The sequence below is a fragment of the Cellulophaga omnivescoria genome (assembly GCF_027915275.1).
Classification (GTDB): Bacteria; Bacteroidota; Bacteroidia; order Flavobacteriales; family Flavobacteriaceae; genus Cellulophaga; species Cellulophaga omnivescoria.
In genome coordinates this window covers 1556200-1671542 of the sequence record NZ_CP115819.1, presented here as the reverse complement: position 1 = coordinate 1671542, position 115343 = coordinate 1556200, and the positions used below count along the sequence as shown (strand labels likewise).

Annotated in this window: 120 protein-coding genes (2 of these 120 only partly in view); 66 read left to right on the top strand and 54 right to left on the bottom strand. The window is 32.2% G+C overall.

Annotated elements, in window-relative coordinates; translation table 11 throughout:
- From PBN93_RS07430 to PBN93_RS07410, 5 genes are all read right to left on the bottom strand, one after another.
- A protein-coding gene (locus PBN93_RS07430) for a DUF3526 domain-containing protein (RefSeq protein ID WP_271081811.1) crosses the window boundary here: on the bottom strand, nucleotides 1-154 show its 5' portion. 1277 nt of this gene lie to the left of the window's left edge; the window shows 154 of its 1431 coding nt (coding positions 1-154); its start codon is at nucleotides 152-154; the stop codon falls past the left edge of the window.
- A gap of 1 nt (nucleotide 155) precedes the next feature.
- A complete protein-coding gene (locus PBN93_RS07425; protein ID WP_271081810.1) occupies nucleotides 156-1559 on the bottom strand; it encodes a DUF3526 domain-containing protein in 1404 nt (467 codons plus the stop codon).
- A complete protein-coding gene (locus PBN93_RS07420) occupies nucleotides 1556-2272 on the bottom strand; it encodes an ABC transporter ATP-binding protein (protein ID WP_077400905.1) in 717 nt (238 codons plus the stop codon). The genes PBN93_RS07425 and PBN93_RS07420 overlap by 4 nt, the downstream gene beginning before the upstream one ends.
- Before the next feature lie 187 nt (nucleotides 2273-2459).
- Nucleotides 2460-2831: a hypothetical protein gene (locus tag PBN93_RS07415; protein ID WP_271081809.1), complete on the bottom strand. Its 372-nt coding sequence runs from the start codon at nucleotides 2829-2831 to the stop codon at nucleotides 2460-2462.
- A 263-nt stretch (nucleotides 2832-3094) separates the two neighbouring features.
- Complete coding sequence (locus tag PBN93_RS07410) at nucleotides 3095-3559, bottom strand: CBS domain-containing protein (protein ID WP_077400900.1); 465 nt, start codon at nucleotides 3557-3559, stop codon at nucleotides 3095-3097.
- A gap of 120 nt (nucleotides 3560-3679) precedes the next feature.
- On the opposite strand from PBN93_RS07410, the gene PBN93_RS07405 reads away from it, so the two are divergent.
- From PBN93_RS07405 to PBN93_RS07395, 3 genes are all read left to right on the top strand, one after another.
- The gene (locus PBN93_RS07405; RefSeq protein ID WP_271081808.1) at nucleotides 3680-5959 is read left to right on the top strand and encodes a M28 family peptidase; all 2280 of its coding nucleotides are present in this window, start codon (nucleotides 3680-3682) and stop codon (nucleotides 5957-5959) included.
- Complete coding sequence (locus PBN93_RS07400; protein ID WP_271081807.1) at nucleotides 5956-6759, top strand: NAD(P)H-binding protein; 804 nt, start codon at nucleotides 5956-5958, stop codon at nucleotides 6757-6759. The genes PBN93_RS07405 and PBN93_RS07400 overlap by 4 nt, the downstream gene beginning before the upstream one ends.
- A 129-nt stretch (nucleotides 6760-6888) precedes the next feature.
- Complete coding sequence (locus tag PBN93_RS07395; RefSeq protein WP_077400895.1) at nucleotides 6889-7269, top strand: hypothetical protein; 381 nt, start codon at nucleotides 6889-6891, stop codon at nucleotides 7267-7269.
- A 71-nt stretch (nucleotides 7270-7340) separates the two neighbouring features.
- Here PBN93_RS07395 and PBN93_RS07390 read toward each other — a convergent pair whose 3' ends face one another.
- From PBN93_RS07390 to PBN93_RS07350, 9 genes are all read right to left on the bottom strand, one after another.
- Complete coding sequence (locus PBN93_RS07390) at nucleotides 7341-8285, bottom strand: DUF3078 domain-containing protein (protein ID WP_077400892.1); 945 nt, start codon at nucleotides 8283-8285, stop codon at nucleotides 7341-7343.
- Nucleotides 8286-8355: 70 nt separating this feature from the next.
- Entirely contained in the window at nucleotides 8356-8868 is a 513-nt protein-coding gene (locus tag PBN93_RS07385) for a DUF2480 family protein (protein ID WP_077400889.1), read from the bottom strand.
- Between the two features lie 37 nt (nucleotides 8869-8905).
- Nucleotides 8906-9229 carry a DUF59 domain-containing protein gene (locus tag PBN93_RS07380; RefSeq protein WP_013621087.1) on the bottom strand — a complete coding sequence of 108 codons (324 nt, stop codon included), beginning with the start codon at nucleotides 9227-9229 and terminating at the stop codon, nucleotides 8906-8908.
- Between the two features lie 24 nt (nucleotides 9230-9253).
- Complete coding sequence (locus PBN93_RS07375) at nucleotides 9254-9676, bottom strand: SufE family protein (RefSeq protein ID WP_077400886.1); 423 nt, start codon at nucleotides 9674-9676, stop codon at nucleotides 9254-9256.
- A gap of 99 nt (nucleotides 9677-9775) precedes the next feature.
- Entirely contained in the window at nucleotides 9776-11002 is a 1227-nt protein-coding gene (locus PBN93_RS07370; protein WP_271081806.1) for an aminotransferase class V-fold PLP-dependent enzyme, read from the bottom strand.
- Nucleotides 11003-11030: 28 nt separating this feature from the next.
- Nucleotides 11031-12347, bottom strand: a complete 1317-nt coding sequence (gene sufD / locus PBN93_RS07365) for a Fe-S cluster assembly protein SufD (RefSeq protein WP_077400881.1) — start codon at nucleotides 12345-12347, stop codon at nucleotides 11031-11033.
- Nucleotides 12348-12422: 75 nt separating this feature from the next.
- Nucleotides 12423-13175, bottom strand: a complete 753-nt coding sequence (sufC, locus tag PBN93_RS07360; protein WP_271081805.1) for a Fe-S cluster assembly ATPase SufC — start codon at nucleotides 13173-13175, stop codon at nucleotides 12423-12425.
- Between the two features lie 103 nt (nucleotides 13176-13278).
- Entirely contained in the window at nucleotides 13279-14724 is a 1446-nt protein-coding gene (gene sufB / locus PBN93_RS07355) for a Fe-S cluster assembly protein SufB (protein ID WP_077400875.1), read from the bottom strand.
- A gap of 78 nt (nucleotides 14725-14802) precedes the next feature.
- Complete coding sequence (locus PBN93_RS07350) at nucleotides 14803-15132, bottom strand: HesB/IscA family protein (protein ID WP_077400872.1); 330 nt, start codon at nucleotides 15130-15132, stop codon at nucleotides 14803-14805.
- Between the two features lie 222 nt (nucleotides 15133-15354).
- On the opposite strand from PBN93_RS07350, the gene thiL reads away from it, so the two are divergent.
- Nucleotides 15355-16407 (top strand): thiamine-phosphate kinase, encoded by a 1053-nt coding sequence (thiL, locus tag PBN93_RS07345; protein WP_077400869.1) that lies wholly within the window; start codon nucleotides 15355-15357, stop codon nucleotides 16405-16407.
- 2 nt (nucleotides 16408-16409) lie between these two features.
- Here the strand turns inward: thiL and PBN93_RS07340 are convergent, their stop codons facing one another.
- On the bottom strand, nucleotides 16410-16664 hold the full coding sequence (locus PBN93_RS07340) for a hypothetical protein (protein ID WP_077400866.1): 255 nt from the start codon (nucleotides 16662-16664) through the stop codon (nucleotides 16410-16412).
- Nucleotides 16665-16916: 252 nt separating this feature from the next.
- Here PBN93_RS07340 and brnQ point away from each other — a divergent pair, with 252 nt between their 5' ends.
- The 4 genes from brnQ (at nucleotide 16917) to PBN93_RS07320 (ending at nucleotide 21276) form a co-directional block, all read left to right on the top strand.
- Nucleotides 16917-18197: a branched-chain amino acid transport system II carrier protein gene (brnQ, locus tag PBN93_RS07335; RefSeq protein WP_271081804.1), complete on the top strand. Its 1281-nt coding sequence runs from the start codon at nucleotides 16917-16919 to the stop codon at nucleotides 18195-18197.
- A 74-nt stretch (nucleotides 18198-18271) separates the two neighbouring features.
- The gene (locus tag PBN93_RS07330; protein WP_077400861.1) at nucleotides 18272-19243 is read left to right on the top strand and encodes a tetratricopeptide repeat protein; all 972 of its coding nucleotides are present in this window, start codon (nucleotides 18272-18274) and stop codon (nucleotides 19241-19243) included.
- 3 nt (nucleotides 19244-19246) lie between these two features.
- Nucleotides 19247-20035, top strand: a complete 789-nt coding sequence (locus PBN93_RS07325; RefSeq protein ID WP_271081803.1) for a DUF4292 domain-containing protein — start codon at nucleotides 19247-19249, stop codon at nucleotides 20033-20035.
- Between the two features lie 11 nt (nucleotides 20036-20046).
- Nucleotides 20047-21276 carry a murein hydrolase activator EnvC family protein gene (locus PBN93_RS07320; RefSeq protein WP_271081802.1) on the top strand — a complete coding sequence of 410 codons (1230 nt, stop codon included), beginning with the start codon at nucleotides 20047-20049 and terminating at the stop codon, nucleotides 21274-21276.
- A 23-nt stretch (nucleotides 21277-21299) separates the two neighbouring features.
- Here PBN93_RS07320 and PBN93_RS07315 read toward each other — a convergent pair whose 3' ends face one another.
- A complete protein-coding gene (locus PBN93_RS07315; RefSeq protein WP_077400852.1) occupies nucleotides 21300-21707 on the bottom strand; it encodes a hypothetical protein in 408 nt (135 codons plus the stop codon).
- An 85-nt stretch (nucleotides 21708-21792) separates the two neighbouring features.
- On the opposite strand from PBN93_RS07315, the gene PBN93_RS07310 reads away from it, so the two are divergent.
- The gene (locus tag PBN93_RS07310) at nucleotides 21793-22686 is read left to right on the top strand and encodes a tyrosine-type recombinase/integrase (protein WP_271081801.1); all 894 of its coding nucleotides are present in this window, start codon (nucleotides 21793-21795) and stop codon (nucleotides 22684-22686) included.
- 247 nt (nucleotides 22687-22933) lie between these two features.
- On the top strand, nucleotides 22934-23365 hold the full coding sequence (locus PBN93_RS07305) for a hypothetical protein (RefSeq protein WP_271081800.1): 432 nt from the start codon (nucleotides 22934-22936) through the stop codon (nucleotides 23363-23365).
- A gap of 18 nt (nucleotides 23366-23383) precedes the next feature.
- Here PBN93_RS07305 and PBN93_RS07300 read toward each other — a convergent pair whose 3' ends face one another.
- Nucleotides 23384-24355 carry an IS110 family RNA-guided transposase gene (locus PBN93_RS07300; RefSeq protein WP_271080729.1) on the bottom strand — a complete coding sequence of 324 codons (972 nt, stop codon included), beginning with the start codon at nucleotides 24353-24355 and terminating at the stop codon, nucleotides 23384-23386.
- Between the two features lie 346 nt (nucleotides 24356-24701).
- On the opposite strand from PBN93_RS07300, the gene PBN93_RS07295 reads away from it, so the two are divergent.
- The 4 genes from PBN93_RS07295 to PBN93_RS07280 all read left to right on the top strand — a co-directional run bounded on the left by PBN93_RS07295 (nucleotide 24702) and on the right by PBN93_RS07280 (nucleotide 27629).
- On the top strand, nucleotides 24702-25358 hold the full coding sequence (locus tag PBN93_RS07295; RefSeq protein WP_077405423.1) for a hypothetical protein: 657 nt from the start codon (nucleotides 24702-24704) through the stop codon (nucleotides 25356-25358).
- A gap of 215 nt (nucleotides 25359-25573) precedes the next feature.
- Nucleotides 25574-26209, top strand: coding sequence for a TrmH family RNA methyltransferase (locus PBN93_RS07290; protein WP_271081799.1), 636 nt, complete (start codon nucleotides 25574-25576; stop codon nucleotides 26207-26209).
- Between the two features lie 220 nt (nucleotides 26210-26429).
- Nucleotides 26430-26879, top strand: coding sequence for a carboxypeptidase-like regulatory domain-containing protein (locus PBN93_RS07285; protein ID WP_271081798.1), 450 nt, complete (start codon nucleotides 26430-26432; stop codon nucleotides 26877-26879).
- Between the two features lie 261 nt (nucleotides 26880-27140).
- On the top strand, nucleotides 27141-27629 hold the full coding sequence (locus PBN93_RS07280) for a DUF2306 domain-containing protein (RefSeq protein WP_271081797.1): 489 nt from the start codon (nucleotides 27141-27143) through the stop codon (nucleotides 27627-27629).
- A gap of 153 nt (nucleotides 27630-27782) precedes the next feature.
- Here PBN93_RS07280 and PBN93_RS07275 read toward each other — a convergent pair whose 3' ends face one another.
- Nucleotides 27783-28478, bottom strand: coding sequence for a LytR/AlgR family response regulator transcription factor (locus tag PBN93_RS07275; protein ID WP_271081796.1), 696 nt, complete (start codon nucleotides 28476-28478; stop codon nucleotides 27783-27785).
- A 1-nt stretch (nucleotide 28479) separates the two neighbouring features.
- Nucleotides 28480-29289, bottom strand: a complete 810-nt coding sequence (locus tag PBN93_RS07270) for a sensor histidine kinase (protein WP_271081795.1) — start codon at nucleotides 29287-29289, stop codon at nucleotides 28480-28482.
- 203 nt (nucleotides 29290-29492) lie between these two features.
- Between PBN93_RS07270 and PBN93_RS07265 the strand changes: the two genes are divergently transcribed.
- From PBN93_RS07265 to PBN93_RS07230, 8 genes are all read left to right on the top strand, one after another.
- Nucleotides 29493-30665, top strand: a complete 1173-nt coding sequence (locus PBN93_RS07265) for a metallophosphoesterase (protein ID WP_271081794.1) — start codon at nucleotides 29493-29495, stop codon at nucleotides 30663-30665.
- Between the two features lie 150 nt (nucleotides 30666-30815).
- Nucleotides 30816-31397: a DUF4274 domain-containing protein gene (locus PBN93_RS07260; RefSeq protein WP_271081793.1), complete on the top strand. Its 582-nt coding sequence runs from the start codon at nucleotides 30816-30818 to the stop codon at nucleotides 31395-31397.
- Between the two features lie 196 nt (nucleotides 31398-31593).
- Nucleotides 31594-32037, top strand: a complete 444-nt coding sequence (locus PBN93_RS07255; protein WP_271081792.1) for a hypothetical protein — start codon at nucleotides 31594-31596, stop codon at nucleotides 32035-32037.
- A gap of 228 nt (nucleotides 32038-32265) precedes the next feature.
- Nucleotides 32266-32703, top strand: coding sequence for a hypothetical protein (locus PBN93_RS07250; protein ID WP_271081791.1), 438 nt, complete (start codon nucleotides 32266-32268; stop codon nucleotides 32701-32703).
- A 146-nt stretch (nucleotides 32704-32849) separates the two neighbouring features.
- Nucleotides 32850-33365: a hypothetical protein gene (locus PBN93_RS07245; RefSeq protein ID WP_171974513.1), complete on the top strand. Its 516-nt coding sequence runs from the start codon at nucleotides 32850-32852 to the stop codon at nucleotides 33363-33365.
- 571 nt (nucleotides 33366-33936) lie between these two features.
- Nucleotides 33937-34536 (top strand): hypothetical protein, encoded by a 600-nt coding sequence (locus tag PBN93_RS07240; RefSeq protein WP_271081790.1) that lies wholly within the window; start codon nucleotides 33937-33939, stop codon nucleotides 34534-34536.
- Nucleotides 34537-34852: 316 nt separating this feature from the next.
- Nucleotides 34853-35341 carry a DUF2306 domain-containing protein gene (locus PBN93_RS07235; protein ID WP_271081789.1) on the top strand — a complete coding sequence of 163 codons (489 nt, stop codon included), beginning with the start codon at nucleotides 34853-34855 and terminating at the stop codon, nucleotides 35339-35341.
- Between the two features lie 144 nt (nucleotides 35342-35485).
- Nucleotides 35486-36127, top strand: a complete 642-nt coding sequence (locus PBN93_RS07230; RefSeq protein ID WP_077405329.1) for a hypothetical protein — start codon at nucleotides 35486-35488, stop codon at nucleotides 36125-36127.
- 45 nt (nucleotides 36128-36172) lie between these two features.
- Here the strand turns inward: PBN93_RS07230 and PBN93_RS07225 are convergent, their stop codons facing one another.
- Entirely contained in the window at nucleotides 36173-37144 is a 972-nt protein-coding gene (locus tag PBN93_RS07225; RefSeq protein ID WP_271081788.1) for an IS110 family RNA-guided transposase, read from the bottom strand.
- Nucleotides 37145-37528: 384 nt separating this feature from the next.
- On the opposite strand from PBN93_RS07225, the gene PBN93_RS07220 reads away from it, so the two are divergent.
- From PBN93_RS07220 to PBN93_RS07160, 13 genes are all read left to right on the top strand, one after another.
- Nucleotides 37529-38437, top strand: coding sequence for a DUF1963 domain-containing protein (locus PBN93_RS07220; RefSeq protein WP_271081787.1), 909 nt, complete (start codon nucleotides 37529-37531; stop codon nucleotides 38435-38437).
- Between the two features lie 358 nt (nucleotides 38438-38795).
- The gene (locus tag PBN93_RS07215; protein WP_271081786.1) at nucleotides 38796-39152 is read left to right on the top strand and encodes a hypothetical protein; all 357 of its coding nucleotides are present in this window, start codon (nucleotides 38796-38798) and stop codon (nucleotides 39150-39152) included.
- A 179-nt stretch (nucleotides 39153-39331) separates the two neighbouring features.
- Nucleotides 39332-39892, top strand: a complete 561-nt coding sequence (locus PBN93_RS07210; protein ID WP_271081785.1) for an STM3941 family protein — start codon at nucleotides 39332-39334, stop codon at nucleotides 39890-39892.
- Nucleotides 39893-40027: 135 nt separating this feature from the next.
- Nucleotides 40028-40930 carry an AraC family transcriptional regulator gene (locus tag PBN93_RS07205; RefSeq protein ID WP_271081784.1) on the top strand — a complete coding sequence of 301 codons (903 nt, stop codon included), beginning with the start codon at nucleotides 40028-40030 and terminating at the stop codon, nucleotides 40928-40930.
- Between the two features lie 84 nt (nucleotides 40931-41014).
- Nucleotides 41015-41773 (top strand): SDR family NAD(P)-dependent oxidoreductase, encoded by a 759-nt coding sequence (locus PBN93_RS07200; protein WP_271081783.1) that lies wholly within the window; start codon nucleotides 41015-41017, stop codon nucleotides 41771-41773.
- A gap of 1 nt (nucleotide 41774) precedes the next feature.
- Nucleotides 41775-42062, top strand: a complete 288-nt coding sequence (locus tag PBN93_RS07195) for a hypothetical protein (RefSeq protein ID WP_077404839.1) — start codon at nucleotides 41775-41777, stop codon at nucleotides 42060-42062.
- Between the two features lie 84 nt (nucleotides 42063-42146).
- Nucleotides 42147-42761: a hypothetical protein gene (locus PBN93_RS07190; protein WP_271081782.1), complete on the top strand. Its 615-nt coding sequence runs from the start codon at nucleotides 42147-42149 to the stop codon at nucleotides 42759-42761.
- 63 nt (nucleotides 42762-42824) lie between these two features.
- Nucleotides 42825-43886, top strand: coding sequence for a flavin monoamine oxidase family protein (locus tag PBN93_RS07185; RefSeq protein ID WP_271081781.1), 1062 nt, complete (start codon nucleotides 42825-42827; stop codon nucleotides 43884-43886).
- Nucleotides 43887-44018: 132 nt separating this feature from the next.
- Nucleotides 44019-44840: a metallophosphoesterase gene (locus tag PBN93_RS07180; RefSeq protein ID WP_271081780.1), complete on the top strand. Its 822-nt coding sequence runs from the start codon at nucleotides 44019-44021 to the stop codon at nucleotides 44838-44840.
- 174 nt (nucleotides 44841-45014) lie between these two features.
- Nucleotides 45015-45884, top strand: coding sequence for a glycerophosphodiester phosphodiesterase family protein (locus PBN93_RS07175; RefSeq protein ID WP_271081779.1), 870 nt, complete (start codon nucleotides 45015-45017; stop codon nucleotides 45882-45884).
- A gap of 290 nt (nucleotides 45885-46174) precedes the next feature.
- Complete coding sequence (locus PBN93_RS07170; protein ID WP_271081778.1) at nucleotides 46175-46612, top strand: Crp/Fnr family transcriptional regulator; 438 nt, start codon at nucleotides 46175-46177, stop codon at nucleotides 46610-46612.
- A gap of 67 nt (nucleotides 46613-46679) precedes the next feature.
- Nucleotides 46680-47477: an alpha/beta hydrolase gene (locus PBN93_RS07165; protein WP_271081777.1), complete on the top strand. Its 798-nt coding sequence runs from the start codon at nucleotides 46680-46682 to the stop codon at nucleotides 47475-47477.
- A complete protein-coding gene (locus PBN93_RS07160; protein WP_271081776.1) occupies nucleotides 47461-48039 on the top strand; it encodes a hypothetical protein in 579 nt (192 codons plus the stop codon). Before PBN93_RS07165 ends, PBN93_RS07160 begins: the two co-directional genes overlap by 17 nt.
- Here the strand turns inward: PBN93_RS07160 and PBN93_RS07155 are convergent.
- Nucleotides 48036-48635 carry a leucine-rich repeat domain-containing protein gene (locus PBN93_RS07155; protein ID WP_077404860.1) on the bottom strand — a complete coding sequence of 200 codons (600 nt, stop codon included), beginning with the start codon at nucleotides 48633-48635 and terminating at the stop codon, nucleotides 48036-48038. The genes PBN93_RS07160 and PBN93_RS07155 overlap by 4 nt on opposite strands.
- A gap of 217 nt (nucleotides 48636-48852) precedes the next feature.
- Here PBN93_RS07155 and PBN93_RS07150 point away from each other — a divergent pair, with 217 nt between their 5' ends.
- The 7 genes from PBN93_RS07150 (at nucleotide 48853) to PBN93_RS07120 (ending at nucleotide 54229) form a co-directional block, all read left to right on the top strand.
- Nucleotides 48853-49737: a DUF2608 domain-containing protein gene (locus PBN93_RS07150; protein ID WP_077404863.1), complete on the top strand. Its 885-nt coding sequence runs from the start codon at nucleotides 48853-48855 to the stop codon at nucleotides 49735-49737.
- A 68-nt stretch (nucleotides 49738-49805) separates the two neighbouring features.
- Nucleotides 49806-50237, top strand: a complete 432-nt coding sequence (locus PBN93_RS07145) for a hypothetical protein (protein ID WP_271081775.1) — start codon at nucleotides 49806-49808, stop codon at nucleotides 50235-50237.
- A gap of 342 nt (nucleotides 50238-50579) precedes the next feature.
- Nucleotides 50580-51476, top strand: a complete 897-nt coding sequence (locus tag PBN93_RS07140) for a DUF695 domain-containing protein (RefSeq protein ID WP_271081774.1) — start codon at nucleotides 50580-50582, stop codon at nucleotides 51474-51476.
- Between the two features lie 8 nt (nucleotides 51477-51484).
- Entirely contained in the window at nucleotides 51485-52141 is a 657-nt protein-coding gene (locus PBN93_RS07135; RefSeq protein ID WP_271081773.1) for a sterol desaturase family protein, read from the top strand.
- 52 nt (nucleotides 52142-52193) lie between these two features.
- A complete protein-coding gene (locus PBN93_RS07130) occupies nucleotides 52194-52829 on the top strand; it encodes a transglutaminase-like domain-containing protein (protein ID WP_077403477.1) in 636 nt (211 codons plus the stop codon).
- A gap of 16 nt (nucleotides 52830-52845) precedes the next feature.
- Entirely contained in the window at nucleotides 52846-53649 is an 804-nt protein-coding gene (locus PBN93_RS07125; RefSeq protein WP_271081772.1) for a VanW family protein, read from the top strand.
- A 73-nt stretch (nucleotides 53650-53722) separates the two neighbouring features.
- Nucleotides 53723-54229, top strand: coding sequence for a GNAT family N-acetyltransferase (locus tag PBN93_RS07120; RefSeq protein ID WP_271081771.1), 507 nt, complete (start codon nucleotides 53723-53725; stop codon nucleotides 54227-54229).
- 11 nt (nucleotides 54230-54240) lie between these two features.
- On the opposite strand, the gene PBN93_RS07115 is transcribed toward PBN93_RS07120, so the two are convergent.
- From PBN93_RS07115 to PBN93_RS07095, 5 genes are all read right to left on the bottom strand, one after another.
- A complete protein-coding gene (locus tag PBN93_RS07115; protein WP_271081770.1) occupies nucleotides 54241-54996 on the bottom strand; it encodes a LytR/AlgR family response regulator transcription factor in 756 nt (251 codons plus the stop codon).
- 85 nt (nucleotides 54997-55081) lie between these two features.
- Nucleotides 55082-56398, bottom strand: coding sequence for a RagB/SusD family nutrient uptake outer membrane protein (locus tag PBN93_RS07110; protein ID WP_271081769.1), 1317 nt, complete (start codon nucleotides 56396-56398; stop codon nucleotides 55082-55084).
- Between the two features lie 11 nt (nucleotides 56399-56409).
- Complete coding sequence (locus tag PBN93_RS07105) at nucleotides 56410-59748, bottom strand: SusC/RagA family TonB-linked outer membrane protein (protein ID WP_271081768.1); 3339 nt, start codon at nucleotides 59746-59748, stop codon at nucleotides 56410-56412.
- 25 nt (nucleotides 59749-59773) lie between these two features.
- A complete protein-coding gene (locus PBN93_RS07100; protein ID WP_271081767.1) occupies nucleotides 59774-62347 on the bottom strand; it encodes a zinc-dependent metalloprotease in 2574 nt (857 codons plus the stop codon).
- A gap of 91 nt (nucleotides 62348-62438) precedes the next feature.
- Nucleotides 62439-64010, bottom strand: coding sequence for a histidine kinase (locus PBN93_RS07095; protein ID WP_271081766.1), 1572 nt, complete (start codon nucleotides 64008-64010; stop codon nucleotides 62439-62441).
- A gap of 230 nt (nucleotides 64011-64240) precedes the next feature.
- Here PBN93_RS07095 and PBN93_RS07090 point away from each other — a divergent pair, with 230 nt between their 5' ends.
- From PBN93_RS07090 to PBN93_RS07080, 3 genes are all read left to right on the top strand, one after another.
- The gene (locus PBN93_RS07090; protein ID WP_271081765.1) at nucleotides 64241-64960 is read left to right on the top strand and encodes a 3-ketoacyl-ACP reductase; all 720 of its coding nucleotides are present in this window, start codon (nucleotides 64241-64243) and stop codon (nucleotides 64958-64960) included.
- Between the two features lie 81 nt (nucleotides 64961-65041).
- On the top strand, nucleotides 65042-65413 hold the full coding sequence (locus tag PBN93_RS07085) for a hypothetical protein (protein WP_077403450.1): 372 nt from the start codon (nucleotides 65042-65044) through the stop codon (nucleotides 65411-65413).
- Nucleotides 65414-65417: 4 nt separating this feature from the next.
- On the top strand, nucleotides 65418-65807 hold the full coding sequence (locus PBN93_RS07080) for a VOC family protein (protein WP_077403447.1): 390 nt from the start codon (nucleotides 65418-65420) through the stop codon (nucleotides 65805-65807).
- Nucleotides 65808-65810: 3 nt separating this feature from the next.
- On the opposite strand, the gene PBN93_RS07075 is transcribed toward PBN93_RS07080, so the two are convergent.
- Entirely contained in the window at nucleotides 65811-66173 is a 363-nt protein-coding gene (locus PBN93_RS07075) for a DUF983 domain-containing protein (RefSeq protein WP_077403444.1), read from the bottom strand.
- Nucleotides 66174-66268: 95 nt separating this feature from the next.
- Here PBN93_RS07075 and PBN93_RS07070 point away from each other — a divergent pair, with 95 nt between their 5' ends.
- The 5 genes from PBN93_RS07070 to PBN93_RS07050 all read left to right on the top strand — a co-directional run bounded on the left by PBN93_RS07070 (nucleotide 66269) and on the right by PBN93_RS07050 (nucleotide 70659).
- Nucleotides 66269-67144 (top strand): helix-turn-helix domain-containing protein, encoded by an 876-nt coding sequence (locus tag PBN93_RS07070; RefSeq protein ID WP_077403441.1) that lies wholly within the window; start codon nucleotides 66269-66271, stop codon nucleotides 67142-67144.
- 32 nt (nucleotides 67145-67176) lie between these two features.
- Nucleotides 67177-68061, top strand: a complete 885-nt coding sequence (locus tag PBN93_RS07065) for a LysR substrate-binding domain-containing protein (RefSeq protein ID WP_077403438.1) — start codon at nucleotides 67177-67179, stop codon at nucleotides 68059-68061.
- A 77-nt stretch (nucleotides 68062-68138) separates the two neighbouring features.
- Complete coding sequence (locus tag PBN93_RS07060) at nucleotides 68139-69065, top strand: YeiH family protein (RefSeq protein WP_271081764.1); 927 nt, start codon at nucleotides 68139-68141, stop codon at nucleotides 69063-69065.
- Nucleotides 69066-69191: 126 nt separating this feature from the next.
- Nucleotides 69192-69743 (top strand): TetR/AcrR family transcriptional regulator, encoded by a 552-nt coding sequence (locus tag PBN93_RS07055; RefSeq protein WP_077403432.1) that lies wholly within the window; start codon nucleotides 69192-69194, stop codon nucleotides 69741-69743.
- Between the two features lie 55 nt (nucleotides 69744-69798).
- Complete coding sequence (locus tag PBN93_RS07050) at nucleotides 69799-70659, top strand: SDR family oxidoreductase (protein ID WP_077403429.1); 861 nt, start codon at nucleotides 69799-69801, stop codon at nucleotides 70657-70659.
- A 65-nt stretch (nucleotides 70660-70724) separates the two neighbouring features.
- On the opposite strand, the gene PBN93_RS07045 is transcribed toward PBN93_RS07050, so the two are convergent.
- Both PBN93_RS07045 and PBN93_RS07040 read right to left on the bottom strand, forming a co-directional pair.
- Nucleotides 70725-71234: an acyl-CoA thioesterase gene (locus PBN93_RS07045; protein ID WP_077403426.1), complete on the bottom strand. Its 510-nt coding sequence runs from the start codon at nucleotides 71232-71234 to the stop codon at nucleotides 70725-70727.
- 60 nt (nucleotides 71235-71294) lie between these two features.
- On the bottom strand, nucleotides 71295-72242 hold the full coding sequence (locus PBN93_RS07040; protein ID WP_271081763.1) for an HU domain-containing protein: 948 nt from the start codon (nucleotides 72240-72242) through the stop codon (nucleotides 71295-71297).
- Between the two features lie 104 nt (nucleotides 72243-72346).
- Here PBN93_RS07040 and dprA point away from each other — a divergent pair, with 104 nt between their 5' ends.
- Together dprA and PBN93_RS07030 are read left to right on the top strand one after the other, a co-directional pair.
- Complete coding sequence (gene dprA / locus PBN93_RS07035) at nucleotides 72347-73447, top strand: DNA-processing protein DprA (protein WP_271081762.1); 1101 nt, start codon at nucleotides 72347-72349, stop codon at nucleotides 73445-73447.
- 276 nt (nucleotides 73448-73723) lie between these two features.
- Nucleotides 73724-74476, top strand: a complete 753-nt coding sequence (locus PBN93_RS07030; protein ID WP_271081761.1) for an FKBP-type peptidyl-prolyl cis-trans isomerase — start codon at nucleotides 73724-73726, stop codon at nucleotides 74474-74476.
- 29 nt (nucleotides 74477-74505) lie between these two features.
- On the opposite strand, the gene trpS is transcribed toward PBN93_RS07030, so the two are convergent.
- Nucleotides 74506-75474: a tryptophan--tRNA ligase gene (trpS, locus tag PBN93_RS07025; RefSeq protein ID WP_271081760.1), complete on the bottom strand. Its 969-nt coding sequence runs from the start codon at nucleotides 75472-75474 to the stop codon at nucleotides 74506-74508.
- Between the two features lie 145 nt (nucleotides 75475-75619).
- Here trpS and PBN93_RS07020 point away from each other — a divergent pair, with 145 nt between their 5' ends.
- Complete coding sequence (locus tag PBN93_RS07020) at nucleotides 75620-76378, top strand: lysophospholipid acyltransferase family protein (protein ID WP_271081759.1); 759 nt, start codon at nucleotides 75620-75622, stop codon at nucleotides 76376-76378.
- Here PBN93_RS07020 and PBN93_RS07015 read toward each other — a convergent pair.
- The 4 genes from PBN93_RS07015 to recA all read right to left on the bottom strand — a co-directional run bounded on the left by PBN93_RS07015 (nucleotide 76375) and on the right by recA (nucleotide 80030).
- Nucleotides 76375-77832 (bottom strand): outer membrane beta-barrel protein, encoded by a 1458-nt coding sequence (locus PBN93_RS07015; RefSeq protein ID WP_271081758.1) that lies wholly within the window; start codon nucleotides 77830-77832, stop codon nucleotides 76375-76377. The genes PBN93_RS07020 and PBN93_RS07015 overlap by 4 nt on opposite strands.
- Nucleotides 77833-77857: 25 nt before the next feature.
- Nucleotides 77858-78424: an RNA polymerase sigma factor gene (locus PBN93_RS07010; RefSeq protein WP_077403405.1), complete on the bottom strand. Its 567-nt coding sequence runs from the start codon at nucleotides 78422-78424 to the stop codon at nucleotides 77858-77860.
- A 30-nt stretch (nucleotides 78425-78454) separates the two neighbouring features.
- Nucleotides 78455-78880, bottom strand: a complete 426-nt coding sequence (locus PBN93_RS07005) for a hypothetical protein (RefSeq protein ID WP_271081757.1) — start codon at nucleotides 78878-78880, stop codon at nucleotides 78455-78457.
- Between the two features lie 142 nt (nucleotides 78881-79022).
- Nucleotides 79023-80030, bottom strand: a complete 1008-nt coding sequence (gene recA / locus PBN93_RS07000) for a recombinase RecA (protein ID WP_077403498.1) — start codon at nucleotides 80028-80030, stop codon at nucleotides 79023-79025.
- 291 nt (nucleotides 80031-80321) lie between these two features.
- Here recA and trhO point away from each other — a divergent pair, with 291 nt between their 5' ends.
- The 8 genes from trhO (at nucleotide 80322) to PBN93_RS06960 (ending at nucleotide 88493) form a co-directional block, all read left to right on the top strand.
- The gene (trhO, locus tag PBN93_RS06995) at nucleotides 80322-81353 is read left to right on the top strand and encodes an oxygen-dependent tRNA uridine(34) hydroxylase TrhO (protein WP_077403399.1); all 1032 of its coding nucleotides are present in this window, start codon (nucleotides 80322-80324) and stop codon (nucleotides 81351-81353) included.
- A 245-nt stretch (nucleotides 81354-81598) separates the two neighbouring features.
- Nucleotides 81599-82936, top strand: coding sequence for a PSP1 domain-containing protein (locus PBN93_RS06990; RefSeq protein ID WP_271081756.1), 1338 nt, complete (start codon nucleotides 81599-81601; stop codon nucleotides 82934-82936).
- Nucleotides 82923-83408, top strand: coding sequence for a gliding motility lipoprotein GldH (locus PBN93_RS06985; protein WP_271081755.1), 486 nt, complete (start codon nucleotides 82923-82925; stop codon nucleotides 83406-83408). The genes PBN93_RS06990 and PBN93_RS06985 overlap by 14 nt, the downstream gene beginning before the upstream one ends.
- A 2-nt stretch (nucleotides 83409-83410) precedes the next feature.
- Nucleotides 83411-85756 carry a penicillin-binding protein 1A gene (locus PBN93_RS06980; RefSeq protein WP_271081754.1) on the top strand — a complete coding sequence of 782 codons (2346 nt, stop codon included), beginning with the start codon at nucleotides 83411-83413 and terminating at the stop codon, nucleotides 85754-85756.
- Between the two features lie 16 nt (nucleotides 85757-85772).
- Nucleotides 85773-86471 (top strand): CoA transferase subunit A, encoded by a 699-nt coding sequence (locus tag PBN93_RS06975; RefSeq protein ID WP_077403387.1) that lies wholly within the window; start codon nucleotides 85773-85775, stop codon nucleotides 86469-86471.
- A gap of 11 nt (nucleotides 86472-86482) precedes the next feature.
- Nucleotides 86483-86821 (top strand): hypothetical protein, encoded by a 339-nt coding sequence (locus PBN93_RS06970; RefSeq protein WP_271081753.1) that lies wholly within the window; start codon nucleotides 86483-86485, stop codon nucleotides 86819-86821.
- A 39-nt stretch (nucleotides 86822-86860) separates the two neighbouring features.
- On the top strand, nucleotides 86861-87514 hold the full coding sequence (locus tag PBN93_RS06965; protein ID WP_077403381.1) for a 3-oxoacid CoA-transferase subunit B: 654 nt from the start codon (nucleotides 86861-86863) through the stop codon (nucleotides 87512-87514).
- A 436-nt stretch (nucleotides 87515-87950) separates the two neighbouring features.
- Complete coding sequence (locus PBN93_RS06960; RefSeq protein ID WP_271081752.1) at nucleotides 87951-88493, top strand: thioredoxin family protein; 543 nt, start codon at nucleotides 87951-87953, stop codon at nucleotides 88491-88493.
- Nucleotides 88494-88565: 72 nt separating this feature from the next.
- Here PBN93_RS06960 and PBN93_RS06955 read toward each other — a convergent pair whose 3' ends face one another.
- Genes PBN93_RS06955 through PBN93_RS06945 form a run of 3 tightly spaced genes read right to left on the bottom strand, consistent with a single transcriptional unit; the run spans nucleotide 88566 to nucleotide 92030 of the window.
- Nucleotides 88566-89312: a succinate dehydrogenase/fumarate reductase iron-sulfur subunit gene (locus tag PBN93_RS06955; protein WP_077403375.1), complete on the bottom strand. Its 747-nt coding sequence runs from the start codon at nucleotides 89310-89312 to the stop codon at nucleotides 88566-88568.
- Between the two features lie 10 nt (nucleotides 89313-89322).
- Complete coding sequence (locus tag PBN93_RS06950) at nucleotides 89323-91338, bottom strand: fumarate reductase/succinate dehydrogenase flavoprotein subunit (protein WP_271081751.1); 2016 nt, start codon at nucleotides 91336-91338, stop codon at nucleotides 89323-89325.
- Nucleotides 91339-91352: 14 nt separating this feature from the next.
- On the bottom strand, nucleotides 91353-92030 hold the full coding sequence (locus PBN93_RS06945) for a succinate dehydrogenase cytochrome b subunit (protein ID WP_077403370.1): 678 nt from the start codon (nucleotides 92028-92030) through the stop codon (nucleotides 91353-91355).
- A gap of 162 nt (nucleotides 92031-92192) precedes the next feature.
- Here PBN93_RS06945 and PBN93_RS06940 point away from each other — a divergent pair, with 162 nt between their 5' ends.
- The 4 genes from PBN93_RS06940 (at nucleotide 92193) to PBN93_RS06925 (ending at nucleotide 97881) form a co-directional block, all read left to right on the top strand.
- The gene (locus PBN93_RS06940; protein WP_271081750.1) at nucleotides 92193-93083 is read left to right on the top strand and encodes an ATP-grasp domain-containing protein; all 891 of its coding nucleotides are present in this window, start codon (nucleotides 92193-92195) and stop codon (nucleotides 93081-93083) included.
- On the top strand, nucleotides 93061-94035 hold the full coding sequence (locus tag PBN93_RS06935; RefSeq protein ID WP_077403364.1) for a succinylglutamate desuccinylase/aspartoacylase family protein: 975 nt from the start codon (nucleotides 93061-93063) through the stop codon (nucleotides 94033-94035). Before PBN93_RS06940 ends, PBN93_RS06935 begins: the two co-directional genes overlap by 23 nt.
- 364 nt (nucleotides 94036-94399) lie before the next feature.
- On the top strand, nucleotides 94400-95974 hold the full coding sequence (locus tag PBN93_RS06930; protein ID WP_077403495.1) for a hypothetical protein: 1575 nt from the start codon (nucleotides 94400-94402) through the stop codon (nucleotides 95972-95974).
- Between the two features lie 77 nt (nucleotides 95975-96051).
- On the top strand, nucleotides 96052-97881 hold the full coding sequence (locus PBN93_RS06925) for a cytochrome-c peroxidase (protein WP_271081749.1): 1830 nt from the start codon (nucleotides 96052-96054) through the stop codon (nucleotides 97879-97881).
- A gap of 16 nt (nucleotides 97882-97897) precedes the next feature.
- Here the strand turns inward: PBN93_RS06925 and PBN93_RS06920 are convergent, their stop codons facing one another.
- On the bottom strand, nucleotides 97898-98752 hold the full coding sequence (locus tag PBN93_RS06920; protein WP_077403357.1) for a hypothetical protein: 855 nt from the start codon (nucleotides 98750-98752) through the stop codon (nucleotides 97898-97900).
- 143 nt (nucleotides 98753-98895) lie between these two features.
- The gene (locus PBN93_RS06915; protein WP_077403355.1) at nucleotides 98896-101748 is read right to left on the bottom strand and encodes a sialidase family protein; all 2853 of its coding nucleotides are present in this window, start codon (nucleotides 101746-101748) and stop codon (nucleotides 98896-98898) included.
- A gap of 277 nt (nucleotides 101749-102025) precedes the next feature.
- Here PBN93_RS06915 and PBN93_RS06910 point away from each other — a divergent pair, with 277 nt between their 5' ends.
- On the top strand, nucleotides 102026-103321 hold the full coding sequence (locus PBN93_RS06910) for an aminopeptidase P family protein (protein ID WP_077403352.1): 1296 nt from the start codon (nucleotides 102026-102028) through the stop codon (nucleotides 103319-103321).
- Nucleotides 103322-103393: 72 nt separating this feature from the next.
- Here PBN93_RS06910 and PBN93_RS06905 read toward each other — a convergent pair whose 3' ends face one another.
- The 15 genes from PBN93_RS06905 to porW form a co-directional block, all read right to left on the bottom strand.
- On the bottom strand, nucleotides 103394-104512 hold the full coding sequence (locus PBN93_RS06905) for an OmpA family protein (protein ID WP_077403349.1): 1119 nt from the start codon (nucleotides 104510-104512) through the stop codon (nucleotides 103394-103396).
- Nucleotides 104513-104707: 195 nt separating this feature from the next.
- On the bottom strand, nucleotides 104708-105724 hold the full coding sequence (locus tag PBN93_RS06900) for a sugar phosphate nucleotidyltransferase (protein ID WP_077403346.1): 1017 nt from the start codon (nucleotides 105722-105724) through the stop codon (nucleotides 104708-104710).
- Nucleotides 105725-105793: 69 nt separating this feature from the next.
- Nucleotides 105794-106228 (bottom strand): dUTP diphosphatase, encoded by a 435-nt coding sequence (gene dut, locus PBN93_RS06895; protein ID WP_077403343.1) that lies wholly within the window; start codon nucleotides 106226-106228, stop codon nucleotides 105794-105796.
- Entirely contained in the window at nucleotides 106225-107685 is a 1461-nt protein-coding gene (locus PBN93_RS06890; RefSeq protein WP_271081748.1) for an oligosaccharide flippase family protein, read from the bottom strand. Before PBN93_RS06890 ends, dut begins: the two co-directional genes overlap by 4 nt.
- Before the next feature lie 53 nt (nucleotides 107686-107738).
- Nucleotides 107739-108242: a hypothetical protein gene (locus PBN93_RS06885; protein ID WP_271081747.1), complete on the bottom strand. Its 504-nt coding sequence runs from the start codon at nucleotides 108240-108242 to the stop codon at nucleotides 107739-107741.
- Nucleotides 108243-108436: 194 nt separating this feature from the next.
- Nucleotides 108437-109306 (bottom strand): ATP synthase F1 subunit gamma, encoded by an 870-nt coding sequence (gene atpG, locus PBN93_RS06880; protein ID WP_271081898.1) that lies wholly within the window; start codon nucleotides 109304-109306, stop codon nucleotides 108437-108439.
- A 91-nt stretch (nucleotides 109307-109397) separates the two neighbouring features.
- On the bottom strand, nucleotides 109398-110978 hold the full coding sequence (atpA, locus tag PBN93_RS06875) for a F0F1 ATP synthase subunit alpha (protein WP_077403334.1): 1581 nt from the start codon (nucleotides 110976-110978) through the stop codon (nucleotides 109398-109400).
- Nucleotides 110979-111023: 45 nt separating this feature from the next.
- Complete coding sequence (gene atpH / locus PBN93_RS06870) at nucleotides 111024-111563, bottom strand: ATP synthase F1 subunit delta (RefSeq protein ID WP_271081746.1); 540 nt, start codon at nucleotides 111561-111563, stop codon at nucleotides 111024-111026.
- A gap of 9 nt (nucleotides 111564-111572) precedes the next feature.
- Nucleotides 111573-112073 (bottom strand): F0F1 ATP synthase subunit B, encoded by a 501-nt coding sequence (locus PBN93_RS06865; protein WP_077403328.1) that lies wholly within the window; start codon nucleotides 112071-112073, stop codon nucleotides 111573-111575.
- A gap of 94 nt (nucleotides 112074-112167) precedes the next feature.
- Complete coding sequence (atpE, locus tag PBN93_RS06860; RefSeq protein WP_013620961.1) at nucleotides 112168-112359, bottom strand: ATP synthase F0 subunit C; 192 nt, start codon at nucleotides 112357-112359, stop codon at nucleotides 112168-112170.
- A 48-nt stretch (nucleotides 112360-112407) separates the two neighbouring features.
- Nucleotides 112408-113523, bottom strand: coding sequence for a F0F1 ATP synthase subunit A (gene atpB / locus PBN93_RS06855; RefSeq protein ID WP_077403325.1), 1116 nt, complete (start codon nucleotides 113521-113523; stop codon nucleotides 112408-112410).
- Between the two features lie 119 nt (nucleotides 113524-113642).
- Nucleotides 113643-114035, bottom strand: a complete 393-nt coding sequence (locus PBN93_RS06850) for a DUF6168 family protein (RefSeq protein WP_077403322.1) — start codon at nucleotides 114033-114035, stop codon at nucleotides 113643-113645.
- On the bottom strand, nucleotides 114035-114271 hold the full coding sequence (locus PBN93_RS06845; RefSeq protein ID WP_245799617.1) for an AtpZ/AtpI family protein: 237 nt from the start codon (nucleotides 114269-114271) through the stop codon (nucleotides 114035-114037). The genes PBN93_RS06850 and PBN93_RS06845 overlap by 1 nt, the downstream gene beginning before the upstream one ends.
- Complete coding sequence (locus PBN93_RS06840) at nucleotides 114249-114668, bottom strand: bactofilin family protein (RefSeq protein WP_013620957.1); 420 nt, start codon at nucleotides 114666-114668, stop codon at nucleotides 114249-114251. The genes PBN93_RS06845 and PBN93_RS06840 overlap by 23 nt, the downstream gene beginning before the upstream one ends.
- Nucleotides 114669-114675: 7 nt before the next feature.
- A protein-coding gene (gene porW / locus PBN93_RS06835) for a type IX secretion system periplasmic lipoprotein PorW/SprE (protein WP_271081745.1) crosses the window boundary here: on the bottom strand, nucleotides 114676-115343 show its end. It continues 1879 nt past the right edge of the window; only the last 668 of its 2547 coding nucleotides appear in the window; its start codon lies beyond the right edge, outside the window; its stop codon occupies nucleotides 114676-114678.

Here is a 115343-nt window from a genome sequence, read left to right as displayed (position 1 = left end):
CAACATTTTTTAGTTCCTGTGTGCGCTCTTTAACTTTTTCTTTTCCATTGTAACCTGCAAATAAAACTACAATTAAAAGTAGTAATGATAACAGTAAAAGCCATCTGCTACGTAGCAACGACTTTAATTCATATTTAAAATTATATCTAAACATTTTAATATTTTTTATTGGTGAAAAACAATAGTGCAGCAGTAAGTACAAACCAAATTATAAGCACAGAAAACACGCTTGAATTTTGTTTGTAAACTTCAGAAAAAGTTGGACTCTCATAATTAAACTCTTCTAACTTACTCCATGTGTCTGCTGGTGCTACGTAACGTTCGTTATATTTAGCATTTTTCTCTGTAGTGCCATTTAAAAATCGCTGTACACCTACTCTATATTCTTCTGCTGCTTCTGTAAAAGCCCAGTGAGACTCATAATCTGTATTGGCAATTGCCATAGATAAAAAACGAGTTGGTAAAAATGGAGAAATTGCAGATAATGACTTGTACACTCCACCTTGCTTTTTAGCTTTTTCCTTTAAAAGACCATAATGTTTAGCATATACTTGAGCTTGGTACTCTTCGCTCTTCTGCATTAAAAACGCATTAAAGTTAAAAGGCAATTTATGTACACTATCTACTTTATATTCTTTTAAAGTTTGCTCTCGCAGTTTTTGAGATTCTTCATTCCAAGGTTTATGTCCGTCTAAACCTTGCTTGCTCTCGTTAGCAATTTGCTCATTAAACTCTTGATGAGATGGATAAGGATATTTAGCATCTGCCAAATTACTAGCTACTTTAGGTGCCACAAAACAAGCTAAAACCCAAAACACCAAATTAATTACAAGTGCAATACCAGATTTTTTTACTTTAGATGATATAAACAATACCACGTTTGTAAATATTAAGTAATACAACACATATACACAATACAAGGCCAAAATCTCTTTCCACTCAAATAAACCAAAGTCATTTAAACTTGTTAGTGTTACAGCTGCTACAACAAATAATACCGTTGCAATTACCAATGTAGGTAATAAGGCAGCAAGCCATTTACCAATAAACAATTTCCAACCAACAACACCTTGACTTTTTAGTATAAAAAAGGTACTTCCTTCAATCTCTTTTGAAAAAATATTATACCCAATTAAAATGATAATTAAAGGGATAATGTATAGCAAAATAAAATCTGGTGTTAAAGCTCCAAACCTAGACAGTGCTGTTTGGTCTGCAGCATCACTAAAAGCAGCTTCATTTCTATTATGAGCTTCTAAAAAAACAGAAATACCTGTATATTTATCTACACCTTGATCTATTAAAGACAATGGAGATTTAGGCTTAAAAACATAATTTCCGTAGTGTGCAGCAGAATGCGGATTTTTGGCTCCTTGAGACTCCCAAACTTTACGTTCATTAGCCTTAGCTTCATTATACTGTGCTGCCGTATTTTTATACTGTTTAAATGTCACAAAAAAGGCAACAACTGCCAATACAAATACTATTAGAGCAGAAATTTTAAAGCGTCCGTCTCTAAAAATTTCTTTTATTTCTTTTTTTACAATGTAGCGTATCATACAGCAGTGTTATTTAAGGTCATAGTCTCTAAATACACTTTTTCTAAATTTTGCAGTGTAATTTCATCATTCCTAAAATAATGCTTTAAAACACCTTGTTTCATAATACCAATATGCGTACCTATTTCCTTGGCTCTAAAAATATCATGTGTAGCCATAAGTATGGCTACTTTGGCGTTTTTCATACGCTTTAATAATTCTCCAAACTCGTTACTAGATTTAGGATCTAAACCAGAGGTTGGTTCATCTAACAACAATACTTTGGCTCCTTTTGCAATTGCTAATGCAATGCCTACTTTTTGCCTCATTCCTTTAGAGAAAAACTGTACACGCTTATTAAAAGCTTCTTGTTGTAAACCTGCTTCCTCTAAAAAGGTTTTTAGCTCTGCTTTTGAAAAACTTTTACCACCTATACCCAAAAAATAATCTAAATTTTCTATAGCTGTTAAAGTAGGATAAAGCATTAAATTTTCTGGAATATACGTTAAGTATGGCTTCGTTTTTTTGGGGTTTTTTACCACGTCTAAACCATTAATATAGGCGTTACCAGATGTAGGCGCTATAAAATTTAGCAGCAAATTAATAGTGGTAGATTTTCCTGCTCCGTTAGCACCAAGTAAGCATAATATTTCTCCTTCTTTAATTTCAACATTTAAATTATCTAAAGCGGTAAAATCGCCATATTTCTTGGTTAAATTAGTTGTTTTTATCATTTTTTATCTTGTTGTGATTTTATATATTTTAATACTGTTTTTATAAAAACATACAATAAATAATAGCCGTTAATATGCTATAGTGTGTTTGTATACAACAACACATAACATACTTATACAAAACAACATACCAACAAAGTAAATTGGTATTATTTGTTTACAACACTGTATTATTTTTTGTGAAAAATTACGCTATTAAGCTTGTAGAAGGTGGTGCCCTGAGCGGACTGTTACTTAAAAAATAGAAAAATGTATATGGCTCTACATATGCTGTTTTTAAATAATGCGTTGATGTTTCCTTTTTAATTTGAAGCTTATTTTCATAAGCTACAACAATTTTAGATAACTTAAACTGATGACAAAGCAAACAGTCATATATAGCTGTAGTAAATTCAGTATTCTCTAGCAGTAAAGAATTATGATCTACACTCTTAGATTCTAATGTGGTGTAATGATTGTGATTGTGAGGTTCTAAATAAGTATGAAAAACATAGCTTACCTGGCTTACAAAAAATAGCAAGCAGAAGAATATAGCAATATGTTTTTTAAAGAATCTCAAGAGATATATTAATTAAACCTAATTACAAATTTGCATGCCAAAATAGACAATAAAACATAGTGCCATTTTTTAATTTTGTTAATTTTTTCTAAAAAACTAATAAAATGACAACAAAATGAAAGAATATCAACACAATTATTAAAATGAAGAGGTGTATTTTATAATATTATGTTAAAAATGAGGTTTACGTAAAGAATAAATAACAAAAAAATGGTTTCTGGGGACAGAAACCATTCATATAAAAATAGAAATCATAAGGTACGCTATTTATAATTTTGCCCATTTAACTTTAATGCTGCAACTACTACATCTTTTCTACTAATTTGCCCTACTAAAATATCGTTTTTAAGCACAGGTAGTCTACGCCTATTGTGCTTTACAAAAATACCTGCAGCGTCAAAAATACTTATGTCTGGAGAAATAAACTCTACATCTCTGGTCATAAAATTTTCTACACTTTTGTTTAATATTGGCTGATTAAAATAGCGACTCTCCGAGATTTGTTTCATACAATCTGCCTCAGAAATAATACCTACCAAAAATCCGTTATTATCCAAAACCGGCCCACCAGAAATATTGTGCTTGGTAAACAGCTCCATAACTTCTAAAATAGACTGGTCTGGTTTAAACGTAATAAGTTTTTTAGTCATATAATCCTCTACTAAAATTGGTGCTTCAAATTCCTTTTTAATGGTCTTCCGCACTCCTTGAAAGCTTTTTATTCCCATAATATTTAGTTTTAGGTTAATCTTAAACTTAGTGATTTTTAATGAATTATCTAAATAAATTGCGTTAAAAGCACCAAATTTGTATAATTTTAAGGTATCAATTTGGAAATACGCAATAAAATGAGCAAAATAGCAAGAGTTTTAATCTTATTACTTTTAGTACTAGCCACTTACCTAAGTTTTAGCACTATAATGCCAACATATAAGGAAGATAGTAGCGCTACTAAAACATCTTTCTCTACAGACAGGGCATTAAAACACGTTGCAGAAATTAGCAAAAAACCACACGCAATAGGTTTTAAAGGGCATACCGAGGTAAAAAATTATATAATTAATGAATTAAACAAACTTGGTTTAAAAACTACACTACAAGAAGGTTACACTGCTGGTGATTGGGGAAATTTATCATATGCTAGCAATATTTTAGCAAAAATTAAAGGAGAAAATAGCAACAATGCTTTGTTGCTGCTTTCGCATTATGATAGCAATCCACATTCCTCATTAGGCGCTAGTGACGCAGGTAGCGGCGTAGCTACTATTTTAGAAAGCGTACGTGCCTACTTAGAAGAAAATAAAACCCCAAAAAACGATATTATAATTTTATTTTCTGATGGTGAAGAACTTGGCTTAAATGGAGCTGAACTTTTTGTAAATAAACATCCGTGGGCAAAAGATGTTGGTTTGGTTTTAAATTTTGAAGCTCGTGGTAGTGGTGGCCCTAGTTATATGCTTATTGAGACCAACCAAGGAAACAGCAGACTTATTGAAGAATTTACCGCTGCCAACCCAGAATATCCTGTTGCAAATTCTTTAGCTTATAGTATTTATAAAATGCTTCCTAACGACACAGATTTAACTGTTTTTAGAGAAGATGCAGATATACAAGGTTTTAATTTTGCTTTTATAGATGATCATTTTGACTATCACACAGAGAAAGATAATTATGAGCGTTTAGACAAAAAAACTTTGGCACACCAAGGAAGCTACTTAATGCCGTTGTTACAACATTTTGCAGATGCAAACTTATCAACCTTAAAAACCAATAAAGACACTATTTACTTTACCGTTCCTGTATTTAAAACAGTGTCCTACCCTTTTAGCTGGATTTGGCCAATGTTTGCTATTGCTGTTCTACTATTTATAACACTACTTATATTAGGTTTTAAAAATAAGAAATTAGATGCCAAAGAAATTATAGTTGGCTTTGCTCCGCTACTTATATCCTTACTTATTACGGGCGTAGTTGGCTATTTTAGTTATACCGTTTTAAAAATTATTTACCCACAATACAAAGATATTCTACACGGCTTTACCTACAACGGCTACACCTACATAGCAACATTTACTCTTTTGACTTTGGCTGTATGCTTTTACGTTTACCATAAATTTAAAAAACTAAAAACACCAAATTTAGTAGTTGCGCCAATATTTATATGGCTTGTAATTTCTGGTATGGCTGCAGCATTTTTAAAAGGCGCCAGTTACACAATAGTACCTGTATTTGCCCTATTAGTGTCTTTTATGATTGCTAGCAACCAAAAAAATCCAAATCCTTTTTTACTATTCTTTTTAACCTTACCGCTATTAGCCATATTTGCTCCTTTTGTAAAAATGTTTCCAGTTGGTCTTGGTTTAAAAATGTTGGTTGCAAGTACTGTTTTAACAACACTTTTATTTATTGCTATTACGCCAATATTTGGCTTTTACAAACATAAAAACAGACTTGCATTACTTTGTCTATTGTTAAGTTTAGGTGGTTTTGCAATGGCACATTTAAAGTCTAACTTTACAAAAAATAATGCCAAACCTAGTAGTTTACTTTATGTATTAGACGTTAACAGCAATACTGCTAAATGGGCTACTTATGACAGTTATTTAACAGAGTGGACGGCACAATATGTAAACAATACAAAAACAAAACCACAGCAATTGGCCAGCAATACAATTAGCAGTAAATACAACTCTAACTTTACATACGTTACTAATGCTCCAATAAAAAATATACTTGTACCTAAAATTGAAAAAACAGTTGATACACTTATAAATAACCAAAGACATTTAAAAATTTGTATTACGCCGCAGCGTAATGTAAACCGTTTAGATATTTATAAAAATAATGTAGCTTTAGCAAAAGCCACAGCAAACGGAGTACCATTGCCTGACTACTCTTTATTAAATACAACAAATAAGTTTATAACACATTACATTAGCAATAACAACTACACAGAAATTAGTTTAATTTTGGAGCCAAATGCACCTTTAGAACTTACTTTTTACGAGGCCTCTAATGATTTGCTAACCAACCAACATTTTAGCATACCCGCAAGACCTGTAAATGAAATACCTATGCCTTTTGTTTTAAACGATGCAATACTAATTACAAAAACAGTAAAATTTTGAATAACAAAATAGCCGTATTTGGCTGCGGATGGCTGGGTTTACCTTTAGCCACTTCATTGCAAAAGCTAGGATATAAAATTAATGGCAGTACTACTACTAAAGATAAATTGAGTCTCCTAAAAGAGCTTTCTATAATACCTTTTTTAGTTGATTTAAATGATAATGACTTTACTACACAATTAGATGCTTTTTTAAGCAATGTAGATATACTCATTATCAATATTCCGCCAAGAATGAAAAATGGAGACGCAAGTAGTTACCTTGCTAAAATGAAAATTGTACATAAACAATGTAAAATTACAAACGTAAAAAAAGTAATTTTTGTTAGCAGCACATCTGTTTATGGTAATTTAAATGGGGACATAACCGAAAAAACCACACCTAAGCCCCAAACAAGCGCCGCAAAACAATTAGTAGCAATAGAACAGTTATTTTTAAATGATAGTAGCTTAAAAGCTACTATAATACGTTTTGGAGGCTTAATTGGTAATGGTAGACATCCAATTTATCATTTAGTTAAAAAAAATGAAGTAACTAATGGAAACTATCCTATTAATTTGATAGATATTACAGACTGTATTTCAATTATAGAGCTAATAATAGAAAAAAACTATTGGAACGAGATTTTTAATGCTGTGTACCCTAATTACCCGAGCAAAGAAGAATACTATACCCAAATAGCTCATAACAAAGGACTTAAACCTCCAGTGTTTACAAGTGATGAGAGCAATTCTGGCAAGAAAGTTATTTCTTACAATTTAATTTTTGTTAAATTTTACAATTTTGTGACATCAGTTTAAGATACTTTCACAACACTTTTTTAATGTTTCACAACAAAGGCATAGACCAAGTGTTAATTATAAACGCTGATTAACAGGCTTTTGCAGATTATTTGGTAAATTAGAGGTATCAATTAATCAAAAAATAGAATGAAAAATACAGATATTAAATCAAGGATAGAAAACAACATCTATAGTTTAATTTCTTCTACATGTTCACAAAGAATAGATGATAAATCTAGAGCGTTACATACTGCAATTATTAAAAAACACTATAACGCCACAGAGGTAACTATAGATTACTTTAGAAAAAGGTTAGATATGGATTTAGTAATAGACGATACGTTTTACAATCCTAATACTATAAACACATACCTACCTACTTTTAAAGCAAACTTTTATTATTTAGATTTACAAGACTTTTTACGATCTTGTATAGAAAGGGATGACAGAAGCATTGCTTTTTATGCCAGCTTATTAAAGTCCTTAAATTTTTTGGATGAACAGCACAAGCTACTTAAAACTGCTTAACAAGTAAAGTACATACATAAAACAAAAAAGACCGCAATTGCGGTCTTTTTTTATATTGTAATTACAGTGTATTAAAATGCATAGTTTAAACCTAGCATCCAAAAAGATTGTAATTTATTATCTACGTTTTCAAAATCTGGAACTGCTTGTGCAGGAACCGCAGTAGCATCAAACTGACCTAAAGCATAGTTTAAAGCTTCTTGTTTGTTGCTTCTTAAACCAAAATCAAAACCAACACCAATCATTTTCCAAAGTGTATACCCAAAAGAGTTTGTCCAAGTTACGTTAGACAAGTCTGAGCTTTTGTAGCTTTGAAACATTGACAAGTTAGACTTAAAGTTTACTGCTCCAATTTTTTTAGTGTAATCTGCAACTATTTTAGCACCTAAAGAAGACTCAAAAACAGCGTCGTTATCTGCAAAAACAAAGTTATAGTTTAATGGGTGTATTACCACTACTAAATCTTGTATTGGAGTCCATGTAGCACCAACACCTAAATCTAAGTAACCAGGATCATTAAAGTTATTTAATATAGTAGTTCTGTATTCTGCTAAACCAGATATAGCAAATTTCTCAGACAATTTACGCCCATATAAAGATGTTAATGTAAAAACATCTGTAGTACCTTCAAACTTATCACTATCGTTAGGATTATCTTTATCATCTAACTTTACCCAAGCAAGGTTAACGTTAGCAGAGTTTCTCCAGAAAAATTTATCTTCTTTTAAATTGGCATATGCATTAACTGTAAAACCAATGTTACCAGAGTTATTGTTTGGAGAACCCTGAGCGTACCAGTTATCAAAACTAGAGATAGTACCACCAATAGTACCAAAAGCACCCATTTTCCACCCTGGCATAGCGTCTAACTTAGCTTGTATAGCTCCAATTCTTGCTTGTATTGCAGCAACAGAATCTTTTTTAACTGCTTGCTCTGCTTTTAATTCTTCTTCTGTTTGTGCAAAAGATACAGTTGCAACAAATAATAATGCTGCTGTTAAAACAATTTTCTTCATTTTATAGTTTTTTTTAATGGTTTAATGAACCGCAAATGTAAGTATAGTTCTTTAAAATAAAAACCAATTTTTATTTTCTCTTGTATAGAGGCACAGAAGAACAGGCCTCACCGTACATAATACTTTTAGCGTAAGACTGCATTTTTGCTGTAGCCCATAAGTATGCATTTGGCGGCACTGGCTTGTTGCTACAACCCTTAATAATAACGGGTTTGTCTTTATAAACAGAAAAATCTAAGTTAGCTATAATAGACTGGTAAACAGAAGAGTACAATTCCTCTAGGTTTCCTTGCACTATATATTTTGCATGTGGTTGTAGCTGCGTAGTAATTAACATATATGCCCAACCAGGCACAATGGCATCTGTGGAACAATGTAAAGCTACATAGGCATTAGTATACTGCTCCCAGTTGTGATTTGCAATATGTTTTCTAAAATCTTTTTCTTTTAAAATAAAGCCTTCAAAAAGCCAATCTTTTATATCTAAAAGCACTTTTTCTTCCTTTGGAAAGTAATCTTCCAAGTCAAAAGTAACAAGTTTAGAACTTGCCACTCTATTTATAATTTCATTAGACTGTGCCATATAGTAAGATTTAAATACCAGAAAATTTAACTACTAATTACAAAAGTCCAAGCTCTAATTTAGCCTCTTCACTCATTAATTCTTGTGTCCAAGGCGGATCAAAAGTAATTTCTACCTCGGCACCCTTTACAAGGTCTAAGGATTTTACTTTTTCTTCTATTTCTACAGGTAAAGATTCTGCAACTGGGCAGTTAGGAGATGTTAATGTCATTAGTATTTTAACATCATTATCTTCATTTACAAAAACATCGTAAATTAAACCTAGTTCATATATATCTACAGGAATTTCTGGATCGTAAATGGTTTTTAAAACTTTTACAATATCTTCTCCTAATTGGTGTGTATCTACTGCTTCACTCATAACTTATATACTTGTTACTTGTTGTTATTTTAATTGCGTTTGGTATGCAATGGCGTACATTTTTATTTGCTTAATCATACTTACCAAACCATTTGCTCTTGTAGGAGACAAATGCTCTTTTAATCCAATTTCATCAATAAAACTGGTATCTGCATCAATAATATCTTTAGGGTGTTGCCCACTAAAAGCACGTATTAAAATGGCTATAATTCCTTTGGTAATAATAGCATCACTATCTGCGGTAAAAGAAAGTTTATCTCCTTCTAAATCTGCATGAACCCAAACTTTGCTTTGGCATCCTTTAATAATATTATCATCGGTTTTGTATTGCTCATCTATTAAAGGCAATGACTTTCCAAGATCTATCATATATTCATAGCGTTGCATCCAGTCATCAAACATAGAAAACTCGTCTACTATTTCTTCTTGTATTTCTTTAATTGTCATAGTTCCTTTTTAATTTTACACAAAGCCGAAGCGTTTATATTTAAAACAAAAATACGATAACAAAAGTGCTTATCAAATTAGCGTGTAGTAATTAACTTTTTATTGTAGCATTGCTACTGCTCTTTTTACACCAGCAACTAAAATATCTACTTCTTCTTTTGTATTATAAAAGCTAAAGCTAGCCCTTACAGTACCTGGTATTTTGTAAAAATCCATTATAGGTTGAGCACAATGGTGACCTGTACGTACAGCAATTCCTAATTTATCTAAAATAGAACCAATATCATATGGGTGAATGCTGCCTACATTAAAAGATATTACAGATGTTTTTTGTTCTGCTGTACCGTAAATTTTAAGTCCGTCTACAGTTAATAATTGTGCCGTTGCATACTCTAACAGTTCATGCTCATAATCTGCAATAGCACTAAAACCAATAGCATTCATATAATCTAAAGCAGCACCAAAAGCTATACCACCGCAAATGTTAGGTGTACCAGCCTCAAACTTATGTGGCAAATCTGCATAGGTTGTTTTATCAAAAGTAACCTCTGCAATCATTTCTCCACCACCTTGGTAAGGAGGTAGTTTGGTTAACCACTCTTCTTTACCGTATAACATACCAGCCCCTGTTGGTCCGCACATTTTATGTGCAGATACAACATAAAAATCTACATCTAAAGCTTGCACGTTTGCTTTTATATGTGGTGCAGCCTGTGCGCCATCTATTAAAACAGCTGCACCAACCTTGTGTGCAGCGTTTATAATTTCTTTTATAGGATTAACTGTACCTAAAGCATTAGAAACGTGGTTACAAAAAACAAGTTTAGTATTGCTACATAGTAATTTATAATACGCCTCTATATCCAATTCACCATTTTGGTTCATTGGAATAACTTTTAAAATAGCACCAGTACGCTCACATAACATTTGCCAAGGCACAATATTAGAGTGGTGTTCTAATGCAGAAACAATAATTTCATCTCCTTTTTTTAATAGTGATGAAAAACCACTTGCAACAAGGTTAATACCGTGTGTTGTACCAGCAGTAAAAATTATTTCATGTGTATGTTTGGCATTAAAATGATGTTGTATTGTTGCTCTAGCCTGCTCATACTTATCTGTAGCTTCTTGAGAAAGTGTGTGCACACCTCTATGTATATTTGCATTGTAACCACTGTAATAGTCCACAATAACATCTAATACCTGTTTAGGCGTTTGCGATGTTGCTGCATTATCTAAATACACTAAAGGCTGCCCATTTACAGTTCTACTTAAAATAGGAAAATCTTTGCGTATTGTTTGGATATCTAGGGTTGTTTTCTGCATAATTTTTTAAGCTATCAGATTGTATTTTTTACAAGTCAAAACCTAAATTAACACCTAGTTTATTAGCTATTAATTTATTAATTCTAACTTTTAATTCTGGTATACGTACGCTTTCTAATACGTTATTTGCAAAGGCATACATTAGTAATGCTCTTGCTTCTTTTTTAGGTATACCTCTAGACTGTAAGTAAAATAAAGCTTCTTCATCTAACTGACCAATAGTACAACCGTGAGAACATTTTACATCATCTGCAAAAATCTCTAATTGTGGTTTTGTATTAATAGTAGCTTTATCACTAATTAATATATTATTGTTTTGCTGAAAAGCATTTGTTTTCTGAGCAATTTTATCTACTATAATTTTACCATTAAAAACACCTGTAGCGCTGTCTGCATAAATACCTTTATAATCTTGGTGACTCTCACAATTTGGTTGTATATGGTGTACAAGTGTATGGTGATCTACGTGCTGCTTGTCTCCAATAATAGTTATACCCTTCATGGTAGAATCTATACGTTCTCCATTTTGGTAAAAATTTAGGTTATTACGCATTAATTTACCTCCAAAAGAAAAAGTGTGCACTTTTACGTGACTACCATCTTTTTGATCTACGTAAGTGTTATCTATAAGAGATGCAGAATCTACATCGTTTTGCACCTTATAATAGTCTACAATTGCATTTTTTGCAGCAAAAATTTCTGTAACGCAGTTTGTTAATACCGCATTGCTAGTTAAACTTTGGTGACGCTCTATAATTTGCATCTCTGAGTTTTCTTCGGCAATAATTAAGTTACGCGGCTGCAACATTAAAGCAGCATCATTACCAGTAGAGAAATGTATAATCTCTATTGGTTTTTTTGGCACTTTATTTTTTGGTATATAAATGTATGCTCCCTCTCTACTAAAGGCTGTATTTAGTGTTGTTAAAGACTCGTCTTTAGAAGCTACTTTATTAAAATAAACATCTATAACAGCCTTATACATTGGTTTAGTTAATGCTGCGCTCATTAAACAAATATCTACACCATCATGTGTAGTTTCAGACAAGTTAGAGCTATACACACCATCTACAAACACTATTTTATAAGTGTCTATTTGATGAATAAAGTATTTTTTAACATCCTTGTATTCTAAAGAACTTTCTTTTTTAGGAAAGATGCTAAAATCTATTTTTTGTAAGCTGTTTAACGAGGTGTATTTCCAGGCTTCCTCTTTTTTAGAAGGAAAACCTTTAGTCTCAAAATTTTTAATAGCCTCTGTACGTACATCGTGCACAGGGTTGTGTACGTCTACGTTATTCTCGAACGCTAAAAATGAAGAAACTAATTTATCTTTTAAATCCATATTATTTAATGTTGAGTAGTAAGTGAAAATTTAATGTATTTGATATATACATTAAACATATAACTCAGTACTTTTTTAAACTGCCGCTTCTTGCTTAATCCAATCGTATCCTTTTTCTTCTAACTCTAAGGCAAGTTCTTTAGTTCCAGACTTTACAATTTTACCATTATAAAGTACGTGTACATAATCTGGCACAATGTACTCTAACAAACGTTGGTAGTGTGTAATTACAACAATAGCATTGTCTTTATTTTTTAACTTATTTACACCGTTAGCGACAATACGTAATGCATCAATATCTAAACCAGAATCTGTTTCATCTAAAATAGCAAGTTTAGGCTCTAGCATTGCCATTTGGAAAATTTCATTACGTTTTTTTTCGCCACCAGAAAAACCTTCGTTTAATGAACGAGATAAAAACTTACGGTCTATTTCTAACAACTCAGACTTATCACGAATAAGCTTTAGCATGTCTTTAGCAGGCATATCTTCTAAACCTTTAGCTTTACGAGACTCGTTTATAGCAGTTTTCATAAAGTTAGTTACAGATACACCAGGAATTTCTACAGGGTATTGAAAAGATAAAAATACACCGTTGTGAGCTCTTTCTTCTGGAGAAAGGTCTTCAATGTTTTCTTCATCTAAAAAGATGTCTCCTGCAGTAACTTCGTAAGTTTCATTACCAGCTATAACAGATGCCAATGTACTTTTACCAGATCCGTTTGGACCCATAATAGCATGTACTTCACCAGCACCAACTTCTAAGTTAATCCCTTTTAAAATTCCTTTGCCTTCTACACTAGCGTGTAAATCTTTAATTTTAAGCATTTTATCGCTACTTTAATGTTCTTTATTATTCTTTTGTTTTTTTGAGCGTTTTTTTCATTTATCTAAAAACACCACCAAGCGTTTCTTTGTTAAAGAAACAAGCTTATCCTACAGAGCCTTCTAAACTAATTTCTAATAGTTTTTGTGCTTCCACAGCAAATTCCATTGGCAACTTATTTAATACCTCTTTACTAAAACCGTTTACTATTAATGCAATTGCTTTTTCTGTATCTATACCACGTTGGTTACAATAAAAAATTTGGTCTTCACCAATTTTACTTGTTGTTGCCTCATGCTCTATCATAGCAGTTTTGTTTTTAGCCTCTATATATGGAAATGTATGTGCACCACACTCATTACCCATTAAAAGAGAGTCGCACTGAGAAAAGTTACGCGCATTTTCTGCACGACTACTTACTTGTACCAAACCTCTATAGCTATTTTGAGATTTACCCGCAGATATACCTTTAGAAATAATTGTACTTCTGGTATTTTTACCAAGGTGAACCATTTTTGTACCAGTATCTGCTTGTTGGTAATTGTTTGTTACTGCAATAGAATAAAACTCTCCAATAGAGTTATCTCCTTTTAAAATACAAGAAGGATATTTCCAAGTAACCGCAGAACCGGTTTCTACTTGTGTCCATGATACTTTTGCGTTTTTCTCGCACAAAGCTCTTTTTGTAACAAAATTATAAACACCACCTTTACCCTCTTTGTTTCCTGGGAACCAGTTTTGTACGGTAGAGTATTTAATTTCTGCGTCATCCATTGCAATTAATTCTACAACGGCTGCGTGTAATTGATTTTCATCTCTAGATGGCGCAGTACAACCTTCTAAATAACTTACATAACTCTCTTGATCTGCTACCACCAAAGTACGCTCAAACTGACCCGTACCTGCTTGGTTAATTCTAAAATAAGTAGAAAGCTCCATAGGGCAACGTACGCCTTTAGGTATGTAACAGAAAGACCCATCTGTAAAAACAGCCGAGTTTAATGCTGCGTAAAAGTTATCTGTAGTTGGTACTACAGTTCCTAAATACTTACGTACTAAATCTGGATGTTTTTGTATAGCTTCAGAAATTGGCATAAAAATAATACCCTTTTCTGCTAATGTTTTTTGAAAAGTAGTGGCAACAGAAACAGAATCTACAACAATATCTACAGCAACATTTTGCAATTTCTTTTGTTCGTCTATAGAAATACCTAGCTTTTTATACATTTCTAACAACTCTGGATCTACATCGTCTAAAGTTTTGTTAGGATCTGCTTTTTTTGGGGCAGAATAGTAACTTATTGCCTGAAAATCTGGTTTTTCATAATTTACGTTTGCCCAGTCTGGTTCTTCCATTTTTTCCCAAACACGGTATGCTTCAACACGCCAGTCTGTCATCCACTTAGGCTCATTTTTCTTTTTAGAAATAGCTACTACAATTTCTTCACTTAATCCTATAGGAAAAGTATCAGATTCTATGTCTGTATAAAAACCGTACTCATATTCTTTGGTTTCTAGCTCTTTCTTTAACTCTTCTTCTGTATATGCCATATCATCTTAATTTGCTACTAAAAACACTATTTTACTAGCTAATTTTTAAATCTTTGCTTTTATAATTTTAATCATTGTTTATAACGAAAAACTCTCGCCACAACCACAAGTTCTTTGTGCATTTGGGTTATTAAACACAAAACCTTTTCCGTTTAATCCTCCAGAATACTCCAAAGTAGTTCCTACTAGATATAAAAAACTTTTTTTATCTACTACAATTCGCACCGCATTATCTTCAAAAACTTTGTCTGTATCTGTTGTAGTTTTATCAAAATCTAACTCGTAAGATAAACCACTACATCCGCCGCTTTTAACACCAACACGCACAAAATCTTTTTCAGCATCAAAACCACTTTCTGTCATTAAATCTATGACTCTCTTCTTTGCTGTATCTGAGACTTTTATCATACTAATCTTTATTTAAATTAGAGTTAAACACAAATTTAATTTGGTTTAGTTCTAAACAATTTACAAATATAGTGTATAAGTAGGGTTTTACCATACATCCTAACATTATTATAACGAATGATAACATAAGATTTCTCTATTTACCAAAAAAGTTAATCTATATTAAGATTCTTTTATGTGTAAAAAACACAATTAATACAATATCCTTATTATTTTTGCATCATGTTAGACGATAAAAATCCAAAGAGAACATCTCTTGAACAATTAGGCGAATTTGGTTTAATAAACCACCTTACTAAAGATTTTACTTTACAGCACAAATCTAGTATTAAAGGTATTGGTGATGATGCTGCTGTTTTAGATTTTAAAGACAAAAAAACAGTAGTTTCTACAGATTTACTTATAGAGGGTGTGCATTTTGACCTTAGCTATGTACCTCTTAAGCATTTAGGATACAAGGCCGTAATGGTAAACTTGTCTGACATTTATGCTATGAATGCTACAGCAACACAAATTACTGTTTCTATAGCGGTTTCTAACAGGTTTCCGTTAGAGGCTTTAGAAGAATTGTATAGTGGTATTGCACTTGCTGCAAAAACATATAATGTAGATTTAGTTGGTGGAGACACTACATCATCTACAAAAGGTATGCTAATTAGTATTACTGCTATTGGCCAAGCAAAAGAGGAAGATTTAGTTTACAGAAATGGTGCCAAACCAAACGATTTACTTGTTGTTACAGGAGACCTAGGTGCTGCTTATATGGGACTACAAGTTTTAGAGCGCGAAAAAGAGGTTTTTAAAGTTAACCCTAATAACAACCCAGATCTATCTATGTACACATACATTGTAGAAAGACAATTAAAACCAGAAGCACGTAAAGACATTGTGCCTTTATTAGATGCTTTGGGAGTTAAACCAACCTCTATGATTGATGTAAGTGATGGTTTGTCTTCAGAAATTTTACATTTATGCGAACAAAGTAATGTTGGTTGTAATTTGTATGAAGAAAAAATACCACTAGACCCAACTGTTATTAGTTCTTGTGAAGAGTTTAAAGTAAACAGTACAACTGTTGCCTTAGGCGGTGGTGAAGATTATGAACTGCTTTTTACTATAGACCAAAAAGAATTCCCGAAAATAAAAGGGAATCCTAACCTAACTGTCGTAGGGCATATGACAGATAAGAATGAAGGTGTTCACTTAATTTCCAGGAATAATACTAAAATTCCGATTACCGCGCAGGGCTGGAACTCTTTATCTGAAGAACCATAACACTATACCGCATGTTGCGGAGTGTGTTGGCGTTTTTTCTTATAAACCTTTTGTAAAGTATTGTTAATATCCTCTAACTCTGGTGTTAGTGCAGACAAATTTCCTGTTACATCTGTAGTAACTTGTTTTTTACAGTGTATGCACTCGTACTCGTTTATATGGGACGTTACTTTTTTTGTTACTGCGTAATAATGACCAAAAATTCCACAACATAACGCGTTAAAAACTGAACTAGAAGTGGCTAAAAATTTTTTCATAGCTTGTAGGATTTAAACAATGTTTGGTGGGGACCAGGCACTGATATTAATAATATTTTTTTGATGATTGATAACCATTAATTATCATCATTTTTAAAATAACGTTTCATTGTTAAAAATATTGAGCTTATGTTAATTTTTTTTAACAAAAAACATTTTTTTCGATGAAATACACAAAATTTTATGAACAAGTAGTCGTTTGTCGATAATTTAGAATACACTATCTTTCCCTTTTAATACAATACACACCCAATGAATAATACCAAAGAAACACTAGTATCTGCTTTTGCATTGTTTTCGCTCTTTTTTGGCGCAGGAAACCTAATTCTTCCTCCTTTTATAGGCTTTAACTCTGGAGAAATGTGGTGGGTAATGGCTATAGGCTTTTGCCTCTCTGCTATACTAATACCTATATTGGGTATTTTTGCCCATGCAAAATTACAAGGAACCATTTTTGACTTTGGTAAAAAAGTATCTAACACCTTTAGTTTGGTATTTTCATTTTGCATTTATATTATAGCTGTTGCGTTGCCTTCACCCAGAACGGCATCAGTAACACATGAAATTGGTATTGCTCCTTTTTTTGATACACCCTCTATATACACAAGCATTGTATATTTTAGCCTGGTACTTGTATTTGCTCTAAACAGATCTAAAATTTTAAACCTACTAGGTAAGTTATTAACTCCGGCAATACTTATAATATTACTAGCAATTATTGGAATTTGCGTTTTTAGTTTTGATTTTTCCTTTGGCACATCTACAATAAAAAACCCATTTACAGACGGTATTTTAGAGGGTTACCAAACTTTTGATGCCATTGCTGCCGTTGTAGTAGGTGGCGTACTAATTATATCTATTAATCTAAAAAACAAAAATATATCTTACACAGACCGTAAAGCACTCATTAAAAACGCCGGTATTTTTGCAGGTCTAGGTTTACTATTTGTTTACGGAGGTTTAATATTAACAGGCGCTTTAATGCATACTAGTTTTGATAGTGGCATAAACCGTACAGATTTACTAAACGGTATTAGCAGAACACTTTTAGGTCATGAAGGAAACAAATTTTTAAGTATTTTGGTAAGTTTAGCCTGTTTTACAACGGCAATTGGTATTGTTACAGGTACTGCAGATTTTATTAAAGGCAGGTACAACAACTCTAACAAAGCATATACCATTACTGCAGTTATAAGCTGTATTTTAGGCATAGTTATGGGTCAGTTTAATGTAGATTACATTATTATTGTGGCCATACCAGCTTTAATGTTTATTTACCCAATTACTATTATTTTAATAGTGCTTAATGTATTGTCAGATAGGTACACAAAACCAAAAGTTTTTAGAGCGGTTGTTTACACTACCATTTTGTTTAGTGTTCCAGATTTTTTAAACAGCATAGGTATAACAAGTGTTTCTAATTTTACGGCAGAATACCTACCATTAAGTAAATTTAGTCTTGGCTGGGTTTTGCCAGCTGCAGTTGCTTTAATTATTGGAAATTTAACGTACAACAAAAATACTACGGTATAATTTTTGACTATTATTAAATATTGATAGAGCTCTGGTTACCATACCATTTGTTTTTTTAATAATTTTACCAACGTATGAACACTATATACTCCTATTTTTTAAAAATTACTGCTCTACTAATGTTTATAGTAGTGAGTTTTGGCTATGCGCAAGAGATAGAGAATAGCGCAGATGTTTTTTTAGAAGAATATTCAGATAATTTTCAAGAAGCCTTTTTTGAAGGACTAAAGCAAAAAGGTATAGAAAATTATGACCGTGCAATAAATAGCTTTTTGGTTTGCCAAAAACTACAACCAGATAATGCAGCAGTAGCTAATGAACTTGCCAAAGCTTATATAAAAAACAAACAGTATAGTTTGGCACAAGAACAAGCAGAAATTGCGCTTAGTAAAAAACCAGATAATTTGTGGTATTTAGAGAGTTTATACATATCCTTAGTAAAACAATACAAAAACGTTAGTAATTTAAAAGAAATAGTACCCTATAATAACTACAACCTAAAGCAAAACTTAGCGCACTTGTTGTACTTAAAACAAAATTATAACGAAGCAAAAAATATACTTGCTGAACTAAAAGATGATGCGTTTAAAGAAGATTTAAATGCAAAATTACAGGCTGCCATAGCACACAAAAAAGCCAATACTAGCACTTATACCTTTACAAGTACTAGCACAACCACTACTAAAAATAAAAATACAACAACTACTAAAAGTGTTAACAACAGTAGTAATTCTGCCTTTAATTACAAAAACAGATTAAAGTTTACACTAAAACAGAAAAATTATATTTTTTTAGAGACCACTGCTAAAGAGGCTCTAGAGGCATACCCATCTCAGCCTTACTTTTACTATGCGTTAGGAGCTGCATATAATGGTAAAAGAAAGCACAGGCAAGCTCTAGAAACTTTAAAAACAGGATTGGACTATGTGTTAGATGACATACGCCTTGCAGATGATTTTTATAGAGAAATTGCTGCCGCATATACAGCAATGGGCAATCCTGCAAAAGCAAATATGTACTTATCTAAAGTAAAATTTAAAAAATAACAAATGACAAAAAATCTTCAAATAGCACCAAAACTAGGACTTGCACTTATTATTGCGGTGTTTTTTGTATCATGTAAATCTAAAAAGGTTATCGCAAGTAATACATCAACCTTAAAAAAACTTAACACAAAAACTGTTGTTAAAAACCATTATGCAAACGCCTTAGATTTTAAAACATTACGCGGAAGATTAAAGATTGATTATACCGATGGCACAGATGCACAAGGCTATACAGTTAGTTTTAGAATGGAAAAGGATAAAGCTATTTGGATTAGCGCCACGTTAGGTGTAGTTAAAGCCTACATAACACCAACAAGAGTTAGTTTTTACAATAGGTTACAAAATGAGTATTTTGATGGAGATTTTACATATTTAAGCAATTTACTAGGTACAGAATTAGATTATAATAAATTACAAAACTTACTTTTAGGACAAGCATTGTTTGACTTGCGAAAGGAAAAATATACCACCGTTGAACTAAACAAGCAATACCAATTGGCACCTAAAAAAGCAAATGAGCTTTTTAAAACACTGTTACAAATAGAGCCTAACAATTACAAAATTGCTGGTATGCAATTAGCACAGCCAGATAAAAATAGGTTATTAGATGTACAATATAAAAACTACCAATTAGTAGATAAAAAACTAGTGCCAAATATTATAGACATTTATGTTACAGACAAAAACAAAACGGACTCTATTGCTCTAACTTTTAAGAACATAGAGTTAAACAAAAAATTTGGTTTTCCTTACAAAATACCAAATGGTTTTAAAGAAATTGTTTTAAAATAACCATACTATTTATGCGCCAAATTACGTTTTTTACATTACTTATTTTTCTGCTATGCGGAAGTTTTTTGGCTGCACAAACCAACCAGCAAATAGCATTAGAGAAAAAACGTGCGCAATTGCAAAAAGACATAAGAGCTATAAACCGACTTTTATATGCTGAAACTAAAGAAAAAGGCAATGTTTTAGAACAAGTAGAGAGTTTAGAGCAAAAAATTAATGCCCAGCAACAATTAGTGCGTATTACCAACCAACAAAGCAACTTGTTAAATAGGCAAATAAATGCTAACGTGCGTAACATAGGCACCTTAAAAAAGGATTTACTGAGCTTAAAGGAAGATTATGCCCAAATGATACAAAAATCGTATCAAAACAAATCTCAACAAAGTAGACTGTTATTTTTACTTTCTTCGGAAAACTTTTTACAAGCATACAAACGACTGCAATACATAAAACAGTATACAAATTACAGACAAGAGCAAGGTAAAGCCATACTTGCCAAAACGGACACTTTAAAACTTAAAAACCAGGCTTTAATAGACCAGCGTAAATTAAAGGAACAGTTGCTTAAAGAAAATTTAGCTACAAAAAAAGAATTAGAGCAAGAGAAGAAAGCTAAAGATGCACTTTTAAGCACTATTAAAAAGAATGAAAGTAAGTACACTGCTAGTATTAATAAGAAAAAATCTGAAGCACGTAAAATAGATCAGCAAATTGAAAAATTAATACGTTCTGCAATTGTAGCTACCAACACAAAAACTACCGGTAAAACCACAACAAAAACCAGTAGCACTAAATTTGTATTAACACCAGAAGCTAAAATTGTTGCTAACAATTTTACTGCAAATAAAGGCAAGCTTATTTGGCCTGTTGCAAAAGGATTTAAAAGTAAGGGATTTGGCGTATACAAAGATGCTGTATACCCGGGTATTAAACACCAAAATAATGGTGTAATTATAGCTACAGACAAGGGCTCTAAGGCACGCTCTATTTTTGAAGGGGAGGTAATAGCGGTACTTGCTGTACCTGGTGGTAATAAAGGCGTGCAAATAAAACACGGTAACTACATAACTACATACTATAACCTCGCTACAACTTACGTAGAAAAAGGAGATAAAGTTACTGCAAAGCAGGAAATAGGAGAAGTTGCTACCAATAAGTTTAGCGGACAAACATTATTAAAGTTTTATTTATACAAAAACGTTAGCAAGTTAAATCCTGAAGAGTGGATTTACCAACTTTAACCCTAGTAAATATAAGTAACAAATTACTTTGCAAGTTTTATTTTCCAAGGATTAAAGGTCAAGGTATTCATATACTCTTGCTTATGTACAATTAGCATTTTGTGTACACCATTATCTACAATGGGCAAATAACCAAATTCATAACAAAAGAAATAAACTCCGTTTTTAAACGGAAAAATATGAGTAAACAAATCTACCCTATAACCAAGTTGCACTAAAACCTCTTTTTTAACTGTACTTTTTCCACTTGGACAAAAGTGAGCAAGCAAACTTCTATTTTTTCTAAGAGCGCTATTAATTTGCTTAATAGTTATTTCATGCATTGGTCTGTTGGTATTGTGGTAAGAACTTCTACAGTCGGTATCACAAAATTTTTTATCAGACCTACCAATTAACTCTTTATTACACTGCAAACAAAATTTAATTTTCATACATAATAGTATTATTATACGTTTATAAACGAATATAATCGCTTAAAAATAAGCATTTTAGTGGTATTATAATCATTTTTACGGCATGAAATCTATTATAACAAAACACAACTTACCAAATACAGCATCTACAAAACCAGATTATGTGTTGGCTGTGTCACTCATGCAACAAAAGTTAATATTAAAAAATTATAGTAAAAACACTACAAAAACATATTTACATATGTTTAAACAGTTTTTAAAGTACATATATCCAATGCCTTTGCACCAGGTAACTACTGCACATATAACATTTTACCACCAAGAGTTAATTACCAAGCAAAACATATCTACATCATACCAAAACCAAAGTATTAATGCACTTAAGTTTTACATAGAAAAAGTATTAAACTTACCAAAAGTACAGTATGATTTTTGCCGACCAAGAAAAGCTAAAAAACTACCTAAAGTATTATCGTTAAATGAAGTTGATAGTTTACTTAAGTGCACATACAATATAAAACATAAAACTATTTTTATGATTATATATAGTTGTGGCTTACGTATATCTGAATGTTTAAATTTAAAAATTGAAGACATAGATTCTAAAAATATGCGGGTATGGATAAGAAATGCAAAGGGTAATAAAGATAGAATTACACTATTATCGCCCACTATGCTTATACAATTAAGGGCGTATTACAAGTTATATAAACCTAAAGAGTGGTTATTTGAAGGCTTAGAAGGCAAGCAATACAGTGCATCTAGCATTAGGCAAGTTTTTAATAAATCTAAAAGAAAAGCAAATATAAATATACCTGCAACAGTACATACCTTAAGACATTCTTTTGCAACACATTTACTAGATTCGGGCACTAATTTAAGGTTTATACAACAATTACTAGGCCACAACAGCTCTAAAACTACAGAAATTTACACGCATGTAAGTACTACTAATCTTATAAATATTACAAGTCCTTTAGAAATGTTACCTAAATAATATTATATTTGAAAGAGAAATAAACGCAATAAACTGCGTTTACTAACTAGTTGGCAATAATATAACAGAACGCACTCAAAAATGAACAAATTGAATAAAACCGAAATTCTGACAAACCTATTGTGGACATCATTTGGAATAATTGGTGGAATAAGTTACTACTCAAAAGCGGAATATTAGATTTGTGTAATAATGTTTTTAATTGGAATTTTATCCGCTTACAAACTGATTAAATCATAACGAAAAAATGAAAAAAATACACTTTGGGAATTTGAATAAAAAGGGTCGTTGGATTTTATTGCCTCTGATTTTAATTGGGTTATTTCTAATAATTAATGGAGCCTTTGATTTTATTGAATTTGCAAACCCTAAAATGAATAAATATTTGAACGCAATCGGATATTTAATAGTCTTCGGATTTAGTACACAAATGTTTTGGTATCAGAATTATGTTCAGTGGAATAAAAGAGGAATCTTAATCAGAATAAAATCGTTCTTTGGGAAAAACATAAAATTCAAAGAAATAAAATCATGTGAATTGAATGATAAAAAGTTGATTATAACAGAAACGTATGGAAATAAAATTGAGATTGATTTAAGTCACATAATAGAAACTGACGTTGAAAAATTAATGGGTATAATAAACAAAAATACTATTGCCAACAAAGTACTGTGGTAAAAAACAAGTAAAAACTAACTAATTTTTAGCTAAAGTGCTTCTGTAAGAATCATCATATATTAGTCCTGATTTTGCAATAGCAAAGGCTTGCTTTAATAGTTTATTACACACGGCTATTAATGCTAACTTTTTACTCTTTCCTTTGGCAACGATACGCTCATAAATATCACGACAAGCTTTATTGTATTTACAGGCATTAAAGCTACACATAAATAAGAGATTACGCAGTTTTTGATTTCCTATCTTACTAATTCTACTTCGTCCATTTACACTTGTTCCGCTATTTCTTATCACGGGTGTTAACCCAGCATAACTACATAATTCACTACCGCTACTAAATCGTTCAAAACCGTCCGTTAAAACCACTAACATTAAGGCTGTTTTAGCTCCTATTCCGGGTATAGTTTTTAACCGTGTTAGCACATCTTGGTGCACTTCTTTTACCAATAACAATAATTTAACTTCTAAGTTGTCTATTTCTTTTTCTAACTGTTTTAAACTTCGTTTTATAGAACTCACAACCGCTTTACTTGGATTTCCTAAAACGGTTTCACCGTGTAGTTTATTTTTTAACATTGTGCTCTGTTTTGTATACACAGAAAGGAGTCTGGTCATTTGCAAGCATTCTATTTGATGCTTGGAACTGCCTTTCCACAACTTTAAGTCTACCTGACTGGCATACTCACATATAAGTTTAGAATCACTCTTATCTGTCTTTATTTTAGACAACTTCATTTGTATAAATCGCTTTACCGCTAATGGATTTTCTACAGATATTTTAATACCTGATTCAAGCAAATAATAAGCTAACTGATAGTGATAATATCCTGTTGCTTCCATCACACAATGGCTCGATAGATCTAATAATTTTTCGAACTTTTTAAAGCCTGAAATAGTGTTTTTAAACTGATAATAATTACCATCTGAATCTGTAACATCAAAAACCAAATGACTAATGTCTATTCCAAAATATTTAATATCTTTATTCATAAGAAATTGTTTTTTTGAAAGGACAACCTACGCGAGTTTCAACGACTTAAAATCGAGGTCTTAAAAGCCTCATAGAACTGTACGAAATCTGTGTAGAAAAGAGAGGGGATTTTCAATGTTGACGAGATCTGTAGTCTCTGCGTGTATAATAACCTTAATCCTCTCTTTTGTGCTTTCTGTTTATGTTTCTAATTTAATGAATTACAAACTTAAGACGTGTATAATTAATTGCTTTGGTCGTTGCTTATTTGGAATATTCCTTCGGAATTTTCTCGCGTTCGTTTTTGTTTACTAAATTAGTTGCTTAAACACGCAACTAACCATACACAAACACGTTGTAGTGCATATGAAAAAAACATTTCTACTAATTTTAATAATTATGATTTCTAGCCCAAATTATGGACAAAAATTGAATGGAAAATGGATACTGAAAGAAGTTGGATATATGGAATTCAAAAAAAATCCCGGACTACAAATTCTTAATTTTAAAAATGATACTGCTAATGTTTTTACCAATTTGCAATTAGAAAAATCTGACTTGAATTTAACTGTAAAAGACAGTTCTCTAATTCTTGAAAATGGAGAAAAGTATGCAGATTTAAAATTAATCAATGAAAACTTATTGAGACTTTATGTCAATGGAACTTTTAACGCAGACCCTGTTCAAATGGAGATGAACTTTGTCAAACTTTCACCTACTAAAACGGAGTTAAGTCAAGATGAAATAGAGTCCTTAAGTTTTGAATTTCAGGAAAAAGGAAAATCAAAAACCAAAATAGCTTTCAATAAAGAACTCTGGGATAAGAAAAGATTGGAAGAGTTAGAAATTAAGGAAGGTTCGAAATGGATTTTAGAAAAGTTAGATGAAACTTATTTAATAACCATTTTCAATCGTGGTAGAAAAGGCGTTACATTACCTATCAGCGAAGTAAGTAAACAGTACTTAAAGTTTTATTGCGTTCCAAATGAAACTGGAGAAGTTATTGCAACTCGGACGGAATAAATACGCACTACAACAAAACCTAAACGTAATGCGGACTTTAGTGTAAAACCGAAAGGTCTGTGTATATTTAGAATGTCGCTAAATCTTATGGATTTAGCTTTGGACAAGAAAAAATAAAACTAAACAATAAGCTTTAGCTTCGTGCGCAGACGGAAACGAAAAGTTTCCTTACCACCGCACTACGCTTAGCTAAACCGTTAGGCATAATTAAAAAAATGACGAAAGAAAAATCAAATACCGAAATAAATGAGTCAAAATCTGATCTTAGAAAAAGAGCTGACGAAATAAAGGATTTGAGATGTGAAAATTTAATTGCCGTACTTGAAGAACCAACTGATGTGAAAAATATAGCAACGGTTGTTAGAAATATAAATGCACTCGGAGTTGAAAAACTTTATATAATTGACAGTAAAAAAAGATTACCCGAAAAATGGGAAGAAATGCGAGAGCGAAAATCATTATTAAAACCCTCTGTTTCTGCTATAAAGTGGAGTTTTGTAAAAACTTTTGAAAGTACTGAAAAATGTTTTGACCATTTAGAGAAAAATAGATTTACATCAATCGTAACTTCTCCACATATCAAAGGACAAAAAAACACTTTTCTGCATAATGGAAATTACACTCAGAAAAGATTAGCTGTTTGGTTTGGAAATGAATCACGTGGAATTAGTGAATTAGCGGTTAAAAATTCTGTAGCTTGTATTCAAATACAAATGGCAGGAATAATTGAGAGTATGAATCTTGCGACAAGTACGGGAATTGTGCTTTATGAAATAACTAAACAGAGAAGGGAATATCAAAGTAAAAATAAAAGAGGGAGAAAAATAGACCCCGAAATTATAGTTGAGTAAAAAACTATGCCTAACAACACCTATGCGATAATGCGGTTTTAGGTTTAATCCAAAGGTTATTGTCTATTTGGTTTGTCGCCAAAGATTTAAATTTAGTATTTTAGAAAAAGATAAAAACAAAATATAAACTTTGGCTAAGTGCTGGATCGAAAGTCAGTGATTTTCTGCACCCGCACTACGCATAGCTAAACGTTGGCAACAATATGAAAAACCGAAAACTTTGAGAATTAAAACAGTATTTTTCATATCATTCTTATTTTGCTTTTTCTCTGTATTTGGACAACGGACTATAAGAGGAAAAACTATCGACCAATTTTCTGAAAGTGCAATTGGAATCACAATATTCGACAAAGACACAATCAAAATCGGACAAACTGACTTGAATGGGTATTTCCAAATCAAACTACCCAAAGAAACGAATAAATTGATTTTTGCTGGAGTTGGTTATGAATGGGCAGTTGTTACAGTTCCATCGGAATGTGAAAATCTAGAGATAATTTTATTTTTGGCTTCTACTTACGATTTTATGTCTCCTAGAAAAGTTGACAGACTTCGGAAAAAAGAATTTAAAAAATTAACCGAATTGCACTATAAAGCTTATAAAAAAGGAATTTTTGAAACCGAAAAGCCTTGTGTTATTCGAAAGTTCGAACCGAATTGGCCAAAATAATTGAATGAAAATACTGTTGCCAACAATGTATAACCGCAATTACGGCGGATTCGACTACGTCCGAATCCACTCCCAATTGCTAACGTCTGTGCTAAACCGAAAAACATTAACTTTAATCCCGTAACTTCGGTTATACCTACCGTTGGCATTCATTAAAAACAACAACTCGTAGCTAAAATTCTACATTTGAGAAACAAAAAATATATGAATAGGAATGGTGCTATTAAATTTGAACTATTAAACTCTAAATTATTTAATTAAATGGAAAATATAATTGGAGATGAAATAGGTTTAGTCCATTTGATTTCATCTTGTTTTGCTCTAATATTCGGGACATATATTCTAATTGCGAAAAAAGGAACAAAGCAACATATTAAAATCGGATACTTATATGTAATTAGTATGGGAATTCTGATTTTGACAGCATTTATGATATATCGATTGTTCAATGGTTGGGGAATATTTCATTATACAACATTATTGAGTTTAATTACAATCGCTCTTGGAATGATTCCTATTTGGATAAAAAAACCAGTAAACAAATGGAAATACCTTCATTTTTCATTTATGTATTGGTCTGTTATTGGACTTTATGCAGCATTTTCAGCTGAAATTTTGACCAGAATTCCTAAAACACCCTTTTTTGGAATGGTCGGAATAGCAACTGGAGGAATAATGCTCGTTGGAGGAATATTTTTTGGAATGAATAAAGCAAAGTGGATAAAAACATTTGAAATTGAGAAAAAATAACGAAATGCCAACAATGTATAACCGCAATTACGGCGGATTCGACTACGTCCGAATCCACTCGGAATTGCTAACATCAGTTCTTTACCGAAAATTATTAACTTTAATCCCGTAACTGACGGTTATACGAAACCGTTAGCAACTATTAGAAAAAACTTACTTCAATAATCGATTAACATTAGCCTTATAATATTTACCAATAGGAATAATATGGTCTGAAATAAATATCCTGTTTCCCTCGATACTTTTAATATGCTTTGGAGCAACAGCAAATGATTTATGAACCTGCAAAAAATCTTCTTTCGGTAACAAATCTAATACGTTCGATATTTTTTCTCGAACAGTAATGGTTTCGTTTTTTGTTATCACATTTGTGTAATTTCCTGATGCTTCGATAAACAAAACAATATCGGTTTCTACTTGTATATACTTTTTATTGGTTCGAAGAAAAATACGCTTTGAATCTACATTGCTTTTAAACGAGATAGATTCTTGTGTATTTGATGTACTGAACGTTTTATTAATCGCCTTTAAAAAGCGTTCAAACCCAAAGGGTTTTAATAAGTAGTCTGAAATATTAAGTTCATATCCTTCAAGAGCGAATTCTTTATAGGCAGTTGTCACAATTACCTTTGGCGGATTTTTTAATGTTTTAAGAAATTCAAAACCTTTCAGTTTAGGCATATTCAAGTCTAAAAAAATCAAATCAACATCATTTTTATTCAGATATTCAAATGCTTCTAATCCATCATAGCAATTTTTCATTAATTTCATATTTGGCAATAAATCACAATAGTCTTTTATAATGTCGTGTGCTATATGCTCATCATCAATAATTAAATAAGTAATCATATTAGTTTAAAGTTAATTGTGCATTGAAAGTATTTTCGGTATTCGAAAACAACAAGCTGTGCTTATTTGGATGCGTCAATTCTAATCTTCGTTTTAAATTTTTCAAACCAATTCCAGGCTTTTTTTTCAAGTTTTCAGAACTATCAAAATTATTTTCTATCGTAAACTTTATATTGCTTTCTGATGAAGTTAAATTGATCGTCACGGTCGCATCTTCCCTTAAATTCTCAACGCCGTGTTTAAAAGCATTTTCTAAAAGATTTATAAATAGTAGTGGAGCAACTCTTTTATTTTCATCGATATTACACTTGAAGTCAACTACTATATTCTTGTGATAACGCATTTTGTGAAGCTCAATGTAATTCTTTAAATAATCAACTTCCTCTTTTAAGGTTACCGTTTCATTTTCACTTTCGTAGATGCTGTAACGCATCATATCAGAAAGTTTTAGAATTAATTCTTGGGCTTTTGTTACGTCCTTACCTACCAAACCATATAAATTGTTAAGCATATTAAAGAAGAAATGCGGACTTACTTGACTTTTTAAGAGCATTAGTTCCACTTTCGATTTTTCGTTTTTCAATTTTGCAATAAAAATAAGTTGCCGAATAAACCAATAAACGCCCAAACCAAATAGCAGAATATAATAGGAAACAACAATTATAGCTAGTTTAGGATTGTAATTTCCTAGAAATACAACGGATTTATCATCCGTAAAAATGACTTCATAAATTGTAATTAATATAGGTATTAAAGCAACTGATATTAAAAATAGTATCACCCACTGCTTATTGCGTTTTTTGGTTTTCATACAACAAAAATAGTAGTATAAATTACCTTTCAAAAAAAGGTTGACAAACATCAAATTCAAGGTTATGTAATGAAATTAAAGTGTGATGAAATGACTTTACATACGATACAAAACCCTTTATACATCTACCAAGGTTGTCTATCACTATTATTATACGCGTAAATTAACTCGATTTATGTTTGCTGAAATTAAAATCACAAATAATGAAAAAAAGAATTCTTAGATACGTAAAACACGTATTCATAACATTTTTAATCATCACTATTTCAGTAATTCTATTTGGACTTTATCACGGAGCAAGTATGCACTATGGAGATAATCCTAAAATGATGGATTGGGATAAAGATGGACCTTATGTTTTTTATAAAAATGATAGTATTTTAAACGTAAATTATATTAAAGGAAATCAAAATGATGGCTTCTTTCTAGAACAAAAAGAACATTCAACAAACTCAAAAATTCCAGCTTTTTGTTACTTCCCACTTGATTCGACACGCTTTGAATTTTCTATAAATGCAGACATCAAAAAGCCCTTAAGTACCTATGATGATAACAGTAAGATTTTAGCAATTTCGGATATTGAAAGTGGCTATAGAACTTTTCGTGATTTTCTTATTAATAACAAGGTTATTGACAAAAACCTAAATTGGATATTTGATACTGGGCATTTAGTTTTAGTTGGAGATTTTGTTGATAGAGGCTTTTCAACAACCCAAGTCCTATGGTTTATATACAAATTAGAACAAGATGCTATAAAAAAGGGTGGTTTTGTTCATTTTATTTTAGGTAATCACGAATTGAAAAATATGCAAGGAAATTATGATTCTTCATCGCCAAAATACTTTCACATAGCTTCAATTTTAGAAAAACAACAACATCAATTATATGATTCAAATTCTTTTATAGGCAAATGGATGTCAAGTAAAAACACAATGGAACTCATTAACGGTATACTTTTTACACACGGAGGAATACATCCAGATGTAGCTCATTATAATTTAAGCATAGATGAAGTCAATGAGATTACAAGTAATAACTATTATAAACCATTTTATCCCAAACCCGAAAAAACCAAAGAACAATTTTTAAATTCAACCCATACAGGAGTTTCTTGGTACAGAGGTTATTTTAAAGATGATTTAACCCAAGAAGATGTTGAACTGGGTCTTCAGAATTTCAATGCAAAAGCAGTAGTTGTAGGTCATACACTTCAATCCAAAGTGAATAGAATGTACAATGGAAAAGTCATAGGAATTGATGTAAAGCATCCCAAGGATTATCATAAAAACTTTCCAAATAGTGAATCAGAAGGTATACTCATAGAAAAAGGCAAATATTATAGAATTTTACACGACGGACAGAAAGTAGAAATATAACAGTTGCTAACAACGTGTATAAGCAATAGCGGTTTGAGTGCTAACTCGAACCGTTATTGCATAAATTAAAGTATATTGTTAACTGAAAAGTAGTCGCATAAAATCCGCTACTGCTCATACACAAAACCGTTATGTAACATTTACCAAAAAATGATAGTTACACCCTCAAAAGAGAAACTTATAATTGAGAATTTTATCGAATATTCATTTGATAATGACAATTATGAATTTACGCCAGATTTTGAGATTTTTAAAAAATTAAACTCAACCGACCAATATTTTCTCGCTGAAAATTATAATTGGGACGACGGAATTGAAGTTTTGAATTGGATTATCAATAGTCCAAAATGCGACAAAGGAACTGCAACACTAATTTTCTGGAGAGCGGAACCAAGAGATTACACGGAATTTAATGCTGAGAATGTTGGAGAAAGTGAAAAAGAAGTTTTTGATTTACTTCAAAATATAATTTCAAAGATTAAAAGTCGTGTATTCAAAAAAAGTCGATTTGAATTTATTCCGTCCGAATACGATGTTGCTCAATATAAAAGCAATTTTGATATTTGGAATTTACCGAATGAATTAAAAACTGGAAATAAAGGCATTTTACCAATCAGCCTGAGTAAGATAAAATCAATAATTTGGAATTATCAGCGAAATAGAAGATTAAAAAAAAGAGAGAATCGAAAAACTAAAAGAAAAAAAACGTCACATAACACGGGCTATAATTAATGCGGGATAAGTTACTTGTCGAAATGGTCGCTGATTTACATCATCGCAAAAGCTTTTTTCTTATTTTTAACTACAAACTAAAAAACGGCAAAAGCTTTTGCTTGTGCTCAGCTTGAAATTCTCCGAATTTCTGCACCCGCACAAATCATAGCCTAACCCGTTAGCTTTAATTTTGAAAAATCGTTGAAAGAAGAGGATGAAACGAGATGAAATTTTAATCATGTCCATGTCTTTAATTGGATTTGCCTCATTATTAGTATGGTTTGGATACCTATCATTTGGAATTTTTCAAAACTCGAAACCAATAATCTTGGAAACTCCAATTACTGGAGTTATCAACGACCTATACCAGTACAAAGGATTCACTTATATTCTTCTCGAACAAGAAAATGAATATTGGAAAATAGATGGTAGCTCAAATTATGATTATTCAGAGCCTTTTATTGCCGATTTTTTACTGAAAGGAGATTTTTTGGAAAAAAATAAATGCTCGGACACACTTTTTATTAAAAGGGATAATCAAAAATTTCATTTCTTGATTGGCGACGTACTTTATAATAGCAAAACTCGTTCGAAAGAATTCATAGAGTATTGGCGCAATCAAAGACGAATTATAACGGAAAAAAGTGACTGTAAATAAAAAAACTAAAGCTAACACAGCCTAAACGTAATGCGGACTTTAGGGCAAAATAGAAAGGTCTGTGTATATTTATGAAGTCGCTAAATCTTATGGATTTAGCTTTGAACAAGAAAAAATAAAACTAAACAATAAGCTTTAGCTTCGTGCTCAGACGGAAACGAAAGGTTTCCTTACTTCCGCACTACGCTTAGCCTGACCGTTGTAACACATTTGAAAAAAAAATCTGTAATGGAATTTAAAATTTCGGAAAATATTAAAAGACTTGAGCTCCACGACTCGTCAATTGATTTGCTGGAAATAAATTCCGACAATATAGTTTTGATTTTTGATTGGGCAAAATTGGAAAATTATAAAGAAAAAAATCTGGACGGATTAATTTTAGGAAGATGTAAATTGGTATTGAGCGGAATAACCAAAACAACATTTGAAATTATGACTGATAAAGAAACCAAAATAACTGAATTCCCAAAAGATTTCCAATCGAGACTTGAAATTATTGGCGACAACGAAAGTAAAGGTGATAATCATTTACGTATAGGTTCACTTATGAATAATGACGGAGAATTAGCTTGGACAAATTGGAATCTAAACTTTAATAAATTTAGTTTTTATTGGAATAACCACGTCACTTTTGAGGAATGGAAAAATGGAGCAATTGCGGAATAAAAAACGTGTTACAACAATGTATAACCGCAATTACGGCGGATTCGACTACGTCCGAATCCACTCGGAATTGCTAACGTCTGTGCTAAACCGAAAATTAACGCATATTAACCCGTAACTGTCGGTTATACGAGACCGTTGTACACCATTTGAGAAAAACATTTGTAATCATATTGACCTTTATCGGATTTTTGTCATTTGGACAAGAAATGGAACTGAATTCGATTAAACCAAGCCAATTGGATAGCATCTATGTTCAAGCATTAAATAGCAGATTTGACCTTTTACTATCGAGTGGTTGGAAATATATCGAACTGAATGAAAACGGGAAAAGGATTTCCAAACTGAACGTATCTGACCGATACAAATTCTTGACCAACGAGGAACTAGTTGATTTGTCAATTAAAGAAAAAAAGACAATTCGGGTTTTGCGTCTGACTCACAAAATAATTGGAACTGATACAGTTGACGTGAATTTTGGAATTGTAAATGTTACTGGAAAGCGGCAAATTCATTTCAACAATGGACTGAAATTTAAAAAAGCGGATTTTGCATTAGACTGTGGCGGAACAAATGGCTACGTTCCTGATATGAGATTTGTGTTTGACCGAAAGAAAAATAATTGGGAATTAGTGGAAGGAAAGTATAAAATACCAGCTGAATAATATATGAGATATGTTATCAAAATTTGGTTATTTACGATAATCGTTTCGCCTCTTTTATTAGCATTAATATTAGGTGCTATTATAAATGATTCGAGTTTTACGAGCATATTAAATTCTTACGAAATAATATTTGTAATGATTATTATCGGCTTTCTTTCGTCAATTCCTGCAATGGCAATATTTTGGTTAATTAAAAGGTTTTTGAAAAATAAATACTCAACCATAAACGAGAAGATTATATTATCAATTTATAGCTTTCTATCGGTTTGGATTACATTTTTCATCGTTGATAGCGGATTTATTACAAGATGGTCTGAACAAACAATTTGGGTTTTGATATATTCGCTAACAATAGTGATAGGAGTTTGGATTTTTGAAAACAATAATAAAGAAATAATTGAATAAAAAACGGTGTACAACACCGTATAAAAATAATTGCGGTTTAGTGCTTAATCAAAGGTCGTTGCGTGTTTGTAACGTCTGATTTTCCTTCGGAAAATCCTCGCATACAAATCCGCAACTATTCTTATACATAAACGTTGTGCATAATGCCTCAAAATTTCAAAAATCAATGAACAATCTGAATGGAACTTGGTTAAAAATTAAAACGGGAGATGACTACTGTCAACCTGAATTTATTGAATTTAGTGAGGACCAAATTATCCATTTTGAACTTGAATTAAAAAACGGAAATAAATTATCCAAAGTCCGAACTGAATGGAGTGAAAAACTTCCAGAATCTAAATATGAATTCGTGAATAATAATAGAATCAGAATATATAGAATGGGAAAAACGCACACTGTGCTGAGTGAAACTGAATCTATAATTAAAGACACTGAATTTTGGACTGATTACGAAAGAATCGAATCAACAAAAACGGAACTTGAATTTAACAAAATTGAAAAATTGGAGTTTAATGCTGAATGGAATAATGAGAAAATACCTTTAAAATTCAACGTGATTTTAGACAGTCCTGTTATCCAAGAAAGTAATAAGAAAATGAAAAGAAATGGACGCAAATTAGTTCTTGAAAATTTACAAGGGACTTACTTTGCTTCTATTTATGATAATGACGAAAGAAAAACTTTAATCGGAATAAAGGAAATAGACTTGAACAAGGCAATTTTATTTGGATTCCCTGAAAAACCATATGAAATCAAAGCTGAATAAAACACTATGCACAACAAGGGCTATAATTAATACGGGTTTTAGTGCTTAATCAAAAAGTTGGTGTATTTTTATAAAGTCCGCCAAATCTTTTGATTTGGCTTTAGAACAGAAAAAGATAAGACAAAATAAAAAGTTTTGGCTAATCGCTTAATCCGAAATTAAATACTAATTTAATCCCGCACTAATCATAGCCGAAGCCGTTGGCATTCATTAAAAACAACTCATCGCTGAAATTCTACATTTGAGAAACAAAAAATATATGAAAATATACAGTACTATTAAATTTAAACTATATAACTCTAAATTATTTAATTAAATGGAAAGTATAGTTGGAAATGAAATAGGTTTAGTTCATTTGATTTCATCTTGTTTTGCTCTAATATTTGGGACATATATTCTAATCGCGAAAAAAGGAACAAAACGACATATCAAAATCGGATATTTATATGTTATTAGTATGGGAATTCTGATATTGACTGCTTTTATGATTTATAGACTTTTCAATGCTTGGGGAATATTTCATTACACAACTCTTTTGAGTTTAATTACAATTATTCTAGGAATGGTTCCTATTTGGACTAAAAAACCAGAAGACAGTTGGAAATACCTTCATTTTACTTTTATGTATTGGTCTGTAATTGGACTTTATGCAGCATTTGCAGCAGAAATTTTAACACGAATTCCTAAAACACCTTTTTTTGGAATGGTCGGAATAGCAACTGGAGGAATAATGCTCGTTGGAGGAATATTTTTTGGAATGAATAAAGCAAAGTGGATAAAAACATTTGAAATTGAGAAAAAATAACGAAATGCCAACAATGTATAACCGCAATTACGGCGGATTCGACTACGTCCGAATCCACTCGGAATTGCTAACATCAGTTCTTTACCGAAAATTATTAACTTTAATCCCGTAACTGACGGTTATACGAAACCGTTGGCAAACATTATGAAAAAAATCCTGCACATAATTATACTTCTGACCTCTATTTCGACTTTTTCTCAAGAAAATTTAGGCGGAAAATATTGTTCAATTCCAATTGGAGAATCTGACGTTACTTGCATTGATTTTAAAGAAAATAATCATTTTGAATATTCTGTTTCAGGCTGTTTAGGAACTTCACATATTGGAACTGGAATTTATGAATTAAAAAACAAAATTTTAAAACTGGAATTTGATAAAAAGGAACAACCAACAAAAAATAAAGTAAAAGTTACCGAAATAAAATCACAATCTGAAAAGAATATCGAGTTTGAATTTATTATAACCGACGAGAATGACTTACCTCTTTATGTCAATATTGTTGAAAAACCGAATATTAAAGGATTTGAAATTTATGAAGAGAAAAATAAAATTGAGGTTGAGAAAAACAAATCAAAAATAAAATATGAAATTCTCTCATTAGGTTATGAAACTGTTGAATTAGAATTAGAACATAATTCGAGTAAAAAAATTGAAATAACTATGTTTCCAGTTCAAGCAAAAGTTATTTCAGAAAAAGTATTTGAATGGAATTTGACAGAATTAAATGAAAATGAATTTAAAATCGGGACTGAAATTTGGAATACTTTTAGAAAAATGAAAAAATAACGATTTGCCAACAAAGTACTGTGGTAAAAAACAAGTAAAAACTAACTAATTTTTAGCTAAAGTGCTTCTGTAAGAATCATCATATATTAGTCCTGATTTTGCAATAGCAAAGGCTTGCTTTAATAGTTTATTACACACGGCTATTAATGCTAACTTTTTACTCTTTCCTTTGGCAACGATACGCTCATAAATATCACGACAAGCTTTATTGTATTTACAGGCATTAAAGCTACACATAAATAAGAGATTACGCAGTTTTTGATTTCCTATCTTACTAATTCTACTTCGTCCATTTACACTTGTTCCGCTATTTCTTATCACGGGTGTTAACCCAGCATAACTACATAATTCACTACCGCTACTAAATCGTTCAAAACCGTCCGTTAAAACCACTAACATTAAGGCTGTTTTAGCTCCTATTCCGGGTATAGTTTTTAACCGTGTTAGCACATCTTGGTGCGCTTCTTTTACCAATAACAATAATTTAACTTCTAAGTTGTCTATTTCTTTTTCTAACTGTTTTAAACTTCGTTTTATAGAACTCACAACCGCTTTACTTGGATTTCCTAAAACGGTTTTACCGTGTAGTTTATTTTTTAACATTGTGCTCTGTTTTGTATACACAGAAAGGAGTCTGGTCATTTGCAAGCATTCTATTTGATGCTTGGAACTGCCTTTCCACAACTTTAAGTCTACCTGACTGGCATACTCACATATAAGTTTAGAATCACTCTTATCTGTCTTTATTTTAGACAACTTCATTTGTATAAATCGCTTTACCGCTAATGGATTTTCTACAGATATTTTAATACCTGATTCAAGCAAATAATAAGCTAACTGATAGTGATAATATCCTGTTGCTTCCATCACACAATGGCTCGATAGATCTAATAATTTTTCGAACTTTTTAAAGCCTGAAATAGTGTTTTTAAACTGATAATAATTACCATCTGAATCTGTAACATCAAAAACCAAATGACTAATGTCTATTCCAAAATATTTAATATCTTTATTCATAAGAAATTGTTTTTTTGAAAGGACAACCTACGCGAGTTTCAACGACTTAAAATCGAGGTCTTAAAAGCCTCATAGAACTGTACGAAATCTGTGTAGAAAAGAGAGGGGATTTTCAATGTTGACGAGATCTGTAGTCTCTGCGTGTATAATAACCTTAATCCTCTCTTTTGTGCTTTCTGTTTATGTTTCTAATTTAATGATTTACAAGCTTAAGCCGTGTATAATTAATTGCTAGTATTCGCCTACTTACGAATATTCCTGCGGAATATTCTATTCGGTTTTTATTTGCTAAATTAGTTGCTTAAACACGCAACTAATCATACACAAACACGTTGTACACAATACGCTGGACGTAAAAACATAATAAAAAAACATCTGATTTAAATGACAATTTTATCTTCACTATTTAGCTTCGGACAAAATAAATTTGAAAAAATTAAAAAACACGTTATCGAATCTAATTATGATATTGAAAGTTCAGATAAATTAGAAATACTTGATTTAATAAAACCTACAATTGGAATAAAAACCAAATCGAAAGAAGACAATGAAATAGGAATTGGAAAATCTAAAATTGGAGGAAATCCAGACCTACCAAACGATTTTAAATGGCCCAAATTTGAAAATGAATATTTGACTTTTTGCGCACAATACAATTTAAGTGAATTGAGTAAATACGATTTACAAAATAAACTTCCAAAAAATGGAATGCTTTATACTTTTGTATTTATTGACCAAGATTATCCGGGATTTATGAATAAAGAATCAAGTTACAAACTGATTTATCTTGAAAACACGGAAAACATTGAAAGAATTGAATTCCCAAAAGAATACTTTTTAGAAGGCAAATTTAAGTCTGCTCAAATTGAATATTTTGAGTATTATACATTGCCAGATGACGAAAATTATAAAATAAAGAAATACGAATCAAAATATGATGACTTTAGCCATTTCTATGAAACTGTAACTGAATTTATTGACAATCTGACTAATCAAGAAACTGATAATTTTCATCAAATTCTTGGAGAAGATAGGTCTGTTCAGTCAAGTGTAGTGTTTGATTTCGCAACTAAAAAATTGGAAATTAAAACTATTGAAGATTACGAATCAAAAAAATCGGAAATTGAGAAAATTTCAAAAAAATATAGAATATTATTACAACTCGACTGTAATGACAGAAATTCAGATTTAAGTAGATTTGGCGGAAATGCAGTAATGTATTTTGGAATTGAACCTGAAAATTTAGAAAAGAAAAATATTGAAAATGTAATTATGGCTTTTCAAGGAACATAGAAAATAAAAAGTACTGTGTACAACAATGTATAAAAACAATTGCTAGGTCTGTCCTACTCGGAAAATCCTGCGGATTTTCCTCTGGTTCGACAACTTTTGCTAAATTAGTTACCAAACCACGCAACTGTTCTTATACGTAACCGTTAGCAAGCATATGAAGAGACAGACATTATTAATATTCGGAATTTTAAACCTTCTTATTTCTTGCAAACAGGCTGAATCTAAATAAGTAATTGAATCAGAAAATAAACAAAATTCGGAAATAAAAATAGAGGAAGAAAAAGTAGAACTCGAATCGACTTATGTTACTGAAGCATATTTTGAAAATGACAGTCTAACTTCTTCTCTTAAATCAAATTTGGAAAAAATTGCGCTTGACCCAAAATTTGAGATTAATAGAAAACCAATTAAAAACAGACACGTGGACAATTTAGTAGATACGATTGTAACAAAATCTTATCAGAGTACTGAATTGACTTCATATAAAGCGGAAAGTGAAGAATGGGTTTACAAAGCTAAAATTGGAGATGCAGATTTTGAACTAAATGATTTTATAAAAGTTGGGACGAAAAAATATGTTGTAGAAAAGTCACTTGCTAAAAGAATTAATAATGACATATTAAAAATCGGGAATTTAGAACAGACTTCTGTATTCAATTTAATATTCGAATCGGGAATTCTAAAATCGATTGAATATGATGGATATTTGGACTAAAATACGTTTGCTAACAATGTATAACCGCAATTACGGCGGATTCGACTTCGTCCGAATCCACTCGGAATTGCTTAAACTAGTAAATAACTAAAAACTTTTGGCTAAATTAGTCCTATAACTAAAGGGTTATACGAAGCCGTTACACAACATTTGACAAAGAGCAAGAGAACTGATTTAAAATGAGAGAAATAATAGAAATACCATTAAGTAAAAAGAAAATATATCTTAAGATTTTAGGCTGTTTATTATTTGTAGTAGCCGGAATTTGGTTGTTTTTTAATGCAAGTTTATATCTTGATTTCCCACTAAAATTATTTAGAAATCCAATGGTAATTGAAGGAGTTGGAATTTTAAGTATACTATTTTTTGGAACAATTGCAATTTTACATAGTAAAAAAATATTTGATAAAAATGCGGGATTGATAATTGACTCAAGCGGAATAACGGATAACTCAAGCGCAACAAGCGTTGGATTAATTGAATGGAATGATATATTTGATATTAAAACAAAAAAAATAATGTCAACTAAATTTCTACTGATCAACATAAAAAATCCTGAAAAATATATTGGAAAAGCAAAAAGCGCTACGAAAGCCAAACTTATGAGGTCGAATATGAAAATGTATGGAACACCACTTTCGATTACCTCAAATAATCTAAAATATGATTTTGAAAAACTTGAACAATTAATACAAACTGAATTTAAACAAAATAAAAAAGTTAGAGAACAACGTGTATAGCTCATTACTGCTAAATTCCTAATCGGAATTCATTGCATAATGGTTAAGGCCAAATAACACTGTGTTAAACCACGCAACAAACCACATACAAACGCATTGTGGTTAATAAAAGCAGGTATAAGCTATTTAAACGAAATGATAAATAAAAGAACTGCAAATACAATTGTTGAGTATCACTTAAACAGGCATCAACCAGAAAAACCACAGTTGGCCATTCACGATTTAAATGATTACATTACCAAACACAAAGGACATACTACAAAACCGCATATTCACAGTTATTTTCAAGTTATTTGGTTTAAACAAGGTAAAGGAAAACATTTTATAGATTTTGATGAGCATAATGTACTGGACAACACTATTTTATTTGTTGCCAAAAATCAGGTTCACTATTTTGATGACAACACTAATTACCAAGGAATTTTATTACATTTTAATGAAAATTTTATTGTTGAAAAAGATAACGAAACAGATTTTTTCTTAAAATCTAATCTATTTAATAACCCATACAATCAGCCACTTTGCACACTAAAAAAACCAACAGCCAACATATTTGATGAATATATTACGCAAATAAAAAGAGAGTTTAATACACCAGACATATTTGGTAAAGAAGAATTATTAAAGTCTTACTTAAAAGCGTTTCTTATACAAATACAGCGTGTAAAACAAGCCTGCGAGCAAACAGAAAAACAGACTAGCGCTGCGCCTGACGACAAAAAAGTACAACTTATAAAATTTATAAACCTCATTAACGAAAATTACACCAAAGGACTTTCTGTTTCTGAATATGCTAAACTATTGTTTATATCTTCTAGAACATTGTCTGATCTTACCAACTTGCAATTAAACAAAACACCATCGCAAATGATACAAGAACGAATTGTTTTAGAAGCGCAACGTTTGTTATTGTATTCCGAACTAAACGTGAACCAAATTGGCTATCGTTTGGGTTTTGATGATCCGTCGTATTTTGTAAAATACTTTAAAAAACACACAAACCTCTCGCCTTTAGGCTTTAGGAAGTCCGTTTCCTAAAAGTACCATTCCTTTTCGTTTTTGTCCATCTTATACTACTGGAGTTATCCTGAACTTTGCAGTGTAATTAAAAAAAGGTATATCATGGAAAAAATACAAGCACTTATAATTGGCGGAACTACAGGAATGGGAAAAGCTACAGCACAACTGTTACTTCAAAAAGGTATTGAAGTTACCATTGTTGGTAGAGCCAGCAAAAATTTAGACACTGCAAAAACAGAATTAGCAACTTTTGGAAACGTAAAAACCAAAGCAGTAAATCTTTTTGACATGAATGAAGTAAAAGTATTTGCTGCATCAATATCTGAAGATATACCTAATTTAAAATACTTGGTGAATTCGGCAGGATATTTTAGTCCAAAACCTTTTTTAGAGCATACTGAAGCAGATTATGACATTTACCATAATTTCAACAAAGCGTTTTTCTTTATCACACAAAAAGCAGCAAAAGTAATGGCTAACAATGGTAGTGGTTCTATTGTAAACATAGGATCTATGTGGGCAAAACAAGCTATAAAAGCCACTCCATCTTCGGCATATTCTATGGCTAAAGCAGGTTTACATAGCTTAACACAGCATTTAGCAATGGAGTTGGCAGAAAGTAATATTCGTGTAAACGCAGTATCTCCAGCAGTAGTGGTAACACCAATTTATGGTTCGTTTATAGCGAAAGATAAAATTGAAGAAACCTTACAAGGTTTTAACGATTTTCATCCTATTGGACGCGTAGGTACATCACAAGACATTGCCAAAACAATAGCCTTTTTATTAGATGAAGATAGTGCTTGGGTTACAGGTGCAGTTTGGGATATTGACGGTGGTGTAATGGCAGGAAGAAATTAAAATGACAAAAGCATATTTAGAAATTAGTCTTAAAATAAACGAGTTGGACAGAGCAAACGCAGCAGCTGTGTACAGCAAATACAAATCACCATTTTTAGAAACTATTACTGGTGCAACATCCAAAAAACTTTTAATTAGAAACGAAGATGTACAAGTGTTACATGGTTTTAAAACCACAGAAGATGCTCAAAACTATTTAGCAACAAACTTATTTACTAACGATGTGGTAACTGGTTTAAAACCGTATTTACAGGATAATCCTGAGGTAAGAATCTATACCGTAGCTTAATTAAAAACAAGTTACTAGGTTAACAAAAGAAGCTTTATTGGTTTAAAATAAGGCTTCTTTTTCTTCTTTAAAACTTTTAAAATTATGGAACCAAGTTTTTATTTTTATACCATATTAGCAGCTTTAGGTTACCTTTTAATAGAATCGATATTTATGGTTGGCGTATGGATTTCGGCAAAAGGCGAAACGGAAAAAATGCCAAACGGAAAAGACTACGACAGCGAAATGATTTTATATCCATTTAAAAAAAGAGTTATGAAATCGCAACAAGAAATTGTAGTTTATAAAGGAGTTTATTTTAAAAAACTTATTGAAAAAATACGCGTACAAATTCCCGAATTCGACTTTAATAGCTCAGAAAAAGAAATTCTACTAACTAGAGACGACAGCAATTTTGTAGCTTTTATAAACCTGTTAAATGAGCGCATAAAACGTATAGACCCAAAAATAATTGTAACTCTTACCAACTCTGGCGTGCAGTTTCATAAAGAATACACTCAGTACAAAATTAATAAGTACTTACGAAAACCAATTATTCAATGTCCTATTTGTATATCGTCTGTATGGAGCATATTTACGTATTGGATTCCAATACTTTATTGGTTTGGTTTTAGCTGGCCAATTATATATTTAGGTATTGCAAATACATGCATACTAGCCTGTGTAAATTGGTTGGTGTTTTCTAGTAGACCTCAGTAATTTAAGGTTAATAATAAAAAAGCTATTGTACTTTTACAATAGCTTTTTGCTTAAAATGAATTTATGAAAGAAAGAATTATAATTATAGGTGGTGGATTAAGTGGATTAACCTTAGCTTATTTATTATCAAAAAGAGGAATAGAATCAAAAGTTTTAGAAGCTTCTTCAAGAATTGGCGGAAGAATTAAAACCATAAAAGGAGCATTAGAAACACCTTTAGAGTTGGGCGCTACCTGGTTTTCTGGTATGCACAAAAATTTAATGACGTTAATTACTGAATTGGACTTAGAAAAATACCCGCAATATTCAAAAGGAACTTCGTTATTTCAAACCAAATCATTTGAACCACCGCAAGAGTTTTTTGTTCCCGAATCTGAAAATCCTTCCTTCCGTTTAAAAGATGGAACACAAAAACTTATCCATACGTTAGCTCAAAAATTACCTTCTAAAAATATACATCTAAATACAAAAGTTGTAGGTATTACTGAATTTGATAGTAAATTAATAGTTAAAATATCTAATGGAGAAAAACTTTATGTAGACAAGGTTGTGCTTTGTTTACCACCACAATTAATAGGTTTAAATATTAAGTTTTCACCAGAATTGCCTAGTTCTGTTTCTAAACTATTGCCAAATGTGCAAACTTGGATGGCAGGTGCTATAAAGTTTGTGTTAGAATATGAAGTTCCTTTTTGGAGAAATAAAGGGTTTTCTGGAATGTTGTACAGCCACTCCGGAATTGTTTCAGAAATGTACGATCACACGAATTTTGAAGAAAATAAATTTGGTTTTACAGGTTTTTTAAATGCAGGGGCTGTGTCTTATCCTCAAAAAGTAAGAAAAGAATTTGTATTAAAACACTTAACAGAATTGTTAGGAAAAGAAGCATTAAATCCCAGTGCCTATTTTGATAAAATTTGGACAGACGAATTTTTAATTAGTGGAGACCAATTCACTCAAAGAGCGCATCAAAACAATGGTCATCCATCATTACAAAATTGTTATATGAATGGAAAGTTATATTTTTCAGGAACAGAAACAGCTACAGAATTTGGAGGATATATGGAAGGTGCGGTTATTTCTGCCTTAAGCATAGCAGAAAAGTTAAAATCTAATAATACCTAAACTACACCTATTACCTAGCTAAACTGCTAGTTGAAATAACTAAAACAAAGTAACATATTTTTAATCTAGTCGTATTTTAAGAAAGTTAACAGTTATTTACTTAAATTAACTACAAAAAACTAGCAATTAAAAATGCCAAAATTAACCAGAAGAAAATTTATAAAACGAGGAATTTTAGCCTCAATTGGATTAGTACTTTTAGACTCACTTTGGTTTGAGAAATATGTAATTGACTGGAATTACTTTGACATCTCAAAATCGCAAAAAAACAAAATAAAAATCATTCAAATTTCGGATTTACACTTTGACCAATTAAGATATTTTCATAAATCTATTGCAAAAAAAATAAATTTAATTAAACCTGATATAATATTTATAACTGGAGATTCTGTTGACAAAACTGAAAAAATAGATTCACTGAACGATTTTTTGCAATTAATAGATAATTCTATAAAAAAGTATGCGATTACCGGAAATTGGGAATATTGGGGTAAAGTCGATTTGATAAAACTTAAAAATACTTATTCTAAAAATAATTGCGAATTATTAATAAACCAGAACAAAACCATTTCAATTAAAAATCGTAAAATCTCAATAATCGGAATTGACGATTTAGTTGGTGGAAATGCTGATTTCGGAAAAGCAGTTGAGAATCTAAAACAAACCGAAACCAATATCGTTTTATCACATTGTCCTGAATACAGAGATATAATCACAAAACAAAAAGAGAATTTAAATATTGATTTAGTACTTTCTGGTCATACTCACGGCGGACAAATTACAATTTTTGGAATTGCTCCTTTTAAACCAAAAGGAAGTGGAAAATATTTAAAAGGTTGGTACAAGGAATCTAACCCAAAAATGTACATATCTAAAGGAATAGGAACAAGTATTTTACCTATTAGATTTGGAGCAAGAGCAGAAATGGTAGAAATGGTAGAAATGGAAATTTAAGTATTAAAAACATATTTCTAATTTAATATGTTTATTATTAAAAGATACAGGCAAAATATTATATTTGGTCCATTAGTAAATAAATACTCTTTGCTATTAATTTTTCTATAAGTTATTACTCAAATTAAAAAAGAACTTTTTCTTGTGAAAAGAACACTATATCGTTTAAAAAAAATGAAAAAACTACTACTATCTACGCTATTAATTTCTATTTTATTTATTGCTTGCACTGGTAAAAATACACAAAAAAATAGCCTCCAGACTTTTTTTAGTTACTCTAAGGATAGTACGTTATTAATAAGTGCGCATCGTGGCGGAAAAGGTTATGTTGGCTATCCTGAGAATTGCTTACAAACTATGCAATACATTAAAAAACACATACCTAACGCGTTATTTGAAATTGATGTTGCTAAAAGTAAAGATAGCGTTTTACTATTAATGCATGATAACTCTTTAGAAAGAACAACAACTGGTTTTGGCAGAGTAGACCAAAAAAATTGGGCAACACTATCACAACTTAAACTTAAAGACGATTTTGACTCTATTGTTGATTTTAAAATTCCGCTATTTGAAGATGTTTTAGATTGGGCTAAAAAAGAAAACGCCATACTTACAGTAGATATTAAGCGTAGTGTTGACCCCGCAGAAGTGCTTCATTTTATTGAAGAAAACGACGCTTTGGATCAATCTGTTATTATAACGTACTCTATTAAAACGGCTCAAAAACTATATAAATTAAACCCAAACGTAGTACTATCTGTAAGTATTAGAAATATGGAAGAATACAACAGAGCTGCCAACTCGGGTATACCTTGGAAAAATATGGTTGCATTTACAGGCACTGTTGAGTCTGACCCTTTATTATATAAAAAATTACATCAAAATGAAGTTCTATGTATGCTAGGTACTTTAGGAAACCTAGATAAGAGAGCTGCGGCAAAGGGCGAGCACCTTTACAGAGAATGGGCTAAACTAGGAATTGACATTTTTGCTACAGATAGACCATTAGAGACTCAAAAAGCGCTTAAAACTCATAAAAATTAAATGGTACTATTTATTTAAATAATCTTTAAGTTTTATAACACCGCAAACGTTTTGGCTTTTGTTTGTTAAATTACACTTATAATTACAAGTTAACTAGCAACGCATTACACTAAAACTTATGAAAGCGCATTTTTCTATTGAAGAAAACATTCTTTTTAACTTTTTAAGTCAAGTTTACCCGTTAACAGAAACAGATTTTTTGCCTTTAAGAAAGGTTATTAAAAAAAAAGAAAATTAAAAAAGGGGAATTTTTATTAAATATAGGACAAGTAGAAACCAAAACCTCTTTAGTGTTAAATGGTTTTATTCACCAATATACAATAATTGAAGATAGGTTATTTACAATAGATTTTTCACTTGCAGGTATGAGTTTTAATAACTTTACAAGCTATATGGAAGCTTCACCCTCTAACCAAATACAGGAAGCAGTAACCGATACTGAAATTATTTATTTTGAAAAAGCTGCTATTGAAAAGCTACTGCTAAATAGTCATCCTTTTTCTATTATTTATACTAAATTATTTGAGCAAGTACACTTAGAACGCGAAAAAAGATCATTAATATTACAGCATAAAAATGCGTATAAAAAATACGAGCTTTTTTTAAACTCAATTGCTAAATCTAAAAGGTTTTTAGAAGAAGTACCACAAAAGTTAATTGCCAATTATTTAGGTATGACTCCAGAAACATATAGCAGAGTTAAAAAAACATATTTAAATAAAGCTTAATTTCTTGATTTAAAATAAGTTTTAAGTTTTAAAGATTTTAGATTTTTGAAAAACAAAGTCTAAGGTTATGAAACTTACAACGTTTATTGCACTCTTCACAATATTATTAAGTTGTTCTGCTACTGATGATGATTTTGACATTATTGGATCTAAAGATCAATTTATAATAACCTCAACAATAGTAAATGACAACTACCCTATTTATGTATTTCTACCCAAAAATTATGACAGTAATTTAAAAAATCAGTTAATTATTGCATTAGACGGTGATGCCAGGTTTAATTCTATTGCTAACATATTATCAAAAAAAGTAGAAAAAAATAGTATGCCACCTTGTATATTAGTTGCTATTGGTAATAATAAACAAAGAAACAGAGACTATACTCCTACGGTTTATGCACACGGCTCTGGTGGCGCAGAAAATTTTTATCAGTTTATTAAAAATGAATTAATTCCTGAATTAGAATCAAGATATAGTATAGATTCATCTAACAACAAAACATTAATTGGACATTCTTTTGGCGGGTTATTTACTCAATACGTTATGGCAAAAGAAAGAGCTTCTAACCCGTTTAATAAGTTCATTTCTGGAGGCACATCATACTGGTACGACTCTGGTATTATATTTAATTTTGAAGAATACTACGCAAGCGCTAACACCGATTTGGATGTGATATTTTATAACGGAATGGGCTCTTTAGAAGGCGGTGTTATGTTAGCATCTTTTGAAGAAATGAACAATAGACTCCGTTCTAGAAACTTTCCAAATTTTAAGCATAAAAGTGAATTGATAAAAAAAAGTGGCCATAGCGGCTCTGCAACTAAAATAGTTAAAAAAGGTTTAGACTATGTATTTGGTAAATAAAGTAATTTTAGCTCTGGTATTGTGTGTTTCTGCAACAACCTTATGGTGTCAAAAAACAAACAGCAACAATTTAGAAATAGGTGTGATAGCTGCTGGCGATGAGGCTTTATATTATGGAGGATATAGTAAATACACCACTCCACTGTCTCAAAACAAACATCATTTTACCTTAGCATTTTCAATTGTTGCATATTTTGACTTTAAGGGAGAGTCTGAGCCAAATGCCACATTAAAAAATGATATAGATATGCGTTTACTACCAACAATTAATTTTGGTTACTCCCTTAATTTTAATAGCGTACAAATAAATTTTGAAGTTCCTGTTGGCGCAAGCATAGCTATTACCAAAGGAACTTTACTAAATAAAAAAATAGGCTTTAAAAAAACCTATTCTAATACCGAAACCTTTTTTAACTACGGCTTGTCTTTTTCTCCAAAATACAAGCTTAATAGCTACAATAGTATAGGTATTTACAGTTTTATACCTTTAGTTAGTGACAAAGCACAATCTGGATACCAAATAGGAGTTGGATGGACTAAAAATATAAGTGTTAAAAACTAATAAATTTCAAATGTTATATTGTCTATGTCGCACTTATAAAAAATACTCCCTATATAATTCTCAAACTTTGCTGGTAACATAACTTTTTTAAGCATTTTATTAATTCCAAAACTTGCCTTAGGTATTTCTGTTAAATGATCTGGTATAGTTAGTTCTTCAAAATTATTTTCTGCAAAGCAATCGTTACTTATATTTTTTACCGATTTTGGTAAATTTAAACTAGTTAAAGCATTACCTACAAAACAAAACATTGGTAAAAATTCAATATTAGACTCAATAACAAGTTTTTCAATAGTATTACGTCCAAAGGCACCACCGCCTATTTTGTTTACTTTACTTGGTATTATTACCTCTTTTATTTCATTATCATAAAAAGCATCTTCACCTATATATTCTAATAAACTTGGTAATGTAACCGCTTTAATTCCTTTTTCGCAAAAAGCCTCTTTGTAAATATAAAGTACAGGCTTATCATTTATGTAATCTGGTATTCTTATGTTTTTAGCTTCGCCTATATAATCTAAAATAGCTATGCCATTACTAAACTGCCTAAAAGAATAATCTTCATTAACTAAATCTACTACTACTTCTTCCATAATTATATTTATAATTTTTACATTTTTAACTAAAAAATAGCGCTACACAAAGAGTAACCCTGTTAGTATTAATTATTAAATATAATTGGTTAAATAAAAATGTTTATAAAGCAGTTTATTTTCGTAGTTGTTCTTTTTGTATTCGTAACTTAAAGCAAATTATGTAATTTTACACCCAATAAAAACTACTCCTTTTACAAATTACAAACACATTATTATGACTAAAAAAAAGTATATAACCCTTATGGGTATAACGTTGTTTATAAGTATAAACTTAACGGCCCAAACTCTAAAAAACAGTACTATTTTTAGTTTTAAAGATGTAAACAACCTTGTAACCCAAAAAACCAAACAATACGGAGTAGAAAATGTACTTGTTATTGTAGATATAGACAATACACTTTTAACCAGTAATGTAGATCTGGGCGGAGACATTTGGTACAATTGGCAAAGAGGTAAAATTGAAGATGCTATACCTACAAAAAAACAAAAAATTGAAAACTGTTTTTATGAAGATGTTATTGGTTTATTGTACGAGCTTGGTACAATGAAGTTAACAGACTCTTTAATACCCAAATACCTAAAAAACTGGCAAAATAATGGCACAACTGTATTTGCACTAACATCTAGAAGTCCTAGGTACAGAACCGCAACAGAAAGAGAATTGTTAAAAAATGGTATAAACTTATCTAAATCTCCTATAACACAGATTGATGGCTCTAAAGCTGTTTACAATTACACTTTAGAAAGAGAAATGAGTTACAGAGACGGACTTATGATGACTACTGGGATGAATAAGGGTGATATGATAGCACACATACTTGGCAGAACCGGAAGAACATATAAGGCTATCATTTTTGTTGATGACTCAGAAAAAAATATAAAAGACGTTACACATAAGTTTAAAGACAAAACAGCTATTGATTTTACTGTTTTTTATTTTGATAAAATAGTTAGAGACCGAAAAATAGCAAATGGTGGTGTTTTAATAACCAAAAAACAAGCAAAGAAAATGACTTCAGATTGGGAGAAATTATCAAAAACATTAAACACTATTTTCCCTGGCAGAAACACCAAAAACAAATGTGTTAGTCCTAACTAACACACTTAAACAACTTAATCTATTTTTTAGCGTTCATTGTACTTAACCAATTAAACTATAATTACAATATGAAAAAATTATTTTTCACGCTATTATTTACCGCATTACTATTTTCTTGTTCTTCTGACGATGACAATTCACCAAAAAGCTTAGAAGAAACTGTTTTAGAGGGGTCTTGGTTTTTTCAAAGATTAGGAGAAACTTGTGATAATGATTACGATTTAGAAGCAGGAGACCCTTATGCTTTTAAATTCTTAGAAAACAACACTATTGAGTTTGAAGATCCAGGTTACCTATCTAGCTCTATGTACACTATAGATGGTAACAATTTAACCTTAGAGACTATTTACACTTTACCTTCTGGAAACAAACGCAAATTTGTAGGCAATTACACTTTTTCTGAAGATACAGGTAACTTTACTGGTACAAATACGTTTACAGCTTATAATGATATAGAAACACAGTGGACCTGCCAAGGCTCTACTAGTATCTCTAAATAATAACATTAACCCTTATATAAATGAGCTATTCATATGTAAATTTAAACATATGAATAGCTCATTTTTTTTACAACAAAATTTTCAGAAAATAATCACCTATTTAAAATTCCTATATTTACTATAAGCAATAAACTATTAAAATATATGAGCTTTTTAAAATCACTATTTAAATCAAAAGAAGAGCCTATAAACTCTTACGAAGATTTTTGGAAATGATTTTCTAAAAACCAACAAGCATTTTACACTGTAATTAAGGATAAAGGCAATATTAATAAAGAGTTTTTTGAAAAGCTATCATCCAAATTAGATCAACTTAAAGACGGAATTTGGTTTTTAGCAGGTATGTTTAATGACACTACTGCCGAACTTATTTTAACTCCAGACGGAGTAATAAAAAACATTGTATTTGTAGAAGAGTTTGTAGCTGCAGCACCTGAGATAAAAAATTGGAAAATAACAGCTCTTAAACAACCATCTGAGCTAGGAAAATTTGGAATAGAAATGGATGGCTATACCTTTAATGAAAGTAAAATGCAATTTTATGCAACAGAACACTCATCTATGCCAGATGAAATTGATATCACTATTACTCATGAAGATTATACCGAAGATAATAAGGCCATAATGACCAACGGTGTTTACCTTGCTCTAGACCATTCTTTAGGAGAGTTAAATTCCGTAACAAAAATAGATAACGTTAGCATTATTGCTTCACAGAATGCCACATCAGAACTAGTGCCTTTTAAAAAACTAAAAGACTTTTTAATATGGAGAGAAAAAGAGTTTGTAGAAAAATACAAAGGGCTAAGGCACAATACCGAAAACGATAAATACTCTGGGTTAGAGGCAACTTTAAATAACGGATTACCATTAATTGCAGTTGTAAATACTGATTTACTTGCTTGGGACAGTAAAGCCTCTCATCCTTGGATTGCCGTAATGGAAATTAAATATAATGGTGAAAATAACAATGGAATGCCAGATAGCAAAACCTACGAATTGTTAAACCAAATTGAAGAAAAAGTAACTGCAGAACTTAAAGATTCTGATGGTTATTTAAATGTAGGCAGACAAACAGCAGAATCTGTAAGAGAAGTATATTATGCCTGTACGGACTTTAGAAAACCTGCTAAAATATTTCATAAAATAACAAAAGAATATGCCCCACAAATTGAAATAAACACAGACATATATAAGGACAAGTATTGGCAGTCTTTTAATAGGTTTATAGCTCATTAAACCGCGTAATGAACCTTAAAGATTTTACAACATTTTTTTCTTTATTAATTGGCTTAAATATTGCTGGTTACCTCTTAAACATAGGTATTAGTATGGTGTGGAACAAAGTGTACAAACACCAAAATGCCATTATAAAGAAAGAAGTCTTTTCATCTTTAATAATTCTGTTAATTAACATCTTAATAGCAATTCCGGGATATATTTTGTGGGTTAAAGGCTTCATTATATTTAATAATCAAAACCCTTGGCTAACTTTTTTAATTCTATTTCTATTATTAGATTTTTTAATGTATGCTTTACATTGGGCATCACACAATATTGGTTTTTTAAAACCAATTCATTTGCAGCACCATGAACATACAGAACGTTTTAATATAGTTAGCCTATACTATATGTCTCCTTGGGAATCTATACTATTTGGTTTGTTGCTAACTGTAATTGCATTAGTGTTTTCTTTAAACATATATGGTTTTATAGCTTTTCTTGTATTTAATTGGTTTTACGGTGTTGTAACACACCTAAACACTAAAGTAAGTAACCCATACTTTTTAATATTTACAACCAATTATTTCCATAAAAATCATCATAAGCTATTTTCTAAAAACTATGGTTTTTATACTATTTTATGGGATAAATTATTTAAAACTGAAAGTAGAAAAATATAGGTAATATTCTTTTTGCTATATTTAAACTAAATCAAAAAACACAATAATTATTATGGACTACCTATCTCCTACCTATTTTTTTGATTATGAAACAAAAGAAATTCAAAACCTTATAGCAGCATATAAAAAGCCGACGCTTACACCCAAAGAGCAATGCAAACTTGTATATTTAAAAATAAGAGATTCTTGGAGGTACAACCCTTACAACCTTAGTTTTTCTAAGGAAAACTATAAAGCAAGTACAATTGCTAAAAGAGATAGCGGACATTGCATAGACAAATCTATTTTATTAATTACCTGCTTAAGAGCGCTTAATATACCTGCTAGGCTACACTTAGCCAAAGTTAAAAACCACATAGGAGCAGAACGCCTTATTGAAAAATTTGGAAGCAATGAATTAACTAACCACGGTATGGTTAATGCTTTTATAAATGACAAATGGCTTAAAATGTCTCCTGCTTTTAACGCATCACTATGTAAAATGTTTAATGTTGATCCTTTAGAGTTTGATGGAGAAAATGATTCCGTTTTACAAGAATTTAATAGAGAAGGGAATACTTTTATGGAATATTTAGAAGATTACGGACATTTTGATGATGTGCCAGTAGCATTTATGATTAAAAATGCTAAAGAACATTATCCGCATATTTTTGACACTGCCAAAAACCAAACAGAATTTAAATTATAGTTTTATTACGCTTATAATGAACGAGATAAAAAAACCAATAAACAGAAGTAGAATACGGCAACTTGTAGGTAAGGAATATTTTATATTAAAACGTAAATACCATTGGTTATCGTCAGGCAAAAAATGGGCAACGACCAAAGGTAATAGCGATTTTAAAAATTTGGTTTTTGAACACAGCTCAATGATTTTACGTCCGTTAAAAGATGTAGATATGTATTTACAAGAAAACAAGAGAAAGAATTTAGAAATTGCAATTAGCCAAATAAATACTGTTATTATTAAACCAAACGAAACATTTTCTATTTGGAAACTAGTGGGCAGACCCACAAAGCGCAAAGGATATTTAGAAGGTTTAATTCTAAGTCAAGGACAAATTGCTAAAGACACAGGAGGTGGTCTGTGCCAACTTGGTAATTTACTATTTTGGATATTTGCACACTCACCATTAACAGTTACAGAAAGGTATAGACACGGTTTTGATGTTTTCCCGGATATTAACCGCAAAGTACCCTTTGGAGCCGGCGCAACATTATCTTATAATTACATAGATTTGCAGGTAAAAAATAAAACTAAAAACAGCTTTCAGGTAAACTTATGGTTAGATAAAACTCACTTAAATGGCACACTAACTTCTAAAAATAAAGTTAACGCTCTTTATACGGTTGAGGAGCGTAACCATATTTTTAAACAGCAATATTGGGGAGGTTATTCTCGTCATAATCAAATTATACAAATTGAAGATTTAAACGGACAGCAAACTGAAAAATTACTAGTTACTAACAATGCTATTATGATGTACAATCCGTTTTTAAATGAGTAACAAGAACAAAAAAATTAAAACAACCTTTATAATCTAGCATTACAGTTTAAAAATAAAATTGTATTTTACTAGAATGTTACAAAGTCAAAGAATACAATTTACACCCTTAAGTACAACGTACAGAAAACCACTAGAAGACCTGTTTTGCAAAAATCCGTTGGTTATGCAAAACACTTTAAAAGGTCGTGTTTTAACTGCTAATGAACTACAAAAAATAGTTGAAGATGATTTTATTACCACAACAGATGAAACTGTTGGTTTTTGGTGCTTAACAAGCAAAGAAGATAATGCCTTTATTGGTGTATCTGGCTTATTAAAGTGCAATTACCTTGGCAAAGAAAGTTATGAGTTTGGCTTTATATTAGATGATAAATTTTGGGGCAAAGGCATTGCTACAGAAATAGGTAAGTTTTGGATAGACTACGCTAAAAACGAACTTAATTTAACTGAAATTTTAGCTACCGCTAGCCCAGAAAACCACGCATCTAGGAGAGTTTTAGAAAAGTTAGATTTGCAAATGGTACGCCAATTTACATCTAAAGAACGTGGAGCAAGGTTGTTGTTTAGCAAAAAACTATAAACACCAAGCAGCTACTTATCTAACCAAATTTTAAAATTTTTAACCCCAAACTTGCTTACTAAAATAGGTTTTGCACTTGCGTGTGCCACTTTTAGATGTAATTCTATTTTTTGCGGATTATGTTTTACAATCTCTTTTATTGCATTTATGTGTATAATATAATTTCTGTTTACTTTAAAAAAGACTTCTGGGTTTAGTTTTTCTGATATATCTCGTAACGTGTCTTTATACAAGTAATTTTCAGATGTGGTTGTAAATAAAAAAAGATTTTTTCCTTCGCTATAAAAAAAGGCAACCTCAGCACTTTCTATAGATTTTAGCTGATGACCAGATTGTACTAAAAAACGATCTTGTAGCGTTTTACTATCTAAAGCCTCTAGAGATTTTGCCGTGTTGTAAAATGAAAAATTTTCTTTTATCTGCGTATACTTTTGCAATGCCTTATACACATCTTTAGCTTCAAAAGGCTTTAGTAAATAGTCTATTGTAAAGTGTTTAAATACACGTATAGCATAATCATCATAAGCAGTAGTAAAAACTATAGGAGCAGTAATATTTGTTTGTGTAAAGGCCTCTAAACTTTTACCATCACCTAAGTGAATGTCCATAAAAATTAAATCTGGCTTGGCATCATTAAAAAAAGACACCATTTCTTGCACAGAACCCAAATGTATTATTTTAGTTACAGGCACAACACTTTGCGCTTTTAGCAAACCAATTAAATAATCTGCTGCCAAATCTTCATCTTCTACTACAACTACAAGCATATTATTTTTTGTATAAAAATAAAAAAACCCGATAAAATTATCGGGTTTAGTTGAACAATAATTGCTCGCTGACTAACTCGTAATATTATAATTCCGGGTTATTTAATCTTGCATCTGCAGGGAAAGGCAAGGTATACCTTGGGTCATTTTCACCTAACTGAAAATCTTCTCCGCTTAAACTATGCGTAATAGCTTTTTGGTTACTTCTTCTTAAATCAAACCAACGGTGACCTTCTAGCGCCAATTCTCTCCAACGTTCTGCATATAACTCTTGCATAAACTCATTAGCAGACATTGGGTTAATAGCTGTTGCTAAATTAGCCATATGTGCACTTTGGTAACGGTTTTGCATAAATGCTAACAAGGTAGCTTTTGCATCCTCTAAAGCTCCTAATTTGGCCTGTGCTTCTGCCTTTATTAACATCAACTCAGACACTCTAAACGAACAATTAAACTCTTGCTCCCCGCCTTTTGCTGCTTTATAATTACCGTTGTCTTCTGTAAAATACAATGCAAACCTTAAATCGTTTGTAGTATCATAAACAGCCAATAAATCATTAGATATAAAAGAACTATTTCTTACACTAGAGTCAAGCACATCTTCTAAAGCCATAATAGACTCTACAGATGTGTATAAATTTGGAAATTGTGGCGTGTCATTTAAATTAACAAGCTCTTTATTTAAAGCTAAAGCAGCATTTGCAGCCGTTAAAGCGGCTTCACTATTATTCATATATGTATGCACACGAGCCTCTAGGGCTAAAATTGCTGTTTTTGTAAATCTGTAATTTAAACCTGCTTCAAATTTTGTAACGTTTAAAAGCGATTTAGCTTTTTCTATATCTTTTAAAACTTGAGTATAAACTTCTTGTACAGAGGCAGGCACAAAAACCTGCTCTAAATCTATCTCTAGTGCCAATGGCATGCCAATGTCTGTAGCTGCAGTTGTTGCATTATAAGGCACGCCGTAAAGGTTTACCAAATCAAAATGTGCATAAGAACGTAATGCATACGCCTCTCCCAATAATTGATTTTTTTCTTGTGATTCTTCAATTTTTTCTGCTCCATCCTGTATAACATGATTAGTGTAAAAAATAGAGTTATACACTTGTATATAAGGGTAAGGTGCCGTTTGCGGATCTGGGTTAGAATCTTTCCAGGTAAACACATCTTTGTAAGAAGGAAAATCAAAACTATTTTCATCTAAAATAAGTTCATCTGTTCTGTATACAACTCTAGATTTTTGCTCCGGAAAAATATCATATCCTTTAGTTAAAACAGCTCTAAACTCTTCTAAACTTTCTGGAATAACTTTTCCTTCTGGTTCTATTTCTAAATAATCATCGCAGCTTACAGCAAAAAATGCTACTAATGCTACTAGGTATATATATTTTTGTTTCATTATTTACTATTTTAAAAAGTTACATTTAACCCTATTGCAATTGTTTTTGCTATAGGCTGCGCGTATATATTTCCGTATGTTTCAGGATCAAAATAACCGTTATAATCAGACCCAAATACCAACAAGTTTTTACCCTCTAGACTTAAGCGGAAGCTATTAATATTTAGCTTAGTAGTTAAGCTTTTAGGAAAACTGTACCCAACACGCATACTATTAATTCTTACATAGCTCATTTCTTTAACCCAAGTATCTAACAAAGGCATTGTTTCTATAGGGTTTAAGCCTCCAAACCATTTGTAAGCCATCCAAGAATCTCCTGCGCCAGATGTTTCACCAACAATAGCTGGCAAATTGCTAGTTGTGTTTGTTGCAGACCAAGCATCTAAAACTCTAGCAGAATAGTTTTGTCCACGATCTAATTGTGTACCATTATAAGGTTGGCGCTCTACAACTGTCTGTTTTAAGTTAAAGTTAGCAGCAACAGTAAAATCTAAATTTTTAAATTTAAAAGTGTTTATAATACCGCCACTATATTTAGGGTCCTGGTCTCCTACATAAGTAAACAGGTTTCTAAATTCTTCATTAGTTAACTCTGACTCTGTTAAAAAGCCTGGGAAAAAATCTGCCCAAGGATCTTTTAACTTAAAAAAGTCTACTGCAGAAACAACCTCATCTCCACGTTTAAATAATGGGTAACCACTTTCATCTATACCAGCCGTTTTTAAAGCAAATACAGCATTAACAGGCAAACCTTCTCTAGATGGTAAAAAGCTATTATCTCTAACTTGTATTTTATCTACGTTACTTTTGTTGTGAGATATATTAATGTTTGTAGTCCAAGAAAAATCTTTAGTTACAATGTTTCTTGTAGACAAGCTAATCTCATACCCTTTATTAGTTACCTCTGCCCAATTTAGGTTGGTAAACTCAAACCCATTTTCTAATGGTACAGAACGCAAACCAATTAAATCTGTACTGTTACGCTTGTACACATCTGCAGCAATATTAATTCTACCATTAAACAAACCTAAATCCATACCTACATTGGTATTGGTTGTTTTTTCCCAGCGTAACTTTGCATTTGGTGGTGATGTAACTACAATTGTTTCTTCTGATGTACCTGGTAAAATACTAGTAGTGTCATACTCACCAATTACAAACGGAGAAGTATTACGGTCTATATTACCTTGCAAACCATAAGATCCTCTAAAACGTAGGTTAGATATAACATCACTTGTTTTTAAAAAGTCTTCTTCACTAGCCAACCAAGATCCAGAAACAGACCATAATGGTAGATATTTATATTTAGGATCTACTCCAAATAAGTTAGACCCATCATAACGTACGCTACCAAAAAATGTATATTTACGGTCATAAGTATAAGAACCTGTAGCGTAAAAAGATGCGTATGCATTTTCTGCCGTTGTTTTATCATAAGTTTGATAAGAACTTTCATTAGCTGTATCTTCATTAGGGAAAATTATAGGTGTAGTAGTTAATGTATTTTTATTATACCCAAAACCACGACTCATAATATTAGTATACTTAGAGCGTCTAAACTCAGACCCCAACAAACCTTCTACTTCATGTTTACCAAAGCTAGCATCATACGTTAGTAAAGACTTCCAGTTGTACTGAAAAAAGTCTTCATTCCAGTTTTGTATAATTCCGCCTTCTGGTAAAAAGTAGTAATAATCACTTATACTAGAATCATAACGTCTACTTTTTTCGCGTTCTTTTCTAGAGAAATACGTTTCTCCTGCTGCGTATTTTTCAGTGCTAGTTTTATCAAACTGTAAACCTAATTGTGTAGATAATGTAAGATTGCTTGTAATTTTATAAGCACCATCAAAAATTGCTTTTACGGCTTGGTTTTTTAAATCGTATGCCGTGTTTTCTCTTTCCTCTAAAAAGTTAAATGGCACATATCTACCGTCTGTACCCTCTATATCTTGGTCGTAATTGTAAGATCCATCTGCTGCATAAGGCATAAAATAAGGATTTACATTTCTGCTGTAATTTGCTGGGTTAGTAAATGCATCTGTACCCGTTAAGTACGACTCTTTTTTAGATTGAGAAAGAAAAATAGAAGCACCAGCACTTAAGCGATCACTAATATCAAAATTATTTTTTAAGGTGATGTTGTAACGCTCTAAACCTGTACCAATAGTTGTACCTTCTTCATCATAATAGCCTAAAGAAAAGTAATAGTCTGATGTATCTGTACCTCCAGAAATACCTAAACTATACTGTGTGTTTACACTAGTTTGATAAAGCAAATCTCCCCAGTTGGCATTGTTATTTTTTAATGCATTAATTTGAGATTGTGTATCAGAACTTAATGAAGAAAAACCATTAGTTTGGTACGTTCCTAATTCGCCAGAATTATTTAAAATACGTGCAACCTCACCTTTATTAGTTCTAAAATCTAAATCTGTACGTGCTGCTAAACCAAGTTCAAAATCTACTTTTTGCTCAGAGTTCATTAAGTTTAACTCATCAAAATTAGGCTTTGTAGAAAAAAACGTATTTGCAGAAAAGTTAACTCTCATTTTTCCGCTTTTTCCTCTTCTTGTAGTAACTACAATTACACCATTAGCCGCTCTTGCACCATAAATAGCAGTGGCAGCAGCATCTTTTAAAATGGTAATATCTTCTATATCACTAGGGTTTAAACCAGCAATAGCGTAGTTACGCAATTGATCTATATTGTCTTTATCACTAAAATCTGGCACATCATTACCCTCTAAAGGCAACCCATCTACAACCCATAACGGATCTTGTGGGCCAGATAAAGATGCTGTTCCTCTAATTCTAATTTTAGCAGGTGCTCCTGGTGCTCCTGTTTGTGTGGTAGCAACTACACCGGCAACCTGGCCTTGTAATAATTGATCTACACTAGCAACACCAATTTGTTCAATGTCGTCCATCTTAACCTTAGCAACGGAAGAAGTTAATTTTCTTTTTTCTACCTTTTGGTATCCTGTTAAAATAACCTCATCTAAACTATCTACATTTTCTTTTAAAGAAATAGTATAGTTATTAGCAGCAGTTAAGTTTATGGTTTTAGTTTGATAACCTAAATAAGAAACTGTTATTTGTGTTATTGCAACTGGTATTTTTAAAGAAAACTTACCATTAAAGTCTACAACAACACCAATAGATGTATTTTCTATTACACCAGCAACGCCGGTTTCATTGGCAATCATATTTTTAGAGACATATACCGATGCTCCCGGCAAAGGCATACCGTCTTCTGCTCCTATTACCTCTCCGGTAATTGTTCTCGTATCCTGTGCCCACGCTGCCGTAACAGCCACAAAGAATAACGTAAAAAGGAATTTATTCATAAAAATTGGTATTTAGGGGTTAAAATTAGAATTTTAATGTGTTTTTAATACGATAAATCAAATCATTATAATGCGCTTGCGTATTTGCATCGCCTTTACGCTTCTTTTTTAGTAACAATTGCAATACATTTTGCAACTCTTGGCGCTTGTATGACGCTATTTCTGACGTGCGCGTCATAGAAGTAAAATTTATGTTACGTGCTTGCTTTTCTTCTGCTAATGCAACTGCACAAAAAGTAGTTGGTTTAAAAAAGCTTGCAGTACTAAGTTTGTCAACTGTTGTTTTTTCTAAAATTTTTTGTGTGTCTATTAGCAAAACATCTACATAGTTTTTTTGTGTCATACGCTCTACTAATGTTAAAGACGCTCCTTTTTCAGTTCTTTTAAAAATATGTGAACGTAAGTCTGTAAATAACTCTTGTACCGTATAGCGGGCTTGTTGTTGTGGATTATATAAGTTAGCCTCTACCATACGCAGTAAGCGCTCATTATTAAGTAACTTATACAACGTATTGTATTGTAAAGATCTAGACAAGGTATAAGGTGCTTGCTCAAAAGGTCCTAATGGCGAATCCTTAATTGCATATGTGTACTTTAAAACCGGATTAAAAAACAACCACTCTGGTATGGTTAATACATTTTTATTTAGGTATGCTACAGCATCTTTTTGTAATTGGTAAGGTACTGGTTGGTATGTTAACTTGCCATCTTTATGCTGTGTAGAGTTAAGGTAAATACCACCAACGTTGTTAGTAACATGGTCATTATACATACTCCATTGCCCAATAATGTCCATATATAATTTACCCGTGTTGTAATAATCATCACCTTCTTGGTATGTCCATTCCTCTAAATTATTGGCAACACGTTTTAAGTTTTTTAGTCCGTATGTACTTGCCAACATTGCGTTATCTCCTAAATCTTCAGATTGTGACCTAGGATCTACAGTGTTTAAATGCGGTTGTTGTTCTCCATAAAAATAAAGTGGATTATTAGCGTGGCTATCTACCAATGCTTTTAATTGTTGTTTTTCTTCTAAGCGCGATCTAAACCATTGGTAGCCCCATTGTATAGCATAAGTATCATACAAGCCTATTTTTGGTGTAATAGCCGTAACGTTATCTTCTGGTTGGGCAACATAATTGTAACGAGCATAATCCATTATTGAAGGCGCAGTACCGCCCATTTTATCTGTAAATGTTTTAGAGCGAAGGGAATCTACCGGGAAACTATGGGAAGCACCCATATTGTGCTTTAATCCAAAAGTATGGCCTACTTCATGAGAAGACACAAACCTAATTGCTTCTCCCATATGCGCATCATTAAATACATTAGCTCTAGACTTGCTGTCTATAGGTCCGGTTTGTACACGCATCCAACTTTGCAAGGATGTCATTACGTTATGCCACCAAATAATATCTGCCTCTATAATCTCTCCGCTTCGTGGATCTACAACAGATGGTCCCATAGCATTTGCTTGCGGAGATGCTGCATAAGTAATTACAGAATAACGCACATCATCAACATCAAAATCTGTATCATTAGCATCTGGTTCCTTTGCAATAATTGCATTTTTAAAACCAGCTTTTTCAAAGGCAACTTGCCAATCTACTACACCTTGCTTTATATAACTTCTCCACTGTTTAGGTGTTGCAGGATCTATATAATAAACAATTGGTTTTTTTGGTTCTACCAATTTACCACTTAAGTACTTACCTACATCTTCTGGTTTAGGCTCTAAACGCCACCTAGTAATAAACTCTTGCTTTTTCATAGACTGTTGTTTATCATTAAAAGACCAGTGTTTTTCTGTAAAAAAACCAACACGCTTATCTAGTTCCCTTGCTTGCATAGGTACTTTAGGTAGCAATACTATGTTGCTAGTTACACCTAAGGTTACGTACATAGTAGGTCCGCCTTCATTAACTGTTGTAGTTAATAAAGATTTTACCACAATATTTTTAGGGAACGATTTAACTTTTTGAATGTACGATAAGTCACTTTTTACACTGCCACCTAAACCAACATTATTAAGCACATCATTAAAACTTTTTTCTTTACCGTTAAAAACCTTATTAACCTTTATTAATGGTGCATTTGTTTTAGGATTATAACTTTCAATATCAAACTTTTCTATAATAGATTCTGCAAAATTGTCTTTTACAGACAAGGTAATAGCATCATCTTTTGGAGAAGAAACCATTGGGTTACTTGTTTTAACCCAAATTGTTTTAGACAAACTATCTTTATGAAACGTAATTAATTTGTTTTCATAATTCATTCCTTTATTTAACCCGTGCTCATTTATTGCTAAAGGAACCTGAGATATTTTATTAACTATTAAAAATTGCCTTGTAAAAAGACTATCAGAAATTTCAAAGTAATAATCGGTATCAGTTTTTATAACAGAAAACAGGCCTTTAGTTACTGTTGCATCTTTTAAAAGTTTAGCATAATCTTTATACCCTTTATTTAGGCTATCTTTAGATTGTTCATTATCTTTTTTATTGTCTTTTTGAGCAGAAACACCAACTGTACTTCCTAAAAAAAGAATAAATAGCACTATTTTAACTATAAATGCAGACTGATTTTTACGCATAATGAGGTTATAATTTTGCCTAAAAATCTGTGTTTTACTAAATACTCACAAAAAAAGGAGAGTGAGTGGGTATTATTAAGGAGTGAATGAACTATTTAATAATAATGTAAGGTAAATTACATATATACTGAGAATTTTTCTGATAATTTGTGAAATTATTTACATTATAATAAGCGTAAATGTTTTTTAGATAGTCTATTCCAAAGTGATTGCTTTTTTGAGGAGTTGCTATTGGTTGGTAATTATTTTTCACTTCTACTCCTATTTTATTTATAGTTACTGTTATAGTGAGCGGATTACTTTTAGTTGCCGTATTGTGCTTAATAGCATTTTCTACAAGGGTTTGCAATGCTAAAAAAGGAATGTATTTGTTTTCTGCCAGATTAACATCACCCAAAATAATCACTTCTAAACTTTTACCAAAACGGGTTTGCTGCAAGTAAATATACTCTTTAAGTAACTCTAGCTCATTTTTTACAAGGGTAATATTGTTTGCTGGCGGTGTAATAAAATAACGGTAGAGCTTAGAGAGCTTTAAAGCAAAGGTTTTAGATTTTTCTTTATTTATATCTATTAACATATACAAAGAGTTAAGAGCGTTAAATAAAAAATGTGGATTTATTTGCTCTTTTAATTGCTGCAATTGCAAAAAAGAACTCTCTTTTTCGGCAATTTCTTTTTGTACAATTAAATTATTTTTCTCCTTTAGTAAACGCTCCTTTTCTTTGTACTGTTTTTTATTACGTTGATTAAAAAAATAAAATACAAATAGTAATAATATGGTAGATATACCATAGATTAGAAAAGTGTATTGCCTAATTTTAGTAACATTTTCTTCACTAATATTTTTAGGAGAACTTACTGCAATATACCAAGAGGTTTCTTTTAATTGCAAGGGCTGTAAGTAACGTATAACATCTAATTGTAAATACTCAGACTTTACAACGCTTGGCACCTGATTATTAACTGTTAACTCTATGGTATCCTTAGGAGATATAGAACTAAATGTAAACACACTTTTACCTAATAAATTTTCATCTGGATGTAATAAAACCAAACCATCTTTATTAAAAACATAAGCGTAATTAATAGATTTAGAGTCTACGTTTGCAAAATAACGTTGCAAATCTTTTAATGCAATATCATACCCTAAAAATAGAGAGTCTTTTGCAGCAGTAACTACAGCAAGCTTATTACGCCAAACATACCCAGTAGAAGTAGGCACGATTACACTTTGCTTTTTTACTACTGCTAACGATTTATTTTTGTTTTTAAAAGATAAAACAGTGTCTTGCAAGGTTTCTATAGATGCTAGCGTATCTGTAGATTGCGTAAAAGATACTTTTTGCCATGAAATTAGTGAGTCTAATTGTTTTGGCTGAAAAGAAACCCATGTATTAAAATTTTGCTGTAACTCATCTACAGAGCTAGAGCCATTAACAATAGTTTCTAATCTTGCTAAAAAATCCTCTAAACGTGTAAGCTCTTGGTAAACGTCATCGTACTTTTCTCTAAAATTACGTTTGGCAATATCTTCACTTACAATAGTAATTTCATCTGTAATTAAATAGCTTAAAGCCAAAGTACTTAACACTGTAACTATAACCATTACAAGTATTAATGTGGTGTATTTAATTTTAGAAAAAAAACGAATTATTTTCATTAAAAAAAGTAGGTTATAGTACTTGCAAATGTAATTAAACAAAATTGAGTATTAGAATGCAAATCACTTTCTTTAACATATAATAAATGTAACTACCTAACACATAATAACAAATCAAATCTTAACAAAAAACCAACACTTATAACGAATTAAAAACCTTTATTGTTCTTTATTTTTGTACAACCATATAAAGTACTACACTTTACTTATTAAAGCAAAACATATAAAAAATGGAACAAATAAAAGGACAAAAAGCTCTAATTACCGGTGGTAGTAGAGGACTTGGTAAGGCTACGGCTTTAGCACTTGCAAAAGAGGGTGTATCTGTTGCCATAACAGGAAGAAATAAAGAAACATTAGAAGCTACCGTGGCAGAAATTAAGGCTTTAGGGGTAGATGCTACTTATGCTGTTTTTGATGTTAGTAACCAAGAAGAAGTAAAAAAAGGAATTGCGTCTGTTTTTAATGATTTTAAAAGCATAGACATTTTAATTAACAACGCTGGTATTGCTGCTTTTGGTTCCTTTAATGATATGGAGGTAAACCAATGGGCACAAATAATGCAAACCAACGTCATGGGCGTTTATTATGTTACTAAAGAAGTTTTACCGCATTTAATAGAGAAAAACGCTGGAGATATAATTAATGTGTCTTCTACAGCTGGTTTAAATGGTAATGCAAACACATCTGCTTATTCTGCTTCTAAATTTGCTGTTATTGGTATGTCTGAGTCATTGATGAAAGAAGTACGCAAAAATAACATTAGAGTAAACACCCTTACACCAAGTACAATTGCATCAGATATGTCTATAGATTTAGGCATTGCAAATAAAGACTCTAAAGATAGTGTACTGCAGCCTGAAGACTTTGCAGAGCTAATTGTTGCTGGTTTAAAATTACCTAGGCGAGCTATGCTTAAAAACGCTTCATTATGGTCTACCAATCCATAAAAACAACTAATGTATTGCGCTAAAAATAATAGCGCAATACTTTTTTCAGGTTTATACTATTTACCATCTAATGACCACTAAATGCCTTTAGAAAAAAAACCAAATAAACTTGAATCTAAAAAGAGTTTTTATAAAACTATTGAAAACCATTACAAACCAATAGTTGACGATAAAATACCAAAAAGTATATTGTCTGATTTATGCTTGTATTTAGCACACTCACTACACAAGTCTTACAAAATACTAAGAAAAAAACACCCAAAGTCTAAAGACCGATTTTCCAAATTTAATACAGTAGACCTACACTACCCTTTTACGCAATATGGTATTACAAATTTTTTAAAAGGAAAAGATGCTGTAAATTACACAACCTACTGCAAAATACTTTTTAAAATGAATGACGAAGAACTTGCAAAATATTTAAAAGAAAAACACACATACGAAACAAAATAATAAGATGAACCACATTAAAAACGCCACTTTATTAGTTCTTAATTATGATGATACCATTGCGTTTTACACACAAAAACTAAATTTTATTCTGGTTGAAGATGTACAACTTGGTGATGGTAAAAGGTGGGTTACAATACAAGCAAAAGACCAACCTAATTTTGCATTGGTAGTAACACTTGCAAATACAGACTTACAAAAAGCAACTGTAGGCAAACAAGCTGGTGATGGTGTTGCATTTTTTATGCAGACAAATGATAGTAATAGAGATTACGTAACTTTTAGTAAAAACGGCGTTCAATTTTTACAAAAACCCACAAAACAACCCTATGGTACAGTTGCAATTTTTAAAGATTTGTACGGTAATAAGTGGGATTTAATTGAGCCTGCCAAATAGCAATTAGGCTTTCTTTTCTTTATAAAAAAGATAAATCCAAATAATTCTAGAATACCTGTAGTTAAAAGTACTTAAAATAAGAGCAAAAAACAGTACACCAAAAAAAGTATACAGAATTGGCATTTTCAAAATAAAATAAAAAAGAATAGAAAATGCTATAAATTCTGCCACAGCCAACGCATAACTAACAAACATTGCTCCAAAGAAAAAGCCAGGTTCTTTCTCAAACTTAAAATTGCAATTTTTACACACAGCATCCATCTCCGGAATAGATAGTAAAAACAACCCTTGTGCCGCATTAAAAATATTTCTTTTTTTACACTGCGGACATTTTCCTTTTAAAAGCGATGATACTAATGATGCCATAATTTATTTTTTTTACAAAGGTAATTTCTATCCTACTAAAAAAGGTAGTACAAATTTCTCCATTATTTGTACTTTTAGGACATTTTAAACACTATATGAAAATTATTCCTGTACTAAATATTGAACAGTTTGAACACAAGGTTCCTTTAAGCGACTTTTACAGCAATGATTTAGTCACACATTTACAAAAAAATGCCACTGTTGTAAATAAACCACATAGTCACAACTTTTACCTATGCGTTCTGTTTACCAAAGGTAAAGGTGTTCATGAAATAGATTTTAACAGTTATGAGGTTAATACTGGTAGTGTTTTCTTCTTAAAACCAGGACAAACACACCATTGGAAATTTACAAGTGATCCTGAGGGTTACATTTTTTTTCATACTCAGGATTTTTATGAGATGCATTTTTCAACCAGTAAACTAGAACAATTTCCTTTTTACTACTCTCACAAAAACACTCCATCTTTAAATATAAATAGGCATAAGCTTGCACAATTAGCTCCCATTTACAAATCTATAAACAATGAGTATTATGATAACTTGCCCTATAAAAAACAAAAAATAGCAAGTTTAATTCATACCGTATACATAGACTTAGCTAGATTATACAACACAGAAACTATTACAACAGAAACAAACTCTGTTGCATATATAGAAACATTACGAGCCTTAGAAAAAGAGATAGAAGCACATTATAAAACAGAGAAATCTGCGCAATTTTATGCAGACCGTTTACACATTACCGCAAAACATTTAAATCGTATTTGCAAAGCAACAATAAACAAAACAACAACAGAGTTAATTACAGAACGTGTAGTTTTAGAATCTAAAAGGTTATTGGTGCACTCCAAAAACACAATGTCATCAATCTCTGAAAATTTAGGCTTTAAAGATTATGCCTATTTTTCAAAAGTATTTAAATCTAAAACCAATTTAACTCCACTAGAGTTTAAAAAAAGTTATCAGTAATTTTGTAATCCTAGGTTGCTAAATTTTTATCTATGAAAAATAAACTTCACATATTTAAAAGCGTTGCACAGCACGCTAGTTTTACCAAAGCAGCAGAGCAGTTATTTATATCACAACCAGCAATATCTAAAGCTATTCGTAACTTAGAAAACAACTATAAATGTGCATTTTTTATTAGAAAAAGAAACTCTATAGAACTTACTGCAGATGGTAAAGCCTTTTTGGTTTACGTAAACAGAATTTTAGATATTTACGCAGAAATAGATCAGCAATTTTTACATAAAGAAAAAACATTCCCAGATGAAATTAGCTTTGGTGCAAGTACTACAATTGCTAATTATATTTTGCCAAAAGTAATAGCTAAGTTTAAAACTCAGTTTCCTAACACCAATGTAAAAATTGACAGTGAAAACTCTGATGAAATAGAAGAATTAATTTTAAATCAACAAATAGATTTTGGAATTACAGAAGGCAAAAACACAAATCCAAAGTTACATTTTACTAAGTTTATTAAAGATGAAATTGTTCTGGTAACCAACAGTAAAAATAGCAACCACAAAAAAGGAATAATTAATTTAAATGAGTTAAAAAACTTACCAATTGTAGAACGCGAAATTGGTTCTGGCACCAAAAAAATAATTCAACAATTTTTGCACCAAAACAATATAAAAAAATTAAATACCGTAGTTACCTTAAATAGTACGGAAGCTATTAAAAACTATCTATACTATTCTAACAGTTATGCATTACTATCTATAAATGCAGTTACAGAAGATTTACTACACAACAAGCTAAAAATTATTGACATTAAAAACTTTAGTTTGGAACGCTGGTTTTATTTTGTATTTAGAACAGGCTACCAAAATGCTACTATGAGTAGCTTTGAAAAATACATTCGCTCTAATTATAACTTTTAGTTATAACACATAGCTTAAATGTTTGCAAAATAGTTATATGTTACTAGTAGTTTTGTATCAGATTAATATAGTTTGATATGAAGACACTAATTACAAAACTTCTCTATTTTAGTATAGTTATAGCCACAATAAGCGGATTAATAAACAGTGCAACCGCACTAACATTAGGTTTTGTTTATACACTAATTTTTAAAAATCCTTTTAAAACGTATAGCCACAAAGCTATTCACTACTTTTTAAAAGTATCTGTTGTTGGTTTAGGTTTTGGAATGTTTATAAAAGAAACTATACAAACAGGTAAAGATGGTTTAAGTCTTACTTTTTTATCTATAATGCTTACCGTAAGTTTGGGGTTAATACTAGCACGACTTTTAAAAATGGACTTAAAACTGGGGCATTTAATTACCTCAGGAACAGCTATATGTGGCGGCAGCGCTATTGCTGCTATTGCTCCTGTTATAAAGGCTAACGGAAAAATAATAAGCATTGCATTAGGTGTGGTATTTTTACTTAACTCAATTGCTCTATTTTTATTCCCTGCTGTGGGTAATTGGCTTGGGCTCAGTCAGTCACAATTTGGGCTCTGGTGTGCTATTGCTATACACGATACTAGCTCTGTAGTTGGTGCTGCTTTAGATTATGGAGACCAAGCTCTTAAAATAGCAACAACCGTAAAATTATCTAGAACACTATGGATTATACCTCTGTCTATTTTATCTATGTTTATTTTTAAAACTAAAGGAGAAAAAATAAAAATTCCGTATTTTATTTTACTATTTATTGTCGCTATTATAGTTAATAGCTACCATATACTACCCACTTTTGCAACCACTAACATTGTACTATATTCAAAACGTTTATTAGTACTTACATTGTTTATTGTGGGAACAACCATTTCTCTAAAGGACTTAAAAGCAACAGGACCAAAACCTATTGTTTTAGCTGTTTGCCTATGGATTTTTATCTCTTTATTTTCACTAACATACATTCTACAAATGAGCTAAATAACAATTGATATGTTTAAGAATTAGTTTGTCATTTTTCTAAAAAAAAAGAGGCTTTTACACTTTTAACAAAATTTTTAATTGAGGTATTTGGAATATATATTCCAAAAATTATACCTTTGCCCTATGAATAAAAAAGAAACCATAGTACAAGCAGCCTTAGAGCTATTAGTAGAAAACGGTATACACGCTACACCTGTTTCTGCAATAGCAAAAAAAGCTAATACAGGTATGGGAACTATTTACAATTATTTTGAAAGTAAAGAAGTACTAATTAATACTATTTACGTAGCTATTAAAGAAGAAGAAAAAAAAGTTTTAGATACTGTGTTTAATAATGATTTACCAGTTAAAATTCAGTTTGAAAAATACTATACTATTGTAATAGAATTTTTCACTAAAAACAAATTGTATTTTGGATTTATGGATCAATTACAAGCTTCACCAATAATAACTAACGAGAGTAAAACTGTAGGTTACAATGCCATTGAAGGTGCAATAGCTCTCCTTATAAAAGGAAAAAAAGAACATATTATTAAAAACATAGATAATGATGAGCTACTACAATTTATAGGAGGTTCTATATTATCGTATTTAAGGTGGATAAATATGCCTGGTAATAACAATAAATCTTTAAAAAACCAGATTAATTTGGTTTGGGACGCAATAAAAGAGTAAAAAAAATTTAACCAAAATTTGGAATGAACATTCAATCCAATTAAAACAAATAAGTATGAAAAAAAACGTATTAATTACAGGAACATCAACAGGAGTAGGTTTAGAAACCGCTCTAGTATTTGCTAAACAGGGGTATAAAGTTTATGCAACTATGCGGAACCTAGACAAAAGCAATACATTAAAACAAAAAATTAAAGAAGAAAATCTAGATATTGAAATTCTAGAACTGGATGTAACCAAACAGGAAACAATTTCTAAAACTGTAGAATACATTATTACTAAAGATAAAAAAATAGATATACTGATAAATAATGCAGGCGCAGGATTTGCTAAAACATTAGAACAGGCTTCTACTGAAGAAATAGAATGGGTTAACAATGTTAACTACCTAGGTGTTGTGTATGCCACAAAAGCTGTTTTGCCATATATGAGAAAACAAAAAGCCGGGCGTATAATTACTGTATCATCTGTGGGCGGTTTAATTGGTCAGCCGTTTAATGAGCTATACTGTGCTGCTAAATTTGCAGTAGAGGGTTTTATAGAAGCTTTGGCTACGTATGTGGGCCCATCTTTTAATATAAAATTCTCCGTAGTAGAACCTGGTGGTATTTCTACCGAATTTATGAAATCTGCAATAAGTAATACAGCTATAAACGGACAATTTGCAACTGGAGAATACGAACCAATTTTTGCTAAATATTTAGAAGGAAATCAACGTAGAGCTAATGAAGAAGCAGAAAATACATACCAAACTCCTTTAGAAGTTGCCACAGTTATTGCCAGCATAGCAGAGAATGAACATCCGCCATTGCGCAAAAGAACATCAAAATGGGCAGAAGAGTTTACCAAATTGAAGACTGCGTTAGACCCAGACGGCTTAAAACAGATACAGCAAATAACAAAAACATTTTTATAATACCAATTAGTATTAATTTTACAACTAAAACACTATTAATCAGCTACCATAAAATATACCATTTGTTATTTATCTATAAATATTGCTTTTAATTCAGTTGCATCTTTAGGCTTTAGTTTACCTGCAAGCACTAAACTTAATTGTTTTCTACGTAAAGCAGCATCAAAACGCTCAATTTCTAAATCAGTTTCAGGAATTAATGCTGGTACTTCAGTTGGTTTCCCTGTATCATCTACAGCAACAAAAGTGTAAATAGCCTCATTTGCTTTGGTTTTTTCACCGCTAAACCTATCTTCTATCCAAACATCAATAAAAATCTCCATAGAGGTTTTAAAAGCTCTAGATACAGCTGCTTCTACCGTAACAACACTTCCCACAGGAACAGATCTGTTAAAAGCTACGTGGTTTACAGATGCAGTTACAACTATACGTCTGCTATGTCTACGTGCAGCTATACTTGCAGCCCTGTCCATACGTGCTAACAGTTCGCCACCAAACAAGTTGTTTAGAGGATTGGTCTCACTAGGGAGTACCAAATCTGTCATAACTGTTCTACTATCTTTAGGTGTGTGCATTCTCTATTTTTTAAATTTTGCGCAAAGATACTGCGCTTTTAGTTTAAAAAAGAAAATATTTTATTTTACTGAAAGTAACCAAGCATCTGAAGATACACTTGATTTAATTTTTTGCAAAAATTTTAAACCTTCGTTAGCATCGCTAAAACTAGCATAAGCTACTTGGTGCAAACCATATTTGTTTACGCCAACATACAAAGCATTGTAACCTTGTTCTTTTAGCTCTTCTATTTTACGATTTGCATTTGTTTGCACTCTAAATGCACCAGCAATTACATAATGCTCTTGTGATGCTGGCTTGGCAATAATATCTAAAGATAGAGAGGGTAACTCTAAAGGTGTAGTATCAAAAAAGGTTGCCTCTTGTATAGTTCTAGATATTTGCTCTTGTGCATCTTGCTGTGCAATTTCTTGTATTGCAACAGTTGTATTGTAGTAACGTAAACCAGTTAAACCAGTAGAAATTGCCAATAACGCAATTGCTGCATATTTTAAATAAGGTCTAAATGTTTTAGTTTTTCTTTTCTCTGGTGTTATAATAAATGGTACTTCCTCTTCTAAAGTAACCACTTCTTCTTTTAACACTTCTCTAGTAATTGGTGATGCTACTACTGCTGACAAACCAAAAGAGGTTGTTAAGTAATTAACTTGGTTAGCTGGTAAAAATTGAATTTTCTGGTCTTCATTTAAAAACAACTCACCAACAGAACCAAACTTAATTCTTTGTCCCAATTTTAACATTCTCTTCCAATGCTCAACTTCCTTTGTCAACGCTTGTAAAACTACCTCAAAAGTAGATTTTTCTGCCGTTGCAATATATGTTATTAACAAGCCATCATTAGAATTTACTTGTTGGTTAAACGAAACTATCTTTGTAGGTGGCGTAAAGTTATTACTAGCCTCATCCAGTTCAGCAGATTTTTTTTGCGTTAAAAAAGCCCCAAACTCAGGTATTACAACACAGTTGTACCTATATAATAATTCTTCAATATATTGTTCTGTTCGCATTGTGGCAAATATTGTAAAAATTCATCTTTCTTTTAACATTTAGCGTAACTTTTTATTAACATTTTAATTGTTGTATTTTGTAGCCAATTACAGAACACCTCTAAATGACTACAACAGAATTAATTGCAACTTTAAGACTACAGAGCATTCCTAATATTGGAAGCGTAACCGCTAAAAAATTAATTGCACATTGTGGTAGCGCTTCGCAAATTTTTAGCAGTTCAAAAGCAGATCTTTTAAAAATTGATGGCATTGGAACACTAAAACTGAAAAATATTTTTGATACAGCTCATTTAGATGCTGCAGAAGAAGAACTTCAATATATTGAGAAAAACAATATTGAAACCCTCTATTTTAAAGATGAAGAGTATCCAGATTATCTAAAACACGCTATAGATGCCCCTATTTTACTGTTTAAAAGAGGTAATATCAACCTAAATAACCGAAAAATAATTAGTGTAGTTGGTACCCGTAAAATTACAAGCTATGGCACAGCATTTTGTGAAAAATTTATAGCAGATATAGCGCCTTTAAATCCTGTTATTGTAAGTGGTTTTGCATACGGAGTAGACATTTGCATACAAAAAGAAGCTATTAAACACGGTTTGCAAACCATTGGCTGCTTGGCCCATGGCTTAAACCAAATTTATCCAAAAGTACATAGCAAATACACAGCAGACATAGAAAAAAATGGTGGATTTTTAACAGAATTCTGGAGTACCAGCACACCAGAACGCGAAAATTTCTTAAAGCGGAACAGAATTATTGCTGGACTAAGTGAGGCTACAGTGGTAATAGAATCTGCAGAAAAAGGTGGCAGTTTGGTAACAGCAGATATGGCACACGGTTATAACAGAGAGGTTTTTGCAGTTCCTGGCAGAGCGCAAGATAAATATAGCTTAGGATGCAACAACTTAATTAAGCAACAAAAAGCACAAATGATAACCTCTGCTGCAGATGTTGTTTATTTGTTAGATTGGCAACCCAAACAAGAGCCAAAAATTACACAACAACAATTGTTTGTAGAGCTCACCGAGATAGAACAACAAATACACTCTTTTTTACAAACTGAAGGCAAACAATTACTAGACACTATTGCTATAGCTTGTAATATTCCTGTATTTAAAACCTCGTCTACATTACTTAATATGGAAATGAAAGGAGCTATTAGACCCTTGCCCGGAAAATTGTTTGAAGCTATATAAAATCACTATAAAAAAAGCATTAATACTGCACTAACCCATCTAAAACAAACAAACTAGTTAGTTTGCTGCCCAAATAAACAATAGCTTACTGTACATTAATAAAGTTGTTGGTCTAATAAATATATCTAATAATCCTAAAAAATATAATGGTTGCTGTTGTAAAATTTTACACAACATACCAAGTAGTTTGTTTTAATAAATTATTAAATAGAAAATTAGACTTGAAGAAATACTACAGATTTTGGTTATTTTTGAGTGAAAATTTAGAAAACAAAAATGAAAAAATTAGTAGTAGCAGCATTAGCTCTTTGTATATGTACCGTTAGTTATGCTCAAAAAAAGAAAGACTTAATAAAGGAAGTAGCCGCTTTAAAATCTGAAGCTTCTATCCTAAAAAATGAGTTAAATGAGCTTAAAAAAGCCAAAGAAGTAAACCTAAACGACAGTATACACAAATTTAGTTACGCATTTGGTGTTGAAATAGGAAGTAACCTTAAAATGGTAGGCATAAAGTCTATTAATTATGATGTTTTTGCAGTTGCTTTAGAAGAAACTTTAAATGGCAACGAAAAAATAGCTAAAGTAGATGCTAGTGATTTAATTCGTAAAAACATTTCTGAGCTAAAAGAACTGGAAGCTAAAAAACAGCGTAAAGAGGGTGAGCTATTTTTAGCAGAAAACGCTAAAAGAGAAGGTGTAAAAACTACCGAAAGCGGATTACAATACGAGATATTAACTGCAGGAAATGGAGCAAAACCAACTGCTGATGATGAAGTAGAAGTACATTATGAGGGTAAACTTATAGACGGAACTATTTTTGATAGTTCTATACAACGTGAAGAATCTATAGTTTTTGGCGTATCACAAGTTATAAAAGGATGGACAGAAGCTCTACAATTAATGCCTGTAGGCTCTAAATATCGAATTTATATTCCTCAAGAACTAGCGTATGGTGAGAGAGGAGCAGGAGGCCAAATACCTCCTTACGCCGCTTTAATTTTTGATGTAGAATTAATTTCTATTAAATAATATAACCATCAGTAGCTTAAGAGCAGAAGTTAGTAACCAACTTTTGCTCTTACTCTATTTAATACCTCATTTGCAACTGCAGATGCTTTTGCTGCTCCTTTTGCTAAAGCAGCATCTACCTCATCCAAATTATTCATATAGTAATTGTACTTTTCACGTGCATCTGCAAACTTGTCTACAATAAGTTCAAACAACTCTTGCTTGGCGTGTCCGTAACCATAATTACCTCCTTTATACTTAGCACGCATTTCTTCAACCTGTTGTGGTGTTGCTAATATTTTATACAGTTCAAAAACATTATCACCTTCTGGCTCTTTAGGGTCTTCCATTGGTGTACTATCTGTCTGTATGCCCATAATTTGTTTTCGCAACTTTTTATCTGTCTGAAACAAATTAATTAAGTTTCCCTTACTCTTACTCATTTTATCGCCATCTGTACCAGGAATAAATTTAGACTCCTCTTGTACTTTTCCTTGTGGTAAAACAAATGTTTCTCCTAGTTGCGCATGAAACCTAGAGGCTACATCCCTAGTAATTTCTAAATGTTGCATTTGATCTTTACCCACAGGCACAATCTCAGCGTCATACAACAATATATCTGCCGCCATAAGCATAGGGTAGGTAAACAACCCAGCATTAACATCGTCTAACCTATCTGCTTTATCTTTAAAAGAATGTGCTAAGGTTAATCTTTGGTACGGAAAAAAACAGCTTAAATACCATGATAATTCTGTGGTTTGCGGAACATCACTTTGTCTGTAAAAAACAGTTTTTTCAATATCTAATCCAAAAGCAAGCCAGGTAGCAGCTACAGCATAGGTGTTGTTACGTAATTCTTCTCCGTTTTTTATTTGCGTTAGTGAATGCATATCTGCAATAAAAAGAAAAGATTCGTTTTTAGGGTCGTTTGCCATTTCTATAGCTGGCATAATTGCCCCTAAAATATTCCCCAAATGTGGCACTCCTGTGCTCTGTACTCCTGTTAAAACTCTTGCCATTTTATTTAAAATAATTGTAAAAATCAAAGGTAGTGCAAATAGAAGAATAGACCAACATTTTGGTTTTTGCTTTTTTTGAATTTACTACAATTTAAAAAGTAAACTTTTTTAACCATAGTTTTAATTAATTGCTATTTTTGAAGCTATGTTCACTCTTTTAAAAAACACAGGTCATTTACTATACAGAATTTGGTTTTATATACTTGTAGCACTGCCTATACTCTTATTTTTTCCGTTATTATTTATCTTTTGTATAAAAGAAAAATGGTATCCTTACTTTTTTTGGATGGCACGTAATTGTTGGGCAAGACCAATATTACTGGGTATGGGTTGCCCACAGCAAATAAAAAGAGAACAAAAAATAGAAAAAGGGAAAAGCTACATGTTAGTTGCAAACCACACCAGTATGTTAGACATTATGCTAATGCTGCGTGCTAGCAGAAACCCTTTTGTTTTTGTAGGTAAAAAAGAGCTGGTTAAAATTCCGCTTTTTGGCTTCTATTACAAACGTGTGTGCATTATGGTAGACCGCAGCAATACCAAAAGTAGAACTGCTGTATATATGCGTGCACAAAGAAGATTAAAACAAGGACTAAGTATTTGTATTTTTCCTGAAGGCGGTGTGCCAGAAGAAGATGTTATTTTAGATGAATTTAAAGACGGAGCTTTTAAAATGGCTATTGCCCATAAAATACCTATTGTGCCTATGACATTTTTAGACTGCAAAAAACGTTTTTCATTTACTTTTTTTAGCGGAAGCCCAGGTTTATTGCGCGTAAAAATTCATTCCTTTTTTGAAACCAAGGAGTTAGATGAAGAGCATAAAGCAACATTAAGAGAAGACGTACGAAACGTTATACTTAAAGAGCTACAAAGCAAAAAACCAACTGGTATATCTTTTTAAAACTTAAAACTAAGACCACTATAAACGCCCATAGAAAAAGGCTGAAAATCTCCAGAGCTATTAGAAAATGTATTTAATTGGTATTTAAACATTGGCTCTACGCTTAACTGCATTTTAGGCGTAAACATGTAATTAAGTCCAAAACCAACATTAGTACTAAAATTAAGACTATTAATATTATTAGACTCTCCTATTTTAGTTACTAAATCATCAGATTCTAAGGAAATAGAATTATCTACTAAAAACAAAGAACTTACACCGCCTATCAGGTTTACACCAAATTTACCCTCTGTAAGCGCATAATTAAGCTCTAAAGGAACCTCTAAATACCCAAATTGCTGTACCATTTTACCCTCTCTACTAGTACTTTTATTTGCATAACTAAATTCCTCTGATTTTGGACTGCTCGGTACTAAAAGTGCATCTGAATCTGTTTGTATAACTATACTTTCTGCATTTGAACTGTAATCTATTGTATTAACCATACTATTACTTTTAGGATCAAAAGCAGACTTAAAAAAAACATTATTGGTATTGTAGCCATAGTCTACCTTATGTACACCAGAGCGTATACTTAATTTCTTATTTACAGTATAAGCTACAGTAACACCGTAACTCATATTTACATTACCAGACTTTGAGTTTGATACAAAACTAGGGTCTACAGGAGAACCATCTTTTAAAGAATTAAAATATACTGGCGCCACATTAGCACCTACAGACCACTTGTCTTTTTTTACAGACGCAACAGCTTTTTCTTCAGTCTCATTTATGGCATCATAAATAGATTTTTTACCAATAGTATCTGCACTTACAACTGCTTCTTCTATTTCTTTAGAAAAAAATTGTTCTTTTTCTTCTTTTAGGTTTGGTGTTGATTTTGTTTCAACACTATCTACCTTACCTACTTCTTTGTTGTGCTTTGCCGCATTTTTAACTAAAGCAGCTGCAATAACACTATTCTCTCTGTTTTTAACAGTTAATAAAGTTGTAGCTTTTTCTCTTGTTACTTTATGTTTTTGTGTAGCTGTAAAAGTATTAGCTTTGTTCTTATTGGTTACAGATGCATTATTAACGTGTTCTTTATTTGTAGTAGTTACAACAGAACCTTCATTAATAGGTAAATTAATATTGTTCTTACTAGTAGTGTCCTCTCCATTTATTTTTGCATTCTTATCTACAATTTCTGCATTTGTATTAGGCAATACCTTTTCTGTATCTGTAATTGCAGGCACTATTGCATCATCAGCCATAAAAAAAGGCTTTACCGCAAAAAACAACAAAGCAAAAACAGCAGCTATTCCGCCAAGTTTCCACCAGATAGGAATTACAAACCTATCTTTTTTCTTATCGTCTAAAGACGCATTTAGCCGCTGCCAAACTTTATCATCTGGCATTTCTCCAAAGTCTTTAAACTTATCCTGGAATAGCTTATCTAAATTTTCTTTACTCATTTTAATATTTATATACCAATTGCTATTAAAATTGCAACCAACAAAATAGCACTATTGCAACTACTATTTTTAGCTTTGTTTTTTCTATTTTATCCTTTAAAATTTGTCGCGCTCTTGCTAAGTTAGATTTAGATGTGCCTGCCGTTGTACCCAACAAATCTCCTATTTCTTTATGTGTATAACCATCTAGCACATATAAATTAAACGTGGTTCTGTATTTGTACGGCAACTCTTGTATGTAACTTAATAGCATTGACAAAGAAGGTGTGTCTTCCTCTACCTCAACCACTACAGGCTCCTCTATTTTTTCTTCTTCTTTTATAGCTACGTAGGTTTCCTTCCTGTATTTCTGTAAAACAGTATTAACGGTAATTCGTTTTATCCATCCATCAAAAGAACCATTAAACTTAAACTGACCAATTTTATTAAAAATGACCATAAAACTATCATGTAAATTGTCTTCTGCCTCTTCTTTATTTTTTGAATATTTTAAACAAACACCATAAAGCATAGGTGCGTAATGGCGGTAAAGTTGCTCTTGTGCAGCTCTATTGCCTTTTACACAGTTATGTATAGTTTCATTTAAATCCAAAAAAAATAAAATGGTTGGTTATAAAATAGTTTATTGGTTTACTGGTACTGTAAACTCTATATACTGGTCTTCTCCGTCTTCATTTTGTCCTGTCCAAAATTTAAACAAATAATCTTCTTTGTAAATTACTTCAAAATCAAAATTTACTTCTACCTCTTCTGTACTTGCTTGGCAATTATCATTACCTATTAATTCTGTACCAATAGGATACACTTCTCTTTCTGTAAGTTGATGTTTATGAATGTCAAAACCCTCAAAATAAGTACAAGCATTAGGCTTAGCATAGGTAACATAAATGGTATACCTCTCTCCAAAATCAAAAGACTCTGGCACCTCTGCGCTAAGCACCTTTAAATTTACATATTTAAAATTAGTATTATCATCATCATCTAAAGAACAAGCGTTAAAAGAAAAGCTTATTACCAAAAGCATTAAAATACTTAAACTTTTTTTCATAATGTAATTAATTATATTGTTGTTATCTAGATGATTATTATTTGGTAGGGTTGCGTTAAAAACGACAAAATCCCGAAAAAATCGGGATTTTGTATACTTAAACCTTTATAAAGGTTTAAAAGATATATTTTAAGATAAAAAATTAAGCTGTAACTGCCTTAATTGCTTCTTTAATTTTAACCTCTAACTCTTCAAGCAATTCTGGGTTATCTGCTAAAATATTTTTAACAGCATCCCTACCCTGACCAAGTTTTGTATCACCATAACTAAACCAAGAACCACTCTTTTTTATAATTTCATATTGCACACCCAGGTCTAAAATTTCTCCAACTTTAGAAACACCTTCTCCATACATGATATCAAATTCGGTAGTTCTAAACGGTGGTGCAACTTTGTTTTTAACAACTTTTACACGTGTTTTGTTACCTTGCACGTCACCATCTGTATTTTTAATTTGTGTAGATCTTCTTATATCTAAACGCACAGAAGCATAAAACTTTAAAGCATTACCACCAGTAGTAGTCTCAGGGTTACCAAACATAACACCAATTTTTTCTCTTAACTGGTTAATAAAAATTACCGTACAATTTGTTTTACTAATAGAACTTGTTAGTTTACGCAATGCTTGTGACATTAGTCTTGCATGTAAGCCCATTTTAGAGTCACCCATTTCACCTTCAATTTCACTTTTAGGTGTTAAAGCAGCAACAGAATCTACAATAACAATATCAATAGCACCAGACCTAATTAAATTATCTGCAATTTCTAAAGCCTGCTCACCATGATCTGGCTGAGAAATAATTAAATTATCTATATCTACTCCTAGTTTTTCTGCATAAAAACGATCAAAAGCGTGCTCTGCATCTATAAAAGCAGCAATACCACCAGCTTTTTGAGCCTCTGCAATAGCATGCAACGTTAATGTTGTTTTACCAGAAGATTCTGGTCCATATATTTCTATAACTCTACCACGAGGATAACCTCCTACGCCTAAGGCAATGTCTAACCCTAAAGATCCAGAAGATATAACAGCTACATCTTCTACAACTTTATCTCCCATTTTCATTACAGAACCCTTACCGTAAGTCTTATCTAGCTTGTCTAAAGTTAATTTTAACGCTTTTAATTTTGCTTCTTTTTCGTTGCTCATTTCTAATAGTGTTTGTACCGCTAAATTACCATTTCTTTTGTCATAATACAATGCCTACGCAACCTTTTTACCAAAGCTGCATCTACAAGGTGTGTTCACCTTCAATCTTAAAACGAAGGCGCCCTAAAATTATACATTTTTAAGGCAGGTTTATTTTTCCGCTTTGTTGGTTAAGTTGGAAAAAGCATCTAAAAAGGGTTTAACTTTGTGTTATAACCCTTTTTTGTTGTCCAAAACCTCAATATTTTATAGCTTTGCCGCTATTCTTTAACTTAATTAAATTAGTATAGCATGCAACTGTACAATACATTAAGCGCCAAAGAAAGAGCAGCCCTAATTGAAGAGGCTGGTAAGGAACGCCTAACCATTTCTTTCTATAAATATGCGCACATTGGCAACACCTCTTTATTTAGAGATCACCTATTTATAACTTGGGACCAATTAGAAGTTCTTGGTCGTATTTATGTAGCAACAGAGGGCATAAACGCTCAATTATCTGTTCCTGCAGAAAACTTTAATGCCTTTAAAGCACATTTAGATAGTATTACATTTTTAGAAAATGTACGCTTAAATATTGCTATTGAACAAGACAATATGTCTTTTTTAAAATTGAAGGTAAAAGTGCGCAATAAAATAGTTGCAGATGGTTTAAACGACAATGCTTTTGATGTAACAAACAAAGGAGTACACGTTAATGCCGAAAAATTTAACGAACTTATTGAAGATCCAAATACAGTTTTGGTAGATATGCGTAACCATTACGAAAGTGAAATTGGTCACTTTAAAAACGCTATTACTCCAGATGTAGATACTTTTAGAGACTCTTTAGATATTATAGAAAACGATTTAAAAGACCACAAAGAAGATAAAAAACTAGTAATGTATTGTACAGGCGGCATACGTTGTGAAAAAGCAAGTGCCTATTACAAACATAAAGGCTTTAAAAACGTTTACCAACTAGAAGGCGGTATTATTGAATACACAAGACAAGTAACCAACAAAAACCTAGAAAATAAGTTTATTGGTAAAAACTTTGTTTTTGATCATAGACGCGGTGAGCGCATTACGGATGATGTTATTGCAAACTGCCACCAATGCGGAGATCCTTGTGACACGCACGTAAACTGTGCTAATGAGGCCTGCCATTTGCTGTTTATACAATGCGAAAAATGCGCTACAGAAATGAACAATTGCTGCTCTACAGAATGTAAAGACATACACGCATTACCATATGAAACACAAAAAGAGCTTAGACGTGGCAAAACAGTAAGTAATAAAATTTTCAAAAAAGGAAGATCTGAAGTATTAAGGTACAAAAAATAGATTTTAAAAAACATAAAGCCAAAAATAAAAAGCTGCTAAAACACTTGTTTTTAGCAGCTTTTTTGTGCCAAAATAACTACCAACATAAAACTATTTTACTCAGTTTAAATAATTAACATTTTACAATAAACTACTGTCTTATTTATTTCAACTTAAAAATAGTATCTTTACGGTTAAGTAAATTAATATGAACCTTTTTTGACAAGAAGTAGCTTTACTTTTTTAGTCAAATCAATATATATAATATGGGTTGTAGCAGTTGTTCAACTGGTAAAGACGGCCAACCAAAAGGATGTAAGAACAATGGTACTTGCGGAACAGATGGCTGTAATAAATTAACGGTTTTTGATTGGCTCTCTAACATGTCGTTGCCAAACGGGGCAGAGCCTTTTAATTGTGTAGAGGTACGCTTTAAAAATAGTAGAAAAGAATTTTTTAGAAACACAGATAAATTATCTCTAGCAATTGGAGACTTAGTAGTAACCGAAGCAAAATCTGGTTATGACGTTGGTATGGTAACACTTACAGGGGAACTTGTAAGAGTACAAATGAAAAAGAAGAAAATTGCTATAGACAGTGATGACATTTTAAAACTATACCGAAAAGCTAGTCAAAAAGATGTAGATACGTGGCAAAATTGCAGGGATAGAGAAGAAGCCATTAAAAAACGAGCCCGGGAAATTGCAATTGCTCTTAACTTGCAAATGAAAATATCTGATGTTGAGTTTCAAGGAGATGGCTCTAAAGCTACATTTTATTACACAGCAGAAGACAGGGTAGATTTTAGACAGTTAATAAAAGATATGGCCAAAGCATTTTCTATACGTATAGAAATGCGCCAAATTGGCTACAGACAAGAAGCACAACGCTTAGGAGGTATTGGGTCTTGCGGCAGAGAGTTATGCTGTTCTACTTGGTTAACAGACTTTAGATCTGTTAGTACCGCTGCAGCACGCTACCAACAATTGTCTCTTAATCCTCAAAAGTTAGCTGGCCAATGTGGCAAACTAAAATGTTGCTTAAACTATGAGTTAGATGTGTATTTAGATGCCTTAAAGGATTTTCCTAGTCAAGACACTAAAATATTTACTGAAAAAGGTGTTGCATACTGTCAAAAAACAGACATTTTTAAAGAGATGTTATGGTTCTCTTACAAAGACGATGCAGCAAACTGGCATATGCTTACCAAAGATCAAGTAAATGAACTTGTTGCACTTAACAAGCAAAAAGAAAAAATTGTTAGCTTAGAAGATTATGCCTTAGAAAACATTGTTGAAGAAAAAGCAATGGTGTTTGAAAATGTTGTTGGCCAAGACAGTTTAACTCGTTTTGACAAACCAAAAAAGTCTAACAAAAAGAGACGCAACAATAATAAAAAACGCAACAACAACAACAACAACAACAACAACAACAACAACAATCCAAATAGCAAAAGACATAAACCAAAGCCTAACCCAAACAGCAAGAGCAACAACGCTAAAAGTCCGGCTAAAAAAAGACCTGTTACTAACAAAAAAAATAACAACCAAAATAGCAACAGCAACCCTAACAAAAAAAGACCTTCAAAAAATGCTAAGAAATAGTTTTATCATTTTTTTACTTGCACTCTTAGGTGCCTGCAACTCTAATATTGTAGAAACCAAATACAAGGCAACTAAAAATGGCGTTTGGAATAAAGATGAAACAATAAATTTTTCATTTAATGCACCAGATACCATTAGCAGGTATAATGTATTTATCAACCTAAGAAATGATAATACATTTCCTTACAGCAACTTATTTTTAATATCAGAGTTAAGTTTCCCAAACGGAACCGTTATAAAAGACACCCTAGAATACCAAATGGCTAAACCAAATGGTGAGTGGCTAGGCAAAGGCGATGGAAGCGTAAAGGAAAATAAGCTCTGGCTTAAAGAAAACATCGTTTTCCCAGAAAACGGCGTATATACATTACAAATATCACAAGCTATGCGTAAAAATGGTAATGTAAACGGCATAGTAAATTTAGAAGGCATCACTGATGTTGGGTATCAAATAGAAAAAATTAAAGAATAGCAATGGCAAAGGCTGTAAAGAAAAAAGAAAGTAAACCGTTTTTTAAGTTTATTAAATGGTTTTGGATATTATTTGTTGTAGGTATTATATCTGTAGTGCTTATATTTTTGTTAGCATCTATGAATGCTTTTGGCGAGTTACCAGATTTTGAACGCTTAGAGAATCCTCAAACAAATTTAGCTAGTCAAATTATCTCCTCAGATGGTGAGTTATTAGGCAAGTACTATTATGAAGACAACAGAACAGATGTTGCATACGAACAATTACCAAAACATTTAGTAGATGCTTTAGTTGCCACCGAAGATGCACGTTATTTTGAGCATTCTGGCATAGATGCTCGTGGTACTTTAAGAGCATTTTTCTATTTAGGAAAAAAAGGAGGCGCTAGTACAATTTCTCAGCAGTTAGCAAAGCAATTGTTTACTGGCCAAGCAGCAAGAGGATGGCAACGTTACACTCAAAAAATTAAAGAATGGGTTATTGCAACACGTTTAGAGCGCCAATATACTAAAGAAGAAATTATAGCTATGTATTTTAACATCTATGATTTTGGTAACAATGCAGACGGTATACGTTCTGCCTCTCGTATTTATTTTGGTAAAGAGCCAAAAGATTTAGACGTTAAAGAATCTGCTATGCTTGTAGGTATGTTTAAAAACTCATCTTTGTACAACCCTACTCCTAAAAGAAACCCAAAAGGAACTTTAAATCGTAGAAATGTAGTGTTAGCACAAATGGCTAAATACGGCTACATTACTCAAAAGGAAAAAGACTCATTACAAAAAACACCGCTAAGTCTTAACTTTTCTCCAGAAAACCATAAAGAAGGTCTTGCAACATATTTTAGAATGTACTTACAAGGGTTTATGAGCGATTGGGCAAAGAAAAACCCTAAGCCTGCATTAAAAGGAGAACGCGACAAATGGAACTTATTTTTAGACGGTTTAAAAATTTACACCACTATTGACTCTAGAATGCAGAAAAACGCAGAAGTAGCTGTAGAAAAGCACATGACAAAGCTACAGGCTGAGTTTTTTGTTCAAAACACACCAGAACGTAATAAAACTGCTCCATTTTTAGACCTAAACAAAGACGAGGTAAATAGAATATTGGAAAGAGGTATGAAAACTTCAGACCGCTGGAGATCTATGCAGAGAAACGGAAAATCTGAAAAAGAAATAAGAGCTGCATTTAAAAAGCCAATTCCAATGAAGGTTTTTAGCTGGACAACCAAAACAAAAAACAAAGACACCGTAATGTCTCCTTTGGACTCTATTAGATATCACAAATCTTTTTTAAGAACAGCTATGATGTCTATGGAACCACAAACAGGACATGTTAAAGCTTGGGTTGGCGGTATAAACTATAAGTATTTTCAGTATGACAATGTGTATAGCGGGTCTAGACAAGCTGGTTCTACATTTAAACCGTTTGTGTATGCTGCCGCTATAGACCAATTGCGTTTATCTCCATGTGATTCTATTATGGACACTCAACATTGTATTGCAGCTGGCAAACACGGCAATACAGACGCTTGGTGTCCTAAAAACTCAGATGGCAAGTATTCAGGAAAAATGATGACGCTTAAACACGCATTAGCAAATTCCGTAAACTCTGTTACTGCAAAATTAATAGATGAAGTTGGCCCTGCTCCTGTAGTACAAATGGCAAAAAAATTAGGCATTTCTAAAGAATTACCAGAAGTACCTTCTATTGCTTTAGGTACGGCAGATATGAGTGTGTATGAAATGGTTGGCGCATATGGCGCATTTGCAAACCAAGGCGTATATGTAAAACCTGTAATGGTTACAAGAATTGAAGATAAAAACGGTACTGTTTTATACGAGTACACTCCAGAAACAAGAGACGTTATGAGCAAAGATGTTGCTTATGCCGTTGTAAATTTAATGGAAGGTGTTACCCAAGGTGGCTCAGGAACAAGGCTAAGACATAAATATCAAGCGAACAGAAGAGACTACAAAGAAGTTATGACTGGCTACCCTTATGAACTTAGCAATCCTATTGCTGGTAAAACAGGAACTACACAAAACCAAAGTGATGGTTGGTTTATGGGTATGGTGCCAAACCTAGTTACTGGTGTTTGGGTTGGCGGCGAAGATAGAGCAACACATTTTAAAAGTATAACCTATGGACAAGGTGCAGCTATGGCTTTACCAATTTGGGGTATGTACATGAAAGCAAACTACGCAAATAAAGATTTGGGTATATCAGACAAAGCATTTACTAAACCAAAAGACTTATCTATTAATGTAGATTGTGCTAAGGTTAGAAAAGAAATGCAACAAGACCAACGTGTGGACGACGATATAGACGATCTTGATTTTTAACTAATTCTTATTTAAAATGATTAGAAAAACAGTAACAAACGTTAAAGAAGCATTAAAAGGTGTAAAAGACAATATGACTTTTATGGTTGGTGGTTTTGGATTATGCGGCATACCAGAAAATGCAATACAAGAACTAGTAAACCTAAATGTTAAAGGCATTACCTGTATCTCTAATAATGCAGGTGTAGACGATTTTGGACTTGGTTTACTACTACAAAAAAGACAAGTAAAAAAAATGGTGTCTTCATACGTAGGGGAAAATGATGAGTTTGAGAGACAAATGTTGAGTGGCGAACTAGAAGTAGAGTTAACACCACAAGGTACCTTAGCAGAAAAATGTAGAGCAGCTCAATCTGGTTTTCCAGCATTCTATACACCAGCAGGTTACGGCACAGAGGTAGCAGAAGGTAAAGAAACAAGGGAGTTTAATGGTAAAATGTATGTTTTAGAAGAAGCTGCTAAAGCAGATTTTGCTTTTGTAAAAGCCTGGAAGGGTGATGAAGCTGGTAATCTTATATTTAAAGGAACAGCACGTAACTTTAATGCAGTAATGTGTGGCGCAGCTACAATAACTGTTGCAGAGGTTGAAGAATTACTACCAGCCGGAAGCTTAGACCCAAACGAAATTCACGTTCCAGGAATATTTGTACAACGTATTTTTCAAGGAAAAGATTATCAAAAAAGAATAGAGCAACGCACTGTAAGAACCAAATAGTAACATAGCATATGAAATTAGCATATAGATGCCCTTCTTGCAAAGCAACAAATTACTACACACCAGTAATTGCAACCAGAGGAGATTTACATATGAAAATTGGTGATAGTTTTGATGCTAATTGCTCAAATTGTAATTCTAAAGAAAAAGTACATATAAATAAAATTACCGCAGTACAAGACAAAAAACTAATATTAATAGGCGCCGTAATTGGCCTTGTCACTGCAATAATCTTATGGTCTATTTTTGGCGCTATCGGAACAGTTGCAGTAGGTATTCCCATAATATTTATGACTGTAGAAAGTAGTGCTACAAACGCCTTTAACAAATATATGATAAGACGCAGGTAGCTTATCAAAATAAAAATATTCAATTTTATAGTAACTATTATGCTAGATAAAAACGGAATAGCTAAACGAATAGCAAAGGAAGTACAAGACGGATTTTATGTAAATCTGGGTATTGGCATACCTACTTTAGTTGCCAATTTTGTAAATAACAATATAAGTGTTGAGTTTCAGAGTGAAAATGGCGTTTTAGGTATGGGGCCCTTTCCTTTTGAAGGCGAAGAAGATGCAGATATCATTAATGCTGGCAAGCAAACTATAACAACTCTACCAGGCGCTTCATTTTTTGACTCTGCAACAAGTTTTGGTATGATAAGAGGCCAACATGTAGACCTTACAATTTTAGGTGCTATGGAAGTTGCAGAAAATGGCGATATAGCAAACTGGAAAATACCTGGAAAGATGGTAAAAGGTATGGGAGGAGCAATGGACCTAGTTGCATCTGCAGAAAATATTATTGTTGCAATGATGCATACAAACAGAGCAGGAGAATCTAAATTACTAGATAAATGCACCTTACCCTTAACTGGTGTGGGATGCGTAAAAAAAATAGTAACAAACTTAGCAGTTTTAGAGGTCACAAAAGATGGATTCTTACTTTTAGAAAGAGCTCCTGGCGTAACAGTAGACCAAATAAAACAAGCAACTAAAGGCACATTAATTATAAATGGCGAAGTTCCTGAGATGGATATTTAGGCAAAAAATGTAGTTATACAACACAAAAGTTTAGTTATACAACAATTGTTTTAAAATTATAACTATCAAATATATATTTACAAAGTATAATAAGTTTAACCCCAAATTAAAACTTTTAACAACCTAGATTATGAATACCCAAATTTACCCAACATCAGAGAAAGTAATTTACAAGAAAAGTTTCTTTTCTGGAGTTATTAGCTTAACGAAAAAACTATTTATGTTCTCATAAATGAGTTTAAACTGAAGACATTAAAAGGAGCTACATTTTAATAAATGTAGCTCCTTTTTTATTCTAACAGCAAACAAAACTAAAGCCCTTTAATACAAAATATATAATTAACAGATAAGTTTACATTAAATTATATTAAAATAGGCTTAAAACGCTTGATTTGCTCGATAAAGGCACGTAAATTACGTACTAAATATTATTAGAATGAAAAACATTAAACACACCACACAAATTTTAGTATTGTTATTTTTTACAATGGTTGTATCTGCACAAGTACCAAAAGACCACAACAACAAAGAGCGACTATTAGGAAAAATTAGCAAATCTGACTTAACAAAAAACACCTTTGCAAATTGGTTTACACCAAATTACAATAATTATAAGGTAGATGCAGAGACCATTAAACGTATAGAAAAACAACTTAAACATTACAAAATTGTTGCGTTTATAGGCACTTGGTGCGAAGATAGCAAAAGAGAAACACCTCCTTTTTACAAAGTACTAGAAGCCGCAAATTTTCCAATGGAAAATTTTAGTATTGTTGCGGTAGACAACGCCAAGAACAACTATAAAAAAAGCCCCGGAGGAGAAGAAAAAGGGTTAAATATTACACGTGTGCCTACTTTTATTTTGTATAAAAATGGTAAAGAAGTAAACCGAATTGTAGAATCCCCAATAACAAGCATAGAAAAAGACTTAGAAGCTATTGTAACAGGAAACACTTATATTCCAAATTACGCAAAATAGAACTAAGAGGAATAAAAAAATCCCAAGTTGTAACAACTTGGGATTTTTAATTTTATAGCGGTAGCGTATTGCTTAACCTTTAATATTTGCAGCTAAAAACTCACGGTTCATACGCGCAATGTTTTCTAAAGAAATTCCTTTAGGACATTCTACTTCACAAGCTCCAGTATTGGTACAGTTACCAAAACCTTCTAAATCCATCTGAGCAACCATATTTTTAACACGGTCTACAGCCTCTACTTGTCCTTGTGGTAATAATGCATATTGAGATACTTTAGCGCCAACAAATAACATAGCCGAAGAGTTTTTGCAACTTGCCACACAAGCACCGCAACCAATACAAGTTGCAGCATCCATAGCTTCATCTGCAGCGTGTTTAGAAATAGGAATAGCATTAGCATCTTGCGTATTACCAGAAGTGTTTACAGATATATAACCACCTGCATGCTGTATACGGTCAAAAGCACCTCTATCTACAACTAAATCTTTTAAAACAGGAAAAGCTTTTGCTCTAAAAGGCTCTATAGTAATTGTATCACCATCTTTAAACATACGCATATGCAACTGGCAAGTAGTAACTCCTCTATCTGGACCGTGCGCTTCTCCATTTATAAACATAGAGCACATTCCACAAATACCCTCACGACAGTCGTGATCAAAAGCTACTGGCTCTTCACCAGAATTAATTAATTGCTCGTTTAAAACATCCATCATTTCCAAGAAAGACATATGTTCTGAGATCTCAGTCACTTTATAATCGACCATCTTACCTTTCGACTGAGCGTCTTTTTGACGCCAAATTTTAAGTGTTAAATTCATAATGTCTATCTTATTTGTATGAACGTTGTTTTAATTCAATTTCATTAAACTCTAGCTCCTCTTTATGAAGTACAGCCTCGCCAGGTTCTCCCTTATATTCCCATGCAGAAACAAATGCAAACTCTTTATCATTACGCTTTGCCTCTCCTTTTTGTTCTCCATCTAACTCTACAGATTCTTCTCTAAAGTGTCCTCCACATGATTCTTCTCTAACAAGTGCATCTTTAGCAAATAACTCACCTAGCTCTAAGAAGTCTGCAACACGTCCAGCTTTTTCTAACTCGGCATTTAATTCATTTGCATTACCAGGAACACTTACGTTTTTATAAAAATCTTCGCGTAATGCCTTAATCTCTGCCATAGCTTCTTTTAAGCCTTCTGCGTTACGAGACATACCGCATTTCTCCCACATTATGTTACCTAATTTCTTGTGGTAATAATCTACAGAATGCTTACCATTGTTATTTACAAAGAAATCAATTTTATCTTTAACCTCTTTTTCAGCAGCATCAAACTCTGGTGTGTTAGTAGGTATTTTACCTGTTCTAATCTCGTGAGATAAATAATCACCAATTGTGTAAGGCAACACAAAATAACCATCTGCTAAACCTTGCATTAAAGCAGAAGCTCCAAGTCTGTTTGCACCGTGATCAGAGAAGTTAGCCTCACCAATACAGTATAAACCGTCTACAGTAGTCATTAAATTGTAATCTACCCATACACCACCCATTGTGTAGTGAACTGCAGGATATATCATCATTGGCGTTTTGTATGGATCTTGATCTACAATTTTCTCATACATCTGGAACAAGTTACCGTATTTAGCCTCAACTATAGCCTTACCTAAATCGTAAATTTTTTGTTTAGATGGATTTTGAATATTGTGAATTTTTGCTTGCTCTTTACCATAACGCTCAATAGCTGATGCAAAATCTAGATAAACAGCTTCACCCGTTGCATTTACACCGTAACCAGCATCACAACGTTCTTTAGCCGCTCTAGATGCAACATCACGTGGTACCAGGTTACCAAATGCAGGATATCTTCTTTCTAAGTAATAATCTCTTTCATCTTCAGACAAATCGGTTGGCTTTTTCTTACCCTCACGAATTGCTTTAACATCTTCAATATTTTTAGGCACCCAAATACGTCCATCGTTACGTAAAGACTCAGACATCAAAGTTAATTTAGACTGATAGTCTCCTGAACGAGGAATACAAGTTGGGTGAATTTGCGTGTAGCAAGGGTTTGCAAAAAACGCCCCCTTTTTATGTATTTTCCAGGCTGCTGTTGCATTAGAACCCATTGCATTGGTAGATAAGAAATAAACATTACCATAACCACCAGAGGCAATTACTACTGCATGAGCAGAATGACGTTCTATTTCACCAGTAACCAAGTTACGAGCAATAATACCACGAGCTTTACCGTCTACTTTTACAACGTCTAGCATTTCATGACGATTGAACGGAGTAATTTTACCACGCGCAATTTGTCTGTTCATTGCAGAATATGCTCCCAATAATAACTGTTGTCCTGTTTGTCCTTTAGCGTAAAAAGTTCTTGAAACCAATACGCCTCCAAAAGAACGGTTATCTAACAAACCACCGTAATCACGTGCAAAAGGAACACCTTGAGCAACACACTGGTCTATTATATTTGCTGATACCTCAGCCAAACGATAAACGTTTGCTTCGCGAGAACGGTAATCACCACCTTTAATTGTATCGTAAAATAAACGGTAGGTAGAATCTCCATCTCCTTGATAATTTTTTGCTGCATTTATACCACCTTGTGCAGCAATAGAGTGCGCTCTACGCGGAGAATCTTGGTAGCAAAATGTTTTAACATTGTAGCCCAACTCCGCTAACGTAGCAGCAGCAGAACCACCAGCCAAACCAGTACCAACAACTATAACATCTATATTACGTTTGTTAGCAGGGTTAACTAAATCTATGTGGTTTTTATAATCGGTCCACTTTGTTTTAAGCGGGCCTTTAGGTACTTTAGAATCTAATACAGACATATGATACTATATTATTAATGATTAAAATGATGAAAAAGGGCTATAAAAATAAATCCTAAAGGAATTATTATAGCATAAGCCTTACCAAAAGCCTGAAGCTTTTGTTTTCTCATAGAGCTAACTCCAGAAGATTGAAACGCAGAACTAAATCCGTGCATAAGGTGTAAAGATAAAAACACAAATGCCAAAACATAAGCGCCAACTCTTATTGGGTTAACAAACTTGTGTGTAAGCTCTTCGTAATAACGAAAACCTTCACCATCCGCTAACAATCCAGACATATCGCCTTGGATGTATTTGGTGTTTATTTCTGGTAACCAGAAATCAATAAAATGTAATACTAAGAAACCAAGGATAGCTAAACCGCTATAAATCATGTTTCTACTCATCCAGCTAGAATTAGCCGCTCCATTGTTTTTTGCATACTTTACAACCCTTGCTTGTCTATTTTTAAATTCTAAAATAAAGCCCATAATAAAATGGTACATTACTCCAAAAATTAATATCGGTTGTAATAAATACTGTACCGCCCAAAAAGTACCCATAAAATGAGAAGCCTCATTAAACGCGTTTGGACTAAACACCGATAAAACATTAATAGCAAAATGCTGAAGTAGAAAAAACATTAAAAATAAAGCAGAAAGCGCCATCGCATACTTTCTACCAATTGAAGATTTAAAAAATCCGCTCATTTGTTGTTAGTTTTGTTTTACAAATTTACGACTCAATTAAGTTATCAACAAACTTTGCTTAAAATATGTAACGTATTTAGAATTATTTTAAAGAAACTTTGATTAACAATTCTGTTAATTACTATTTTTGACCGATATTCATAGAAAATTTAAGAGTAAAAAATGGACATTGGCTTACTTTCTGTTAGTATGGGCGTGTACTCTACACGAAGAATTGCACAAGAAGCAGAAAAGCGCGGGCATTATATAGAGCTCGTAGACCACACCAAATGCTCCGTAAAGTTAGGAGCAACTACTCCTAAAATTTATTTAAACGAAGAAGACATTACCAATGAGTTTGATGCTATTATTCCTAGAATAGGGAATAAAGTAACCAGGCACGGTGCAGCTGTAGTTAGGGAGTTTGAACTAAATGGTGTTTTTACCACTGTAAAATCTTTAAGTATTTTAAAAGCAAGAAACAAGGTAAAAACATTACAAATAATGTCAAGATGTGGCGTACCTGTTCCAGAAACTTTATTTTCTATAAACCCAAATAACATAGAGTCTCAAATAGCACTGCTTGGTGGAACACCAGTAATTATTAAGTTGCAAGAAGGCACACAAGGTTTAGGTGTAATACTAGCAGAAACAGAAAAATCTGCAAAATCTATAATAGATACTTTTTACAAAATGGATACAAGTATCTTGATACAAAAATTTATTAAAGAATCTAACGGAGAAGACATAAGAATTTTTATTGTTGGCAACAAAATTGTTGCTAGTATGAAAAGAACCAGTGAAGCTGGGGAATTTAGATCTAATGTACACAGAGGTGCCTCTGTACAGGCAATAGAACCAACAGCATATGAATGTAAAATAGCGCTTAGAGCAGTAAAACAACTAGACCTTGGTGTTGCAGGCGTAGATTTAATACGATCTAAAAACGGCCCTTTACTTATTGAGGTTAATGCATCTCCAGGGTTAGAAGGCATAGAAAGTGCAACAGGCGTTAATGTTGCCAAAAAAATTATTGAATACGTAGAAAAAAATGCTTTTAAAAGACGAAAATAAAACCATAACCATTGGTACTGAAAGTGTAAAACCAGGACAAGAAAAACTGGTAAGTATAAAAATTGATAGATTACCTACTGGTACTATTATAGATATACCTATATACGTGTTTAACTCAAAAAACCCTGGGCCAACATTATTGGTGCAAGCGGGTTTACATGGCGATGAAATAAACGGCATTGAAATTGTACGTAGAATGCTAGACAAAAAGTATTTTAACGTTACAAAAGGATGCATTATAGCAGTACCCATTTTAAATATATTTGGATTTATACATTTTTCTAGAGAATTACCAGATGGAAAAGACGTTAATAGAAGCTTTCCTGGTTCTAAATCTGGATCATTAGCAAGTAGAATAGCATATCACTTTACAAAAGAAATTTTTCCTCAAATAGATTTTGGAGTGGATTTACATACTGGTGGCGGAAGTAGATCTAATTATCCTCAAACTCGTTATACAGCAACAGACAAAGACAGTGAAGAGCTTGCTACTATTTTTAATGCTCCCTTTACTTTTTCATCGGACCTAATACCTAAATCTTTTAGAAAAACTGCTTTTACCAAGGGCATACCAACCATTGTGTACGAAGCTGGGGAAAGCATGCGTTTTGATGAATATTCAATAGAACAAGGAGTACAGGGAATTTTAAACATTTTACATCATTTTAAAATGATTAATAAAACTGAGGCACTATTAGCTGAAAAAGAAGAAACAGTACACTTAACCAACAGAAAATGGTTAAGAGCTCCTACCGCTGGTATGTTTTTGCCTAAAATTAAGAATGGTAGTGATATCAAAAAAGGGGCTGTTATTGGTATTGTTACAGATGCGTTTTCTAAACGAAATAAAGAAATTAAAGCTCCATTTAATGGTTGTGTTTTTTGCATTAACCATCAAGCAGTAGTTAACCAAGGAGAAGCACTTTTTCATATTGGAGAATTGGCCAAATAAGAGTTAATTTTTCAAATTAAAATACAAAACATTAAAAATTTAAACTTCAATTTACAAACCAATTAGTTTGCACCTTACCATTTACCCAGTCAATATCTAACCGAGTAAGCATTTTATCGTCCTTTAATAATATTTAATGGTGTGTAGATGATACTCATCAAAAAAAACATAATATAATAACAAACTATTTGGTTTGTTTATTAACATCTGTTATTAAGAATAATTACAATTAGTAACCTTAACTTAAAATAGTAACATTAACACAAAATTTACTTAATACAAACACCATAGTGAGTTAACAATATTGGTGCTGTTGAATAATACTTTTGCTCTGCGAGAAATAATAACCAACAACACTAAAAAAATGTATAAAAAATTATTAGTTAAAACTTTTGTATTCTCTTTAATAGGAGCAAGCATTATGAGCTGTAATCCAGAAGATGGATTAGATGGCACTAACGGAAAAGATGGTATTGACGGCATTAACGGTCAAGATGGTGAGGACGGTGAAGATTATACACCGCCTGCAACTATTTTTGAAAATAAATCTAATATGAAACCTTTAGTTGCCGTAGATGGTCAATTTAACTTTGTAGAAGCTTATTCTTTAGTAAGCTCTAGCGATGTATTAAACTTTGGCGGTAGCGACTTTAGAATTGGTGGCGGTGCAGATGGTGCCGGATTAATTAAAAATGGAGATGGCTACGAATATGTAGTAAATTTTGAAGATCATTTTGCTGTAGCAAGATTGTCATTAGACAAAGAATTTAATATAACTGATGCAACTTACTTACTAAACTCTAGTGTGGCAGATTATGCCCGCCAGTGTTCTGGTACTATGTGGGAAAAAGAAATTCATGGTGGTGATAAAGATTTATTTTTATCTGCTTCTGAAGCTTTTAATTTTGATGTAAAAGGAATAGATCCCTTGGTAGAAACTCCTACGCCAACTGCAGATTTTGGTTTAGATGCATTGGGTGAATTTGCTTGGGAAAATGCTACTCCTTTACCACAAGGCACTTATGCAGGGCAAACAGTAATTATTGGTGGGGATGATGATTCATCTGGTTCGGAAGGACAAGTTATTATGTATCATTCTACTGCTGGTGACGCTGATTTAACTGGTGGAAAAATTTATGTTTTACGCTTAAAGCAAGTATCTGATGGCGCTGGTGCAGTAATGGCAGCAGCTGCAGACACACAATACAACGAAGGCAACTTAGATTTTCAAGAAACATATGACATAGAGTTTGTAGAAATTGTAAACGGTTCTAGTTTAACTGTAGAAGAAATGGAAACAGCTTGTAATGACGTTTTTGCATCTCAATTTATGAGAGTAGAAGATGTAGATTACCAAAAAGGAGGAGACGATAATGCAAGAAACGTTTACTTTGCAGTAACGGGTCGTGGACCAGGTAGAGGTACTTATAACGACTGGGGAACTGTTTATAAATTAGAACTAGATGCTACAAACCCATTAGAAGGTAAACTAACACAAGTAATAAGCGGTAACACAGACACAAATAATATGGATGGTAATTTAGCAATGTTACAAAGCCCAGACAACATTTGCGTAACAGAAAACTACATTTACACACAAGAAGACCCTAACTCTTTTAATAGAGGTCATGCTGCTTATATTTATCAATCGGATTTAGAGGGCAACAACTCTAGAAAAGTATTAGAATTAGTTGTTAGAAATGATTTGGCTATAAACAAAACCACTGGTTTAAGCGGAGAATTTGGTTCATTAATAGATATATCTGATAAAATTGGAGAGCCAGATACTTTTATGTTGGCATTACAACCACACTACTGGAAAAGTAATGATTTTGCTGGTGTAGATGGTGGTACACAATCTTTACAACACCCTTGGCTAGGAGACTCTCCTTACCTAGAAGGTTCTCAAATTGTAATAATTAAAGGTTTACCTAGATAAAACAAAACATATATTTACTAAAAAGATCCCTGTATCGTCTGATACAGGGACTTTTTACTATATAAATACCGCTACAAATGCCTAATAAAATTTATAAACTATTAATTGTTATTCTGTTTGCTTTATCTGCGTGTAAAGAAAAACAACAAGGCTATACAAAAACTATTACTGAAAACGATGTTAACTGGAAAGCCGCACAAGAATATTACCTAAAACACATTACAAAAGCTGGCAATTTAATAGACACGCTAAACACTGTAAAGTACAATGACAGTTTGGCAAAATCTCTATTTTTTGAGTTACGTATTGCATTTAAAAAGGCAGAACCTTTTGCAGGCGCTTTAAACCCATCTGTAACACACAAAGCAAACGGGCCAGCTTTGCCCACTTATAATGACGACAGTGGAAGAATAGTTTCCCCTGTTGGTTTACAAAAAATAGAAGAAACACTTTTTGCAGAAGATGGCAACCAAAAGGATTTTTTAAGAGAATTATATTACCAAAAAGGATTTGTAAACAACTTAAAAGAAAATATTAAAAAAAGAGACTTAACCCCTAAACGCTTTTTTATTGGCACGCACCAACAACTAATGCGTATTGCAAGCTTAGCTATGGCAGGTTTTGACACTCCAGTAACAGGTAAAAGCATAAAAGAAACTACAGTTTCATTACAAAGCTTACAGCAAGTATACAAATTAACATTACAGCCCTTAATACAGCAAAAAAACAATAAGTTAGATAAAGATTTTATTAAAAATATAAATAAGGCAGTAACATTTATTAATAACAATTCTGATTTTATAAAATTTGATAGGTATACTTTTATAAGAGATTACCTAAACCCAATTACAAAAAACTGGGTAGAAATAAGACAAACATCTCAACTTTGGGATGGAAAAACTAATGCCTATCCGTATAATTTTAATGCACCTACTTTTTTTGATGAAGATAGTTTTAACGTAAATTACTTTTTAGATGTAAATGACAGAAACCCTTCTCAAGAGAAAATTGCCTTAGGTAAAAAGTTATTTTTTGATAAAAAACTTTCTAGTGACGGCACAATGTCTTGCGCAACATGCCACTTGCCAAACAAAGGGTATACAGACGGACTAGCTTTAGGCAAAGATAATAGCAAAGGTTTATTAGAAAGAAACACTCCTACTTTACTTAATAGCATTTACCAAAAAGCTTTTTTTTGGGACGGTAGGGCTAATACCATAGACGACCAAATAAGCGCTGTTTTTAAAAACGATAAAGAGTTTAACACTAATGTACACAGGTTTTCTGGGAACATATTAAAAGACACTAGTTACATAACATTATTTAAAAATACATTTGGAGTTGTACCTAATAGTAATAGAGAAACCGTTAGAGCTATATCTGTTTATGTATCTACCTTAATTGGTTTTAATTCTAAGTTTGACAAAGATATGCGTGGTGAAACAAGTAGTTTTACAGCTGAAGAAAAAAATGGTTTCAATTTGTTTATGGGCAAAGCACTTTGTGCAACATGCCATTTTATACCATTAACTAATGGTACAGTGCCTCCATTTTTTAAAGAAACGGAAAAAGAAGTTATTGGAGTACCAAAAACAAGCAGAAACAAAGTATTAGATAGCGACAGAGGTTTTTACTGGGTTTTTGAAGAAGACTTACACGACAAAATGTTTAAAACACCAACTGTTAGAAACATTGCTTTAACAGCGCCATACATGCATAATGGCATTTACAACACCTTAGAAGAGGTTGTTAACTTTTACAATTTAGGAGGTGGTGCTGGTTTAGGCTTTAGTCTAGATCACCAAACGTTACCTTTTGATGAATTAAACCTCACAGAAAAAGAACAAAAAGACATTATAGCTTTTATGCAAACATTAACCGATAATTCGGTAGCCAATTTAAATTAAAAAGTAAAGCCAAAAACTATTTTTTGTTTTTGGCTTTATGTTTTTTGTTCAGATTTATGTATCCCCCAAAGACTACATTCCATTGAGAGAACAGAAAATCTTGTTTTCCTCTATCTGTATCTACAGGTGTGGTAATAATACTTGGCAAATTTATATAACCACTTTTTAATTCGGTCTGAATAAAAAAGACCTTAAATAGCGTTAAGTTTAAGCCTCCTGTAGCGCCTACACCATAACCTGCTAAATGAAACTCATCATTTTTACCTTTATTAAGTAAATCTGAATTTGTTTTAGGTATTAATACGCCCGCATTTACACCAACCAGCAAATTAAGGTCAGCAAAGCTAGTTAAGCTAGCTAGTTTATCATTTCTTCTAAGACCAACATTTACATAGTTTAATCCATCAGTATGTTCAAACTCTAAAAAGCTTTCTTGATCAATTACAATATCATCATTATCATAAACACCATCATAAACAGTACCTGTACCCTTTATATAGCCAGAAATTTTTACTGTTTGCAAATCATTTACTACATATTTCATATGGTCTGTACCAATAGAAATATCCCAGTGATCATTTAAAAAATAACCCACTCTAAAATTAAATTGAGGTATGGTTAAACGGCCAGGATTTAAATGCTCACTAACTTTCCACCTTAAATCATGGTCATGAGATTTTACATTCTTTAATACAAAATTATGGTCCTCCCCTTTAAATTCAATATCAGATGAAGAGTACTGGGCGGTATTCCAACCCCAATAAAAGTATAATTTGCCTTTTTTAGAATCTGTACTTAAAGTCAGATTCTCTTGTCCGTAAGCAGATGCTACTACGCTTAAAATAAAGAGCAGTATATAAAATATACGCATTTAGTATTATAAAAAATTAATAAAAATAAAAAGGATGCAAAACTAAGGCTTTAAAAAATTAGACTTTAGTATTTATAGGTTTTTTAACATAAGAAAAAGCCAAGAAATTAATCTTGGCTTTTAAAATGTAACAATAGGTATATTTATTTTATTTCAAAATTGGTAGTTGTATTAGACCCATTACCAGACAACTCTATTTTATACACCCCTTTAGGCAAGTATGTTTTTCCGTCTTTAGCTTGTTGCAACTTTACTTTATTCTTTTTTAGAAAGTTAGATTTTCCTGTTTTAGAAAAAGCAACATCATAAGATAACACATTAAACCCTTTTTCACCATCTACGGTTACAGAGCTAACTTCTGTATTGTTCATAGTTAAAATACGAGCGGTAAAACTGCCTTGTTTATTTGCGTAAAAACTAATATCTACTCCAGGCGTATTTGGTCTAAACCTTGTTGATTGAGCATTACCCCATCTGCTAGAATGTTTAATGCTTTCTGGTTTAAACAGGTGTAATTTTTTAGCCAACATTTTAGGTGTCATTTCCTGAAGCTTGGCAATATTAGTTTTATAAATGCTTCTACCATGCGTACCAACCAATAAATCTTTTGCTGTAGTTTGTATTACCAAATCATGTACGGCTACAGCAGGCATACCATTAGTAAATAATTCCCAAGTATTTCCCTTATTAAAAGACACATACAAACCGTTATCTGTACCTACAAATAATAAATTTTCATTTTCAGGATCTTCAATAATAACATTTACGGGAGAAGCAGGTATGTTACCACCAATATTTTTCCAGCTTTTACCATAATCATCACTTACATATACGTATGGTGTATAATCATCCCATCTGTAACCATTTAAAGTTACATAAACACGTTCTTTTTTATGGGCAGACGCAACTACTCTAGACACCCAAAGCTCCTCGTTTTTAAGGTTATCACTTATTTTTTCCCATGAAGCGCCGCCATTTTTAGTAAGTTGTATGGCTCCGTCATCACTACCTGTGTAGAGCAATCCAAAGGTAAAAGGAGATTCTGATATTGTTGTTAACGTACCATATGCTACATTTCCTTTTTTACCTCCATTTGTTAAATCGTCAGAAATAGTTTCCCAATCATCTCCTTTATTAAAAGAACGGTGTAATTTATTACCTCCTAAATATAAAATATCTTGGTTGTGAGAGGATAATAATATTGGTGTTTGCCAATTAAAACGATAAGGACTCTCTCCTAAATTATGTTTAGGCTGAATGTATTTTTGAGAATCATTTTCTCTGTCTATTCTAAAATAGTTTCCAAACTGAAAACCTGTATAAACGATATTAGCATTTCTACTATCTATCTGCACTTGCATACCATCACCACCCATTAAACTTTGCCAAGGGTACTTACCTGTTTGGTGCCATCTTACACTTTCTCTTGCATTATTGGCTCCAACCCAAACTCCGTTATCTTGCAAACCACCATACACATTATATGGTTTTTCATCATCTACATTAATTGCATAAAACTGACCAACAGCTGGTGAATTATTTTTTATCCAATTCTTACCATCATCGTAAGATATATTTATTCCTCCGTCATTACCATTAATTAAATGTCCTTTTAAATCTGGATTAATCCATAGTGCGTGATGGTCCGAGTGTACATTTGGACCATCAATATTATTAAAAGTTTTACCACCGTCATTAGATTTTATTAGCGGTACACCAGCTAAGTAAATTTCATCTTTATTTTTAGGGTGTACTCTTATTTGTGCAAAGTAATAACCATAACTATAAAACAAATTATCTATATGCTCTTGGTTTGTTTTTTTCCAAGTCTTCCCTGCATTATCACTCCTATATACTTCTGCTCCAACAACAGGCGTATCAAACAACATAGAGTTGGCATCTTCTAAATACTTAGCAATATCTATTGGTTTAACAGTACCAACACGTACCATTTGCTTAACATTTGGCGCTCTATGCTTTTCATGAAAACCGTTTGTTTTTAAAAAATTATTAAGCTTAGAGTCAGACAAAGCCAAAAATTCTTTGGTTGACATTGTTTTAAAATCGTCCTTAACCAAATCCGTAGTTTTATCTTTTTTCTTTTCTTCTGCAGGTCTTCTAAACTGGCTATCATGTACAGCGTAAACAGTGTTTTCATCAAAAACGGCTAAACCAATTCTACCAACACCTTCTCCAGTTGGAAAACCACTTTCCTTAGTTGTAATTTTGGTCCAGCTACTACCACCATCCGTGCTTTTATAAATAGCAGAATTAGAGCCGTTACCAGAAAAATTCCAAGCTTTACGGTCTTTTTCCCAAGCAGCTGCATATTGTACATTAAAGTTAGTTGGCACCATAGCAACGTCTATAATACCAGTAACATCATTTACAAAAAGTGTTTTTTTCCAAGTTTTACCACCATCTGTAGTTTTATAAATACCACGCTCCTCATTAGCAGAGTATAAATGCCCTGTTGCACCCACAACAACCTCATTAGTATTTTCTGGATTAATTAAAATACGGCCAATATGGTGCGCATCTACCAAACCCATATTCTGCCAAGTTTTACCTTTATCTGTAGATTTTAATAATCCCACACCAGCATAAGAAGATCTAGACGAATTATTTTCTCCTGTACCAATCCATATAGTTCCAGATTGCCAGTCTACGGCAATATCTCCTATATTTTGCGTGCTTGCATTGTCCATAATCGGAGTAAAAGTTGTGCCATTATTGTTGGTATACCATAAACCACCAGACGCATATGCCGCATAAAACTCAGTTGGTTTATTAGGGTTAACGGCTACATCTACAATACGGCCACTCATTACCGTAGGCCCAATATTAGTAAATGTTATATTTTTTACAACAGAAGATTCTTCCATTTGCTTTTTTTGCATTAACGCATTTTCTACAACGTTTTGGGGAGTTGCCGTTGGCTGCGCAAAGCTTAATGCACTGGTAAATAAAATGCACAAGGATAAACTTTTTCTCATTTTTTTGGTTTTGTTCGTTAGGTTTTGTTCTCTTAATTAGTCTAATTAAATAATTTACGGAAGTTATAAATAAAGGGTGTTATGCCAAAATAATTTTTTGCTACCTGTACAAACATATTTATCTGTTAGTTATTTGATGCCCCAAATACGTTAAAAAGACACTAAAAGATATGTTTTCTTATGCACAAAAATAGATATTCATTACTTTTGGATACATCTTGAAATTTTATGCGATTTTGCCTCTAAAATTTCAATATAACAACAGAAAAATTAAGAAATGAAATACAATCAAATCGATTCTAAATTATTCGTGAAAAACCGCAAAAAGTTTATGGCGCAAATGAAGCCTAAGAGTGTTGCTGTTTTTAATTCTAATGACATATACCCTATTGGTGCAGATAGCACAATGCCTTTTGAGCAAAATAGAAATATTTTTTACCTAACAGGTGCCGACCAAGAAGAAACTATTTTGATTCTTTTTCCTGATGCACTTAACCCCAAACATAAAGAAATTTTATTTGTACGGGAAACAAATGAACATATTGCGGTATGGGAAGGTGAAAAACTTACCAAAGAGCGCGCTACAGAAGTATCTGGAATAGAAACAGTTTATTGGTTATCTGATTTTGACAAAGTTTTCTTTGATGTAATGACAGAGGCAGAAACAGTTTACTTTGACACCAATGAACACTACAGGCAAGCTGTAGAAACAGAAACAAGGGAAGACCGATTTATAAAAAAATGTAAAGCTGATTACCCTGCTCACCAATGGGCAAAGAGTTTCCCTATAATGCAAAATATTAGAGGTGTTAAAGAGCCTGAGGAATTAGCATTAATGCAAGAAGCCTGTAACATTACAGAAAAAGGTTTTAAACGTTTATTAAGTTTTGTAAAGCCAGGTGTTTGGGAATATGAAATTGAAGCGGAATTGCTACACGAGTTTGTACGCAACCGCTCTAAAGGCTTTGCATACACCCCAATTATTGCTTCTGGTGCTAATGCAAACGTATTACATTACATAGAAAACAACCAACAGTGCAAGGATGGCGATGTAATACTTATGGATGTTGCTGCAGAATACGCAAACTACTCTAGTGATTTAAGTAGAAGTATCCCTGTAAGTGGTAAGTTTACTAAAAGACAAAAAGAAGTTTACAACGCAGTTTTACGTGTTAAAAATGAAGCTACAAAAATGCTTGTTCCAGGAACTATTTGGGCAGAATACCACAAAGAAGTAGGTAAATTAATGACCAGTGAGTTGTTAGGACTTGGCTTACTAGACAAAGCAGATGTACAAAACGAAGATAAAAACTGGCCTGCATACAAAAAATATTTTATGCACGGAACCAGCCACCACATTGGTTTAAACACCCATGATTATGGAGAACTAAAAACCCCAATGAAAGCAAATATGGTATTTACAGTAGAGCCTGGTATTTACATTCCTAATGAAAATTTAGGCATAAGATTGGAAGATGATGTAGTAATACAAGAAAAAGGGGAACCCTTCAACTTAATGGCAAACATTCCTATAGAGGCAGATGAAATTGAAGAATTAATGCAAGCAAAGTAGCATTAAAATTTGTTTTAATAGTAAAAACCTCTTCATTACCGAAGAGGTTTTTTTTATGAATAACTTAAAATTTTACTCTTTATCTTCTTCAAAGCCATTATTAACATAGGTATCATATTTATTTTCAGATACCACAAACTCCACTCTCCTGTTCATTAGCCTTCCTTTTTCGTCGTTATTACTTGCTAAAGGAATTTGATCTCCGTAACCCTTCCAATTAATACGATCAAAAGTTAAACCATTGTCTAATAAAAATTCTCCAACAGATTTTGCCCTGTTTAAAGACAGTAGCTTGTTGTATTTTGCATCTCCTTCATTATCTGAGTGCCCAAATATAGTAACATTTAAATGCGGGTTTCTTTTTAAATGCCTAACCAACTCTCTTAATTGCCCTTTTGCTTCTGGATTTATGATATAACTATCCGTAGTAAACATTAAATCTTTAATTACATATATTTCATCTAGATTAATGCCCTCATACTCGCTAACAGAAACATTATCAATATAATAATAAGAAGCTTTACGCAACCTGTCATTAACCACTTTTGTCCTAGTTCGTTTATCTCTTTTAAAATTACCTAAGGTAACAAAGCTTTCTGTTCCATTGGCTATAAATGTAATTGATACATTTGTCCAAGTTCTGCTATTAGTGTATCCATTAGCAGATCTCACTCTTAACAATCGTATTTCTTCAGAATTATTTACATAATCTATAGCAATACTTTTTTTAGTACTCCACTTTGGAGATTTTTCAGTAAATAAAATCTGAAATTCATCAACAGCTAAACCCGCCTTATCTGCAAGGCTAACCATAAATGATACTTTATATTTTTTTCCTTTTTCTAATGTTTTAGCTAATGAACCTGTAATATATTCTCTGTAATTGTCTGGACCAAGCATATAAAAGCCCGCAAAAGCTTTACCTTCATAAACTTGTTGCCTACCAATAAAATTATGGTTAGTACTCATTTCTGGGCTACAATCGCTGTAATAATCTGTACTACCGTCAGATGGCGTACGCCAATCCAACACATCTTTTTGAAAGTTTCCTGGCTTTTTACTACATTTTTTAGAATACTCAAAACTCGGATTTTTAACTAAGTTTTGTGCATTTATTTGCAAAAATGATAAGCATAAAATAAAGCAAATAATTTGCTTATAGGTAGGTTGTATTTGGGGGTTAGTGTGCATAATTAAACATTTATGATTTGATGTTCATATGCAAATTAACATACAAATGACTGATTTGTAACAATTTGAGACCTGTATTGTTGTGAAAAACAGGAGTTTTGTAGGTGAATTATAGCTTTTTTGATGTGTAAAAAACACAAAAAAACCCCATAAAAGGTAATTTTATGGGGTTAAAATGCATTTTACAACTTGTTTTTATTCTAAAACCGAGTAATCTCCAATGCTAATTGTTTCATAATTGCCATTGTATTTTACGTGGTTACCAACCATTGCATTATCTAAATTTGCATTTTCAATTTTGCTATTGGTTTGTATTAAGCTATTTTTTATTGTTGAGTTTTCTATAACCGTATTATCCCCTACAGATACATAAGGGCCAACAGTGGTGTTTTTTAGCACTACGTTTTCTCCTATGTAACAAGGCTCTATAATATTTGCATTTTCTAATGTAACAGATTTAGAAACTAATGCCTCACCATCTTTTTCTAAAAAGCCTAACATACGCATATTGGTTTCTACGGTAACATTTTTATTTCCGCAGTCCATCCATTCATCAACCTTACCAGAAACAAACTTTTTACCCTTTTGCATCATTTGTTTAATACCATCATTAATTTGGTACTCTCCACCATTAATAATGTTATTATCTAAAACGTGCTGCAATTCATTTTTTAAAACAGCAACATCTTTAAAGTAGTATATTCCAATAACAGCTAGGTCAGATACAAATTCCTCTGGTTTCTCTACTAATTCTACAATTTCGTTTTTATCATTTAGTTTAACAACCCCAAAAGCTTCAGGTTTTTCTACTTGTTTTACCCAAATAACACTATCTGCCGTTTTATCTAAGTCAAAATCCGCTCTAATAAGGGTATCTGCATAAGCAATTACAGCCGGCCCACTTAAAGAGTCTTTAGCACACATTATAGCGTGTCCTGTGCCTAAAGGTTGGTCTTGCCTATAAATAGATGCTTTTGCACCTAAACTCTCTGCTAAAGCTTTTAAACTAGCTATAACATCATCTCCAAAAAATGCAGGGTCTCCTAATATGAAAGCTACTTCTTCAATTGGCTCATCTAAAACTTTAGCTATATCACTCACTAAACGGTGCACAATTGGCTTACCGGCTATAGGAATTAATGGCTTAGGAACTGTTAATGTATGTGGTCTAAGACGGGAACCTCTACCCGCCATTGGAACTATAATTTTCATTTTTTTCTTTTTTTAAATCTAAGCATACTTACGCAAGCTTATATTAATTATGGTTTATGTTTATATTATTTATTTTGTACCAGTGCTACCAAAACCACCTTCACCTCTAGCTGTTTCAGATAATTCTGTAACCTCTATCCATTCTGCTCTTTCGTGTTTAGCAATTACTAGTTGTGCAATACGCTCTCCGTTTTCTACAGTAAAGTCTTCCTCCGAAAGGTTAACTAAAATTACACCTATTTCCCCTCTGTAATCTGCATCTACAGTACCAGGTGCATTTAAAACCGTAACACCTTTTTTAGCTGCTAATCCGCTTCGTGGTCGTACTTGAGCCTCATAACCAACAGGCAACTCTATAAAAAGCCCGGTTTTTATAATTGCCCTTTGTAAAGGTTTTAACGTAATAGGTTCTATAATATTGGCTCTTAAGTCCATTCCTGCTGAAGCCAAAGTTTCATAACTAGGAGTTGCGTGTGCAGATCTATTAATTATTTTGATTGTCATTTTTTCTTTATTATTTTTCGTAATATTTCATTTTCCATTTTGTACACTAACCCTAAAAACACCAGTAATAGTGAACAACCAACCCATAAATTTCTATTAAAAATATAAAAAGATAGAATTGAAAACACCACAGATAACGTAAAATAGAATATTATTTTACGCATGTTATATGGTATTGGGTAATTTTTTTTTCCAAACCAATAAGATAATACCATCATTGTACCGTAAGCTAACACCGTTGCAATTGCAGATGCCATATAACTTAAGGTAGAAATAAGTGCTACATTAATTACAATAGTTACAACTGCACCAATAACAGATATAAAAGCACCGTAACGTGTTTTATCAGTTACTTTATACCACACAGATAAGTTGTGGTAAATTCCCAAAAAGAAGTTTGCCAAAACAATTAACGGAACTATCTTCATAGCTTCCCAATACTCAGAATTATCTACAAACAAAAGTTTTAAAACATCTGCAAAAACCACTACAGCAAGCAAAATTACACTCCCTAGTATTACAAAATAATTGGTAATTTGAGCATATGCTTTCTGTGGGTTTTTAGCGTTAGAATGACTAAAAAAGAAAGGTTCTATTCCCATTCTAAAAGCAGTGGCAAACAGCGTCATAAATAATGCCAATTTATAACAAGCCGCATATTTACCAACTTCTGCCTCTGCTATGTTATTTGGCAAAAGCCATTCTAGCAAAATTTTATCAAAAACCTCATTAATTGTAAACGCAATACCTGCCAATAAAACAGGCCCTGCATATTTCATCATAGCACGCCACAATACTTTATCAAAAACATATTTACTCTTAAGATATAAGCCCAACATTAAAACTAATGTTACTCCGCTTGCAATTAAGTTTGATATAAATATATATGAAATTTGAAAATCTTCTTTATAGATTGATGTAAAAACAGAATCTGTAGTACCAACAACAAGCTTTGGCAACAACAATAAGAAAAAGAGGTTTAAACCAAGATTGATGCATATGTTCACAATTTTAATAATTGCATACTTCATTGGCTTCTCTGTAGCTCTAAGCAATGCAAAAGGGATAATCACCAATGCGTCTAAAGACAGTATAAAAATTGCGTAGGTAATAAACTCCTCTCTAATACCTGCAAAACTTGCTAAAGGATTTTTTAATACCAATGCTACAACAAAAAAAGTTAGAGTAGAAACAGCTATAGAAATTAATGAGGTAGAGACCACCTTTTCTTTATCATTATGCTTATGGTAAAACCTAAAAAAGGCTGTTTCCATACCATATGCTAAAAACACATTAAAAATTGCAAACCAAGCAAAAATAACGGAAACCTGGCCATAAAGATCCGGATCCATAACATCTGTGTACACACGAACCAAAAGGAAAGACAGCATTCTGGGCAACACTGTTGCCAAGCCATACACAAAGGTTTGCTTAAAAAGTTTTTTAAAAGGATTCAATAGCGTTTAATTAGAGTTTAAAAGTAGTTATTTATACCCTAGCAAACAAAGTCTTACTCCTTAGATCTAGAAGGATAAATAATAGCCTGCTTGTGCTTTATGTCCTTAATCTTAACATAGTTTATTACATTGCCTTTGTAATAACTTAAAACAGCTTCATCGTAAGCCAACTCAAAAGGAAAATCTTTTTGCAGTTTTTTGGCAGCTGGCTTGTTGCCCAATTCCTGTTTTGGGTCTGAATGCATAATAATATCTTTAGGAGGAACCATAGTTTTTGCAGTCATTGTTGCAACTACAAACTTCTGACCTTCTTCGTTTATAACTTTTACATAGGACTGTTGACCTCTAAAGTAAATAGAATTAACCCTGTAACCATCTAGATTTGCAACCGGAACTTTTAACTCTACCCCTGCGCCAGATTCTTCTTTGCCACCATACCAATCTTGGCAATATGCTTTACCAATTTCAAACGGAGCAGAATCTACTAAATTCTTTTGTGAAGAACAGCTACTTAACATTCCTAAAACAACAAGTATACTAAAAATTGAATTTTTCATAATGGGGGTATTTAGATATTTATAAAGATACAATGACAAATTTAATGCCAAGTATTTCTTTTTAAAAGATTTCAAAAAAACAAAAACCTCACGAAAAGTGAGGTTTTAAGTTATATTATTCGTCTAGTTACGTAATAAATCAGACTTAAGCCATAAATTTAGTTTATCAAAAATGGCTTATAGTAAACTAATTTTTAGTTATTTAAAGCTTCTGCACCACCAACAATTTCTAATATTTCATTAGTAATAGCCGCTTGCCTTGCTTTGTTATACGTTAACTTTAACTGGTCTCTAAGCTCTGTTGCGTTATCAGTTGCTTTATGCATTGCCGTCATACGTGCTCCATGCTCACTAGCAAAAGAATCTCTTACACCTTTGTATAATTGTGTTTTTAAAGACTTTGGTATTAATTGTTCTACAATTTCTTTTTCAGAAGGATCGTAAATATAATCTGTGTTATTAGCAGAAACCTCTTTATCTGAAGCTACAGCTACAATAGGCAAAAATTGTTCAGTAATTACGATTTGCGTTGCGGCGTTTTTAAATTTATTATAAACAACCTCAATTTTATCATAAGCACCATTAACAAATAACTCCATTAAATTCTCTGCTATTGCAGCAACATTATCAAAAGTTAAATCGTCATAAACAGCACTATGATTAGCAATTACATTGTAATTTTTAGAAAGAAAATCGTTAGATTTTTTTCCTATAGCAAGAAACTCTACTTCCTTACCAGCATATGTGTTTTCTGCTAAAGAAACACTTTGCTTAAGTATGTTAGAATTAAATGCACCACACAAACCACGGTTAGAAGTAATAGAAACTATTAAAACCTTATTAATCTCTCTCTCTTCAGAAAACTTACTACCAGAATCCGCATCTAAATTAGCACTTAAACTTTGTAAAAGCTCAGTTAATTTATCAGAATAAGGCCTCATTGCAGTAATTGCATCTTGCGCCTTCTTTAACTTTGCAGCAGACACCATTTTCATTGCGCTGGTAATCTGCATAGTTGAAGAAACTGATGCTATTCTGTTACGTATTTCTTTTAAGTTTGCCATATTTTCCTCTCCTAACCTCTCCAAAAGGAGAGGGATTGATTAGTCTAATTTAAATACCCTTTTCTTATTGTATTTCTACAAAAGATAAGGACTATGCTTTATATTTTGCTGAAAGATCTTTACACACAGCTACCAAAGTATCTGTAACCTCGTCAGTTAATTTACCTGCTTTTAACGTATCTAAAACATCTCTATGCTTAGCATTTAAGAATTCTACGTATTCAGCTTCAAATTCTTTTACTTTTTCTACTGGCACATCTCTTAACAAGTTTTTAGAACCTGCATAAATAACTGCTACCTGATCTTCTACAGTGTAAGGATCGTTTTGAGCTTGTTTTAAGATCTCCACATTACGCTTACCTTTTTCAATAACGTTTAAAGTAGATGCATCTAAATCTGATCCAAACTTAGCAAACGCTTCTAATTCACGATACTGAGCCTGATCTAGCTTTAAAGTACCAGATACTTTTTTCATTGATTTAATTTGTGCAGAACCACCAACACGAGATACAGATATACCTACGTTAATTGCCGGACGTACACCTGAGTTAAATAAATCTCCATCTAAGAAAATTTGTCCGTCTGTAATAGAAATTACGTTTGTTGGGATATATGCAGAAACGTCACCAGCCTGAGTTTCAATAATTGGTAAAGCAGTTAAAGAACCACCACCTTTTACCATTGGCTTTAAAGACTCTGGTAAATCATTCATATCCTTAGCAATGCTATCATCATTAATAACTCTTGCAGAACGCTCTAATAATCTAGAGTGTAGGTAAAATACATCACCAGGGTATGCCTCACGTCCTGGAGGACGACGTAATAATAAAGATACCTCACGGTAAGCAACAGCTTGTTTAGATAAATCATCAAAAACAATTAAAGCTGGTCTACCGGTATCTCTAAAATACTCTCCAATAGAAGCACCTGTAAAAGGAGCATAAACTTGCATTGCAGCAGGATCTGATGCGTTTGCAGCTACTATTGTTGTGTAAGCTAAAGCACCTTTTTCTTCTAATGTTTTAGCAATTAAAGCTACTGTAGAAGCCTTTTGACCTACAGCAACATATATACAATATACAGGGTTACCTGCATCGTAAAATTCTTTTTGATTTAAGATGGCATCAATACAAACAGTAGTTTTACCCGTTTGTCTATCTCCAATTACCAACTCACGCTGACCTCTACCAACTGGAATCATAGCATCAATTGCTTTAATACCTGTTTGTAATGGCTCAGTTACTGGCTCACGATATACAACACCTGGAGCTTTACGCTCTAATGGCATCTCATAAGTTTCTCCAGCAATTGGTCCTTTACCATCTATTGGGTTACCTAAAGTATCTACAACACGACCAACAATACCTTCACCTACTTTTACAGATGCAATACGGTTTGTACGTTTTACAGTAGAGCCTTCTTTAACTCCTTTAGAACCACCTAATAATACAATACCAACGTTATCTTCTTCTAAGTTAAGTACTATACCTTCTAAACCACCTTCAAATTCTACTAACTCTCCGTATTGAGCGTTAGCTAATCCGTAAGCGCGTACAATACCATCACCTACTTGTAATACTGACCCTACTTCATCTAAAGATGCGCTAGCGTCAAATCCTGATAACTGTTGCTTTAAAATTGCTGATACTTCAGCGGCTTTTACTCCTGCCATGTTGTTTTAATTAATATTTACAAAGTCCGTAGTGTAAACCAAAGACTATAGACTGTTTGAAAATTCTCTTTTTAAACTATTTAATTTATTAGCTACACTTGCATTGTATTGCAAATCGCCAATTCTTAATACAAAACCACCAATAATACTTTCATCTATAACATTTGTTATAGCTACTTTTTTACCAGTTAATTTTGTTAATTGCTCCAAAACTTTTTCTTCTAAATCTTTAGTTAAAGCAACTGCAGTTGTTACTACTGCTGTTTCTTCTCCTTTAAGCTTTTCGTTTAAAACAATATAGTGCTGAGCAACATCTTTTAAAAGTGATACTCTTTTATTATCTACAAGCAAAGAAATAAGTCCTTCTGTAATGGTATGACTTCCTGTAAAAACAGCTAGCAAAGCATTCTTTTTTACATCTCCTTTAATTATTGGGCTAGCCAATACATCTTGAAGTTCCTTGCTGTCAGAAATTGTTTGCACAACAGAATGCATGTCTTTTTCAACTGCATCTGTAGCCTTACCTTCAACCGCTTGGTTTAAAATGGCTTTTGCGTATCTAATAGCTGCTCTAGACTCGTTCATTTTTTCTTATTAGTTTAGCTTAATATCGCCTACCATATCTTCTACCAACTTAAGTTGCTTGTCATTATTAGACAATTGCTCCTTAATAACTTTTTCTGCAATTTCTACAGATAAGTTAGCTACTTGGTTTTTAATATCTGCTACTGCTGCTTTCTTTTCGCTTTCTATAGTAGCTTGTGCTTGTGCAATTATTTTATCGCCTTCTATAATAGACTGCTCTTTTGCATCTGCAACAATTTTCTCTTTTATTTCGCGTGCTTCTTTTAACATAGCATCACGTTCTGCACGTGCTTCTTGCAATAACCTTTCGTTATCTGCTTGCAGATTTTGCATTTCTTTACGTGCATTTTCTGCCTCTTCTAAAGCGCTTTTAATACCGTCTTCTCTTTCATTTAAAGCGTTCATTATTGGTTTCCATGCAAACTTAACCATTAAGAAGATAAGTACTAATAAAATTATTAGTAACATGAAAAACAACCCAGGCGAAAAATCGTTTAATAACTGATCCATTATAAAATATAAATTATATTCTTTTTGTTTTTTGTTTAATTACAAACACATCCTGTAACCAACCGTTACAGGAATGCGATTGTTGTTTTTGTCCTTAAGCTTTTCCTAAGATCAAAGCACCGAAAGCTAAACCTTCTAATAATGCTCCGATAATAATCATTGCTGTTTGGATTTTTCCAGCTGCCTCAGGTTGACGAGCAATACCTTCCATTGCTTTACCACCGATTTGACCTAAACCGATACCACCTCCGATAACGATTAATCCTGCTCCAATTAAATTGTACATAGTAATTGATTTATATTAAATTAAACAAACTCTTATTTATAACTAAAATTAATGGTGATCATGCTCTTCTACAGCCATACCAATAAACAATGAAGACAACATTGTAAAAATAAAGGCCTGTAAAAACGCTACTAAAATTTCTATTAAAGAAATGAATAACGTTAAAAAGAATGATACACCTAAACTACCACCAACACCTAAAGCTTCTCTTGCTGTAAATGTTACAGCTACTAAGCCCATAACTACGGCGTGACCAGCAGTAATGTTAGCAAATAAACGAATTAATAAAGAAAATGGCTTTGTTAACATACCCAACACCTCTATTGGAATTAAAGCTATTTTCATTAAAACTGGAACACCAGGCATCCAGAAAATATGTTTCCAGTAATCTTTATTACCGTTAAATTGTACAATAAAAAATGTAAATAAAGCCAAACAAACTGTTACCGCTATTTGTCCTGTAACATTAAAACCTATTGGAGTTAAACCTAACAAGTTTAATATCCAGATAAAAAAGAATACCGTTAACAAAAAGCCCATAAACTTACGGTAGTGCTTTTCACCAATATTTGGTCTTGCAATTTCATCTCTTACGTATAATACTAGCGGCTCTAAAACACGACCAAAACCTGTTGGGATTGGGCTCTTTTTATACCCTCTAGCTAATGAGCTAAAGCCCCAAAGCATTAACAAACCTGCCAACAAAATACCTACAACTGTTTTAGTAATTGAAAAATCCCAAACTTTATGTGCATTTGTAGCATGGTGCTCCTCGTCAAAAGAAACTGCTGTAGCCCCTTCTTCTAACTCATATATTTTACTGTGAATTTTGGTTAACTTAACACCATCCTTATCAACAATAACATGACCATCATCATTATGGTGAAATTCTGAAGACATAAACGTCTTAAGACCTTGACTTGTCCAAACAATAACTGGCAACGGAAAACCAAAGTGCTCACGCTCCCCTTCATCATTTGTATAAGAATACAAAGTGAAGTCGTGTGAATCTGCTAAGTGATGGCTAATGTAAGCCTGAATCTCTTCGCTACTATTTACTTGTGAATCATTTTCTTGTGGCTCATTGTTGTCGTTCGCAAAAGAACCCAAACTAAACACAAGTGCCGTGACTAAAATAATTTTACTAAAAAATGTATTTCGCATATTGCTCAAAAAATATCGGTCTCTAAAAATCGGTGCAAATGTACGCTTTTCTGTCAAAAAGAAAAAAACCTTTTTTTGATTATTTTAACACCAACCATAAACCGCATCGTTTTAAAACGTTAATCTAAGTTTTTGAGCACTTTAGCAATAAAAAATGTCTCTATCAGCAAACATATACTGTACGGGACAAAAAATGAAGCAAATTCTGTTAAGTTAATATTGTCATCTGCATTAAAAGATGGGTAAAAAAGCATAAAAAAGAAAAGAAATTTTATAGCACTGCCTACTATAAAAAATATACCTAATTGTGTTTTAAATTGGTTTCTTAACAGGTAAATAATTGTAAATATTGCAGTTACCAACACAAAATTAATAACATAAGAAAGCACAATTTTATTACCAAATAAAGGTTTTTGCATATCATCTAGTACCAATAGATGAACACCAAAAGCTACCGCTAAAGAAATAAGAATTGTGATAAAAAAATAGATAAGCAACTTATGGTTTGCCATTAGAATTTAATTTTTTTTAATTGTGTAACTACCGCAAAAATAGAAATTGCTACACCAGAAAGTGTAGCAATTATAGTAAAAATTTCGTTTTTGATGTTATAATAGCCATCCAACCACACACCTACTTTATGAGCTAAGTATATTATAGCTCCCATCTGAAAAGCAATACCAGATAGCATTGCGGCATTTTTTAAGTGGTTTGGCTTATTGTTATTAGGAAGCTTTGGAAGTTCCACCAGCTGAAGCTTGTTTAGCGCCAGATAAGGCTCCGTTTTTACCTCCCATAACACATGATGCATTAAAAGTAGCACCAGGCTCTACAGCAAGCTTAGATACAGAAACCGTACCTTCTATTACTGCTGAAGATTTTAATGATAATAAGTCAGATACTAATAACTCACCGTTAAAACCGCCTTCTATGTCTGCATTTACACACTCTACCTTTCCGTGAATGTAGCCATCTTTGCCAATAACTACCTTACCAGATGTTTTTACGTTACCATCTAACTTACCGTCAATTCTAAAATCGGCTTCTGAAACTATATCACCTTTAATTTTGGTGTTTTTTCCAATTCTGTTAGGCTGGCCGCCCATATCTACAACATCTCTAGGTTTATTTTTGTCTGAAAACATATTTTTATTACGGTTTTGGGATTAATAGTGTTTTTTTATACTCGTTTAATTTTTTGTGTACTTGCACAACTTTGTAGTTGTTGGATAAAATTACAAAATTCTGATGACCAACCTTGTAATCTTTATTATTTTTTAATAATTCTGCATATCCCAATGCAAATTCTTCTGAGGCAAACCCATGTACCACTACAAATTGTTGCTCTAAATTGTAAATATCTTTAGATACTTTATTTTTATATTTTAAATCTTCTACAGATTTATTTAGCAGTTTGTACAACTCATTAGCTGCTGCATCATTATTTCTACTAAAAGGGAAAACCACTTTCCAGGTACCCTTTGCATTAGTAGATTGATCTACAAAATCTGATTTCTCTAATTGTGGAATTTGATATTTAATCATTTCCTGTGCTCTTTTACCCTCTGGATTATTTGGATAATTAAGCGCTACATAATTTAATGCCTCCTTAAAGGCTTCAAAACCTTCTATTCTTCCGGTTGCCATTGCTTTTAAAATCTCAAACTTAGGTGCAATTTCATCTCCTGTATATCTGTTAATGTTTTCTTCTGCACCAGTAATAACTTTTAAGTACTCTTGGTTCTGAAACATTTTATACAATCTTGTGTACCTAGCGTTTGGAGTGTCTGCAGACCCTTCTAAAATTGCTTTAGGATTTA

What these genes read in the sequence shown, in the direction of transcription:
- PBN93_RS07425 (WP_271081810.1), bottom strand. Translation starts at nt 1,559, where the DNA reads ATGATACGCTACATTGTAAAAAAAGAAATAAAAGAAATTTTTAGAGAC.
- PBN93_RS07420 (WP_077400905.1), bottom strand. Translation starts at nt 2,272, where the DNA reads ATGATAAAAACAACTAATTTAACCAAGAAATATGGCGATTTTACCGCT.
- PBN93_RS07410 (WP_077400900.1), bottom strand. Translation starts at nt 3,559, where the DNA reads ATGGGAATAAAAAGCTTTCAAGGAGTGCGGAAGACCATTAAAAAGGAA.
- PBN93_RS07405 (WP_271081808.1), top strand. Translation starts at nt 3,680, where the DNA reads ATGAGCAAAATAGCAAGAGTTTTAATCTTATTACTTTTAGTACTAGCC.
- PBN93_RS07395 (WP_077400895.1), top strand. Translation starts at nt 6,889, where the DNA reads ATGAAAAATACAGATATTAAATCAAGGATAGAAAACAACATCTATAGT.
- PBN93_RS07390 (WP_077400892.1), bottom strand. Translation starts at nt 8,285, where the DNA reads ATGAAGAAAATTGTTTTAACAGCAGCATTATTATTTGTTGCAACTGTA.
- PBN93_RS07385 (WP_077400889.1), bottom strand. Translation starts at nt 8,868, where the DNA reads ATGGCACAGTCTAATGAAATTATAAATAGAGTGGCAAGTTCTAAACTT.
- PBN93_RS07380 (WP_013621087.1), bottom strand. Translation starts at nt 9,229, where the DNA reads ATGAGTGAAGCAGTAGATACACACCAATTAGGAGAAGATATTGTAAAA.
- PBN93_RS07375 (WP_077400886.1), bottom strand. Translation starts at nt 9,676, where the DNA reads ATGACAATTAAAGAAATACAAGAAGAAATAGTAGACGAGTTTTCTATG.
- PBN93_RS07370 (WP_271081806.1), bottom strand. Translation starts at nt 11,002, where the DNA reads ATGCAGAAAACAACCCTAGATATCCAAACAATACGCAAAGATTTTCCT.
- sufD (WP_077400881.1), bottom strand. Translation starts at nt 12,347, where the DNA reads ATGGATTTAAAAGATAAATTAGTTTCTTCATTTTTAGCGTTCGAGAAT.
- sufC (WP_271081805.1), bottom strand. Translation starts at nt 13,175, where the DNA reads ATGCTTAAAATTAAAGATTTACACGCTAGTGTAGAAGGCAAAGGAATT.
- sufB (WP_077400875.1), bottom strand. Translation starts at nt 14,724, where the DNA reads ATGGCATATACAGAAGAAGAGTTAAAGAAAGAGCTAGAAACCAAAGAA.
- PBN93_RS07350 (WP_077400872.1), bottom strand. Translation starts at nt 15,132, where the DNA reads ATGATAAAAGTCTCAGATACAGCAAAGAAGAGAGTCATAGATTTAATG.
- thiL (WP_077400869.1), top strand. Translation starts at nt 15,355, where the DNA reads ATGTTAGACGATAAAAATCCAAAGAGAACATCTCTTGAACAATTAGGC.
- PBN93_RS07340 (WP_077400866.1), bottom strand. Translation starts at nt 16,664, where the DNA reads ATGAAAAAATTTTTAGCCACTTCTAGTTCAGTTTTTAACGCGTTATGT.
- brnQ (WP_271081804.1), top strand. Translation starts at nt 16,917, where the DNA reads ATGAATAATACCAAAGAAACACTAGTATCTGCTTTTGCATTGTTTTCG.
- PBN93_RS07330 (WP_077400861.1), top strand. Translation starts at nt 18,272, where the DNA reads ATGAACACTATATACTCCTATTTTTTAAAAATTACTGCTCTACTAATG.
- PBN93_RS07325 (WP_271081803.1), top strand. Translation starts at nt 19,247, where the DNA reads ATGACAAAAAATCTTCAAATAGCACCAAAACTAGGACTTGCACTTATT.
- PBN93_RS07320 (WP_271081802.1), top strand. Translation starts at nt 20,047, where the DNA reads ATGCGCCAAATTACGTTTTTTACATTACTTATTTTTCTGCTATGCGGA.
- PBN93_RS07315 (WP_077400852.1), bottom strand. Translation starts at nt 21,707, where the DNA reads ATGAAAATTAAATTTTGTTTGCAGTGTAATAAAGAGTTAATTGGTAGG.
- PBN93_RS07310 (WP_271081801.1), top strand. Translation starts at nt 21,793, where the DNA reads ATGAAATCTATTATAACAAAACACAACTTACCAAATACAGCATCTACA.
- PBN93_RS07305 (WP_271081800.1), top strand. Translation starts at nt 22,934, where the DNA reads ATGAAAAAAATACACTTTGGGAATTTGAATAAAAAGGGTCGTTGGATT.
- PBN93_RS07300 (WP_271080729.1), bottom strand. Translation starts at nt 24,355, where the DNA reads ATGAATAAAGATATTAAATATTTTGGAATAGACATTAGTCATTTGGTT.
- PBN93_RS07295 (WP_077405423.1), top strand. Translation starts at nt 24,702, where the DNA reads ATGAAAAAAACATTTCTACTAATTTTAATAATTATGATTTCTAGCCCA.
- PBN93_RS07290 (WP_271081799.1), top strand. Translation starts at nt 25,574, where the DNA reads ATGACGAAAGAAAAATCAAATACCGAAATAAATGAGTCAAAATCTGAT.
- PBN93_RS07280 (WP_271081797.1), top strand. Translation starts at nt 27,141, where the DNA reads ATGGAAAATATAATTGGAGATGAAATAGGTTTAGTCCATTTGATTTCA.
- PBN93_RS07275 (WP_271081796.1), bottom strand. Translation starts at nt 28,478, where the DNA reads ATGATTACTTATTTAATTATTGATGATGAGCATATAGCACACGACATT.
- PBN93_RS07270 (WP_271081795.1), bottom strand. Translation starts at nt 29,289, where the DNA reads ATGAAAACCAAAAAACGCAATAAGCAGTGGGTGATACTATTTTTAATA.
- PBN93_RS07265 (WP_271081794.1), top strand. Translation starts at nt 29,493, where the DNA reads ATGAAAAAAAGAATTCTTAGATACGTAAAACACGTATTCATAACATTT.
- PBN93_RS07260 (WP_271081793.1), top strand. Translation starts at nt 30,816, where the DNA reads ATGATAGTTACACCCTCAAAAGAGAAACTTATAATTGAGAATTTTATC.
- PBN93_RS07255 (WP_271081792.1), top strand. Translation starts at nt 31,594, where the DNA reads ATGAAACGAGATGAAATTTTAATCATGTCCATGTCTTTAATTGGATTT.
- PBN93_RS07250 (WP_271081791.1), top strand. Translation starts at nt 32,266, where the DNA reads ATGGAATTTAAAATTTCGGAAAATATTAAAAGACTTGAGCTCCACGAC.
- PBN93_RS07240 (WP_271081790.1), top strand. Translation starts at nt 33,937, where the DNA reads ATGAACAATCTGAATGGAACTTGGTTAAAAATTAAAACGGGAGATGAC.
- PBN93_RS07235 (WP_271081789.1), top strand. Translation starts at nt 34,853, where the DNA reads ATGGAAAGTATAGTTGGAAATGAAATAGGTTTAGTTCATTTGATTTCA.
- PBN93_RS07230 (WP_077405329.1), top strand. Translation starts at nt 35,486, where the DNA reads ATGAAAAAAATCCTGCACATAATTATACTTCTGACCTCTATTTCGACT.
- PBN93_RS07225 (WP_271081788.1), bottom strand. Translation starts at nt 37,144, where the DNA reads ATGAATAAAGATATTAAATATTTTGGAATAGACATTAGTCATTTGGTT.
- PBN93_RS07220 (WP_271081787.1), top strand. Translation starts at nt 37,529, where the DNA reads ATGACAATTTTATCTTCACTATTTAGCTTCGGACAAAATAAATTTGAA.
- PBN93_RS07210 (WP_271081785.1), top strand. Translation starts at nt 39,332, where the DNA reads ATGAGAGAAATAATAGAAATACCATTAAGTAAAAAGAAAATATATCTT.
- PBN93_RS07205 (WP_271081784.1), top strand. Translation starts at nt 40,028, where the DNA reads ATGATAAATAAAAGAACTGCAAATACAATTGTTGAGTATCACTTAAAC.
- PBN93_RS07200 (WP_271081783.1), top strand. Translation starts at nt 41,015, where the DNA reads ATGGAAAAAATACAAGCACTTATAATTGGCGGAACTACAGGAATGGGA.
- PBN93_RS07195 (WP_077404839.1), top strand. Translation starts at nt 41,775, where the DNA reads ATGACAAAAGCATATTTAGAAATTAGTCTTAAAATAAACGAGTTGGAC.
- PBN93_RS07190 (WP_271081782.1), top strand. Translation starts at nt 42,147, where the DNA reads ATGGAACCAAGTTTTTATTTTTATACCATATTAGCAGCTTTAGGTTAC.
- PBN93_RS07185 (WP_271081781.1), top strand. Translation starts at nt 42,825, where the DNA reads ATGAAAGAAAGAATTATAATTATAGGTGGTGGATTAAGTGGATTAACC.
- PBN93_RS07180 (WP_271081780.1), top strand. Translation starts at nt 44,019, where the DNA reads ATGCCAAAATTAACCAGAAGAAAATTTATAAAACGAGGAATTTTAGCC.
- PBN93_RS07175 (WP_271081779.1), top strand. Translation starts at nt 45,015, where the DNA reads ATGAAAAAACTACTACTATCTACGCTATTAATTTCTATTTTATTTATT.
- PBN93_RS07165 (WP_271081777.1), top strand. Translation starts at nt 46,680, where the DNA reads ATGAAACTTACAACGTTTATTGCACTCTTCACAATATTATTAAGTTGT.
- PBN93_RS07160 (WP_271081776.1), top strand. Translation starts at nt 47,461, where the DNA reads ATGTATTTGGTAAATAAAGTAATTTTAGCTCTGGTATTGTGTGTTTCT.
- PBN93_RS07155 (WP_077404860.1), bottom strand. Translation starts at nt 48,635, where the DNA reads ATGGAAGAAGTAGTAGTAGATTTAGTTAATGAAGATTATTCTTTTAGG.
- PBN93_RS07150 (WP_077404863.1), top strand. Translation starts at nt 48,853, where the DNA reads ATGACTAAAAAAAAGTATATAACCCTTATGGGTATAACGTTGTTTATA.
- PBN93_RS07145 (WP_271081775.1), top strand. Translation starts at nt 49,806, where the DNA reads ATGAAAAAATTATTTTTCACGCTATTATTTACCGCATTACTATTTTCT.
- PBN93_RS07140 (WP_271081774.1), top strand. Translation starts at nt 50,580, where the DNA reads ATGTTTAATGACACTACTGCCGAACTTATTTTAACTCCAGACGGAGTA.
- PBN93_RS07135 (WP_271081773.1), top strand. Translation starts at nt 51,485, where the DNA reads ATGAACCTTAAAGATTTTACAACATTTTTTTCTTTATTAATTGGCTTA.
- PBN93_RS07130 (WP_077403477.1), top strand. Translation starts at nt 52,194, where the DNA reads ATGGACTACCTATCTCCTACCTATTTTTTTGATTATGAAACAAAAGAA.
- PBN93_RS07125 (WP_271081772.1), top strand. Translation starts at nt 52,846, where the DNA reads ATGAACGAGATAAAAAAACCAATAAACAGAAGTAGAATACGGCAACTT.
- PBN93_RS07120 (WP_271081771.1), top strand. Translation starts at nt 53,723, where the DNA reads ATGTTACAAAGTCAAAGAATACAATTTACACCCTTAAGTACAACGTAC.
- PBN93_RS07115 (WP_271081770.1), bottom strand. Translation starts at nt 54,996, where the DNA reads ATGCTTGTAGTTGTAGTAGAAGATGAAGATTTGGCAGCAGATTATTTA.
- PBN93_RS07110 (WP_271081769.1), bottom strand. Translation starts at nt 56,398, where the DNA reads ATGAAACAAAAATATATATACCTAGTAGCATTAGTAGCATTTTTTGCT.
- PBN93_RS07105 (WP_271081768.1), bottom strand. Translation starts at nt 59,748, where the DNA reads ATGAATAAATTCCTTTTTACGTTATTCTTTGTGGCTGTTACGGCAGCG.
- PBN93_RS07100 (WP_271081767.1), bottom strand. Translation starts at nt 62,347, where the DNA reads ATGCGTAAAAATCAGTCTGCATTTATAGTTAAAATAGTGCTATTTATT.
- PBN93_RS07095 (WP_271081766.1), bottom strand. Translation starts at nt 64,010, where the DNA reads ATGAAAATAATTCGTTTTTTTTCTAAAATTAAATACACCACATTAATA.
- PBN93_RS07090 (WP_271081765.1), top strand. Translation starts at nt 64,241, where the DNA reads ATGGAACAAATAAAAGGACAAAAAGCTCTAATTACCGGTGGTAGTAGA.
- PBN93_RS07085 (WP_077403450.1), top strand. Translation starts at nt 65,042, where the DNA reads ATGCCTTTAGAAAAAAAACCAAATAAACTTGAATCTAAAAAGAGTTTT.
- PBN93_RS07080 (WP_077403447.1), top strand. Translation starts at nt 65,418, where the DNA reads ATGAACCACATTAAAAACGCCACTTTATTAGTTCTTAATTATGATGAT.
- PBN93_RS07075 (WP_077403444.1), bottom strand. Translation starts at nt 66,173, where the DNA reads ATGGCATCATTAGTATCATCGCTTTTAAAAGGAAAATGTCCGCAGTGT.
- PBN93_RS07070 (WP_077403441.1), top strand. Translation starts at nt 66,269, where the DNA reads ATGAAAATTATTCCTGTACTAAATATTGAACAGTTTGAACACAAGGTT.
- PBN93_RS07065 (WP_077403438.1), top strand. Translation starts at nt 67,177, where the DNA reads ATGAAAAATAAACTTCACATATTTAAAAGCGTTGCACAGCACGCTAGT.
- PBN93_RS07060 (WP_271081764.1), top strand. Translation starts at nt 68,139, where the DNA reads ATGAAGACACTAATTACAAAACTTCTCTATTTTAGTATAGTTATAGCC.
- PBN93_RS07055 (WP_077403432.1), top strand. Translation starts at nt 69,192, where the DNA reads ATGAATAAAAAAGAAACCATAGTACAAGCAGCCTTAGAGCTATTAGTA.
- PBN93_RS07050 (WP_077403429.1), top strand. Translation starts at nt 69,799, where the DNA reads ATGAAAAAAAACGTATTAATTACAGGAACATCAACAGGAGTAGGTTTA.
- PBN93_RS07045 (WP_077403426.1), bottom strand. Translation starts at nt 71,234, where the DNA reads ATGCACACACCTAAAGATAGTAGAACAGTTATGACAGATTTGGTACTC.
- PBN93_RS07040 (WP_271081763.1), bottom strand. Translation starts at nt 72,242, where the DNA reads ATGCGAACAGAACAATATATTGAAGAATTATTATATAGGTACAACTGT.
- dprA (WP_271081762.1), top strand. Translation starts at nt 72,347, where the DNA reads ATGACTACAACAGAATTAATTGCAACTTTAAGACTACAGAGCATTCCT.
- PBN93_RS07030 (WP_271081761.1), top strand. Translation starts at nt 73,724, where the DNA reads ATGAAAAAATTAGTAGTAGCAGCATTAGCTCTTTGTATATGTACCGTT.
- trpS (WP_271081760.1), bottom strand. Translation starts at nt 75,474, where the DNA reads ATGGCAAGAGTTTTAACAGGAGTACAGAGCACAGGAGTGCCACATTTG.
- PBN93_RS07020 (WP_271081759.1), top strand. Translation starts at nt 75,620, where the DNA reads ATGTTCACTCTTTTAAAAAACACAGGTCATTTACTATACAGAATTTGG.
- PBN93_RS07015 (WP_271081758.1), bottom strand. Translation starts at nt 77,832, where the DNA reads ATGAGTAAAGAAAATTTAGATAAGCTATTCCAGGATAAGTTTAAAGAC.
- PBN93_RS07005 (WP_271081757.1), bottom strand. Translation starts at nt 78,880, where the DNA reads ATGAAAAAAAGTTTAAGTATTTTAATGCTTTTGGTAATAAGCTTTTCT.
- recA (WP_077403498.1), bottom strand. Translation starts at nt 80,030, where the DNA reads ATGAGCAACGAAAAAGAAGCAAAATTAAAAGCGTTAAAATTAACTTTA.
- trhO (WP_077403399.1), top strand. Translation starts at nt 80,322, where the DNA reads ATGCAACTGTACAATACATTAAGCGCCAAAGAAAGAGCAGCCCTAATT.
- PBN93_RS06990 (WP_271081756.1), top strand. Translation starts at nt 81,599, where the DNA reads ATGGGTTGTAGCAGTTGTTCAACTGGTAAAGACGGCCAACCAAAAGGA.
- PBN93_RS06985 (WP_271081755.1), top strand. Translation starts at nt 82,923, where the DNA reads ATGCTAAGAAATAGTTTTATCATTTTTTTACTTGCACTCTTAGGTGCC.
- PBN93_RS06980 (WP_271081754.1), top strand. Translation starts at nt 83,411, where the DNA reads ATGGCAAAGGCTGTAAAGAAAAAAGAAAGTAAACCGTTTTTTAAGTTT.
- PBN93_RS06975 (WP_077403387.1), top strand. Translation starts at nt 85,773, where the DNA reads ATGATTAGAAAAACAGTAACAAACGTTAAAGAAGCATTAAAAGGTGTA.
- PBN93_RS06970 (WP_271081753.1), top strand. Translation starts at nt 86,483, where the DNA reads ATGAAATTAGCATATAGATGCCCTTCTTGCAAAGCAACAAATTACTAC.
- PBN93_RS06965 (WP_077403381.1), top strand. Translation starts at nt 86,861, where the DNA reads ATGCTAGATAAAAACGGAATAGCTAAACGAATAGCAAAGGAAGTACAA.
- PBN93_RS06960 (WP_271081752.1), top strand. Translation starts at nt 87,951, where the DNA reads ATGAAAAACATTAAACACACCACACAAATTTTAGTATTGTTATTTTTT.
- PBN93_RS06955 (WP_077403375.1), bottom strand. Translation starts at nt 89,312, where the DNA reads ATGAATTTAACACTTAAAATTTGGCGTCAAAAAGACGCTCAGTCGAAA.
- PBN93_RS06950 (WP_271081751.1), bottom strand. Translation starts at nt 91,338, where the DNA reads ATGTCTGTATTAGATTCTAAAGTACCTAAAGGCCCGCTTAAAACAAAG.
- PBN93_RS06945 (WP_077403370.1), bottom strand. Translation starts at nt 92,030, where the DNA reads ATGAGCGGATTTTTTAAATCTTCAATTGGTAGAAAGTATGCGATGGCG.
- PBN93_RS06940 (WP_271081750.1), top strand. Translation starts at nt 92,193, where the DNA reads ATGGACATTGGCTTACTTTCTGTTAGTATGGGCGTGTACTCTACACGA.
- PBN93_RS06935 (WP_077403364.1), top strand. Translation starts at nt 93,061, where the DNA reads ATGCTTTTAAAAGACGAAAATAAAACCATAACCATTGGTACTGAAAGT.
- PBN93_RS06930 (WP_077403495.1), top strand. Translation starts at nt 94,400, where the DNA reads ATGTATAAAAAATTATTAGTTAAAACTTTTGTATTCTCTTTAATAGGA.
- PBN93_RS06925 (WP_271081749.1), top strand. Translation starts at nt 96,052, where the DNA reads ATGCCTAATAAAATTTATAAACTATTAATTGTTATTCTGTTTGCTTTA.
- PBN93_RS06920 (WP_077403357.1), bottom strand. Translation starts at nt 98,752, where the DNA reads ATGCGTATATTTTATATACTGCTCTTTATTTTAAGCGTAGTAGCATCT.
- PBN93_RS06915 (WP_077403355.1), bottom strand. Translation starts at nt 101,748, where the DNA reads ATGAGAAAAAGTTTATCCTTGTGCATTTTATTTACCAGTGCATTAAGC.
- PBN93_RS06910 (WP_077403352.1), top strand. Translation starts at nt 102,026, where the DNA reads ATGAAATACAATCAAATCGATTCTAAATTATTCGTGAAAAACCGCAAA.
- PBN93_RS06905 (WP_077403349.1), bottom strand. Translation starts at nt 104,512, where the DNA reads ATGCACACTAACCCCCAAATACAACCTACCTATAAGCAAATTATTTGC.
- PBN93_RS06900 (WP_077403346.1), bottom strand. Translation starts at nt 105,724, where the DNA reads ATGAAAATTATAGTTCCAATGGCGGGTAGAGGTTCCCGTCTTAGACCA.
- dut (WP_077403343.1), bottom strand. Translation starts at nt 106,228, where the DNA reads ATGACAATCAAAATAATTAATAGATCTGCACACGCAACTCCTAGTTAT.
- PBN93_RS06885 (WP_271081747.1), bottom strand. Translation starts at nt 108,242, where the DNA reads ATGAAAAATTCAATTTTTAGTATACTTGTTGTTTTAGGAATGTTAAGT.
- atpG (WP_271081898.1), bottom strand. Translation starts at nt 109,306, where the DNA reads ATGGCAAACTTAAAAGAAATACGTAACAGAATAGCATCAGTTTCTTCA.
- atpA (WP_077403334.1), bottom strand. Translation starts at nt 110,978, where the DNA reads ATGGCAGGAGTAAAAGCCGCTGAAGTATCAGCAATTTTAAAGCAACAG.
- atpH (WP_271081746.1), bottom strand. Translation starts at nt 111,563, where the DNA reads ATGAACGAGTCTAGAGCAGCTATTAGATACGCAAAAGCCATTTTAAAC.
- PBN93_RS06865 (WP_077403328.1), bottom strand. Translation starts at nt 112,073, where the DNA reads ATGGATCAGTTATTAAACGATTTTTCGCCTGGGTTGTTTTTCATGTTA.
- atpE (WP_013620961.1), bottom strand. Translation starts at nt 112,359, where the DNA reads ATGTACAATTTAATTGGAGCAGGATTAATCGTTATCGGAGGTGGTATC.
- atpB (WP_077403325.1), bottom strand. Translation starts at nt 113,523, where the DNA reads ATGCGAAATACATTTTTTAGTAAAATTATTTTAGTCACGGCACTTGTG.
- PBN93_RS06850 (WP_077403322.1), bottom strand. Translation starts at nt 114,035, where the DNA reads ATGGCAAACCATAAGTTGCTTATCTATTTTTTTATCACAATTCTTATT.
- PBN93_RS06840 (WP_013620957.1), bottom strand. Translation starts at nt 114,668, where the DNA reads ATGTTTTCAGACAAAAATAAACCTAGAGATGTTGTAGATATGGGCGGC.